This window comes from Clostridium omnivorum, assembly GCF_026012015.1.
Taxonomy (GTDB): domain Bacteria; phylum Bacillota; class Clostridia; order Clostridiales; family Clostridiaceae; genus Clostridium_AX; species Clostridium_AX omnivorum.
Genome location: NZ_BRXR01000001.1, coordinates 1,202,743 through 1,318,085 on the forward strand (window position 1 = coordinate 1,202,743; position 115,343 = coordinate 1,318,085).

General features: G+C 32.0%; 87 protein-coding genes and 1 riboswitch (2 of these 88 only partly in view). Of the genes, 12 read left to right on the plus strand and 75 right to left on the minus strand.

The features are described from left to right. The 9 genes from alr to bsdE14_RS05540 all read right to left on the minus strand — a co-directional run. Positions 1–528 carry the beginning of an alanine racemase gene (gene alr, locus bsdE14_RS05500; protein ID WP_264848960.1) on the minus strand. 633 nt of this gene lie to the left of the window's left edge, so the window shows 528 of its 1,161 coding nt (coding positions 1–528); its start codon is at positions 526–528; the stop codon falls past the left edge of the window. A 36-nt stretch (positions 529–564) separates the two neighbouring features. Continuing rightward, entirely contained in the window at positions 565–1,176 is a 612-nt protein-coding gene (locus bsdE14_RS05505) for a germination lipoprotein GerS-related protein (RefSeq protein ID WP_264848961.1), read from the minus strand. Between the two features lie 169 nt (positions 1,177–1,345). Next, positions 1,346–2,845 carry an NAD(P)H-hydrate dehydratase gene (locus bsdE14_RS05510; protein ID WP_264848962.1) on the minus strand — a complete coding sequence of 500 codons (1,500 nt, stop codon included), beginning with the start codon at positions 2,843–2,845 and terminating at the stop codon, positions 1,346–1,348. Beyond that, a complete protein-coding gene (gene acpS, locus bsdE14_RS05515; protein WP_264848963.1) occupies positions 2,808–3,224 on the minus strand; it encodes a holo-ACP synthase in 417 nt (138 codons plus the stop codon). The genes bsdE14_RS05510 and acpS overlap by 38 nt, the downstream gene beginning before the upstream one ends. Positions 3,225–3,334: 110 nt before the next feature. Then, a complete protein-coding gene (locus tag bsdE14_RS05520; protein ID WP_264848964.1) occupies positions 3,335–3,688 on the minus strand; it encodes a DUF6514 family protein in 354 nt (117 codons plus the stop codon). 283 nt (positions 3,689–3,971) lie between these two features. Beyond that, positions 3,972–4,574, minus strand: a complete 603-nt coding sequence (locus bsdE14_RS05525) for a hypothetical protein (RefSeq protein ID WP_264848965.1) — start codon at positions 4,572–4,574, stop codon at positions 3,972–3,974. Positions 4,575–4,808: 234 nt separating this feature from the next. Further along, positions 4,809–6,086, minus strand: coding sequence for a hypothetical protein (locus bsdE14_RS05530; RefSeq protein WP_264848966.1), 1,278 nt, complete (start codon positions 6,084–6,086; stop codon positions 4,809–4,811). A 35-nt stretch (positions 6,087–6,121) separates the two neighbouring features. After that, positions 6,122–7,240, minus strand: coding sequence for a DUF58 domain-containing protein (locus bsdE14_RS05535; RefSeq protein WP_264848967.1), 1,119 nt, complete (start codon positions 7,238–7,240; stop codon positions 6,122–6,124). Positions 7,241–7,250: 10 nt separating this feature from the next. Next, positions 7,251–8,201: an AAA family ATPase gene (locus tag bsdE14_RS05540; RefSeq protein ID WP_264848968.1), complete on the minus strand. Its 951-nt coding sequence runs from the start codon at positions 8,199–8,201 to the stop codon at positions 7,251–7,253. Between the two features lie 268 nt (positions 8,202–8,469). Between bsdE14_RS05540 and pgmB the strand changes: the two genes are divergently transcribed. The 3 genes from pgmB (at position 8,470) to bsdE14_RS05555 (ending at position 12,164) form a co-directional block, all read left to right on the plus strand. After that, positions 8,470–9,123, plus strand: coding sequence for a beta-phosphoglucomutase (gene pgmB, locus bsdE14_RS05545; protein WP_264848969.1), 654 nt, complete (start codon positions 8,470–8,472; stop codon positions 9,121–9,123). A gap of 256 nt (positions 9,124–9,379) precedes the next feature. After that, positions 9,380–11,683: a glycoside hydrolase family 65 protein gene (locus tag bsdE14_RS05550; RefSeq protein ID WP_264848970.1), complete on the plus strand. Its 2,304-nt coding sequence runs from the start codon at positions 9,380–9,382 to the stop codon at positions 11,681–11,683. Between the two features lie 187 nt (positions 11,684–11,870). Continuing rightward, entirely contained in the window at positions 11,871–12,164 is a 294-nt protein-coding gene (locus tag bsdE14_RS05555) for a 5-fold beta-flower protein (RefSeq protein WP_264848971.1), read from the plus strand. A 168-nt stretch (positions 12,165–12,332) separates the two neighbouring features. Here the strand turns inward: bsdE14_RS05555 and bsdE14_RS05560 are convergent, their stop codons facing one another. From bsdE14_RS05560 to bsdE14_RS05590, 7 genes are all read right to left on the minus strand, one after another. Then, a complete protein-coding gene (locus bsdE14_RS05560) occupies positions 12,333–13,424 on the minus strand; it encodes a DUF871 domain-containing protein (RefSeq protein WP_264848972.1) in 1,092 nt (363 codons plus the stop codon). A 45-nt stretch (positions 13,425–13,469) separates the two neighbouring features. Further along, the gene (gene anmK / locus bsdE14_RS05565; protein WP_350339557.1) at positions 13,470–14,633 is read right to left on the minus strand and encodes an anhydro-N-acetylmuramic acid kinase AnmK; all 1,164 of its coding nucleotides are present in this window, start codon (positions 14,631–14,633) and stop codon (positions 13,470–13,472) included. A 46-nt stretch (positions 14,634–14,679) separates the two neighbouring features. Continuing rightward, entirely contained in the window at positions 14,680–17,352 is a 2,673-nt protein-coding gene (locus tag bsdE14_RS05570; RefSeq protein ID WP_264848973.1) for a sigma-54-dependent transcriptional regulator, read from the minus strand. Between the two features lie 13 nt (positions 17,353–17,365). Beyond that, on the minus strand, positions 17,366–17,656 hold the full coding sequence (locus bsdE14_RS05575) for a hypothetical protein (protein ID WP_264848974.1): 291 nt from the start codon (positions 17,654–17,656) through the stop codon (positions 17,366–17,368). Positions 17,657–17,667: 11 nt separating this feature from the next. Next, positions 17,668–17,973, minus strand: a complete 306-nt coding sequence (locus bsdE14_RS05580) for a PTS lactose/cellobiose transporter subunit IIA (RefSeq protein ID WP_264848975.1) — start codon at positions 17,971–17,973, stop codon at positions 17,668–17,670. Between the two features lie 77 nt (positions 17,974–18,050). Further along, positions 18,051–19,355: a PTS sugar transporter subunit IIC gene (locus tag bsdE14_RS05585; RefSeq protein WP_264848976.1), complete on the minus strand. Its 1,305-nt coding sequence runs from the start codon at positions 19,353–19,355 to the stop codon at positions 18,051–18,053. A gap of 19 nt (positions 19,356–19,374) precedes the next feature. Continuing rightward, positions 19,375–19,683, minus strand: a complete 309-nt coding sequence (locus bsdE14_RS05590; protein ID WP_264848977.1) for a PTS sugar transporter subunit IIB — start codon at positions 19,681–19,683, stop codon at positions 19,375–19,377. A gap of 391 nt (positions 19,684–20,074) precedes the next feature. Here bsdE14_RS05590 and bsdE14_RS05595 point away from each other — a divergent pair, with 391 nt between their 5' ends. After that, the gene (locus bsdE14_RS05595) at positions 20,075–22,648 is read left to right on the plus strand and encodes an FAD-dependent oxidoreductase (protein WP_264848978.1); all 2,574 of its coding nucleotides are present in this window, start codon (positions 20,075–20,077) and stop codon (positions 22,646–22,648) included. A 268-nt stretch (positions 22,649–22,916) separates the two neighbouring features. Here the strand turns inward: bsdE14_RS05595 and bsdE14_RS05600 are convergent, their stop codons facing one another. The 6 genes from bsdE14_RS05600 to bsdE14_RS05625 form a co-directional block, all read right to left on the minus strand. Further along, positions 22,917–24,371 (minus strand): APC family permease, encoded by a 1,455-nt coding sequence (locus tag bsdE14_RS05600; protein WP_264848979.1) that lies wholly within the window; start codon positions 24,369–24,371, stop codon positions 22,917–22,919. 47 nt (positions 24,372–24,418) lie between these two features. Then, positions 24,419–25,105 (minus strand): sugar phosphate nucleotidyltransferase, encoded by a 687-nt coding sequence (locus bsdE14_RS05605; RefSeq protein ID WP_264848980.1) that lies wholly within the window; start codon positions 25,103–25,105, stop codon positions 24,419–24,421. Further along, the gene (locus bsdE14_RS05610; protein WP_264848981.1) at positions 25,068–26,327 is read right to left on the minus strand and encodes a phosphotransferase; all 1,260 of its coding nucleotides are present in this window, start codon (positions 26,325–26,327) and stop codon (positions 25,068–25,070) included. The genes bsdE14_RS05605 and bsdE14_RS05610 overlap by 38 nt, the downstream gene beginning before the upstream one ends. Then, positions 26,294–26,686 (minus strand): NTP transferase domain-containing protein, encoded by a 393-nt coding sequence (locus tag bsdE14_RS05615; protein WP_264848982.1) that lies wholly within the window; start codon positions 26,684–26,686, stop codon positions 26,294–26,296. Before bsdE14_RS05615 ends, bsdE14_RS05610 begins: the two co-directional genes overlap by 34 nt. A 19-nt stretch (positions 26,687–26,705) precedes the next feature. Continuing rightward, positions 26,706–27,668 (minus strand): NTP transferase domain-containing protein, encoded by a 963-nt coding sequence (locus bsdE14_RS05620; protein ID WP_264848983.1) that lies wholly within the window; start codon positions 27,666–27,668, stop codon positions 26,706–26,708. A gap of 176 nt (positions 27,669–27,844) precedes the next feature. Continuing rightward, positions 27,845–29,656 carry an aminotransferase class I/II-fold pyridoxal phosphate-dependent enzyme gene (locus tag bsdE14_RS05625; RefSeq protein WP_264848984.1) on the minus strand — a complete coding sequence of 604 codons (1,812 nt, stop codon included), beginning with the start codon at positions 29,654–29,656 and terminating at the stop codon, positions 27,845–27,847. 276 nt (positions 29,657–29,932) lie between these two features. Here bsdE14_RS05625 and bsdE14_RS05630 point away from each other — a divergent pair, with 276 nt between their 5' ends. Continuing rightward, positions 29,933–30,994, plus strand: a complete 1,062-nt coding sequence (locus bsdE14_RS05630) for an LCP family protein (RefSeq protein WP_264848985.1) — start codon at positions 29,933–29,935, stop codon at positions 30,992–30,994. A 143-nt stretch (positions 30,995–31,137) separates the two neighbouring features. After that, entirely contained in the window at positions 31,138–31,554 is a 417-nt protein-coding gene (locus tag bsdE14_RS05635; protein WP_264848986.1) for a hypothetical protein, read from the plus strand. Between the two features lie 19 nt (positions 31,555–31,573). Here the strand turns inward: bsdE14_RS05635 and bsdE14_RS05640 are convergent, their stop codons facing one another. From bsdE14_RS05640 to bsdE14_RS05665, 5 genes are all read right to left on the minus strand, one after another. After that, the gene (locus bsdE14_RS05640) at positions 31,574–34,690 is read right to left on the minus strand and encodes a DUF5050 domain-containing protein (RefSeq protein WP_264848987.1); all 3,117 of its coding nucleotides are present in this window, start codon (positions 34,688–34,690) and stop codon (positions 31,574–31,576) included. Between the two features lie 14 nt (positions 34,691–34,704). Beyond that, the gene (locus tag bsdE14_RS05650; RefSeq protein ID WP_309298114.1) at positions 34,705–37,221 is read right to left on the minus strand and encodes a S8 family serine peptidase; all 2,517 of its coding nucleotides are present in this window, start codon (positions 37,219–37,221) and stop codon (positions 34,705–34,707) included. 77 nt (positions 37,222–37,298) lie between these two features. Beyond that, the gene (locus tag bsdE14_RS05655; protein WP_264848988.1) at positions 37,299–38,315 is read right to left on the minus strand and encodes a cohesin domain-containing protein; all 1,017 of its coding nucleotides are present in this window, start codon (positions 38,313–38,315) and stop codon (positions 37,299–37,301) included. Between the two features lie 91 nt (positions 38,316–38,406). Next, positions 38,407–46,698: a S8 family serine peptidase gene (locus tag bsdE14_RS05660; protein WP_264848989.1), complete on the minus strand. Its 8,292-nt coding sequence runs from the start codon at positions 46,696–46,698 to the stop codon at positions 38,407–38,409. Between the two features lie 180 nt (positions 46,699–46,878). Continuing rightward, on the minus strand, positions 46,879–50,058 hold the full coding sequence (locus bsdE14_RS05665) for a C1 family peptidase (protein WP_264848990.1): 3,180 nt from the start codon (positions 50,056–50,058) through the stop codon (positions 46,879–46,881). A 312-nt stretch (positions 50,059–50,370) separates the two neighbouring features. Between bsdE14_RS05665 and bsdE14_RS05670 the strand changes: the two genes are divergently transcribed. Next, positions 50,371–53,049 (plus strand): NBR1-Ig-like domain-containing protein, encoded by a 2,679-nt coding sequence (locus bsdE14_RS05670; protein ID WP_264848991.1) that lies wholly within the window; start codon positions 50,371–50,373, stop codon positions 53,047–53,049. A 215-nt stretch (positions 53,050–53,264) separates the two neighbouring features. On the opposite strand, the gene bsdE14_RS05675 is transcribed toward bsdE14_RS05670, so the two are convergent. The 15 genes from bsdE14_RS05675 to bsdE14_RS05745 all read right to left on the minus strand — a co-directional run bounded on the left by bsdE14_RS05675 (position 53,265) and on the right by bsdE14_RS05745 (position 70,323). Continuing rightward, positions 53,265–54,299: a glycosyltransferase family 4 protein gene (locus bsdE14_RS05675; RefSeq protein ID WP_264848992.1), complete on the minus strand. Its 1,035-nt coding sequence runs from the start codon at positions 54,297–54,299 to the stop codon at positions 53,265–53,267. 6 nt (positions 54,300–54,305) lie between these two features. Continuing rightward, positions 54,306–55,739 (minus strand): lipopolysaccharide biosynthesis protein, encoded by a 1,434-nt coding sequence (locus tag bsdE14_RS05680; RefSeq protein WP_264848993.1) that lies wholly within the window; start codon positions 55,737–55,739, stop codon positions 54,306–54,308. A 20-nt stretch (positions 55,740–55,759) separates the two neighbouring features. Next, complete coding sequence (locus tag bsdE14_RS05685; RefSeq protein WP_264848994.1) at positions 55,760–56,959, minus strand: hypothetical protein; 1,200 nt, start codon at positions 56,957–56,959, stop codon at positions 55,760–55,762. Positions 56,960–57,256: 297 nt separating this feature from the next. After that, entirely contained in the window at positions 57,257–58,327 is a 1,071-nt protein-coding gene (locus tag bsdE14_RS05690) for an acyltransferase family protein (protein WP_264848995.1), read from the minus strand. After that, on the minus strand, positions 58,327–59,547 hold the full coding sequence (locus bsdE14_RS05695) for a glycosyltransferase family 4 protein (RefSeq protein WP_264848996.1): 1,221 nt from the start codon (positions 59,545–59,547) through the stop codon (positions 58,327–58,329). The genes bsdE14_RS05690 and bsdE14_RS05695 overlap by 1 nt, the downstream gene beginning before the upstream one ends. Positions 59,548–59,559: 12 nt before the next feature. After that, positions 59,560–60,639 carry a glycosyltransferase family 4 protein gene (locus bsdE14_RS05700; RefSeq protein ID WP_264848997.1) on the minus strand — a complete coding sequence of 360 codons (1,080 nt, stop codon included), beginning with the start codon at positions 60,637–60,639 and terminating at the stop codon, positions 59,560–59,562. Positions 60,640–60,667: 28 nt separating this feature from the next. Continuing rightward, positions 60,668–61,750 (minus strand): glycosyltransferase family 4 protein, encoded by a 1,083-nt coding sequence (locus bsdE14_RS05705; protein ID WP_264848998.1) that lies wholly within the window; start codon positions 61,748–61,750, stop codon positions 60,668–60,670. A 54-nt stretch (positions 61,751–61,804) separates the two neighbouring features. Then, a complete protein-coding gene (locus tag bsdE14_RS05710) occupies positions 61,805–62,920 on the minus strand; it encodes a glycosyltransferase family 4 protein (protein ID WP_264848999.1) in 1,116 nt (371 codons plus the stop codon). Further along, complete coding sequence (locus bsdE14_RS05715) at positions 62,904–63,671, minus strand: WecB/TagA/CpsF family glycosyltransferase (protein ID WP_264849000.1); 768 nt, start codon at positions 63,669–63,671, stop codon at positions 62,904–62,906. Before bsdE14_RS05715 ends, bsdE14_RS05710 begins: the two co-directional genes overlap by 17 nt. A gap of 31 nt (positions 63,672–63,702) precedes the next feature. Next, the gene (locus bsdE14_RS05720) at positions 63,703–64,695 is read right to left on the minus strand and encodes a GDP-mannose 4,6-dehydratase (RefSeq protein WP_264849001.1); all 993 of its coding nucleotides are present in this window, start codon (positions 64,693–64,695) and stop codon (positions 63,703–63,705) included. A 169-nt stretch (positions 64,696–64,864) separates the two neighbouring features. Then, positions 64,865–65,920 (minus strand): GDP-mannose 4,6-dehydratase, encoded by a 1,056-nt coding sequence (gene gmd / locus bsdE14_RS05725; RefSeq protein ID WP_264849002.1) that lies wholly within the window; start codon positions 65,918–65,920, stop codon positions 64,865–64,867. 35 nt (positions 65,921–65,955) lie between these two features. Next, entirely contained in the window at positions 65,956–67,002 is a 1,047-nt protein-coding gene (locus bsdE14_RS05730) for a mannose-1-phosphate guanylyltransferase (protein ID WP_264849003.1), read from the minus strand. A 15-nt stretch (positions 67,003–67,017) separates the two neighbouring features. Beyond that, a complete protein-coding gene (locus bsdE14_RS05735) occupies positions 67,018–68,373 on the minus strand; it encodes a UDP-glucose dehydrogenase family protein (protein ID WP_264849004.1) in 1,356 nt (451 codons plus the stop codon). Positions 68,374–68,408: 35 nt separating this feature from the next. Beyond that, entirely contained in the window at positions 68,409–69,077 is a 669-nt protein-coding gene (locus bsdE14_RS05740; protein ID WP_264849005.1) for a sugar transferase, read from the minus strand. 697 nt (positions 69,078–69,774) lie between these two features. After that, complete coding sequence (locus bsdE14_RS05745; RefSeq protein ID WP_264849006.1) at positions 69,775–70,323, minus strand: hypothetical protein; 549 nt, start codon at positions 70,321–70,323, stop codon at positions 69,775–69,777. A 144-nt stretch (positions 70,324–70,467) separates the two neighbouring features. Here bsdE14_RS05745 and bsdE14_RS05750 point away from each other — a divergent pair, with 144 nt between their 5' ends. Further along, positions 70,468–71,499 carry a DUF3048 domain-containing protein gene (locus tag bsdE14_RS05750; protein WP_264849007.1) on the plus strand — a complete coding sequence of 344 codons (1,032 nt, stop codon included), beginning with the start codon at positions 70,468–70,470 and terminating at the stop codon, positions 71,497–71,499. A 60-nt stretch (positions 71,500–71,559) separates the two neighbouring features. Here the strand turns inward: bsdE14_RS05750 and glmS are convergent, their stop codons facing one another. Next, positions 71,560–73,386, minus strand: coding sequence for a glutamine--fructose-6-phosphate transaminase (isomerizing) (gene glmS, locus bsdE14_RS05755; RefSeq protein ID WP_264849008.1), 1,827 nt, complete (start codon positions 73,384–73,386; stop codon positions 71,560–71,562). Between the two features lie 614 nt (positions 73,387–74,000). On the opposite strand from glmS, the gene bsdE14_RS05760 reads away from it, so the two are divergent. Next, a complete protein-coding gene (locus bsdE14_RS05760; RefSeq protein ID WP_264849009.1) occupies positions 74,001–74,987 on the plus strand; it encodes an LCP family protein in 987 nt (328 codons plus the stop codon). A gap of 124 nt (positions 74,988–75,111) precedes the next feature. On the opposite strand, the gene bsdE14_RS05765 is transcribed toward bsdE14_RS05760, so the two are convergent. From bsdE14_RS05765 to cdaA, 24 genes are all read right to left on the minus strand, one after another. Next, positions 75,112–76,635, minus strand: a complete 1,524-nt coding sequence (locus bsdE14_RS05765; RefSeq protein ID WP_264849010.1) for a lipopolysaccharide biosynthesis protein — start codon at positions 76,633–76,635, stop codon at positions 75,112–75,114. A gap of 35 nt (positions 76,636–76,670) precedes the next feature. Next, entirely contained in the window at positions 76,671–77,636 is a 966-nt protein-coding gene (locus bsdE14_RS05770; RefSeq protein ID WP_264849011.1) for a glycosyltransferase family 2 protein, read from the minus strand. Positions 77,637–77,686: 50 nt separating this feature from the next. After that, positions 77,687–78,583, minus strand: a complete 897-nt coding sequence (locus tag bsdE14_RS05775; RefSeq protein WP_264849012.1) for a LicD family protein — start codon at positions 78,581–78,583, stop codon at positions 77,687–77,689. 24 nt (positions 78,584–78,607) lie between these two features. Continuing rightward, a complete protein-coding gene (locus bsdE14_RS05780) occupies positions 78,608–79,696 on the minus strand; it encodes a glycosyltransferase family 4 protein (RefSeq protein ID WP_264849013.1) in 1,089 nt (362 codons plus the stop codon). 32 nt (positions 79,697–79,728) lie between these two features. Further along, positions 79,729–80,871 (minus strand): glycosyltransferase family 4 protein, encoded by a 1,143-nt coding sequence (locus tag bsdE14_RS05785; protein ID WP_264849014.1) that lies wholly within the window; start codon positions 80,869–80,871, stop codon positions 79,729–79,731. A 15-nt stretch (positions 80,872–80,886) separates the two neighbouring features. Then, positions 80,887–82,269 (minus strand): hypothetical protein, encoded by a 1,383-nt coding sequence (locus bsdE14_RS05790; protein ID WP_264849015.1) that lies wholly within the window; start codon positions 82,267–82,269, stop codon positions 80,887–80,889. 123 nt (positions 82,270–82,392) lie between these two features. Then, complete coding sequence (locus bsdE14_RS05795; RefSeq protein WP_435382414.1) at positions 82,393–85,431, minus strand: N-acetylmuramoyl-L-alanine amidase; 3,039 nt, start codon at positions 85,429–85,431, stop codon at positions 82,393–82,395. A 21-nt stretch (positions 85,432–85,452) separates the two neighbouring features. Beyond that, positions 85,453–86,619, minus strand: coding sequence for a beta 1-4 rhamnosyltransferase Cps2T (gene cps2T / locus bsdE14_RS05810; RefSeq protein WP_264849016.1), 1,167 nt, complete (start codon positions 86,617–86,619; stop codon positions 85,453–85,455). Positions 86,620–86,639: 20 nt separating this feature from the next. Then, positions 86,640–87,296 carry a sugar transferase gene (locus bsdE14_RS05815; protein WP_435382415.1) on the minus strand — a complete coding sequence of 219 codons (657 nt, stop codon included), beginning with the start codon at positions 87,294–87,296 and terminating at the stop codon, positions 86,640–86,642. A 355-nt stretch (positions 87,297–87,651) separates the two neighbouring features. After that, positions 87,652–89,001 carry a phosphoglucosamine mutase gene (gene glmM / locus bsdE14_RS05820; RefSeq protein WP_264849017.1) on the minus strand — a complete coding sequence of 450 codons (1,350 nt, stop codon included), beginning with the start codon at positions 88,999–89,001 and terminating at the stop codon, positions 87,652–87,654. Between the two features lie 19 nt (positions 89,002–89,020). Then, positions 89,021–89,578 carry a dTDP-4-dehydrorhamnose 3,5-epimerase gene (gene rfbC, locus bsdE14_RS05825; RefSeq protein WP_264849018.1) on the minus strand — a complete coding sequence of 186 codons (558 nt, stop codon included), beginning with the start codon at positions 89,576–89,578 and terminating at the stop codon, positions 89,021–89,023. A gap of 12 nt (positions 89,579–89,590) precedes the next feature. Further along, a complete protein-coding gene (rfbB, locus tag bsdE14_RS05830; protein WP_264852227.1) occupies positions 89,591–90,646 on the minus strand; it encodes a dTDP-glucose 4,6-dehydratase in 1,056 nt (351 codons plus the stop codon). A gap of 26 nt (positions 90,647–90,672) precedes the next feature. Beyond that, complete coding sequence (rfbA, locus tag bsdE14_RS05835; RefSeq protein WP_264849019.1) at positions 90,673–91,578, minus strand: glucose-1-phosphate thymidylyltransferase RfbA; 906 nt, start codon at positions 91,576–91,578, stop codon at positions 90,673–90,675. 134 nt (positions 91,579–91,712) lie between these two features. Further along, a complete protein-coding gene (locus bsdE14_RS05840; protein ID WP_264849020.1) occupies positions 91,713–92,243 on the minus strand; it encodes a 2-oxoacid:ferredoxin oxidoreductase subunit gamma family protein in 531 nt (176 codons plus the stop codon). Positions 92,244–92,284: 41 nt separating this feature from the next. Beyond that, positions 92,285–93,037, minus strand: a complete 753-nt coding sequence (locus bsdE14_RS05845) for a thiamine pyrophosphate-dependent enzyme (RefSeq protein WP_264849021.1) — start codon at positions 93,035–93,037, stop codon at positions 92,285–92,287. Between the two features lie 91 nt (positions 93,038–93,128). Then, a complete protein-coding gene (locus tag bsdE14_RS05850) occupies positions 93,129–94,196 on the minus strand; it encodes a 3-methyl-2-oxobutanoate dehydrogenase subunit VorB (RefSeq protein WP_264849022.1) in 1,068 nt (355 codons plus the stop codon). A 14-nt stretch (positions 94,197–94,210) separates the two neighbouring features. Next, positions 94,211–94,420, minus strand: a complete 210-nt coding sequence (locus bsdE14_RS05855; protein ID WP_264849023.1) for a 4Fe-4S binding protein — start codon at positions 94,418–94,420, stop codon at positions 94,211–94,213. A 190-nt stretch (positions 94,421–94,610) separates the two neighbouring features. Continuing rightward, positions 94,611–95,276 carry a nucleotide-binding protein gene (locus bsdE14_RS05860; RefSeq protein WP_264849024.1) on the minus strand — a complete coding sequence of 222 codons (666 nt, stop codon included), beginning with the start codon at positions 95,274–95,276 and terminating at the stop codon, positions 94,611–94,613. An 89-nt stretch (positions 95,277–95,365) separates the two neighbouring features. Further along, the gene (gene buk / locus bsdE14_RS05865) at positions 95,366–96,436 is read right to left on the minus strand and encodes a butyrate kinase (protein WP_264849025.1); all 1,071 of its coding nucleotides are present in this window, start codon (positions 96,434–96,436) and stop codon (positions 95,366–95,368) included. A 24-nt stretch (positions 96,437–96,460) separates the two neighbouring features. Further along, positions 96,461–97,366: a phosphate butyryltransferase gene (gene ptb, locus bsdE14_RS05870; protein WP_264849026.1), complete on the minus strand. Its 906-nt coding sequence runs from the start codon at positions 97,364–97,366 to the stop codon at positions 96,461–96,463. A 21-nt stretch (positions 97,367–97,387) separates the two neighbouring features. Then, positions 97,388–98,476 (minus strand): butyrate kinase, encoded by a 1,089-nt coding sequence (gene buk / locus bsdE14_RS05875; RefSeq protein WP_264849027.1) that lies wholly within the window; start codon positions 98,474–98,476, stop codon positions 97,388–97,390. A gap of 225 nt (positions 98,477–98,701) precedes the next feature. After that, entirely contained in the window at positions 98,702–100,303 is a 1,602-nt protein-coding gene (locus tag bsdE14_RS05880; protein ID WP_264849028.1) for an NAD(P)/FAD-dependent oxidoreductase, read from the minus strand. Positions 100,304–100,368: 65 nt separating this feature from the next. Then, positions 100,369–101,574, minus strand: coding sequence for a CdaR family protein (locus bsdE14_RS05885; protein ID WP_264849029.1), 1,206 nt, complete (start codon positions 101,572–101,574; stop codon positions 100,369–100,371). Beyond that, on the minus strand, positions 101,550–102,377 hold the full coding sequence (cdaA, locus tag bsdE14_RS05890) for a diadenylate cyclase CdaA (protein WP_264852228.1): 828 nt from the start codon (positions 102,375–102,377) through the stop codon (positions 101,550–101,552). The genes bsdE14_RS05885 and cdaA overlap by 25 nt, the downstream gene beginning before the upstream one ends. Positions 102,378–102,574: 197 nt before the next feature. Between cdaA and bsdE14_RS05895 the strand changes: the two genes are divergently transcribed. Together bsdE14_RS05895 and bsdE14_RS05900 are read left to right on the plus strand one after the other, a co-directional pair. Further along, entirely contained in the window at positions 102,575–103,585 is a 1,011-nt protein-coding gene (locus bsdE14_RS05895) for a hypothetical protein (protein WP_264849030.1), read from the plus strand. 135 nt (positions 103,586–103,720) lie between these two features. Beyond that, positions 103,721–103,849: riboswitch (cyclic di-AMP (ydaO/yuaA leader) on the plus strand. A 1-nt stretch (position 103,850) separates the two neighbouring features. Continuing rightward, complete coding sequence (locus bsdE14_RS05900; RefSeq protein ID WP_264849031.1) at positions 103,851–104,378, plus strand: cell wall hydrolase; 528 nt, start codon at positions 103,851–103,853, stop codon at positions 104,376–104,378. A 52-nt stretch (positions 104,379–104,430) separates the two neighbouring features. Here the strand turns inward: bsdE14_RS05900 and bsdE14_RS05905 are convergent, their stop codons facing one another. The 8 genes from bsdE14_RS05905 to ptsP form a co-directional block, all read right to left on the minus strand. Beyond that, positions 104,431–105,285: an NAD(P)/FAD-dependent oxidoreductase gene (locus bsdE14_RS05905; RefSeq protein WP_264849032.1), complete on the minus strand. Its 855-nt coding sequence runs from the start codon at positions 105,283–105,285 to the stop codon at positions 104,431–104,433. Positions 105,286–105,363: 78 nt separating this feature from the next. Then, positions 105,364–105,678 (minus strand): thioredoxin, encoded by a 315-nt coding sequence (gene trxA, locus bsdE14_RS05910; RefSeq protein ID WP_264849033.1) that lies wholly within the window; start codon positions 105,676–105,678, stop codon positions 105,364–105,366. A 208-nt stretch (positions 105,679–105,886) separates the two neighbouring features. Further along, entirely contained in the window at positions 105,887–107,545 is a 1,659-nt protein-coding gene (locus tag bsdE14_RS05915) for an outer membrane protein assembly factor BamB family protein (RefSeq protein ID WP_264849034.1), read from the minus strand. A gap of 67 nt (positions 107,546–107,612) precedes the next feature. Then, positions 107,613–108,797 carry a beta-aspartyl-peptidase gene (gene iadA / locus bsdE14_RS05920; RefSeq protein WP_264849035.1) on the minus strand — a complete coding sequence of 395 codons (1,185 nt, stop codon included), beginning with the start codon at positions 108,795–108,797 and terminating at the stop codon, positions 107,613–107,615. Positions 108,798–108,986: 189 nt separating this feature from the next. Continuing rightward, positions 108,987–110,276: a tetratricopeptide repeat protein gene (locus bsdE14_RS05925; protein WP_264849036.1), complete on the minus strand. Its 1,290-nt coding sequence runs from the start codon at positions 110,274–110,276 to the stop codon at positions 108,987–108,989. A gap of 149 nt (positions 110,277–110,425) precedes the next feature. Further along, a complete protein-coding gene (locus bsdE14_RS05930; protein WP_264849037.1) occupies positions 110,426–111,502 on the minus strand; it encodes a DUF4652 domain-containing protein in 1,077 nt (358 codons plus the stop codon). After that, positions 111,502–112,056, minus strand: a complete 555-nt coding sequence (locus tag bsdE14_RS05935) for an RNA polymerase sigma factor (protein ID WP_264849038.1) — start codon at positions 112,054–112,056, stop codon at positions 111,502–111,504. Before bsdE14_RS05935 ends, bsdE14_RS05930 begins: the two co-directional genes overlap by 1 nt. A 138-nt stretch (positions 112,057–112,194) precedes the next feature. Next, on the minus strand, positions 112,195–113,811 hold the full coding sequence (gene ptsP / locus bsdE14_RS05940; RefSeq protein ID WP_264849039.1) for a phosphoenolpyruvate--protein phosphotransferase: 1,617 nt from the start codon (positions 113,809–113,811) through the stop codon (positions 112,195–112,197). Between the two features lie 277 nt (positions 113,812–114,088). On the opposite strand from ptsP, the gene bsdE14_RS05945 reads away from it, so the two are divergent. Then, positions 114,089–115,343 carry the 5' portion of a sigma 54-interacting transcriptional regulator gene (locus bsdE14_RS05945; RefSeq protein ID WP_264849040.1) on the plus strand. It continues 419 nt past the right edge of the window, so only the first 1,255 of its 1,674 coding nucleotides appear in the window; it begins with the start codon at positions 114,089–114,091; the stop codon falls past the right edge of the window.

Sequence of the window (115,343 nt, forward strand, 5' to 3'; positions counted from 1 at the left end):
TTCTTTATTTCTCTCATCTGCTGCTGAAAAATGTGAAAATAAACCTTCAATTACTATATTGGGCAATTTACTAATTTTATATACCTCTTCTACGCTTTCTTCATTAGGTAGAAAACCAATTCTCCCCATTCCAGTATCTATAGCTATATGAATTTTTGCTATTTTATTTTTCTTTTGTGCTAAAACAGATAACTCATGTGCTAGCTCATAAGAATACACAGTTTGTTCTATATCATATCTTAAAATTAAATCAATAAGACTTGGAGGCGTAAATCCAAGAATCATTACAGGGCATTCAAGCCCTCCTCTTCTAAGTTCTACAGCTTCATTAAGTACAGCTACAGCAATTCTAGTAGCTCCATTTTCAAGTAGTACAGGAGCTATATCCAAAGCACCATGGCCATACCCATCTGCTTTTATAACAGCTATAATATCCTTTGATATTGCTGCCTTCCTTATCTCTCTCATATTGTGTGCGAGTCTATCTAAATCTACTTCTGCCCAAACGGGTCTTAGATGCCTAAACACATTATCCCCCCATCCTTTGCTTACCAAAAATCAAAATCAATTAATTTTAAATAAATTATCATCTAACTCTGCAAATGGTTCAAAATTTTTATATATTACTTTTATATTCTCCTTGCCATCATCACCATATATTATAAGTTCTGTTGGCTTACAGCTCTTTCTCTCCACATAAAGTACAGCCCTTCTTATATCTTTACTTCCACCAGGTATGATAGATTCTATAAGCAAATACTCTATCTTATCTACAGTTTTAAAGGTATATTTTATCTCCTCATTTGTAAGGAGTAATCCTATATATTCTTCAATAAAACTCAATCTGTAGAGAAAATCAAAATCCTTATCAGTAGTATATTTAAGTCCATTCTTAACATCATTTACATAAATTTTATCTTCTTTATAGGTAAACACTCTATCATCCCCAAGGTTTAGCCTATACCCTTTGCCGTTTTTATAAAATTGCTTTCCAGTGTAAGTAACTGTCTGTTTTTCATTCTTTATTTGCATTTCAAACTCAGTGCTGTAACTATCCATATCCTTTAGAAAATCCGTTACTCCATTAGGATCCTTAGGCTTTTGTCCACATCCTACAAGTATGTTACTCACTGCCAATATAATAACTATAAGTATTAATAAAAGCTTTTTCTTCATTTTCCTCCCCCAAAAAACAAATTCCTCTATTAATACTATTCTTTACACTATTCATATATTCATTTTTACTTCACTATGAATAATAAACTATCATATATATTGGTAGTATGTCTAGAACCACTTCACCCTATTTTTAACTAAATACTGGCACTTGTCCTATGTCAGCATCTCATTTTTGCAATTCTTTTATTACAAAAGGTATACTATTGATTATGTGGCTGGCATTTACACAGAACATTTTCTCCGATAACTTTTCTCCTGCGTAGCCATGAATATATGTTCCAATGCATGCTGCTTCCATTGGCATATAACCCTGACCAATAAAGGAAGCAACCATTCCAGTAAGACAATCACCCATACCTCCAGAGGCCATAGAACTATTTCCTGTGGGGTTAATTATAGTAATTTCACCATCTGTAATTATTGTATTATAACCCTTAAGCAATACAATTACTCCATAATCCTTTGCAAATTGCTTAGCTACTTGAATACGGTTTTCTTGTATATACTCAATAGGAAATCCAGTAATCCTTGACATTTCACCTACATGTGGAGTAAGTACAATATCATTGTTTTTCTTTTTAAGCACATCTAGATTGTCTTTAAGCACATTTATACCATCTGCATCTATAACCAAAGGACACTTTGCCTTTTGGATTATATTCATTACAATCTCATAGGTACTATCATTAGTCCCCATACCAGGTCCTACAGCAATGGCATTACACCTTTCTATGAGCTTATTAACCTTTTCTTTATCTTCAAAGTCCATAGTCATTGCTTCCACAAGCTTTGAGCTTAAAACCTCAATTATATCCTTATTGCAGCATAATGTTACAAGTCCAGCTCCACTACGTACGGCCCCTTGTACTGCAATATAGGCTGCACCTGTAAAGCCCCTTGATCCAGCAGCTACAAGCACTCTTCCATAATCACCTTTATGTGCATATTTATCTCTAGTAATAAGATGATCCTTTACCATTTCTCTATCCATTATAAATTCATTTTCATGAAACTTATTAACTACAAACTCAGGTATTCCAATATCTTCTACTATTACATCTCCAGCAATTTTATCTGTACCATAGTTTAAAAAGCCCCTTTTATAGAGCTGAAAAGAAATTGTTTTATCAGCCCTTATACAATTACCTAAAGTAATTCCTTTATCACTGTCAAAACCTGAAGGCACATCAATTGAAATTATGTAAGAACTATTTTCATTTATAAGAGAGATAACCATGTCATACTCTCCCTCTACATTTTTACTAAGGCCAGTTCCAAATATGGCATCTATAGTGACCTCACTTCTATTTAACGACTCTCTAAACTCATTAGCATCTTCTACATTACTTAATCTATTAATTATAACGCCCATATTTTTTAATATGTCATGATTTATTTTACAATCTGCTGATAGTCCATCCTCCGTTCCAACCAGGAATACTTCAACATTTTTTCCCATAACAATAAGATGTCTTGCTACAGCAAAGCCATCTCCACCATTGTTGCCTTTACCACAAACAACTACAAAACTATTATACTTTTCTAGCTCAATATTCTTTATTACCTTAATAGCTGCATTTTCCATCAAAACAACTCCAGGTATTTTTAGTGTTTCAATGGAATAATTATCAATATTCTTCATTATCTGTCTTGTTGCAACTCTCATCTTTTTCTTCTCCTTCGAAAATTACATAAGCTATAGCATTTTCTTGCTCATGGGATATACTTAAGTGAAATTTATATTCTACATATTTATTAGTAAGGGTTCTTGCCTTTCCTTTTAATACTACTAAAGGCTTTCCCAATGCATTTCTATCAATTACAATATCTTTAAAGTTGAATCCCCTAAAGCCAGTGCCAAGTGCCTTTGCAACTGCTTCTTTTGCTGCAAATCTCCCAGCTACATACTCCGGCCTTAGATTTCTGCTCTTTAAATACTCTATTTCTTCCTTGTTGAACAATTTATCTAAAAATAAAGAGCTATTTTCTAAAGCTTCTTTTATTCTTTTGATTTCGACTATGTCTACACCAACGCCTAAAATCATAAAATCATCCCCTTAATTGGCTATACATCTATATTCTATCACTAAAGTCTTAAGCTTACTAATTTTTTTAATTGTTAAGTAAATGTAAAAAAGAGGATTAAAAATCCCCTTTAGTTTGTAGCTATTTCTTTTAATGCCTCATCAAAATCCACTATATATTCATCAATATACTCACCTAAAACATCTATAAAATGTACAGGTGAAACTCCATTATCATACAAAAGTTTTAAAAGATTATGTACCTTATGTCTATGAGGACTTATACTCACAACACAATCTCTTTCAATGTTCACCATTTGCCCGTTAACTATATCCTGCCTCTCAATCTCAATGCCATAAGATTGAAGTACTATAGGTTCATCCTCACAAGCAAGCGATATTTCACTTCTTACCAGTCTGTAAAAGTAGTTGTACTTTGTTTCTCCAAGATTTTCATTTTTGATTAAACTTTCAACAATCACCATAAACACCCCATCCTATAAAATTCATTAAATCCAATGTACTTGTCCACAACTGTTAAAAATAAAGATTTAACAAATCTTGTAGAACAGTACGTCACCTCCACAAAACTAACTTTATATACATACTATCACTTATTATCAGAATATTATGTCGTATCTTGAAGTAGTCAACCTACAACTTATCTTTTTAAATTGACATTAATAACATCAAGATACCATTTAGCACTACAGTTTAGGCTTGTCTTTTACAGTAATTACCTTTTATTTATGGGTATTTGTCGAATATTTAACTATTTTGACTACATTTCTTTTTTAAGACAATTGAATTAATACAATTAAGCATCAGTCTATCCGCAACTCCTAGGTATCTGCAAATATCTTCCAAAATTAATATTGAAACAATGACTGCCACATTATTATCGCCATGATACTCAGTAATCATATAATCTTCTTTGTACTTATCCAAAACGTCTTTTTTGCAGGTTACCTCGCTATAGATTTCATCTATTGTATTATAAATCACCGAATAGGATACCTTAATAAAGTCACACTGTGTTTTTTCGCTTCCATTTACTACTTCTTTTACTATTTTGTTTAAGGATGCATTTTTATAGTAGTTTTCAATATGCACGTTGTAATTATAACCTATATAGCTGCCTAAAATATTAGCGTCAATCAGTGCTACTTCGCCTTTGGTATTGAACATTATGCTGGCATCAATATTTTCTTTTCCCTCTTCCTTTAATTCTTCTACCATGTTCTTTATCCTATAGTTAAAGCTGCTGGTGAATTTTGAGTCTAGCACAAAATACTCTAATTCCCTAGCTGAAGCTACTGCCACAAATTCCGAGAACTTTCTATAAATTGTCCTTAAGTATTCTTTATTCATAAACGCATCAACTCCATTACCTTAATTATGATAAATTGCTCTTTATAGTATGACTAAGAAATGAAGTTTTTATTCATACGTTGAAATGGAGAACGGGAACGTGACCTTTAGCACACCATCTGCCAAAGATCACATCCCCGTTGCACTCATCCCATGTCATCCACATCATGTGCCAACCGAAACGTCCAAGTGGCACACTGCCAAGCGAAACGTCCCCGTGGCACGCCCCAGCATTTAATCCTTTTTAATATTTCTTTTCACCTTTTCATATTTTTCTTTAATTTCTGTTGCCTTATCAGCTTCAATATCATGATCAGAAAACTTTGCTTCGTTATAGATATTTTTCATCTCATCAAGAGGGTGGCTTCCTGCTTTAACACCACCTTCTACTGCTTTTAAATCTGTAAAAGCCTTTGTAACATTAGTAAGCTGTGTAGCTGTCATATGTTCTTTAAAGATTTCCTTTTCAAAAGTAACCTTCTCAAACTTTCTAAAGATATTTAAAACTTTAGTTCTATTGTCTGCTGATCTGAACAGGTCTTTAATTATACTGGATATTTTTCTTTCCCTTGTTTTTAATCTTTCAATTTTTTCCCTTGACTGAAGCTCTGTTTCAGCTCTATCTGCATTAAGCCTCTGTTTTTGGAAAAGCTTAAAAATAATATATATAATAACGAGTAGGATAATAACTTTTATAGCCGGATTTAACCACGCTGGAAAATTCCCACCCTCATTATTAATTAAAATGGGGTCCTTGCCCGTTTGGACTAGCGCTCCATCCACGTTACCAGCCCTTTTCTTAAACATTTCTTCAATAAGCTTACGTAAATATTCAACAAATCCTTCAAGAGGTCTCACAATTAAAAAGGCTAGTACAAAAATTATTTTTTCTAATACATAATTTATAGGTACATATAATATTTTTATAAAAGCTATTAAAGCTCTAAATACCTTTTCCCAGGATAATGCCATCATAGCCAATATAATTGCTATATTGGAAGCAACTCTTTTTCTGGTGTGCAGCTTGTAGGAATAAGCTCTTGCTTCCCTTTGCACAAGCACAGTAGACATTAAAAATATTATATAGAACCTTAATATTGACTTGCTGAGCTCCATATTAAGCATAGGAATTACTATACCAAGTGCAATCATTATATAAATCATCTGCTTAATTCTTGCTCTATATACATAATAATTGATATCTTCATCTTCTATTTTATAAAAAAGCAAAGTCATCAGTACTAAAGCTATAAAATCAAGCCAAAAGCCATTTCCTTTTATAAAATAGGTGGCTACAGCTGCAGTTACTGCTGGTACGATTACCACAATATATCTACTTGAATTTTTAGCATTCAGATACTGCATTAAATACACTACCACCGCTGCAAGTAAAAATATTCTAAAATCAATAACATTGTCAAAAAGGAAATTTCCGATTATAGCCCATAATATATATAAAAACAGTACTAAGCTTAGCGTAAACAAGGTCTTAACCTGTCTGTACCAACTCATACCCATCCCCCTTTCAATATACTCCATCTAATCTCTTATAGTTTAAACGAAGCCTTCTCAATACCATCTATAGCTGGAACTGAGGAATTTTCGGAGATATCAATAAGCTTTATTGTAAAACCAGAGCGTTTCAATTTTTTAAGTACATTTACACTTTCATCATTTAAGAAGGAAGTAATAATTATATACGTGGAATTTTTATTAAAATGCTTTGCTTTATCCAGCAGCATTTGCTCAAAAGTAACCTTTGGTGAGTAATCTATTCTTGCACAGAGCTCCAATATACTTTTAAAGGAATTTACCGAAGGCGCAACCTCCCCTTTTCCTTCACCGTTGTATGCCACCACATGTGCATTGGTCCACATCCCTGTAGGTATGCCTTCCTTGGTTGTTTTAAGTGCTATGGAAGAAGCTAATTTTACCCCTGTCTCCACAGCCTTTTCATCTATACTGTACCAATATGGGTCTCCACACTGCACATTGAGTATAATCATAAATTCTAGTTCGGAGGTATAATCGTAATCCTTAACCATAAGCTTGTTCATCTTAAGGCTCGACTTCCAATGTATATCCTTCATTCTGTCCTCAACGGTATATTCTCTTATTCCTTTAATGTAGAGAGGATCCTTATGTATCCATCTCTTTATTACATTATCTCCATAAAGATTTGTAGTTTCAAATCCTACCCTTTCAACATCTACTAGTTTTGGATACACTAAAAGCTCAATATAGTCTTCATAAATTTCGTCCTTAGTAAGAAAGCCAAAATAATCTCCAATTGTTACTCTTATGTCCTTTATTAAATAAGCTCCTCTTTTCTTTGCCTTTACCTCATATGAACGCCTTAGCCTTTCATACCAAAGAACGTTTAGTCTGCTTACATGGTATATAGCATCTTCTTTTGTAAATTGAGCATCATCATCCTCTAAGAACCCTAGGTCACTGGGAATTACCTCTTTAAGAAGTAAAAAAGATATGGGCAGCCATTTGTTATTCTCCACTACTATAGTAATATTAAATTTTTCTCCCTCCATCACCTCTGACTTTAAAACTTCCCTTTTCACCGAAAGCTTTTCAAAGCCCTTCGTTCTTGTATACTCTGCAAAAAGAATGAGGAAGATAATTATAAATAAGAATATAAAATATCCTATCATTTTTGTACCCCTATAAATTTTCTAGTGGAGTTTTTAGAGTGTTGAGTATTTCTGTTATAACCTCTTCTGCTCTATTAGAAATAGTATTTATATCGCTTTTCAAAATAAGCCTATGAGATAAAACCGGAACTGCCATCTCCTTTACATCCTCTGGAATTACATAGTCTCTCCCTCTTATAGCAGCTAGTGCTTGGCTCCCTTTCATAAGACTAAGAGAAGCTCTAGGACTGCAGCCAAGCTCTACACTTCTATGTTTTCTTGTAGCATTTATTATTTCAATAATATAGTTTTTTATTTCTTCATTTACATGCACTTTAGTGTAATTTTCCTGAACATATTCAATTTCCTTAATATCAATAACTGCTTCCAGTGAATCTAGTGGATCAGCCTCCATAAATCTATCCAATATATTCTTTTCTTCAATAAACTCTGGATAACCTAGGCTAAGCTTAATGAAAAATCTGTCTAGCTGTGCTTCTGGAAGTGGAAAGGTTCCAAACTGTTCTACTGGGTTTTGAGTTGCTATTACAAAAAATGGCCTATTAAGCTTTATGGTATTTCCTTCAACAGTTATCTGTCTTTCCTCCATGCATTCTAGTAATGAAGATTGAGTTCTAGGTGTAGCTCTATTAATTTCATCTGCTAAAACAAATTGACTTAGTAATGGCCCCTGTCTAAATTCAAAATCCCCTGACTTTTGGTTATAGTAGTATATTCCAGTTAAATCAGAAGGCAAAAGGTCTGGTGTAAATTGTATTCTTTTAAAGCTGCAATTCATGGATTTTGCCATAGCCTTAGCAAGCTTTGTCTTTCCTAGACCAGGAACATCCTCTAAAAGCACATGTCCTGAACAAATAAAAGCTACAATTACCTTATCAATTTTTTTATTTTTCCCGATGATAACCTTACTAACATTGCTATTGAGCTTTTCTCTAAACTCCACAAACTTTAATACATCCATCTAAATAACCCCCATTATATCTAGTTATGATATTTTCTAAAGTAGTTAAATCAATTTACATACAATTAAATTCTCATATGTAATACCATCTAATTATATCACTATTCTGTATTTATTCATAAGAAATATTGATATATTTCATGCATACCTATGAAAAAATCCAATTGAATAATTTTTATTATAGCTTTTATAAATTTACTGTTAACCTTTTATATATTTTATGATATACTATTTTCAGGTTAATATATAAACTACAGGAGGGATGCGTGTGACTAAGGTCAAGGCTTGCCTGTTCGATTTGGATGGCGTCATAGTTGATACAGCTAAATATCATTATTTAGCATGGAAAAGACTTGCTAGTGAACTAGGCTTCGAATTTACTGAAGAGCACAATGAGAGATTAAAAGGTGTAAGCAGGATGAAATCTCTAGAGATACTTTTAGAGGTTGGTCATAAACAAAATCTTTTTACTGAAGAAGAAAAACTTAAAATGGCTGAAAAGAAAAACAACTGGTATGTAGAATATATCTCTCAAATGGATGAATCAGAAATACTTAAAGGTGTAAAAGAATTTATGGAGTGCATAAGAGCTAATGGTATAAAAACTGCACTTGGCTCCGTTAGTAAAAATGCTATGACTATATTAAACAATATTGGCATGGTTAAGTATTTTGATACAGTTATAGATGGAACTAAAATTACTAATGCAAAACCAGATCCCGAAGTTTTTCTTAAAGGTGCTGAAGAATTAGGAGTAGCTCCTAATAGCTGCGTAGTATTTGAAGATGCAAAAGCTGGAATCGAAGCTGCTAGAAATGCTGAAATGCATTGTATTGGCGTAGGTTCACCATTGATACTGGATAAAGCAGATTTTACAATAATGTCTTTTGAAGAAATGACTCTAGAAAGATTAGAATTTTAATAAGTTTAAGTATGCTTGGTTAGTTAATTTGCTAGCCATAATTTTAGGCCTATTGCGCAAACGGTTGCCCAACCTTTTGCGACATATTTTGAGGATTTATTGACTCTAATCATTGGTTTTTTAACCAAAATAACTAATGATAGAAATAATACTTTATAACTAAAAAAGCAGGTTAAAGTCCCAAATGGACTTTAACTGGTAACTTGTGAACGAAGTGAACAGATTACCCCCTGTTCCACAATAAGGAGGATTTGATATGAAGCAATATTTTAAAATAGATGAATGGCGCATCATAGAAGAAGGTTTTAACCCTGAAGAAAACAAAGTTGCAGAAAGTGTATGCAGCATTGGAAATGGCCATATGGGACAAAGAGCGAATTTTGAAGAAAGCTACAGTGGTGACACTCTTCAAGGTAGCTACATGGCTGGAGTTTATTATCCAGACAAGACCAGAGTTGGTTGGTGGAAAAACGGATATCCCGAATACTTTGCAAAAGTACTTAACTCAATAAATTGGATTGGAATAGACATAAAGGTTGATGGAGAAACCTTAGATTTAGCTAAATGCAAAATTCTTGACTTCACAAGAATACTGAATATGAAGGAAGGCTATCTTCACCGTACTTTTACTGCAGAGCTTCCAAGCGGAAAAACAGTAAAAGTAGATGCAAAAAGATTTGTAAGTATAGCACGTAAAGAAATCGGAGCTATTAGATACTCAATTACTCCAGTTAACTTTAGCGGCAAACTAGAAATAACGGCTTATCTTGATGGAGATGTTAAAAATGAAGATTCAAACTACGACGAAAAATTTTGGGATGAAGTTTCAAAGAACGTATCCTCAGGGGAAGCTTCACTGGTAGTAAGTACTAAAAAGCTTGACTTCCATGTATGTTCAACTATGAAATTTGATATTGTACAAGTTGGAAGAAAAATAAATGTTACAGCAGACACTATAGAAAAAGAAAAGTATGTTTCAAACACTGTAGTTCTTCTTTGTAGTAAAGGTGAAGAAACTGTTATTTACAAGTATACTTCCAATGTAACTTCAAGAGATCATGAGAAAAGTGAACTAATAAATGTAAGTAAAGCTGCACTTCTAAAAGCTTATGAGCTTGGATTTGAAGCTCTACTTGAAGAGCAGGCAAATGCTTGGGCAGACAAGTGGAAGGAAAGCGACATAGTAATTGAAGGAGATTCCTCTGCACAGCAAGGAATAAGATTTAATATATTCCAGTTAAATCAAACCTATACTGGTAAAGATGAAAGACTTAACATAGGTCCTAAAGGTTTTACTGGTGAAAAATATGGTGGAAGTACCTACTGGGATACTGAAGCATATTGTATTCCCTTCTATCTAGCAACTGCAGATGAAGATGTAGCCAGAAACCTTTTAATCTATAGATACAAGCATCTTGAAAAAGCAAAGGAAAACGCTAAAAAGCTTGGTTTCTCAAAAGGTGCACTATATCCAATGGTTACAATGAACGGTGAAGAGTGCCATAATGAGTGGGAAATAACCTTTGAAGAAATCCATAGAAATGGTGCTATAGCTTATGCAATCTATAATTATGTAAACTATACTGGAGATAAAGCTTACCTTGGTGAATATGGTTTTGAAGTGCTTTCTGAAATCTCAAGATTCTGGGAAGAAAGAGTTCACTTTGCAGTTCCTAAGGGAAAATACGTAATGCATGGAGTAACTGGACCAAACGAGTACGACAATAATGTAAATAATAACTGGTATACAAATAGAATTGCAGCATGGACCTTAGATTATACAATTGAAGTTATGAATTATCTAAAGGAAAAGGAACCTGCTAGATTTGAGGAACTTAATGCAAAGCTTCAAATTAAAGATGAAGAAATAGCTAAATGGAAGGATATAGTTGCAAACATGTACTACCCAGAGGATAAGGAACTTGGTATATACTTGCAGCAGGATAACTATCTTGATAAAGAGCAAATCCTTGTTAAAGATTTAGATCCAAAAAATCTTCCACTAAACCAAAACTGGTCCTGGGATAGGATACTACGTTCCTGCTTTATAAAACAAGCAGACGTTCTACAAGGTCTATACTTCCTAGAACACCTTTATGATGATGAAACTATAAGAAGAAATTTTGAATTCTATGAACCAAGAACAGTACATGAATCCTCCTTATCTCCTTGCGTTCACTCAATTTTAGCAGCAAAGCTTGGAATGCAGGAAAAGGCTTATGAAATGTATTTGAGAACCTCAAGGCTTGACCTTGATAACTATAATAATGATACAGAAGATGGCTGCCATACAACTTCCATGGCAGGAACCTGGATGTCTGTAGTTCATGGCTTTGGAGGTATGAGAGTTAGAAATGGACAGCTTCAGCTAAATCCTTTCATTCCAGGCCACTGGAACTCCTTCTCCTACAAGGTAATGTTTAGAGGTGCTCTATTAAAAATAAATGTGACCAGTGAAAATTTAATAGTAAGCAATGAGTCAGAAAATGCTATTACCCTTTCAGTACATGGCAGCACCTACACAGTATCAGGTAATGAAACTTTAAATATTGCTTGTTAATAATAGAGCAGCAGTTTTAACACAAAACTGCTGCTTTTTCTTAACTTTACTATATGTCTATTAATAATATATAACCTGAAATTAAAGCAGTACAAGTAACATATTTTCTAATCTATTCATATATTGTACTAGCCCTATACAATTAAGGCTTACTCTATTTCACCAAATATGGTAAGGGAGGGTCCCTATGGAACATCTATATTCTCCTAATGGATATTCTGCTGGACATATACAAGGTAATACCATATATAATAAAAGGCATAAAAGGTTAGGTTATATAAAAGGCTGTGAAATATATGACAAACATCATCATTACAAAGGATGTATTCGTGGAAATCAAGTCTTTGACAAAAGGGATTGCTGCGTCGGATATGTTAATGGAACTATGGTTCTAGACAGAAATTATAATGTAGTAGGTTATGTCCACAGCAGCCTTTTCAGCTTATTTGCAGCAGCAGCATTGTTCTTGCTATTCTTTTAATAGCTTATATTTTAATATTAACTTTTTCTAACCTGATATTAGAATTTTAATAGTCTATAATTAAAATGCAGTGAGCTTTAAAAAACTCACTGCTTATTTATTGTGCTGAATCAATCAATATTCAAAGTATTTGTTCTGTAGATAGCTTTGCTAAGTCCCTTAGCTACATTACTTTGCACCTTCCACAAGTCCAAACTTCTGCCATGCTTCAATATAATCTAAAAGAAATAATTCTTCTTCTACTATTCTACCAACTACATTAGTCTTTCCTGAATTCTCCATGTCCTTAAGAGCTATTTGCAGTTCCCCTGCATAATGACCATAAAGGGATGTATCAATTAAAATATCTCCTCTCTTAATTTCTGGAGTATTAAATGGAACAAACTCATGCCCCTTATACTTAACTCTGCTTTGAGTAGACCTAATTAAATATTCAGAAACGTCCCCTCTATTAAAGTGAAGTTCCTCTAATACAATTTTCTTTTCTATTTCAGGTATATTATCTACAAGCTCTACATCAAAGGTCTGCTTCTCTTTATTTATCTTGCTTAAAGCTTTTAATTCCTTCTCAGAAGCAAAGGCATTGGCTATAATAACATCATCCACTAGCCCAGTTGCAAATAAATGTTTCACTTGTGCAGTAACGGGCATCTCTCTGTGCATTTCCAAGGTACATAACCCTTCTTTTACAGGCCAAGGTCCAAAAGTAGCATCATTGGAAGACACAAATGCCGCTGTTCTAACACCATATTGTTTAAAATCCTTTGAACACTTTATAAAGTGATCATAGCTTAAACCAGAATATCTATGAGGATAAAAATTATGACATCCTAATAGTTTTTCAGTATTTGGCTTATAGCTCATAATGTTTTCTAAATACTTAGTACCATTGCTCATATTTATTTCAATATATAAATCATAAGGATTAAAAGTCATTAGTGACTCTTCGCTGCCGGTGTATCCTATATCTAGTCTTATTCCATAGGCACCAAGTTCATGAAAAAAGCTTAAATCATTATAACTTATACCAAGTTCTCCAAAAACTCTTGGACTTACATCAGCTATTACCTGCATTCCCAAGCTGTTAGCTTCGCTAATTACCTGTTTAAACTCTTTAATAATTTTTTCTTTATCTCCTTCAACAGATAAAAGACAAGTGAATACTCTCTTAAAACCGTATTTATGTGCAAGCCTTAAATATGCTATATTGTCTTCCATGCTAGCATGACCTGGATAAACTGAAATTCCTAATTGTCTCATATTAATTTCTCTCCTCCATTTCACTTTTTATCTTCAAGCAATCTTTTACTTTTGTCCAATCCAGCTTCTTCTTCCTGGGGTTATGTTACCAAGTACTACTCTTTCCTTTGCACCAGTAGCTCCTATTACATTGCTGCAGCTGCCATTTAAGGTTTCATTAGCAAGTACTGCAAAGGCTATAGCTTCTTTAGCATCAGAAGAATATCCTATTTCCTCTTGAATCATTACCTTACACTCAGGCAGGTATTCTTTTATCATCTTTACAAGTGTATTATTATAGCTTCCTCCACCGCCTAAAATCACTTCATCTATAGGGCATTTTTCAAAAACAAACCATCTATAATTATCAGCAATAGATTTTGCTGTAAAGGCAGTTACTGTAGCTATCAAGTCTTCAGCTTTAAGATATCCCCACTTGTGAAGAAGCTTATCCACAAATTGACTCCCAAAAAGCTCACGACCTGTGGTTTTTGGTGGAGCTGCTTTAATATATTCAATTTTCATAAGCTCCTCTAATAGCTCTTCGTTAACCTTACCTGCAGCAGCTATTTCTCCACCCTTATCATAGCTTACACCTTTAAGTCTTTTAGTAACTTCATCCATAATCATATTACCAGGGCCTGTATCAAAGGCATGCATATCATCTAAGCTGCAGTTTTTAGGCAGTATTGTCACATTTCCTATGCCGCCTATATTTTGAAGTGCTCTATTCTTATCGGATTTATATAAAAGGTACTCTGTATAAGGAACTAGTGGAGCTCCTTCTCCTCCTGCTGCCATATCCATAGTTCTGAAGTTTGAAACCACAGTTGTTCCTGTCTCATAGGCTATTACCGCTGGTTCCCCTATTTGAAGTGTAGATTTTATAAAGCTTCCATAAGCTCTTGGTATATGAAAGGAAGTTTGTCCATGAGAACCTATGAAATCTAGTCTTTCTAGTGGAATTTCTGCCTTCTCGCATACCTTTTTAACTGCATCTGCGAAAAGATAGCCTAACTTAAAATTCAAACTGCATATTAGCTCCACTGAGGATTTATCAAGGGTAAAGGAATTTCTTATCTCTTCTTTAATATCTTCAGGTATTTTTTCATTAATGAATTCAATAAGCTTTACCTCAGTATTTTCAGCAAAACCTTCAATTTCAACTAGTGCCGCATCTATACCGTCTAGTGATGTACCGGACATAAGTCCAACAGCATACTTTCCCATAATTTTCACCCTCCTATTTATTTCTATGGTTTAAATAAACCAATTCTTATAAATTAATCAATATCTCTACTATATTTCCTAAGTCATTGCTGTCAAATTCTATTTCTAAGGTTGACTCTAAATCCCTAAGTCCATCCTTTAGATAGATGTATATATCTTGATGTCTTGCTAAAATTAAATCTAAATTTCTGCATTTATCTCTTTCTTCCCTATTTATAAGTCTTTGAACTAGGCAGCCAAAGTGCATTAGCAGTCCATTTAATTTTTCGCTATCTAAGTGTATTTCAAACACATATTTTATAGTTGAAATTATCTCCATAAAGCTATTTACAATATAATCAGCATGCTCTAGCTCCAGATAATCCATATAAATGCTTTTTATATTTCTTATAAGCTTCTCATCGTTAATATGCTCTTCAAAATCCTCACCCATGAATTCCTTAAAAAACTTATCCATAGGTATATAATCAATTCCATCTATTTTCAAGTCAAAGGCACTTATAATTGATACAATATTTGTATCCTTTCTTATGTTCTCAATTGCCTTTTTAAATTCTTCTTTGTCCTTTATGCTCAAATTAATAACTTCATATTTATCCTTACTAAATTTACTATATATAATTTCCTTTAGTTTTTGTGCAGTCCCTTCACCTGTTGAGCAAGCAGTAATAATTACTTCCTTCTTTTGTTTTACAGGCTCTCCCATAAAGCTTCCTAAGTATCTGCTTTCAAAATCTACTGATTTAACTATTTCCTCTAAGCTTTGATTCATAAGAGCCTTTCTTGTAGCTTCAATAACAATTGCAGTAGTAACCATATCCACAGCATTGACTTCAATTCCTGTGCTGCTTTTAATTATTTTGTCAAAGAATTTAAGTGAGCCCATATCCACTAAAAGTATGGCCCCTACCCCCTCTTGCTTTTCCTTTATAAGCTCTTCTATTTTATGAAGTGCAGTCTCTGGCTTCATGGAAAGCGGCATATCAAAACCTGTAGCATGATTTGTATTTAAAAGCTGATTTGTAACCTCAGCCATGGAAGAAGCTGTACTGTTTCCATGCATAGCAACTATTACAGCTACTCTGCCCTCTGTTTCCTTTATATCCGCTGCAAAAAACATAGTAATAAAGCCTATTTCATCCATTGGTACTGTTACCTCATACTTTTGCTCTAGTTTTTCACACAGCTTCATGGCCATCTTAAATTCTTCCGGATACTTTCTTCTTATTTCATCAATTTTAGGATTTTCAATAATTCTACCTTCCCTTATTCTTCCAAGAAAAGTATCTATGTGAACCAAAAGCCCTAAAAAAGTATTTTTCGAAATTTTTCTCTTTAATTTATATTCAGCGAGGTACATGAAATTGTTCAAAAAGTCATAAAGATCATTATTTACTATTCTCTTTATATCATCTTCTCTGGAATGATTTTTCATCCTAGATAGATAATTGTTTATGAAGTTTTCAACCTCATTTGAAATTTTATTCTTGATTTCTTCTTCTTGAAGACCTTTTTTCTTTAACTTTTCTGTTCTGGTTTCTATAAACTCATAAAGGTTTCCAGAAAGACTATATTTGTCTTCTACACCCTCATTGTTTAGTTCTATACTGCTGCTTATTTTAAGCTTAAGATCCTTAGTACTAACTTTTTTTGACACTAAAAGCCCAGCCCTTACTTCATCTGAAAAGTCCTCTAGCTTAATCTTTACCCTATGCTCAGTAAACATAGTTCTTAGAAAAGCTTTTGCACAGGCAATTTGAATATGGCTTTTCAGCTCACCAATATTATTGGGACATTCATAGTTTAAAAGCGCTATAAAAGCATCCTCTTCCACTTCAACTTTCTTTCCTATTCTTTTTGATTCCTCTTCAAAAAAGTTTTCAATAAGGCTCACTCTCTCATCTACTGTTCTCTCTCGAAGGCTTGGCAGAGAGATTGTTACTGGTATTCTTCTCTTAAAGGTCTTTAATAATGATGACTCAATATTTTCAGTAGTGGCACATATAATCATAGTACTGATGCTTATTTCCTTAGTACTTCCAAGCGGTATATATTTACCTTCATCTATGAGGGTAAAAAGCATTTCCTGCCCCTCAGCTGGAAGCCTATGAACTTCATCTAAGAACAATATGCCATCTCTAGCTTTTTCTATAATTCCCTCTCTATCCTCTGAAGCTCCTGTATAAGCTCCCTTTTTAACTCCAAAAAGGTGTGCTACTAGAAGCTGTGGATTGTTTGCATAATCAGCACAATTAAACACAGCAAAGCTAAAACTGTCCTTAATTTTGTTTATTTCTAAGGCGTATTTAAACATACATTTAGCAAAGTAAGATTTACCAACCCCTGTTTCTCCCACAATAAGAGTATGAAGTCCCCTTGGAGGGTATACAATTGCAGCTTTTGCTAGGGCTATAGGGTGTTTAAGACTTGAATCCTTACCTATAATAATTTCAAATATAGAGCTTTTTTCTTGCAGCTCTTTACCTTCAATTTTATCACTATTATTCAAATCATTTACATAATAAAGTACAGGCCTGCCTTCGCTCTTAGAAACAACTCCTTCTCTAACAAGCTTTCCAAGTTCTCTGGCCACATTAGTCCTTTTCATATTAAGGAGCCCTCCTAAATATTCAGTACTAATACCTAAAACACTTCCCTGTTCTCTTAGCTGCTTGCTGCACTGTTCTCTTAGTGTGTTATAAACAATCTCTATCTTCAATATTTATCCCGCCTTATTTGTTTTTCTTATAATCTATTATACCCCTAACTTCATTATTTTCTAATTTTATCCTTGTTATTTCAAAAAACATTATACACATTACACAGAATATTAAAAGGAGTATATTCCATACAATAGGATTAATATTATCAAATACTAGTGAAGGTATAATTAAAATAAGTGGAGCTGTGCCTCCCACTATCCATCGATTAACATTAAACTTTTTAAGTACTGCCTTTGTAAAATACACTGAACCTAAAAACATGGCTATTATAAATATTATATATAGTACTTTTGATATCATAAATATCCCCTCTATTTATTGTGGATTATTTTTAACATTTCTACCATTTGCTCAATAAGATTTTTCTCTGCAATAGCAGTCATAAGCTGATCTTGAGCATGTACCATTAACAGCGACATTTTTAAGTCTTCACCGTTAAGTTCTGCTTGAATAAGTTTTGTTTGAGTATTGTGTGCCAAATCTAACTCATCTTGAGCCCTTTTTAATAGCTCCACTGCTTTTTGAATTTCTTTTTCTCTTGCTGCCTTTAGTGCATCATATGCAAACCCTCTTGCATCTCCACCATGTGATATTATTTCAAAGATTTCCTGTTCCATCAGATTACCTCCATAATGTTGTTAATTCTAGCCTTTTTATGGCACCAAGGCATTTAGCCTCGGTGCCTTAATATTATTTAAGCTGCCTCTGACTGCTGTTCTTCTGCAATCATCTTCTTTTCATATGCCTTAAAGAATGGATAGTAAATTACTAGTGCTACAGCAATGTTGATTACTACAAGTACTGCTGCTCTCCAGTCTCCTCTAGTTGCCATATATGCTCCTATAGGTGCTGGCAGTGTCCAAGGAGCTATAATTGAAACCCTAGCCACAAGTCCTGCTGCAGTAGCTGCATAAGAAATTACAGCATTAACTACTGGTGCTAAAATAAATGGTATAGCTAGAATTGGGTTCATAACTAATGGAGTACCAAATATTAATGGCTCATTAATATTGAATAAACCAGGTATTATAGAAAATCTTCCTACTCTTTTTAGATATTCTGATTTTGAGAAGCACATTAGCATTGCAAGACTTAATGTTGCTCCTGCTCCACCTATCCATATAAACCATTGGAAGAATGGCTCTGGTGCTATATTTGGAAGAGCATGTCCAGCTGCTACAGCTGCTGTATTCTGATCAAGAAGTACAAGCCATACTGGTCTAACTAATGAACCTATAACTGACATACCGTGAACACCGGCTGCCCATAAAACTGTGATAAATAGAACTGGTACTATAACTCCACCTAAGCTGTTTCCTGTAGCATTTACTACAGGTCTAAATAAATTCATTATAGCCGTTTGTATATCGAAGTTTAACCAAACTCTTATAAACCAAATTACAGTTATAATTACTGCTGCTGGTATTAACGCTTCAAAGGATCTTGAAACAGATTCTGGAACCTGTTCAGGCATTTTAAGTGTAATATGGTATTTCTTTAATAGTCTTAAAGTTTCAACTGCAAAAATCATACATATAATTGCCACAAACATACCGGAACCACCAAGGTTACCCATTGGAAGTACCCATCCCATAGGAGCTCCGCCAGCAACTCCTGCCTTAGTAGCATTAGCAATAAATGCATCTGCATTCATTGGAATAACTGTAAGAAGAAAAGCTGCCAGTGATAGAACACCACCGCTTACTCCATCCAGCTTATAGGATTTAGCCAGGCTATATCCCATTCCATAAGCTGCATAGAGCGACATGAGCCCCATAGTTATTCTAAAAGGCACCATTATTTTACCCACATTTGGCTTTACTGCCTCTGCCCAAGCTGGTACTGGAGGCTGCGCAATAATTAAGAAAAATGAACCTACAATAATTAATGATAGCGTAGAGATAACTCCGTCTCTTATAGCTCTTAAGTGTCTTTGTTCAGATAATCTTGCCATTGGCGGCATAAACTTTTCTTCAATCCATTTTAAAAACCTTTCCATCCCTTTTTCCTCCTATGCTTTATCTTACGTATTTTTTTATTTGTTCTAGAACCTTTGGTGCTCCTATTGGTGTGTATCCCATTGGTACAATAAGCTCTACTGGTACATTAACTGCACCTGCAGCTTCCTGAAATACTGCAAGTCTATGCTTTACTTGAGGTGCTACAATAGCTAAGTCATATCCACCTGATTTAAGCTCATCCTCAAATTCCCCAGTACCAACAGCCTTTATTTCTAGCGGAAAGCCTTTTTTATCTGCTTCTTGCTTAATAGCCTTAACTACTATAGAACTAGACATACCCCCAGAACAAACCATCAAAACTTTCATTTGTTATTCCTCCTTAGATTATAATTATTTATCATGTTATATGTATATTTATATAGCAATTGTCATGCCAACTTTAAAAATTGGTGAAATTGCAAGGTTTTAAAAATAGTGTATCATCTTTTAAGATAAACGATACACTATTTTTTTAGTGTTTTGATACAGTTTTAATGAATTTTGTTACACTTTTTTATTAATAATAATACTGAATACATATACTGTATAGATTAGAACTTATTTTTACTTTCTCCTTTTCGGATTATTTCAATAAGTTCCCTAAAATGTATTGATTTATTTCCATTTTTATATTATAATTATCTACAAATAATGATTGTTATTTAACAAACAATATCGGATTTTTTATATAAATTTTAATAGTAAAGGGTGATTTTTTATGTTAAAAGCTTTAGAGGTAAAAAAAGATATACATTGGGTAGGATCACTGGATCCAGAGCTTAGAGTATTTGACATTGTAATGTACACTCCTTATGGAACAACTTATAACTCTTATGTAGTTAAAGGAAGTGAAAAAACTGCTATCTTCGAGACTGTTAAAGAAAAAACATTTGAACAATACCTTGAAAGACTTAAATCACTAAATATTAACTTTGATGAGATAGCTTATATTGTAGTGGACCACACAGAACCAGACCATGCAGGTTCTGTTGGCAAGCTTTTAGACTATGCTAAAAATGCCAAAGTTGTAGGTTCAGCACCTGCAATAAGATTTTTAAAACAAATAGTAAACAGACCTTTTGAAGAGATAGTTGTTAAGCATGGTGATACACTCAGTCTTGGAAATAAAACCTTAAAATTTATTGATGCTCCATTTTTGCATTGGCCAGATTCTATATATACTTATATAGAGGAAGATAATTTACTTTTAACCTGCGACTCCTTTGGAAGCCACTATTGCTTCGAAGGTATGTACAATGACTTAATTCCAGAAGATAAAAGATCAGAATATATGGAGGCATTAAAATACTACTACGACTGTATCATGGGACCCTTTAAAACTTACGTATTAAAAGCTCTTGATAAGATAAGCAAACTTAAAATAGATACTATATGCACTGGTCATGGACCAATATTAAGAAAAAACATTGAAGAATACTTTGAACTCTACAGAAAATGGAGTACAGAAGTTGCACCAGCAGATGGAAAGACAAGAGTAGTGCTCCCCTATGTAACTGCTTATGGCTACACTGAACAGCTTGCTCAAAAGATTGCTGAGGGTATAAAATCTCAAATTAATGATGCTATTATTGATATGTACGATGTAATCTACCACAAACAAGAGGATATACTTGAAAAAATATACTTTGCAGATGCGGTACTCTTTGGTTCTCCAACTATTAACGGAGATGCCTTAAAGCCAATCCTAGATATTCTAACAATTATGAACCCACTTGTTCACGGCGGCAAGATTGCAGGTGCCTTTGGTTCTTTTGGATGGAGCGGTGAAGCAGTACCAAATATAGAAGCAAGGCTTAGAGCCCTAAGAATGAAGCTGGTAACCCCTGGTCTTAAGATAAATTTCAAGCCTAACGAAGCTGAACTTGAACAGGCCTTTAAGTATGGTGAAAGTGTAGCACTTAAAATCAAGGAAGTTCAAAGTAAAGGTGTTAAACCTTTAGATCGTTCAAACGTTAAGCTTTGGAAATGTATAGTTTGTAATGAAGTATTCGAAGGAGATATGCCTCCTGAAGTTTGCCCAGCATGTGGTGCAGATAAATCACAATTTATAGAAGTAAAAAAGGAAAAACTAGAATTTAAAGTATCTAAAAAAGAAAAGTACGTTATTATAGGCAATGGCGCTGCAGGCTACTACTCTGCAGATGCTATTAGAAAGAGAAACCCAGAAGCAGAAATACAAATTATATCCGGTGAAAAAGCTCTTACCTATTATAGGCCTCAGCTATCGGATTTACTAGTTGAGGAAATAAATGAAAAGAGATTTTACTTATCCCCAGAAAAGTGGTATGAAGATAAAAATATAAAACTACTTCTTAATACATGGGTGGAAACAATTAATAGTGAAAAAAATACTGTAACACTACAAAGTGGAGAAGAAATAAGCTTCGATAAGCTAATAATTGCAACAGGAAGCTCAAACTTTATACCTCCTATTACTGGTGTAAAAAAGCAAGGCGTATTTACTCTTAGAGATATAGATGATTTAAATAATATTAAAGCTGAAATGAAGAGTGCTTCAAATGCAGTAGTAATTGGCGGAGGCATACTTGGAATCGAAAGTGCTGCAATGCTTAAACAATCTGGCCTTAATGTAACTGTAGTAGAACTAGTTCCTAGACTTCTTCCAATTCAACTTGATAAGGAAGGCTCAGAGCTCTTTGAAAGTGAAATTCAAGGTTTTGGTATAACTACACTAAAGGGAGAAGCTGCAGCAGAAATCCTTGGAAATGAACATGTAAGTGGTGTTAAGCTAAAGAGTGGAAAAATTATTGATGCTGATTTAGTAATCTTCTCTGTTGGAATAAGACCAAACAAAGCTCTAGCTGAAAAAGCTGGAATAAAGGTAGACAGAGGCATAATTGTAAATGAGCATATGGAAACCAGCAGTCCTAACATCTATGCCTGCGGTGATGCAGCTCAAGTTAATAATAAGGTATATGGCAACTGGCCTGCTGCTATAGAAATGGCTAAAGCAGCTGGTGCTAATGCTGTAGGTGATACAGTTTCCTTTAAAGATTTTGTCAACTCCACAATATTCAGTGAATTGGGCTTAGAGCTGTACAGCATAGGTGAAATTCCTGAAGCAAGTGCAGAGATAATTGAACTTGGCAGTAAAGATGAGTCAGCTAAGATATATAAAAAATTATTCTTTAGAGATCATAAGCTCATTGGAGGTATTCTCTTAGGTGACAAGTCCAAAGCAGTTAAATTGAGTAATGCTATTAAAACTGGCGACACCCTAGCAGAAGTTTTAAAGAAAGGTATACTGTAAACTATCATAAATCTTCAAAGTAACAAAAATAACAGTCTAGTACTCCAATTAATACCAGACTGTTATTTTTATTATTCTATATTAATAAACAAGTAATATTAACGCCCTGACTTTCTTAGTTCAATTAACTATAATTGCCGTTCTCTAATTTAGCATTAATATAAAAATATCTATCTAATCACTATAATACTTATATGATATATTATTCTATGATTATAGTGACCTATTATTAATACATAATTGCTATAGAATTGGAGATATAATTAACTTAAATAACATTTGATTCCTCAATAAAAAGTTCGGAGTTCTCATTTCTATCATTTGTCTTTATTTTATTTTTAAAATGTGCAAAATATATAATACCACCAAGTATCGCCAAACAGATGTTTACAACTGTAGCACTTCTAAACTCAATAGGTATTGATAGTACTCCTAACGCAATCAGCTGCCATACAATAGTTATTATCAAGAGCGGAGTAGCTAACCATCCAAGGTTAAAGTTATTTTTCTTAAACTTTATATTTTTTCTAACGCTCGCGTAGCTTATTAGTGTTATGAGATAATATACGCATGGAAGCGCTGCTGAAGCTATTGCCAAAACTGTTGGAGTTGAAAAAATTGTGAACATTACTCCACAAGCCCAAAGTAGAACACAAGCAGGGATTGGTATCCCACTTTTCTGGTCTACCTTTTTAAAAATGCTGCTTGCAAAGAAGGCGTTATCTCTTGCCATAGCGTAAACTGTTCTAGAAGCAGAGGTCATAAAAGCTAATCCACATGCAAAAATAGAAACAGTTACAACAATTAAAAAGAGCTTTCCAATTACAGAACCTAAATTTGACTCTATGATTAAAGGTAATGGTGAACTTGATGAATACACTGCAGGTAAACTTTTAATACTAAGCACTGCTGCTATAAGGAATAATGTACCAAAAATTGTACTCAAAACAATAGATGCAACCATAGCTTTTGGAATATTTTTTGACGCATTATGAGTTTCTTCACTCATACTAGCAGCTGTTTCAAATGCGACAAGTGTATAAAAGCCCATGAGTGATGACATTAAAAAAGGTATGAGTAAGGAATGTCCAGAAACTGTTGGATTTACAGCTACAAGATTGCTAACTGGCGCACCATTTCTAAATGCTGCAATAGCTAATACAACTGTTAAAAGTAAAATCCCAACAGATTCCGTAACTACAGAAGCACTTGTTATTACTGAAGATAATTTAACACTAAATACATTTAATATTAATTGCAATGTGAGTACTGAAACTCCAACAATGGTAATAAAATGTGGCGTAGCCTCTACACCAAATAAAGATGCTAAAACTGGACCAAGCGAACTACTTACAGAAGGTATAATAACTATTAAATAACAGAAAGTAATCCAACCAACAAACCAACCAAGGCCTTTTCCATAGAATTTAGATACCCATAAGTAACATTGACCTGTAACTGGCATAAGACTAGACATTTCACAAAATATTAAAGCAATTAATGTTGAACCAAGACCTACTAAAGGAAAAGTCCATATTCCTAATGGACCAATTGTTCCTAATACAAGCCCAAAATTCTGAAAAGTTCCAGTAGTAATTGATATAGCAGAAAATGCTACAGCAAAGGCTCCAAAAAACTTAATTGTTCTTTTTAATTCTTGTTTATAGTTAAAACTCTTTAAAGCATCAGCATCAGTATTAAAATTGTCATTCCCATTTTTCATAAATTTATTTCCCCCATTAATTTATAATTTTAAATCTTTATTCTTTACTAATTTTCATTGATATACTGTTCAGCCTTCTCTAGGTCCTCTATGCAATCAATCTCAAACCAATCATTTGATCCTATCTTCTTAATATGTACATCTAACTCCGGAATTATCTTTCCTACCACATCATCCCAATATACCTTCTCAAAATTGCCTGTCTCAATTACTTCTTCTAACTTTTGTTTTATGAATAATCCATCCTTCTTGGACCAATATGATATCCCAGACATTATATAATCTGTGCCTGGACCAACTTCAATTTCATATACCTTTCCTGTATTATCAAAATGTAACTTCCATTCACTGCTGAAATTTTCTTTTATACCTGAAAAATATGTGGAATTTGATAAATTACTCTCAAAATAGTTTCTTGCCATATAAACATCTGCCTCTGTAACATAACTATCCTGTAGATATTCTCTTACAATATACATCGTATACACATTATTAAAGGTATCATATTTATCATTGTATATTAATTTCACTCCATACTTGTCTTTCAGATACTCAAATTTTTCTTTCAAATATCCTGTGACTAAAATAATATCATCTATACCCTTTTCTTTTAAAAACCTAATTTGTCTTTCAGCCATTGGTTCTCCAGCAACCTTCACCAATGATTTAGGCGTTTCATTAGTTAACGGTCTGAGTCTAGTGCCCATTCCAGCTGCTAAAATTATTGCTCTCATCCTTATCCCTCATTTCTAAATACTTATTGATATTTCTTCCCCCCCTATTATATCTTTCCTGTGCATAGTCAAACAAATAGTCATCACCCTTAGCTGCTGCCCACATACTCCAGAACATATCCTGCATAATCTTATGAATATGTAATTTTAATCTTTCGTCCGATGTAGGTTCTTTTCCAAAATACTTTCTTAAGAATAAATCTTCTTCGTCCTCTGAGAAACTGCATTCAAGACTAACTGCAGCTAAATCATAAAGCGAATCGTAATTTCCACTATATTCCCAATCAATGAGATATATCTTGTCTTCCCCGCTTTTAATAAAGTTTTCAGGGAGCGTTTCCAAATGACTTGGTGCATAATCCATACCCAATTTCTCTAATACATACTTTAAAGGCATGAATGTTTCTTTCATTTTATAATATCCTTCAAAAACTTTTCCATTTGCACTAATAAGAGCATCCTCATAGAATATAGTTCCTTTAAATGGATCAAAGGTATCTTTGAAGGTTCTTCCTGAGTCATGCAGTTTTCTAAGAATCCCAGCCATCAGTTCCATGTTATCTTCCCTTTTCCCTGTAGTAGGATTCAATGTTTCAGCATTTTCAATAAACTTAGTTATTTTAAAGCCGGTATTTTCATCAAAATATATTGTTTCACTGTCTATTCCAAGCTCATAGGCTATAGTAGAATTCATCTTCTCATTAAGTCTATCTATGAACTTTCCAGTCCCGTTACCAGGTACTCTAGCAACATATTCTTTTCCATCCATAACTACTTTGTAGTTTTTATTTGTTAATCCTCCCAGCTTTTCAATTTTTCCTATTCTAGATGGATCTATATCTAGAATTTCAGTCAGCAGATTCTTGACATATTGTTTTCTTATCTCCATTTCTTTTCTTTGGAGCTTTGGATAAATAGTATATCTTAGATTTTTATAATGCTCCGAATTATCTAATTCACTCCAAACCAAATCATCAATTTTAACATATCCTATATTGAATTCATTAGTTATATTTAATAAAACATACTCATAATTCAAATAAGGGTTCTTATTAGATGTAAAATCCTCCAACATTCTTTCATATGCTTCAATTGATATTGCAGATAACCCAATAAACTCTCCATCAACTTTGTTTAACTGATGTATATCTTTAGATATTCTAAAAATATGGTTGTTTCTTATTTCTACTAAAGCTTCATCCCCTGAGTCACTACCATACAATTTCTATTCTCATTTTCAAGAATAGTGCTTACAGCTCTTTCTTCAAAAACCATATCGCTTTCAATCAATAAAAAGTCCCCATCTACAAATTTCTTCGCAAGAGCTAAGGAATGCATTGTTCCAGTCCATTTATATTTTTCATTGTATACAAGGTTTAAATTCTTTTTCTTAGCAAGTTCTTCATAATACTCTTTTTTAAAGCCTGTTATAACTGTTATTTTTTCTATGCCATTAGCATTTAAAATAGTTATAAGCCTTTCAATCATTGCAGAATCTTCTAGTTCTAAAAACCCAACTGGCCTATCAAAACACTTTCTTTCACCAGCTCCTAGAATAACGGCTTGTCTAATCTCAAGCATTTTGATTCCCCCTTAATTTCTACTTATCATATATCTTTGGATATATATAATTAATTAAATTATTGTAATGCCACTTAGTATCAATTTCACTCCATACGAGATCCTCAATTTTCACATATCCAATGTTGTATGTTCTTGCCATATCTAATAAAAGATATTCGTAGTTAAGATATGGATTTTCGTTATGTTTAAATTCTTCAAGCATCTTATTATAAATATCTATAGATAGTTTAGTTATACCTATCATTTCACCATCAACCCTATTAAACTGATGAATATCCTTTGATAATTTATATAAAAATCCATTTTTTAACTCAACAAAAACTTCATCTCCAGAACCACTTGATGTAGTTATTAAGGCACAGTCTCTATTTTTATTATTTAAAACTTCACGTATAGCTCTGTTCTCAAATACCATATCCCCTTCAATAAGCAAAAAATCATCTTTGATAAACTCCTTTGCTTTGGAAAGAGAAGCCATAGTGCCTGTCCATCTATATGCCTCATTATGAACAAGTTGAACATCATTGTTCTTCGCTAATTTTTCATAGTAGTGGCTTTCATAACCAGTGACTATTATTATATTTTCTATAGCACATTCCTTAAGCTGATACAGAAGCCTCTCTATTACATTGATTTCTCCTAAAGGAAGGAAGCCAATTGGTTTTTCAAATTCCGAACGTTCTCCAGCTGCTAAAATAACAGCATAATTAATTTTCTTCTCAACTTGCTGAGATACAAGCATCTTCATATTAGCAGCGCCCTTTATATATTCCTCAAGAGCTTCAAGTGCCTTTTCGTTAAGTAAATAGCTTGATTTTCTAGCATTTTTCTCAACTCTAATATAATCTTTTTCTAAGAGATATTTTATTATGGAGTTAGACTTTCCTATTGAAATTTCAGCTTCTACTGCAATTTCCCTTTGGCTTATTTTACTGCGCTTATTTATTATCTCTAAAACTTTTAGTTCTTTCTCCAACATTCTTAAACAAATCTCCCTATATAAGATTATTTTTGCATTCATTATTTGAACATATTCATTTTATCACTAATTTTCTTACAAAAGCAATAAATTTGCATAACAAATTCAAATTATACACAAAAAAAATCACTCCAAATTCTTATTAGAGTGATTTACGCTATATTATGTTAATTTTTTTAATTATTTTCTATTTCCTTCAGTTTGCTTATTATAAAGTTATTATCTTCAAAATCTCTAACTGCAATTCTAACATATTGCTTATTTTCAAAAGCAATTTTACCTGTGCAATCCTTAATGAATATACTGTACTTATTCAATAAAAGTCTAGTTAACTCTCCAGAAGTAAATCTATCAGTAACTTCACATAGAAAATAGTTCGCTTTAGTAGGAATAACTCTTAAAAAGCAAATTTTTGAAAGCTCTTCATAAAATCTATCCCTCTCCTCCGAAATTTTAACACATGCTTTTGCATACCTATCTTGATACTTCCCAATTATCTGCAAGAAATATTCGCCAAAAGAATTAATGTTCCATATGGACAGTTCACTTCTAATCTTTGCTATTAAATCTATATCTCCATTTGCAAGAACTCCAAGTCTTGCTCCTGGCACGCCATAACTTTTGCTTATGCTCTTAATAACAATTAAATTTTTGTTACTTTCAAGCAGTTCTGAATTTATTAAAGTAAACATGGCATCTTCTCCAGCAAAATCTACAAAAGATTCATCATATATAAGATACTTATTTTCTGCCTTTAGGTATACTAATAAATCCAATACTTCTTCCTTAGTCATAAAGTGGCCGCTAGGGTTGTCAGGGTTTATTAAGAGAAGTGCATCTACATCTTTTGAAAATTCCTTTAGTTCATCTACCGTATATGAAAAATCATCATTTTTTGGTATAAACTTTTTCACTCTATCATAACCTGCACTTTCAGGGTACTCATTAAAGGTGGGAAATGTAACTCCTACAGTTCCCTTAAATGCCTTGAACACTCCTCTAATAAGCTCTGCAGCACCATTACCTACTAGTATTTGCTGAACTCTGCAGCCAAACATCTTTGATGCTAAAAGATTTTGAGTATTTAACCCAGAAGGATACTCAGAAAGCAGCACATCAAAGTTTGATTTAAATTCGTCAAGCATCTTTTCATTTGGAAAATATGGGTTTACTAAGTAGCAGAAATCCTTTAGTTTAGGAAAACGCCAATATCCCCCAAATCTCTTTTGATACATCTTTAATTCGTTCTCAAAGTCAGCAAATAATACTTCAGCAATATCTAAATCCTGTACATCATCAATTTCATACCATTTTTCATTTGTAAGTTTGAAAGCTTTCAAGTTCAAATTATCTATGTAAGTCATAACTCTAAGTACTTGTTCATAATATTCATTATTTCCTAATGCTTGTATATATGCTTTTAAAAATGGTATATAACAATTTTTTGAAAATTCCTTAGAAAATTTATATATGTTAACTGTTTTATAATAATCCTTGCAATTATTCCATTTAAACCCTTTCTTGGGTACAAAACTTACTATATCATTTTCTTCATTTAGAACAGTTACAGTCCCATCCATCCAGCTTTCAAAAGGCGCTACAACTGCAATATTGGGATTAGGATCTTGAATAACCTTATGAAGTATGCCTTCTTCAAAGATTAAGTCACTTTCAAGAAGTATTGTATCATCTTCTGCCAAGTATTCACTAGCTAATCCAAGAGAGTATATATTGTTTGTCTTATTATACACATCATTAAATACATACTTAACTTTTATCCCTTTATAGTTATCACCGATAAATTCTCTTAGCTTCTCCCCCTCATATCCTACAACTAAAATAATTTTGGATATGTCAATATTAACTAGAGCATCAAGTGCTCTTTCTATTAATGTTACCCCATTAACTCTAACCATGCATTTAGTTTGATTTTTAGTATATTCTCCGAGTCTTTTCCCCATTCCGGCAGCTAATATTAATGCATGCATCTCTTATCCCCCTAACAAAAAGTATAATTATATGTTCATATTTTGAACAATATAATTATACTCTTTGTTTTATCCTAAATCAAGGCTAAACATCAATCCAAAAAATAAAACTAATATTCCTCCCCACTAAGCACTAATTCATAATAAATTTACTTAAATAGTCTAGTGCTTCTACTTCAAAAGCTAAAGACTTTATAGTATAATAATTAAGTCGACATGAAAATATGGAAAATACATGCTTTTGTGCAAAACACAAACTTAGAAAGAGGGTATACAATGGATAATAGACCAAGCCGTATGGACAATAGGCATGACCGTAAGGATAAAAATAAAAAAGGTAAGAAAAAAGGTAAAGGTAAAGTAATAGCACTTGTTGTTGGACTTATATTTTTGTTTATAATAGCTGCAGGGGGCACTTATGGGTATCTTCAGTTAAATAAAATGAAAAGTGCCAAGTTGTCAAAATCAGATTCTGATTTAGGTATATCTGATGCAACTCAAGAAAGATTAAAAAAGGAAAATGCTGATGAAGTAGTAAATATAGCACTATTCGGATTGGATGCGAGAGAGGCAAATGAAGCAAGCCGTTCAGACTCCATGATAATAGTATCTGTTGATAAAAAGCATAACAAAATAAAAATGACTTCCTTGATGAGAGACTCCTATGTAAATGTACCAGGTCATGGAATGACAAAGCTTACACACGCATATGCTTATGGTGGACCACAACTTGCTATAAAAACCATAAACAGCAACTTTGCTCTTAATATAAAAGATTATGTTACTGTTGATTTTTTTGAATTTGGAAAAATTATAGATGCTTTTGGTGGTGTAACTCTAGACATTAAAAAAGAAGAGATTGAATATATGAATTTCTATATAAGAGAAATGAACGGCTTACAAAAATCAAACGTACCTGAAATTAAAAAAACAGGTCCTCAAAATTTATCTGGTCTTCAGGCTGTTGCATATACTAGAATAAGGTACACATCCGGTGGTGATTTTGAAAGAACAGAAAGGCAAAGAAAAGTACTTACTGCACTTTTTAATAAAGTACAGGAGGCTGGAGTAACAAAATATCCAGGTTTCGTTTCTGCTTTACTGCCATATGTTGAAACAAGCATATCAAAGGTAGATATACTAAAGCTTGGTACAACAGTATTTACTAATGGTATAAAAACACTTGAGCAAGAAAGATTCCCAATTGATGGATACTGCAATGGTAAAACCATAGATGGAGTATGGTATCTATGGACAGATATCCCTGCAACTACAGATCAAATTCATAAATATATTTTTGATGATGTAAAACCTACTCCTAAAGCTCCATTGTTCTAATGATTTTAAAAAGTTCTGTGTACTTATATGCACAGACTTTTTTATTTTAAATTTTTTTATACTAGACATTCATGCAACTTTATTCCTTCAATCTTAAAAATATTTATGTAACTTATGCTATAATGAAAATGGGGTGATTACAAATGGTTTACTTATTAAAACTGATATCTTCTATAACAAATAACATACATGATTTTCTTATAGGACTTTTTAAGTTATTAGGATATAATATGACAGATAAGCAACTTCATTTTCTAATAATTGGAATCATAGGAATGGTAATTTTTCTAGTTGTTAATTTACTGTTTAAATATATAGCAAAGTACAGCATTTCAGCTATTTCTTTTATTTATACCTTCACAGTTATGGTGGTTTTCGTATTTGCCATAGAAATCGAACAAAAAATCACTAAGAGAGGTAATATGGAATTTAAAGATATCACAGCAGGATTGTGGGGCTTTTTAGAATTCTTCGGAGTATATTTATTAATAAAGCTATCAATTTATTTAATCAAAAAAGGATATACAAAAATACAAAAGAAAAAGCACATAAGGGCTTAAACCTTATGTGCTTTTTCTTTTATAGGCTCATAGTCAGCAATTGATTGTATACTCTTGTACGTCTTGGTACCCAATAGCTCTGAGTACATACTATCAATGACTGCTGATATATATTGTATAAACTCTTATCTGTACATGCATTTACTGCTTGAGCAGCATAACCTGGTCCTTGATTGTACATATCTGCAAAGAATACTAATGCCTTATTATCAGTTATGCCCAGTGTCTTTCCGGTGTTAATATAGGAATTTGTATCCCTTGTAGCTAAACTATCTTCTACTTCTTTAGCTACATTTGTATCTAACAATGCCTTTAATGCCAGCACTTCTATGTCATTCAAAGCTTTATTATCCCAGTAATCATCTGAATATGTTACTTCTGTTGGTATATTGGTTGCTGTTAACTTAGTATTAAATGTTTCAGGGTCTTTGTCTCTAATTTTAACTAAAACTTCTTTAGCCCTGCTGCCATGCCACTGAAATAATCCAATACTTAGACTGTTAACGTCTTTTGCAACTACACAGGTATAACTAGTTCCGCTCTCATTTTGAGCAATAATATTTATAGCTGTTTTAATAACGGCATCACTAGGAACGCTTCCTATAACAACATATTGCGCATATACATATGCAAATCCTTGTCCAAACAGAATCTTATACCAATCTCCACTTTTTTCAACAATATCCACTGTATCATAATTCTTAAAGGTTCCAAGAATAGTATAATTTGTGCCTGGACCCTGCCTTATATTTACATATGCAGTAGTCGCTACATATCCCTTTTGAAGCTTGTCAAAATCATATATAATGCTTCCGTCTGGTGATACAATTTTAACTGTAGAATTTACTTTTGCTAAAGCTATAGCACCTTCAAGTGTATCAAACTTTGATAATAAATTCTCGCCTGAAAAAACATAATATTGAGGAGCTGTATTACTCCACATTAAGTCTCCATCAGTAAAATCTTTGTTTACTTTTACTACTTTTGGATTTGATAAACTCTTAGCATAGTCAATAGCACTAAAAAGATTATTAATTTCGAATTCTTTCTGCAAAATGCTTCCATCATAAACCCTATATAGGGAATAATTGTTCCAAATAACATTGTCGCTAGGGCCTAAAATGCAGCTATGATCAAGTACTTTAGAGTTTACATAATTTAGTGCTTCATCCTTATTATTAAATTCTGCAACTAAATTATTTAATTGATAAACCCTATAATTATCTACTAATTTATTAGAAGTTCCATCAATACCAATTTTATATAGCTTATTATCCATAGTGTTTATGTAATATATCATATCACCTGTTACACAAAATGCATTAGTTGTATTATCACTTATTTTTGTATTTGATGTTCCATCTAATTTATATTTATACATCTTGTTATCAGAAGCATTGTTATAATAAAGCCAGCCTTCTGATAAATTTATACTATCTACTGAAGCATCTAGAATCTTTTTTAGATTGCCACCATCTAAATCTATCGAATATAAATTTTTATTTGAAGCCAAATTTGAATAATATATATTACCTCTATATACATCAAACTTACCAACCACATCACTGCTTATTTTTATACTTGCTAGTGTTGTTAAATCTACCTTATACAATGCATTATTAACATCTTTATTAATGTAATATAGTTGTCCACTATTTACTGTAAAAGTATCAGAAGAAGCATCCACAACTTTACTTCTATTCTGTCCACTTGTACTTATTCTATATATCCTTGAGCTATCATATGAACTATAGTAGTATATCCATCCACCTTCTACTATAAAATTACTAAAATTATCGGAGACAATTCTAGATCTTTCAGTTCCATCATTCTTTATTCTATATATGCTGGAGGAATCTAGCAAGTTTCTATAATAAATCCAATTTCCGATAACATTTATACTTTCAACTGAATCATCATTTAACTTTACTTTTTCGGTTCCATCAACTTTTGCTCTATATAACTTTCCCCCATCTTCTCCATTTCTATAATATCTATAACTGCTATCTAGTGCTGCATAACCACCATTTAGTATATTTCCTGAAGTGTTTCCAATAGAAATACTTCCGTTATTAGAAAATCTATTATTCATTGACTTTGATATCTTTACCAAGTCATAAATATCCACTATGGAATCACCATTTAAATCATACAACTTATTGTTAGTATTATAATTTCTTGAAACTAGAGCCAAATCAATTATATCCACAGCACCATCATTATTAACATCTTCAGTTAATGCATTTTCTTTAGCGTCCCATTCACATATAATGCCGACACCACTAGTTGCGTTTATAGTGTCGTTCCAGCTTCCTGTATTTTTATATAAAACTGCATAATTTTCATTGCCACCTGAATTATTAGGCTCACCGCTATTCCAATTTGAATATGCAAAATTTTCATTAGTTATCCATTTCCAAGTACCTTCTTGCTCTCTATCAGTAGCACCTATCCAATAGCTATCTAAGCCTCCATTACTTTTTAGAATACCTGAAATAAATTGCTGTTCATCCAAAGAAGTTATTGTAGCTAAATGGCCTCCAATACTTTCACAATATGCTTCTGCGCTATCAAAGCTCGTAGTTTTATCAATCACTGAGTATAAGTGCTTATTAGCTGTATTTTCTATCTTAATTGGATCTATTTTACTTTCATATTCACATATAAAGCCATAAAGACTTACTAAACTATCATTAGAAACATCCATCCATTGGCCATCTTTGTTTGACATCAAAAAATTCTCACTATGGTAACCATAATAATTATTAGGTTCTCCTGTATTCCATGAAGAAATTGCAAACTGCTCTCCAGTAACCCAACTCCATGTACCTTCCTGCTGCTCATCTGATGCACCAAGCCAATACCTATCTTTTGTCCCACCTTTTATCATATTATTTACAAAATCTAATTCTTCCTTACTTGTTATAGTAACAAGATGTCCACCATTTTTTTCACAATAAGCTTCTGAATCCTTCCAGGACATAGATAAATCTATAAGCTCATAGTAATGCTTATTTTGAGAATTATAAACTTTTGTAGTCTGTTCACCTAAAGCTTTTACATCTTGTTTGCTTATAGCTATTGTAGTAAAGCAAATAAAAGATGCTAAAATAATTGAAATAATCTTTTTAAACATTTAGAACCTCCTATTTAAAACAACCTTCTACCGCATAAAAAATCTGTTCTAGTATCTATACTTGATATCTTAATCACATCCCCAGTTTGTGGCGAATGAATAAATGAATTATTTCCAGTATAAATACCTACATGCACTGGATTGCCGCTTGTTCCAAAGAAAACTAAATCTCCTGGCTGCAAATCAGTTTTTAAAACTTCTGTGCCATAGTTAACTTGGTCATAAACTGTCCTAGGTAGATTAATATTAAAATTCGCATAAACATATTGTACAAATCCTGAATCATCAAATCCTGAAGGTGTTGTTCCTCCCCATAAATAAGGTGTTCCTAAATAATTTGAAGCATAGGCTACCACTTTATCTCCTGTTATAACTTGCTGTGATGCTATACTTTTTGATATATTAACTAAATCAAAAATATCTATAACATTATCTCCATTTAAATCATAAATTTGTTTCCAATCCTTATTGCCGCTCTTCATATTATAATTTTGAGCTACAGCTGCCAGATCCATTATATCAATCTTATTGTCATTATTTACATCCTTCAATAGATTAATAGAATTCGCTGCATTAACCATCCCACCTGTTACAACTTTACTATTTAAACTATTTAGAGCTTTAGCACCTGACATAATCTTCTGTTTAATATTTAGTGGGTCATCAACACCTTTGCTTAAGAGCAAGGCTGCAATGCCTGATACGTGCGGAGTAGCCATGGATGTTCCATTTAAATATTGATATGAATTATCATAGTTATCTTCTCCCAAATAATCTACTACTACTTTTCCATAGCTGTCACATGCTTCTATCATATCTGAATGAGAACTATATATGCTAAAATTTTGCCCCTGCATAAACTCTCCTTGTACCCCAGTAAGTGTAGTTCTATTATTTTCATTATAAAGATAATTAACATGTAAATAGTATTTTGCAAAATCCGTTTCAAAAAGTTCGTTTGAAAGATTATTTCCAGATAGATATAGGTTGCCTCCATTATTTAAATATGTCTCCAAATTCTGTTGATCTGTTTGAGTAATGGTTGAAGCATATGCACTTCCTGTAATCCAAAATACATATTTATAGGAACTTAAGGTTGCTAAATCTGGTCCTGAATTATTTAATGCAACATTCTTATAGGTAATATTTGTATAGCCTAGGTCACTCATCATATCTTTATATACATATGCATAACTGTTAGTATCACTTTCTGAACTTTCATCGTCTTCCACTATGAGTACAGAATCAGTAGCTTGTATATTAAAATAATTCATCACGTTTTTCAAATATGTCTCAGCTGATAAATAATCATAAAAATTACCTATTTCAACACCTTGTACAAAAGTTTTATACTTAGCATTTTCACTCCTAACTGCGGCTCCTATTTCAATTGGTCTTGGTATTGTACTCAAAATATTTACACCAGGCGCTCCAACATCTACAGAAGTTAAACCATAGTTTGAAAAACTAGGCATGTTTCCTAAATTGTCTACAGCAGCTACTGATAAAATATTACTACTATCAAAAGCTGCAGGGTAACTAGGATTTGCATCATTATTTTGCTGTTCATTTCCAGCCGCTACAATAAAGATTGTTCCTGAATTTTCAATGGTACTCTTTAGAAGAGAGTCATATCCTCCTCCACCCCAGCTATTATTTAATATCTTTACTCCCATGCTCTTGGCATATTCTATTGCCTTTATGGCGCCTTCAGTGGTTCCACCAAATGGGCCTATAAATTTAAGCGGCATAATCTTTACTTTAGGAGCTACTCCTACAACTCCCAATTGATTTAGAGCTGCAGCAATTGTACCTGCTACATGAGTGCCATGCTTGTCCCCTTGTTTTTCATCATAAACAGTATTATCATTATTATAAAAATCCCATCCATTAACATCATCTACATAACCATTGCCATCATCATCTATTCCATTACCCGGAATCTCCTTAGTATTTGTCCATATTTTATCCTTTAAGTCTGGATGATTTATATCTATTCCTGAGTCTATAACTCCTACAACTACGCTATCTGTACCCTGAGTTACCTTCCATGCGTCTTTTATGTCTATATCAACACCTGCTTGTCCAGCTTTCCCACCTATTATTTGTCCATCGTTTTCCAATCCCCATAATTCATTACTTCTAGTATCAGATGTCAAATCGCTTTCATTATAAATAAAATTCGGTTGTACTAGCTCTATATCTTTATTAGCTTTGAGTTTGCTAACAGTTTCATCAACTGTTGATCCACTGGATATGGAAACCACTTCGGCATTTATTTTTGATAAATTACTTTTATGCTTTAAAGAATATTGTGCTTTAACTTGATTTTTTTTATCTAATGTATTCACAGTATCCTTATACTTGATTATAACTTCTCCTTGTACATACTTATGCCTATTTGAGTTTTGTATCTTGACTTCTTCTTTATTGACAAGACGGTTATTAATTGCAAAGGTTTTGCTTTGAATCCCCATAGATAAAATTATTGTCAGCATAATAGATATAGATTTTATAACCTTCTTTTTCATTTTATATCCCCCTATAATCAAAATATAGCTCTTTGAATAGCTGCATACTTAAATACATAGATATTTTATATATTCGATTATACCTTTTTTTTACTTTTTCTTATTCTATATAGCGCATATAAAACTAGACCTGCCCCCATCAATATAACTAGTAATAAAACCATAGCTGGTTTATTTGAAGTGCTATAAACTTTATTACTTGAAACTGTATTATTTGCTCCATTACTCTTGCTTTTATCCTGTGAATTTTTATTTGTATCTTCACTTTTATCTTGAGTTTCTGTGTTCCCACTTGCTTCCACAGTTTTATTTTCAGTTTCTGACTTCTTTGAATCATCTTTTTTATCACCGTTAAATACATTTGTTACTGCAGTAATAATTTTTTGTACAATTGTTTTATCGTTTTTATCTTCTGCAGTAGTAGTTTTTGACGCATTGTTTTGCGATGAACTTGCACTTGCAGCAGTGCTGGTATTATTTGATGCTGATGAATTTTCTGTACTTCCTCCAGCATTACTTGTACTAGTGTTAGTGCTTGTACCAGTATTAGTACTGCTATTGCTTCCATTGGTTCCGTTTAGACTAAACTCGTAGGGTTTAAAGCTATATTCTAACTCTTTTATATTACTATCACAGATTTGAAGCTTAAGATTGAAGTCATCATTAGGTGATGCTAGAAACGCCTTACTTCTTACATGAAAGCTATCCTTTTTTAACACTTCTGCATTAATCTTTACAAAGGTTCCAGTACCTGAAAAACCATTAACTTTTCCGAGACAACTAAATCCGTAAGCAGCAATGCCATTTTTATCATCAATTTTGTTCATTGCATCAAATTTATTTATATCAGCCTTACTAATTAAATCACCAAGTTCTATACTTTTTACTTTAAGAACATTTTTATCATACTTAAATTCCATAGCACCTGCAAAAAAACTTTTTATGTCCTTTATATTTATTAAAATTTGTATTGTTTGCCCATTTTCAATGTTACCTGTTACAGTAGCTTCTACCTCAGGTCCAGTAGCCGCAAAAGCCTTTGGACTAAATAATAATATAAAACATAAAACTAAAATTGATATCTTTCTTTTCATTGACAAGCTCTCCCTTTTTGAATAATTGCCATAAACTTTCATATACTTAATTATACAATAAAAGGGGACCTAAAACGAGTCCCCTTTTCAACTAATACTTCTTATTATAATTTTGTGCTGCCTTAGCTAAATCCTTAATGTCAATTAGATTTGCATTATCACTATTGTCTAAATTACATCTGCCATCCCAATCAGAATTAACACCCTTCTTTTTGCCGTAATCTTTTGATAATAGCACTAAATCAAAGATATCCACTGTATCATCTAAATTTATATCTCCCAAAGCTGTAAAGGTTGGGTTAGCTATGATTACGGACTTAGTATCTGACACAATACTACCTAATATTTCATTAGTAAGCTTTACTCTAATATTAGTCTCTCCTGATAGCTTAGTGCTTATAATATTTGGTAATGACTTAATTACTTTATCACCATGCATAATATCTATAGAATCAATAGTAAAGTTTAAAGGTGCAAATCCCTTTAATTCTACATCTCCATCATAAATATTAACTGAAGTTATCCCTACTGCATCTGATGTATTATATATTATTTTATTCAAGTTAACCATAGGCTTAAGACTTTTGCCAATTATCAAGTTCGAATTATCTCCATTACAATCTAGTTTATAAGTTGCTGTAATCGGGTCTTTGCTGCTGCTTAGCCTTAATTCTACATCGGCATCATAGTTTCCCTTATCTACATAAACAATATTACCTGGCACTTCAGAATATTTCACTTCAAATTGTGAACAAGTACTTAAATTATTAAGCTTATAAGTCGTTTCATATGGATTTCTTTTCAGCATACTGCCAATGCTTATACCACATACATTGGATATATCTAAAGCTATTTTTGTAGTATCTGAAGCTATACTTATAGTTCTATTTATTACATAGTACTTATCATTACTTTTGTTATAGCCGCTAAGGTTAATTTTATGACTTCCAGTTTGAAGCTTCACTGTAAGTTCACCATTACTGCTTATTACACCTTTATCTATAATATTGCCATCTATAAAAAGCTTAGTTCCCTCAGTTGGTAAGTTTGTAATAACTGTCTGTACTGAATCTTGGGGATCGCTAACCTGATAAATACTATTTTGGTCTATTGTAATATCAGCCTTATAACTGTGGAATACATTATTGAAATCACAATAACTTACTAAGGCTGAATACTTTTTCCCAGCCTGAAGTAGGTTCTTGCTAATACATAATGTGCTATCGCCGTCATTGATATTGTTATTACTTAAACTAGCTGTAATTATATTCTTATCCCCATCAAATAAGCTTATGCTTCCATTTGATTTAACAGAATTATTTAAATAAAAAGCATAATAATTTCCTGAATATATACTTACCTTTTGCTTTTGGCTCTTACATGTTCCAACACCATCAATAGTCCTAGTTACCTCAGCTTCATAAATACCATCCTCTAGTGTTGGAATAATTATACTATTTGTATCTGTACTTGCTATTGAGCCTGCTAAAGTACCATCTAGCTTGTATAAATTCAAAGTACATTTATTTGAATTTTGACTAGAACTATTTAATTCAAACCCATTAAAATCTTTTATACTAGGCATAGAATAATAATATTGTGCGCCAGCCTTTAGACTTCCTGGAAATTTAAAAGGCATGTCTATACTTGCTCCTTGAGCTGTATTTATTCTTCCAACAACTAGTTCAGTAACATTGTCCTTAATTAAAAAGTCCTTCTTATAAGCATTAATATTGCTTCCAGCTTCATTTCTGTAGTATACATTAACTGAAGAATATGCTCTTTTTGAGAAATATGTCTTATTGTAAAGCTGTACTGGATCAGAAAAGCCCATAGTACCATCCTGTAAATAGACAGCATTCAAACTAGCCTTGTCTGGAAGTGATACCTTTAATTCTGAAACATTATTACAATCCATAACTATATTGCTAGCCTTCGATACATCTATAAGGTCACTAAATAAATTGTAGCTGCTTATATTAGTACTGCCATCATTACAGTTTAATATCATTTTAAATTTGTAAGCGCCATTATCAATCCATACATTAAAGTTTTCAAAATTTGATATATCAGAAGTCACATACTTGCTATAATCAATGCTGCAAATTCTTCTTTCGCCCTTTAATATATAAAATTTACCGCTTTCTATTGCAGAATATGGCTTATTAGTTGATATATTTACCTTAGAAATATTATTACCTGCAGCTATGCTTGTTTCTTTAGATGTTACATCTGGTATTGAAAAATCTCTAATATATACAAAAAGCCCATTAGTTTGCAAGGTCTTACCAGAAACACAAATTTTATAGCTTGTCCCAATTTTTATATTGTCTTTTTTGACATATGCAATGCCGCTACTGCTGATGCTTGCTGATGCAATTTGCCCTCCAAAACTATCATTATAAGTTACCGCCACATTTCCACCATTTGCTGGCATTCCTTGCGGGTCAGTAATATTGATTTTATAATATCCGTCCATACTTATATTTAAATCACAAGAGCTAGACTTAAATGTACCGATATTATTTACTGTTACTTCAAAGGATACCTTAAGCTGTCCAACTGCTTCGCTAGGTAAATTGAAGGCTGCTTTTCCCCAATTGTAGCTGCAGTCTACAGTAGCTATAGTATTTACAGCATCACTAATAACAGCTTTTACATTGTTAATATTATTAACTGAAGCTACATTATTATACTCATCCTTAAAAGCAAAATTAGCCTCCACTGTACTGCCTGGAGTAGTCTGAGTATTTATAAGTGAAGGAGTTACAGTAAAATTCTTACCTGCCTTTATATAATTTACAATATTAGGTTGAATATTTAAACTTCCTGTATAATTAATTGAGTTGTTATTGTCATACAGACTATAATTAAATTGCTTTCCATAAGTCATATATAGTTCGCCTTTGTTAATCCACATATTCTCATAGCCTGTAAAATTAAGTGTGTAATTAGTTGTACCATCTACTTGTACCCTTGAAACCTTATTTCCATCCAAAATTACTGAATTTATAACAGCTTGATCTACACTAATATCTGCAAATGATAAATATTGCTTTTGATTATATATAGACATATTATTGTATATTGCATAATCTCCTTTTTCCAGCCATATATTAACTTTATCCCAATTAGTTGAATTAAACTGTAAAATACTTGTATATACAGTTTCTCCAAAGCTTCCTTTTTTAAGGATATTAATGGTGCCACTATCAAATGTTATGTTATCAGGTTTTATTATACTAATGTTAACTCTTTGAGAATTACCTTCTGAAGCTATACTTTGTATTGTTGTATTATAATCTCTAGTATAAACAAATGGTTCTCCGGAATCTTGAGTATACCCATACACCTTTATTCTATAATTTTGCCCCTGTACTACTGTATCTTTCCTAATGTACACATTGCCATTGGAGCCAATAGTAATCTGATGAACATTTTCAAAAGGTCCTTCTATATACCCTCCTTTGGAAGGCTTACCCATTGGGTCTAGTATAGCTACACAGTAATAATTATCAAGGTTACACACTAAATCAACAGTATTTGTTGTATATTTACCCATAGAAATTGAACTCAAATCTATTTCATATCTAACTTGAACAGTACCATTTATCCCATCTGGAAGATTAAATGAATTACCTCTTGGACCATTATTGCAATCTAAAGTATATTTATCTACACCATTTTGTGAAATTATAGCCTTTATTTTTTGTGAACCATTAATGTAAACATTATTATTAAACTCATCTTTAAAATATAAATTGGCGCTTACTAACCCATTGGGTTCAACTTGAGAATTTAATAAGGATGCATTTGCAGTAAATGTTTTTCCAAATTTTATTGTATACTGAGCAGCTTTATCACAATTTATAGTTCCACTGTAACATAGCATTACCCTACTACCCGAAGTATAAATACTATCATAATAGTTGTAATTTATTTGAGTACCTAAGCTTACTAAAAATCCATTAGTTATAGCCACATTTTGATAATCTATATTAGCTGCTATATTATTTTCCGTTAATATTGTTGCTAAGTTTACATTATCTATAATCACTTGGCTCTGTACTGAAGCATCCAAATTGGTTTTTAAATAATATCCTATTGGATTATCAGAATTACTTGAAGCAATAATTGTATATTTATCTGCATCAACATAAGTTATTACCTCACCACTTTTACCAAGTTTAAATATGGAACTATTATTATAAGAATTCCGTAATTCTATATTTCCTTCCCTTAAGTCTACCTTGCCTAAAGTGCTGCTTTCTTTTATATTAACTTTCTTTAGTGAGCTTATTGGCTTTGCTATAGTAACTTCATTATCATTTGAAATATTATCAGGTGAAAATACCGCTACCTCACTACCGTTATTTGCAGTAATTGTAATTGACTTATTATATAAACCCTTTTGTAAATATACATCACCATTATTATTTGTATAATATTTAGTTCCAGATACATTCACTTCACCATTTATTAGTGGTTTAGTAATATCGAAGGGATTCATTATCCTCATCTTCTGCATATTAGATGCATCTATATTTACAGTCATGTTATTGTTATTCAGCATTTTAGCATTTGGAGGCATCATTATTTTTAAATTATATGCTCCTTGTGGAATACTAACATCATTAATAACATCATGGCCTACGTAATCCTGTTCATTTTTATCTCTTATATTAGAGCTTACAACATTTCCTTGGGAATCATATAAATTCATATACATTACCGGTATACTATCTCCAAATTCATTCATAAATTTATAATGACTGCTTCTTGAAATGTTTCTTAATATAAATTCTCCAGATTTTATAGTATAATTTACAGTTATCGGCTGAGGTAGTAATACTCTATTATTGTAACTGTCCGCTTCTAAATTAAAATCCTTCAATTCCACATTTTTTTGTACTGGCATGTTTAGATCATAATTATATTCATAATTATAGTTATATGCTTCCCCACGTATCTCATTATAGGTATATGTATTAACTCCAATTATCCTTAAATTTAATTCCAAAGAAACATTTATAACATCGCTGTCCGTAACATTCAATGTAAATCTTGGCTCATAAAACTGATAACCGCCTGTTAATACTTTTTCACCAATACAAACATCAGAACATTTATAATCATTTACATTTGATACTTTTAAATTAAATTTGGATAATGATGTAGTATTAAAAACAATATTTGTATTGGCAGAGGATATATTATAATTACCACCCAAAATGAATTTTTTTTCATAATTAAAAAGTTCAATTTTATAAGTATTATCATCTATCCAAGTCTTAGAAAGGCCTTTAGCGTCTATCTCACCTTTATTAATTAAAATAGTATTTGCTTGTGATGGACGAATTTCAAAAGCTGCTCCATACAATATATCTGTTTTATTAACATCGTCTATACCAAAGGTTATTCTTCTAGCTAAATTTTCACTATTATCAAAGCATACATCTGTACCATTGCTGCTTACTATAGGTCTATCATAAAGAAATTTGGTACCATCAGAAGCTCTTCCAATTATCATTATTTTATTAGAGGAATTAGCAAATTCTTTGTTTATTTTAAAGCTTATTTCTTCTTCTGGCCTTTTGTCTTCAATAAAGCCACCCGTTATCTTTTGGTTGGTATCCTTATTGTATATTACATATTCCACATTAACATTAGATGTAACAGCTACAGGGGGCTTTACAACTGCTTTTAACTCCCCTACAGTAATACCACTTCCATCTAAATTAAAAGAAAGCCTATTTGAAGTCACAGTACCTAGAGGACCTAAATTAGTAGAAACCTCTACAAAATAATTTCCTGCTGCAAAGTTAGTATTTGCTCTAACACCAATACTTATTATGCCCTGATAATATCTATTATCAAGAACTCTTGCAGAATAACTACTATTACTTATTAATGTTCCACTTGAATTATAAACTTTAGTTCCTGTTAGGTAACTGTCAAATACTTTTTGTGAATCTTCTCCAAAACTAACTATATTACCATAATTATCAGTTAATTTTGTATTTACCTGAACTAAATCATTCTTATCAGCATTCAGTATACTTTCAGCTGATAATTGCAGCTTTCCATAATTAAAACTTGTGTTTTCAATAATATTAACAGCTTTATCTTGATACTTATATGTCCATGGATTCCCATTTATATCCTTAGCTTCAACAGTATAAGCATAATTATAAGTTCCCTTAGGCATATACACAGTTTTATCTTGTTTATTATTAAGTTCAAAGGCTACTTTAGAAAAAAACTGAAATGTTCCTTTATCTGTAACAGAAAATAATTCCTTTGAAAGACTAGAACTATATTCATTATTCACCTTAACTGCAGCCATATCATCATTTACAGTAAAGTTTATAGCATTGATACCAGTAAAATCCTCCACTTTCTTTTCATAAATATACCCTTCTGTTTCATTAACTATTTTAAAGGCAGCATTTGTACTATCATTGACATAAATTGCAGCATTTCCAGAAGCATCAAATACATTGTCTAATTCAAAACTGCTGTTAATAAAATATACATTAAGCTTTGAATTCAATAGTGCACTATTATCAACCTTTTTAGTATTAATTGTTACCGGTCTTAACCCTATGTCCTTGGCACTTAAATTCATAGTGCCTGAACCTTTGATTATTTTATGATAAAATACCGGTTTTTTTAAGGTGTCAGTACCAGCATTATAATAATAATATAGATTGTATTCTTGATTTGCATCAATATTAAAGAAAGTTACTGCACCATTATTATCAGTTAAAGCTGAAATAGTTTGGTATGGTTTATCTCCACTGGATAGATATACCCTTGTACCATTTTGAATTTTAGTAGTTCCGTCCATTCCAGTAAGATTGACCATCAATTTGTTACTGGAATTGTTAGTTATCCTAACGTATCTGTAATCAATAAAGGTGTTGTTGGAGGCCTTAGAATATGCCTTTACAGTGATCTTATTTTCTCCCTCTTTAAACTTTAAGGCTGAAATACTAGCAGTGTATGTATTAGCGCCACTTCCATTTACTGTATTTATTATTGTAGGATCATCATTTAAAGTAATTTCAAGCTTTAACATGTCAGAAGGATTTAATGCTTTAACCTTTACTTCCACATCTCCACTTAGGGGCTCTCCTGATTTTGGTGATGCTATTTCAATATAGTCATTAGCAGTATTGCACATTTTCAATGCGTTTACTGTTCCATATCCAGCATAATGATTATAGCTTGCATAATCATTGCTTACAAAATTACCAACTAGATTGGCAGACTTTTTTAATAAATTTAAAAGCTGATCCTTTGAATATTGGGTATTTTTCGCCTTAGCAAGGGCTGCTGTTCCTGAAACTACAGCAGCTGCAAAGGAAGAGCCTTGAACATTACAATAACTTCCATTACTATTTGTTGTATATCCATATCCTACAGCTGACATTGTAATAGCTTTTCCGTAGTTGCTTTGATTATATCCATATCCAGCGCATGATACCACCAAGGTACCCTCGATATTTGCCGGCCAATAATTATCAGCATTATCCCTTTTATCGCCAGAAGCTGCAACAACTAGACAATTTTTACTTAATGCATAATTTACAGCATCTTCAACAACCTTACTGTATCCCTCACCAGATATACTTAAATTTATAATAGGAATATTTTTATCTGCAGCATACCTTATACCTGCAGCTACATTAGCGCTTGTACAATTTCCTTTTGCATCGATAACCTTAATTGGTACTATTTTTGTATTTATGTTTCCTGCAACGCCAGCTATTCCTATTCCGTTATTTGCATTAGCTGCAATAATTCCTGCTACCTGCGTTCCATGGCCAATATCATCAGCAGTATCAGCATTACCTGCAACATAATTATAACCAGAAAGCACTTTGTTAGCTAAATCCTCATGATTAGCTTTAACACCGCTGTCCACTACAGCTACTTGTATTTCTGTGGTTGTGTTCTGTATTAGATCCCAAGCTTCTCTAACATTACCCGCTGATAAATAGTCCTGCTTGTCCATCATTGGATCATTAATAACTGTACCTTGTTTTTCGCCAACAGCGTTTACTTCTGCAAAGGCAATATTTTTGTCATCTTCTAAAGCGCTTATTAGTGCTTTAGTATTATTACTATCCACCTTTACAACGAAATACGGTCCATTATTACTTATTATCTGACCCTTATATTCCTCAACAGCTTTACTATATCCTTTATATTTTAAATCTCTTACCTTAAACACCACTTGGCCTTCAATAGCCCGAAGCCCTTTACTAACCTTGTTTTCCCCCTCTGCCTTAGCACTTACAGGTACTGCTTGCAGTATGATAGAAACTACAAATATATATGTAAGTACTATACTGAGAAACTTCTCAAACTTTCCCATGTTTCTCCCCCTATTCTATTTATTTACATAATAATTATATTTTAACTTTCCCTTAGTATCAACTAATTTTAATAAACATCGACAAATTAGCTAAAAAGAATACATAAATATCATGAAAAAAAAGAGACTCATATGGAGTCCCTTTTTCATCAATTCGTATATTTTAATTATATTCTATTTTTACATTCCTGAAGCCACCGCAGTTAAATCATAAATATCTATAATACCATCATGATTTAAGTCTTCATCAAAATTCCACTGAATTTCTCCCTTTGCTGCTAGATTGTAATGCTTTGCCAATTGTGCAATATCTGTTATATCAATGGAACCATTTTTATTAATATCCTCATTGTAATAATCGTTCCGAGTAAAATAAATATTTTTAGCTTTATTTATTACCTGCTCATTTCCATCTTCGTCTATAAAATCAAAGTTAAAAGCTAAATAGTAATCGGTGCTCTTACTTCTAATTTGCTCATCATGTATTATAAGCTTATTTCCCCTGATCTCATAATTTAAAGCTGCATTGTTATATTCATATCCTAAGTGAACATCTCCAGATTTCACTGATTTTATAGCTTTATTAAAAGTGAATGTAATTGGTCTTTTACTATTCAACTCATCATTTGAAAGCTCATAATTATTGAATTCATAAAAAGTATTTTTCTTTTTATAACAATACACATCCCAGCTCTTTGTGTTTCTTAGGTAAGTAACAATGATGTCATTAGGATCAACATAATTATTATCAATGCTCAAATAACAGGTTCCACTTTTACTATCGCTCAATGTTTTTATAGGAGTAATGTCACTTATTTCATTATTATTAAAGATAAGTGTATTAATATTATTTAAATTCACTATAGGTTTAACATCAATAATCCTATTATCATTAGCGTATAAGTATGTTAAATTACTTAATCCACTAAGTGAATCAATATTAGTAATACTATTATTACTTATGCTTAAATCCTGTATGAATGTGCAATTCATAATAGGAGTTATATCTGAAAGCTTATTATTGCTAAAGTCAACATATTGAAGATTTTTTAGAGAACTGATACTGCTTATATCTTTAATATTGTTATTCTGCAAATATAAACTGGTTAATGAAGAAAGCTTTTCGGCACCTTCTAAGCTGTATAGTCCACTGTTTTTTATTTCAATAGAAGCTATATCTTTATTGTTTTTTAGATAGTTTAGATTTATCATTTTTATATTGTCAAGTGTTAGGTAATTTAAGCTGTTCATGTACTTTAGATCTTCTACATTTATGCTAGAAATATTTGCAGTTAAATACAAAGATTTAAGAGAGGTCAACATCCAAATATCCTTTAAATCTATATTGTCATCAGTAATATCTAAGTATGTTATTTGCTTTAGATCTCCTGCTGTTATAGCATTTTCGGCTTTTCCCAAATTATCTGCAACTTTTTTTCTTATTGTGGAAGAACCAATGTTAATTAAATCTGTATCGCTATAGTTGTTGATAACTACATCCCTATCGAAATCTGCATTTAGTGTCTTGCCAATGCCATTACTTAATGCTTTACTTGGTATATGTATTTTTCCCACGCCCAAATATTTACTACTAGGCTTTAATATTAATTTTTTATAGTCAATACTCATTGTTATAGGTAATATATTTCCACTCTTATCATATAAAGAGATCTTTGAATAATCCAGCGAAGCATTAATAATATCATTAAATGCTATAACTGCCGACCCTTGGCCTTCAATTTTATTTGAAGCTGAAACCACAGCTAATGGACTGTTAACATTTACTGCTGCTGTGCTCTTAACCATTCCATTTCTAGTAGCTGCAGTAATAGTAGCCTGTCCATCACCTTTCGCAGTAACAACTCCATCTTCATCTACTACTGCAATCTTAGGATTTGATGTAGACCATAAAACCTTTTTATTTGAAGCTGTTGTTCCTGTTACTGCAGCCTTTAAAGTTGTTTTATCTCCAATGCCCATAGTTAATGAGGATCTATCTAAAGTTACTGCTGTAATATCGTCAGCACTTTTATTATATGTATAGGTAACTAAGGCATTTGCACCATATGTATTTTTATATATTGTGGTACCATTAATATTAAATGAGTTAGCTTCACCTTCACTATTATTTAATTCTAAAGAAGGAGAAAAGATGTCTTTATATTTGATCGCTACCAAAAAGCTTTTCCCACTATCCACTTTTATTGGCCTATCCAATTTAATTGTATTAAACCCTCCATAGGAGAGTGTGCCGCTTTTTACTTTTTTATTATTTATTAAATATGATGCATCATTACTAGGATAATTTGCCTCATTAAAATCCTCATCTATATATACATCGTAAGGTACATTAGTAGAAAATGCATATATTGCTACAGCTCCTATTTCTTCTGTATTGACAGCGTTATGCTTGTTGGCAATAAAACATTCCCTGGGAGTACCATAAGTAGAATAATTAATATTAAAATTACCATAGCTATATCTATTATCATAGTTATCCTTCTGCTCTAATGGCTTAAAAACTCCAATAGCATCAGAACCAAGACTAGTATCATAATAGGAAATATAAAAATAACCTTCTTCACCAAACCAGGTTCCCCAAGAATTCTTTACAATAAAAGCACCATTACCTGAGGGTGTATTATTAAACTTTTCTTTTGGGTAATCATCATCCCAGCCAACTATTACAACTCCATGGTTACTTGTTACTGGACCGTTATAATAATAAGACTTTCCATCACTTCCAAGGTAGCTACTATCATGCTGATAGATAATTGCAACTGCTCCGTTTTCTATTATAGCTTCTTTTAAGTATTGATTATCATTATAATCTTTCCTGCTTGGAAGCAGAAGACTATTTTGAATATGATATGCTGCAGGTACATTAACAGGAGTAACAGTTTGCCCACTAGAAGGATATGGATTATCCTTTTCTAGTACCGGCCCCTTCCAATTTGCAAAATAGCTGGCAGACATCTCATAGTTTCCGCCTTGATTTAAACCGCTTACTCCTACCCTATCTACTGCTAAGTTAATTTCAGATAAATCAACTTCTTTTCCTGTTGTATATTTTGTGTTGCTCTCAATAGAGGCCATAGTAGCAAAAGTCCAGCAGGTTCCATAGGGATTTTGATCTTTTATTGATGAAACCCCAGCTTCTTCCCTTAAATCAAACCTTCTTGGCAGATTAATACTCTTTACAAGTTTAGTTTCTTGCCTTCCTATCTTAACTCCAGAAGGTTTAATACCGTAGTTTGTAACTTGTTCATTTAAAGGCTTTGCTTCCACCTTTATAGGGCTTGGACACAAAGAAGCTATCACCAAAACTGAGAGTATAAAACAATTAAATTTCTTAAACATGAATTCCCCCCCTATAAATTGTATACCTTAATTATATTTTACATTTTAAGTATATACAAGAAAAACAGTATTTTGATTAGATTGTCTACTAACTACTAAAATTCCTAAAATATTGACTAAGTATAATATTATTTTTCTTAACAATTAACCCGATTTATAGTAAAATTGTATTATAGGTTGTACATATATAATGTAATAATGTAAATTATAGGTATAGCAATAATTTTTATCATAAGGGGGTACTTTTAAAGAAAATTTATTTTTTATTGAATATATAAAAAACAAAATTAGATAAAACAAGGGGGATGGACAATGAGATTAAAAAAACTGACTGCTTTTATAGCCTGTTTTTTCTTACTTACAAGTATTATACTGACGCCCGATTTAAAAGTACAAGCAGCCACTACAAGCAATATCTACTATACAGTAGATAGCAACGTTACTGTTGGACAAGAGTTCAACATATACGTTAATGCAGAAAATATAAGCGATTTATATGGAGCATCCATTGACTTAAAGTATGATACAACCATGATAAAAGTAACAAGTGTAAAAGTAGGCACTGCTTATGATGGATTAGTTTCTACATCATCAAATACTTCTGGAACTGGTGCTGACTACTTTACATTAAGCAGCATAGATCAAACAAATGGGACTGTGAGTATTGCAGCTACACTGTTAGGAGATACACACACCGCTGGATTAAATATAACAGCTAGTAAGAGTCTGTTTGTTATAAGGGCCACTGCTTTAAAGGCAGGAAATTTAAACCTAGCGTTTGTTAATTCCGATCCAACAAATAGTACTGGATATGTAAATTCAATGCCTAAAATCTCTAATAGTTCTAGTGAAAGCACAAGTTTTCTTTCAGAAAACACTTCTGTTTCAATTTATTTAGCTAATAATGCAGAAATAGTAAGCAATACTATTCCTGATACTATGGAACCTGGAAAACAATATTCCGTTAACATTGTTGTGAAAAATACTGGTTCTAATACTTGGACTGCTTCTAAGTACTATAAATTAGGTGCTGTTGGTGAAAGTGATCCTTTCTATAATTCTAACAGAATATATTTGCCTGGTACTGATAGTATTGCTCCTAGTGCTTCTAAGACTTTTACATTTACTATGACTGCTCCTGCTTCTGAAGGTACTTATACTTCCGACTGGCAGATGGTTCAAGACGGTGTTGCTTGGTTCGGTCCTAAATTAGCTAAAACTGTTACTGTTAAAAAAGCACCAGTTCTACCTAATAATGCAGAAATAGTCAGTAATACTATTCCTGATACCATGGAGCCCGGAAAACAATATTCCGTTAACATTGTTGTGAAAAATACTGGTTCTAATACTTGGACTGCTTTAAATAAATATAGACTTGGTGCTGTGGGCGAAAGTGATCCTTTCTACAGTTCTACTAGAATATATTTGGATAGTACTGATAGTATTGCTCCTGGTGCTTCTAAGACTTTTGCATTAACTATGACTGCTCCTGCTTCTGAAGGTACTTATACTTCCGACTGGCAGATGGTTCAAGACGGTGTTGCTTGGTTTGGTCCTAAGTTAGCTAAAACTGTTACTGTTAAAAAAGCACCTGTTTTACCTAATAATGCAGAAATAGTAAGCAATACTATTCCTGATACCATGGAGCCTGGAAAACAATATTCCGTTAACATTGTTGTGAAAAATACTGGTTCTAATACTTGGACTGCTTTAAATAAATATAGACTTGGTGCTGCGGGGGAAAGTGATCCTTTCTACAGTTCTACTAGAATATATTTGGATAGTACTGATAGTATTGCTCCTGGTGCTTCTAAGACTTTTGCATTTACTATGACTGCTCCTGCTTCTGAAGGTACTTATACTTCCGACTGGCAGATGGTCCAAGACGGTGTTGCTTGGTTTGGTTCTAAGTTAGCTAAAACTGTTACTGTTAAAAAAGCACCTGTTTTACCTAATAATGCAGAAATAGTAAGCAATACTATTCCTGATACCATGGAGCCTGGAAAACAATATTCTGTTACCATTGTAGTAAAAAATACTGGTTCTAATACTTGGTCTGCTTTAAATAAACATAGACTTGGTGCTGTGGGCGAAAGTGATCCTTTCTACAGTTCTACTAGAATATATTTGGATAGTACTGATAGTATTGCTCCTGGTGCTTCTAAGACTTTTGCATTAACTATGACTGCTCCTGCTTCTGAAGGTACTTATGCTTCCGACTGGCAGATGGTCCAAGACGGTGTTGCTTGGTTTGGTTCTAAGTTAGCTAAAACTGTTACTGTTAAAAAAGCACCTGTTTTACCTAATAATGCAGAAATAGTCAGCAATACTATTCCTGATACCATGGAGCCTGGAAAACAATATTCTGTTACCGTTGTAGTAAAAAATACTGGTTCTAATACTTGGTCTGCTTTAAATAAATATAGACTTGGCGCTATTGGCGACACTGATCCTTTCTATAGTTTCAATAGAATATCTATGGATAGTACTGATAGTATTGTCCCTGGCGCTTCTAAGACCTTTACATTAACTATGACTGCTCCTGCTTCTGAAGGCACTTATACTTCCGACTGGCAGATGGTTCAAGACGGTGTTGCTTGGTTTGGTTCTAAGTTAGCTAAAACTGTTACTGTTAAAAAAGCACCTGTTTTACCTAATAATGCAGAAATAGTCAGCAATACTATTCCTGATATTATGGAGCCTGGAAAACAATATTCTGTTACCATTGTAGTAAAAAATACAGGTTCTAATACTTGGTCTGCTTTAAATAAATATAGACTTGGCGCTATTGGCGACACTGATCCTTTCTATAGTTCCAATAGAATATCTATGGATAGCACTGATAGTATTGTTCCTGGCGCTTCTAAAACTTTTACATTTACTATGACTGCTCCTGCTGTTACAGGTACTTATACTTCTGACTGGCAGATGGTTCAAGACGGTGTTGCTTGGTTTGGTTCTAAATTAGTTAAAACTATTACAGTTAATTAGACAAGTAGAAAATTTATAACAATTTATATATAAATTGTTATAAATTAAGATATGCAAGTAAGTGTTAAAAATTTTTCGTGTGGATTTTTGAAAACTTTCTTGATAAACTAAAGCTAGTAGAGAACATGACTTGTTTGCTACTAGCTTCAATATTTAGTATTTAAAATATATCATGTTGAAACATTTTAAGAAAATGAAAGCTTCACTAATTAACCTTACAAAAATGTCTTATAGATTTCTGATAATTTATCTAAGCTATTATTTTCCCTAACAATTTTATACGCATATTCTCCCTTTTCTTTCAGTATGTTGTCATTCAATTGATAATCCTTTATAACTTGCCTCAATACATTTATGAGTTTTTTTTTGTGTTCTAAAGGATTTCTATATTCATATGAATAAAAAAACTCTTTATTGGAGTATTCATTCAACGTTGCAATCAGAGGACTCACAACCGTTTTCTTACAACTAAATGCAAGCATTATAGTACTTGAGTTTAAACTACTCTCATTATCAAACGGTAAGACAATTATATCTGATTCCCCAATTAATCCTGCCATCTCATCATTAGATATAAATCTAAAATCTAAATTTATATTAGAGTTGCTCTTACTAAGCTCTATAAGCTTTTTCCTCAAAACATCATCTTTACAATTACCAGTGATTTGAAGATTTATGTTTTCTTCTCTCAGCTCATTAAATACTTCAATAAGTAATTCCACATTTTTATATCTACGAATTAATCCTATAAATAAGAAATTAATGCCGTTATGATGAATATCTTTCTCCTTTGATAATTCTTTGTAAATTGAGATATAATTCGGCAAAGGTACTTTAACAACTTTACTTTCGTACTTTCTAACTTTATTATTTAAGCCATATAATACTTTTCTTGTATCATCTGAAAGGATCATAATATTATCTGATATTCTTAACATAAATTTCATAAAATAAATAGGCAATCTAGAGCTTTCACCATGAGGTTTACTATTATGGACAACCCAAACTATCTTCTTACTTTTAAATTTTAAATACAAAATCTTAAAGAATTTCTTAACAAATATCCTAAATATTTTTTCATGTCCTAGTACTTCATACCAATTGAATATGAATGTATTAATATCCTTAAATTCATTTTTCAAATTTTTCTCACTAATAATTTCATACCCAGCATTTCGAATAGAATTCTGAACCAATTCGATATACTGATTTTCTTTAGACTCAGGCGGATACATATAAACTTTATTCATTTTCTCTTAAACGTCCTTTTTAATCAATTTAATAAATACTCTATATTCCCCAGTAATAAGTAATCCTACTACATATATAGCACTTCCTATTGTTCCATTAACAATTAATGAAATAAAGCTATTATTGAATGAAATATAACGTTTTGATATGTATAAAACTATACAAAGCATAGTTCCAATTATCAAATCATTCTTGAACAATTTAAAAAAATCATATAATGGTAATTGAAAGCACTTTTTGATTAATAAATAAAACGTGATTACAAAATTAATGCTAAATGCTAACAAAATCATAAATGCTACATCTGATACAGTACCTTTATGAAGACCAAATAATATACTACTAACCGTCACAATTGCTGTGATAAAACCACTTTTAAATAACAGTTTTGTTTTTCCAAGAGATTGATAAATAGCCCCTGTGCTTGACATTAACATTTGAGACCAAACGGATAAACTTAACCATTTAAAACAAGGAATTGCTGCATACCATTGGCTGCCATACATAATTAATATTATTTCTTTACTCATAAAAAAGCAACATAATGAAATATAAACTCCAATTAGGGAAAGTATTCTAACAATTTTTACGTATTTCTTAAATATATATTCTGGATTATTCTGATAATCAGACAATATTGGTTGCAAAACAGGAGTAATTACATTAGTTAAATTATTAATCGGATATTGCATTAGTTTATACCCTTTATCATAATAAGCTATGGCTGTACTTCCCATAAAAGTTCCAATAAATAAATTATCTAAATTTCTAGCTAAATAATTAACAAGGGTAAAAGCAAATTGAAACAGACTAAAATCCTTTACCTTTTTTAAGCTTTCATTATCTACACGAACAGAAAATTTAATGTTAACAGTTTTATAATTCCATAGGAAAGTAATAAATGAATTAAGAACTGATTGAATTACTAATGAATAATACTTAAAGCCGAGTAGCGCAAGTATTACGGCTATAACACTTGTACATATTGTTGTAATAATTGTACGAAGTGCAACCACTTTAAATAATTTATCCTTTAATAACAGCGCATTAGGAACCATATTCAATGTATTAAAAGCTATTGATAATGATAGAATCCAACATAATGGTAAATAAACCTTACTTGAGTAAATTATTGAAATTGGAAATGCAAGTAATGAAAATATTATTGCCAAAGTCACTGCTAAATAAATTGAAAAAGCAAAAATACTAGATATATCTTTTTCTCTTAAATTTTTATTTTGTATAACCGCTGGGCCTAGCCCCATATCAGCTAATATATTAAAAAAAGTTGTAAATACCGTAATTATAGCTACTATGCCATAATCGTTAGGAGATAAAATTCTTGCCAAAATTATATTAAAAATTATATTAAAAATTATTTGACTATATTTTGCCATAGCATTTATCATAGTAGCCTTTTTTATTGATATATTATCCATATCTTCTCCTTTTAATGCATCTAGTCATCTATGTTATCATTTATATAAAAATTATTTTTATACAATATTCCACCTAAACATATTAGAAATATGTTAGATTCAGCTGATAACATTTGATTCTCCATTATTCCACAAATTACAATGATTATAAGAGCAAATGTTGCAGCTATATTACCTTTTTTTATTACAAATCTAAAGTCAAAGAGAAGAAATAATAAAAAAATCACCAATATTATACCACCAAAAGTTACTCCTAAATACACATACATGTTATCTATACCATTGTTTGTTACATTATTAATTTGTGCCTCAACCGTTGTAATGTAAGATATATTTTGTCCCAACAAATGAATTCCCCAACTAACAATAGCATTTTGAGCTAACCCAATTCTAGCATTGAATATAGTATTCAATTTCGCCCATTTATCACTAAAGTAATCATAACTTATAGCTGTATAAAATGAAAATCCAATGCATATTGCGAATATAGTATAAGCATTCTTCGTTATAATCATTTCAATAGAATTTATAATTTTTACTTTTTTAGCAAAAATAAAATTGAAAACAATAAATATCAAAAGAATCACTTGACAATATATGCTAGAACGCCCATCTGTTACCATTACGTTAAATATCAATAAAAAACTTATTACCACAATATCTTTAAAACTATATTTTTTGTATTTGATATACATTATATCTAAACTAATTATTAAAATTTCTAAAGCTAGCCTATTGGGATGAGAAAATCCTAGGGACTCTCTCATCATATCAATAGCACCATTTTCTCTAAATATAATTCTATTAGATACAATGCCAATTTTTGAAAAAATTATTATTAAAATTGTACCAATACTTCTAAATCGTAAATCGAATTTCACTAAATTATCAAAATTAACACCTCTTGATGCGATAATAAGTAAAAAAGTTGATAATAATATTGTTTCTCCACTTTGTATAGATGTAATAATGATTAAAATTCCTATCATGTTAACAAAAAATAATTTTTTTATCGAAACACTATGAAGTAAAAATTTCACACATCCAATAATATATCCTATCAATTGCAACCCATATATAAAGTACCTAAAGCGAGTGTAGTCTACAACAAAGTTTGATACATTTAACAAGAACGCACTCAAAAAACAAATATATACAATACTATAACTGTCAATTTTAATTGTGTTGTGTGAAGAGCTAAATCGATTTCTATTATACATTGCTTGTCTCCCTATTACCAAGTTTTCAATAGCCTTATAATTTTATAAATCTACTTTTTTATCATAACTTATTTTTGGCATATTAAACATTATCACTAATATCCACTTATTTAAAAATCTTTGTATCAAGATATCTTAGAATATTACTAATCATTTAAATTTATATTGAAAACTATCAATATATATTAGGCTAATGGTTACATTACATTAGGTTTAATATGATTCAAAATACTTTCTCAATCATAAATATAAGAAACACTTGTTAAAATTTCCCAATTGCTTAATAATTATGCGCTCTCATAAAAAAAACGATTTAATTTTTTGGATTACATAGCCAAACACTATTGGAATAAACATTTGAATTAAAAACCTAATAATTATTAAAATCAGTGAAAAGTTTTCGTTTCCAAATATAGATATTCCAAATAATTTATAAATGGTCATAAGAACAGCATAATTTAACGGTGTAGCAAAAATATAAATTTCAAATGAATAGCGATTAATAACATTTGCGATAGCATTTTTAGGATTTATATTATTTAATAACAAAATTGAAAAATTATAGAAAAATAATATACCAAATAAACTGACAGCTATACCTGCAATTGAGTTTTGAATTAAATAATAATTACATGCAAAAGATACTATCCACAATAGTCCAAATATAGTTGTAAAAAATAATCTTCTCTTTATTATGTAATTACTATATTGTTTTCTATAATCTTCAAATAAAACTCCAATAAAAAAATAAAAAAAGAAAGCTTGGGTTTTATATATATACAAAAATTCAATATTTTTAAAATGGGTTGATAAGAGCATAAGTAGAGCAAATAATAATTTTATATATTTACTTTTTAAAAAATAATCTAAGCACCAAGTTAATAAAAATATTTGAAACAATGACACAAGATACCACAAATGATTTTTCCCATATCCTAACAAATACCCCTGTAAAATCTTTTTCACTAAATCTTCATTACCAAAATACCCAGAAAACCATAAAACTGGAATACCATATAAAATACTTGCAACAATGTATGGGACAATTAACCTTATAAATTTATTAGATAGAAATGGTTTAAATTCTTTATATTTACCATTTTTTACACATGCCATGTATACAATTCCACTTAAAAAGAAAAAAAGATGCATGTGACATGAATAAATCAAATTTGTAACCATTAAATATCCTTTATGAATAATAGTATCTTTAATACCAGATTCATTCATTAGCGTGACATAATCAATACCTCCGTCGCCACTAAGAATCGTATAAAAAGCGCTGTGTCCTGCTACAACTAATATAGTAGCAATAATTCGAATATAATATAATTCATCAATACGAGATTCTTTAACCACATTTTTCATTATGATTTATCCCCTGTGATAATATTTTTATACAAATCAGTGAAAGCTTTAACCTGATAATCTATACTATATTTCTCTAATTGTTTAATAATTGAATCATAACAAAAAAGAGAACTATTATCAGATGAATATATCCTAATAGCTTTTTCAAGTTCTTCAACATCACCATGCTTTACAACACTTCCAGTAACACCTTCTACTACCAAACTCGGCAAAGCTCCCATATCCGATACAATAACAGGCATCAAAGCACAGTATGCATCCAATATTACCCTTCCAAATGGTTCCTCCCACATAGATGGACATATTAGCACATCTGAATTATACAATAATGTATTTAACTCTTCCGCTCCTAGAAATCCTAAAAACTCAACATTTTCATGTTTTTTACAAAATTCAACAACATACTTTTCTAAAGGACCTTTCCCTGCAATTTTTAATTTAAATCTTTTATCTGTAATTTTATTAAAAGTATCAAGAAGCCAGAGTATTCCTTTATTTTCAGATAGAGTTCCTAAGAAAACAAATGTAATCTCATCTGTTCTACTTTTGTTAAGTCTTTGTTTTTTTAATGCAACTAATTTTTCCATGTCAAATTCAGTTGCATTCTCAATGACAGCATGCTCAATATTTCGAAAAAAACCTGCTTTTAAAAAGCAATTTATCGTTACTTTTGATGGCGCCGTTACAGCATTCACTTTACCACATAAAAACTTATTTATCAATCTATAAATTTTACACCCCCACGATGGAGCTTTACATTCGCTATTATCCTGGATATGTCGCATATTCACATGCCTGCAAAGTAAATAATAATCCCTTAATGTATGTACAATAGGGATACGAAGTTTCCTTGCAACAATCCAAACTATAGGAGTAATCTCATATAAACCGTTTGTGTGAATTAGATCCGGCTTCTCAGAAACTAATACATTTTTAAACATTTTATAATTAAAAATATTACAAAAATCAAGTAATCTATGCATTTTCATAATTACTTTATTGTGTTTCTTATTTTTATTCACCGAAATTAAGTTATGAACCTTCATTCTATAAATTTTTACCCCATTAATAAATTCAATAGAATTTTTGTTATCTGCGCATATAACTATAACTTCATGGTGATTTTTAACCAAAACTTCTGCTAATTTTTTAACACTATACTCTGCGCCACCAAGTATTATAGGATAGTAATATGAATTAACTAATACAATTTTCATTTTATTTACCTCTTATAACTCATCCAATAACTTAATCCAATTCAAAGCGTTATTATGCCATGTATATTTTTCTAAAATTTTACTTGGGCTATCAACTTCTTGCCTATATAATTCATTGAGATTAACATCATAATCGTAAGGATTAAAATATGACACAGTATCTTCAAAGACTTCTGGTAAGCAACTTGAACTTGCAACTGCCACCTTTTTTCCTAGAGCTAATGCCTCTAAAGGGGGTAACCCAAATCCTTCAAATAATGATGGAAATAGCAACATTTTACAACCTTTAAGTAATGCTTTCATCTCATCATCAGAGATTCGGCCAGTATATATTATATTTGATTCTTTAACTTGCTGATTATCATCCCATACATCTAATTCTTTTCCACCAGCAATTACGAATACGCATTTTGGATTTCTTCTAGCAACTTCCAAAATCCATCTATAGTTTTTATGTGGTGCCAAACTTCCTAACGAGAAGTAGTACTGTCCAGGGACTACATTTGTTAATTTATCAAATATAGAGATATCCTCAATAGTGCCTTCAATATGTTCCCAACCGCATGCATTTACGCTAATGTTTTTGGACTTTATTTTTAAATAGTCAACAATAGTCTTTTTAGAATACTCTGTCAATGTAACTATTTTTGAACCAAGTAATTTAGCGAAAATACTATTTATTATAAATTTAATTTTAAAAAACCTTGGCTTACGGCCAACCTTCTCTCTATCAAAACAAATGGGTCTAATATCATGAAGACAAGTGTAACCTTTCAATAGCAACGGAACTGAACCTGTAAAATTCATAAAATATGCTTTATGCCTTCTTGCATAGGGTTCTGCACATTTTCTTGTCCATCCCCTTAAGCTTGCCTCATCGCACTTAAGAATACTAGTATTAATCCCAACCACTTCAATATTTTTAAACTTAACTTCCACCTTCAAATTTTCAGGAACAACAATTTGGAAAATATATTTTCCCCTACTTTCAAGAGAATCTATAGCTAAAACGACCTCTCTTGAATACCTATTAATTCCGTTTAATGGTCCAAATAGATATGCGCCATCAATTACAACTAATTGTTTATTCAAAGTACCAATCCTTTCTTACTCTTTCAGCTTAGGTGCCATAATATTCTACCAACAGGTTATAAAACTTTTCTGCGGCATTACTCCATGTATATTTATTAAGAATTTCTTTACCATCAGATACTGATTCTTCAATTAGTATATCTAAATTTATATCATAATCATAAGGATCGATATAATGTGCTGCATTGCCATAAATCTCTGGCATACAACTTGCATTTGAAACTATGATTTGTTTTCCTAAACTTAATGCCTCTAATGGAGGCAATCCAAAACCTTCATAAAAAGATGGTTGTATAAGTGCCCTGCACCCTAACATTAATGATTTTATCTGAGCATCACTAATATATCCGGTAAATATTACATTCTCTAATTTTTCCTGTTCCAATTCTTTCGAATAATCAGACAAATTTTTTGCACCTGTAATTACAAAATAGTATTGAGGATGAGTCTTAGCTGCATTAACTACCCAGACAAAATTTTTGTGCTTATACTTAGAGCCTAATGAAAAAAAATAATTTCCGGGTTTTAGACATTTATACTTTTCCAAAATTGTATCATCTAAATCAACTTTGAGCATATGTTCCCATCCACAAGGAATTATATTTATTCTATCTTCACTAATATTATAATATTTTATAATTTCTTTCTTAGATTCTTCACTGAGTGTCATAATTTTTCTTTTTCCGCGAGTAATGCACCAAGCTTTAAATAGATATAGTTTTCTAAAAAACTTTCCACGTTTTGAAGGATAATTTTCTGGGAACGCTTCAATAATACAATCGTGTAATGATACAATTTGACATTTAATTATTGGTAAAGCCAAAGTCATATCAACACCAATCGCCCTATTTATAATTGTATAAAAAGGAAAAATAATTTGTTGCCAAACGTACTTACTAAAAGAATTATTTTTCTCTACTCCAAACTTAACAATTTTTATATTTTTAAAATTGATATTACATGGTTTATTCTTAGGTACTACTACCTGAACAGCTATGTTTGAGTTTTTGATTAAATCATCAAGTCTATTCAAGATTTGATATTCATATCTGTGTATTCCTAGTAAGTTTTCAGAAAGCAAACCATCACCATTAAATATAACTGTTTTCATTATTTTACTCCTTAAACTAGTAACGCAAAATAAGAAATGCTATTCGTTTCTTATTTACAACTTAAGTTTTTCTATTAATTTCTTAGCTTCTTTTTCCCAAGAAAATAACTTTACTCTGTTAATCCCATCCTTTTTCAATTCCAAATATTCATTTTGTGTAATCAAACTTGTTATATAGTAAATCTTACGTTCAAGATCATTTTTATTATTATTTTCAAAATAAATTGCTGCATTACCAAGCACTTCAGGTAATGATGTGCTATCAGATGAAATCACTGCTGTTCCTACTGACATGGCCTCTAAAGGTGGAATACCAAACCCCTCATATTTCGATGGAAAGATAAAAGATTGTGCATTCTTATAAATGTATGGCAAATCAATATCATCAATAAAACCAGTAACATGAATTTTAGATGCTACTTTTTTGTCTAAACTAGCTAACAAGTCATCAATCTTCCACCCTTTTCTTCCAGCAAGAACCAAATCCTGATTAACATTACATTCTAAGACCAAACGACTATAAGCTTCTACCAATAATCTCATATTCTTCCGAGGTTCAAGTGTTGATAAACATAGCAAGTAGTTTGACGGGAGTTTATATTTACTTATTACCTTTTCATTTTCTTCCGAAGAAAATGAAAAATCTAAAAAAACATCTGATATCCCACATTTTATTTTCCAAATTTTATTTTCCGGATATTTAAGTCTTTCCACTATACGTTGTTTTGAAAACTCTGATATAGTGATAATAGACTTGCACTTTCGTATAGCAACTTTATGTGAAATTCTAAAATACCACTTGCTAACAGATTTCATTGTCTCAGGACAATCCCAACAACAAATATCGTGAATCGTTGAAATCATATTCGTTTTGAAAAGCAAGATTGGAACCGGAAAAGCAAGAAACAAATAGGCATCTGCTTTTATACCATATATTTTCAGTGGAAGTATTACCTGATTAAATAATAATTTATTTCTTCCTTTGAGGACATACGCTTTTACACGAACATTATCCACGAGTTCCTCAAATTCATTATGAATTTCATTTTTAAAAATTAGAACATACTCATTATCCTTGCAATTAATAATTTCCTTTGATATACACATTGCAAACCGTTCAATTCCTGAAAAATTATCAGCAAGGGATGTTAAATCAATTAATATCTTCATTTAAATATTTTCTCTTTCTATATTTCCACACTATTCGAAAAATCTTCATATCATCTATAATATACCGTCTGAATAATCGTCTTGGCTCTTTACACAAACGATACAACCATTCAAATCCATAACTTGATACCCATTTCGGTGCTCTTTTTATATTACCTGCTACAAAATCAATACTTGCCCCTACTGCTAAAACCAATGGGACATTAAACTGTGTCCGATATTTATAGTAAAACTTTTCTTGTTTAGGAGTTCCTAAAGCCAATACTAAAATATCTGGTTGCGCATCTATTACTTTTTTGATTATTCTTTCCGCTTCCAGTGCATCTTTTTCAAATCCAAAACTAGGAGAATATGTTTCAACAACTTTCAAACCTGGATATATTTTTTTTAGTTTAGCTGCTGCAATATCTGCAACTCCCTCTGCCGCACCTAAAAAATACATTGTATATCCCTTTAATGCAGCAAGCTCACAAACCTTAGGGAATAAATCAGAACCTGATACTTTTTCAACTATTGGGGTTTTTAGCAGTTTTGAAATCCATATCAATGGCTGCCCATCTGTTAGTACCAATGATGCATTATCATAGATTTCTCTAAATTCTGTATCTGATTCAATCCGAACAATATGATCAACATTCGGTGTTACAATATACGAGTTTTCCCTTATTAATATCAAATTATCAATTGCAGAGATTGCTTGATCCATTGTTATATTGTCTACAGCTGTATTTAAAAAATTCATTTTAGACATTCTCTTACACTCCACCAAATACATTTTTTCCCTAATTCACCAAATAGTATTCGTACAATTCTTTTACGGTATCATAAATACTATATTGTGGTTCCCATCCAAGTTCTGTTTTAATAAAATTATAGTTACAGCATATGACTCGATTATCAGTCGGTCTAAATCTATTTGGGTCTACTACCACTGTCACATGCTGGCTACTTAATGAAATAATATAATTCAGTATATCACTTAATGATACCGCACACCCTGTACCAATATTGTAAGTACTTTCACATTTATCACTTTCAATAACCATACGGTAAGCACGAGCAAAATCCTTTACATTTCCAAGGTCACGCTCTACTAATAAATTCCCCACGTACATCGTACCTGGCCTTCCGCTCTTTTCAATCTCAGCTATTTGTTTGCAAAAACTCGGAATAACAAATGTATCTGTCTGACCTATTCCAGTGTGATTAAAAGAACGGACATGATAAATTTTCATGCCATAACGACTTCTATATAGCTGAGAGAACTTTTCTTGCATCATCTTTGAAATGCCATAAGGGTTATTTGCATCCAATTCACTGTTTTCATCCATTGGTTTATCACTTATAGCATATTCCTCGCTAGAACCAATCAATAATATTTTAGGTATTACATCACACTGCCGAGAAGCTTCTAAAATATTTAATGTCCCATTAACATTAACATCAATTGTCTTCTGTGGAATATTCCAAGAAAGTCCTACATTACTAATAGCAGCTAAATTAACCACATGTGTAGGTTGAATATCCAAAATTATATTCTTGATGCCCTCTGCATCAAGCAAGTCACATTCCCTAAAATCCACAAATTCTGGAACAGAATCTGTCCTTCGGATATCACTTCCATATACTTTATAATCGTTGTCGTGAAATTCGTGGGAAAGATACTTTCCTACAAAACCACTAACGCCAAATACTAATACTTTTTTATCCATTGTATATTTAGCTCCTTTAATGAAAAATGAAGTCTGTTCCAGATTAATGTCTATTCTAAACAATCATTAAAACCAGGAACAGCTTCATAATAAATCTATTTCTTTATACCAGCTTAGTACATATTGCCTTTTATAACTAATTGCATCAATCCCGATGTCACTTCATCCAAGTTCATGTCTGCCACATTAATATGATTCAAAATAATGAGTTTACTTAATAGCACATTAAACATTATTTCGTAGCTGCTGCTTCGTTAAAATATTCTCTTCCATTTATTTCACTTCTAACTTTCTCTAAATCTGACTCCACCATTCTCTTTACTAATTCAGAGAATGTTATTTCTAGCTCCCAATTTAAATTCTTTTTAGCTTTTGTTGGATCCCCTAATAAAAGTTCTACCTCTGCTGGTCTATAGAATTTTGAATTAATTTTCACTATTACCTTGCCAGTTGCTTTGTCTTTTCCCACTTCACCTACGCCTTCACCACTCCATACTACATCTATACCTACATGTTGGAAAGCTAGTTCAATGAATTCCCTTACTTTATGCGTTTCACCTGAAGCAATAACATAATCATCTGGAATATCCTGCTGAAGCATTAACCACATAGCTCTAACATAATCTTTTGAATGGCCCCAATCACGTTTTGCATCGATATTACCAAGTTCCAAATGATCTTGAACTCCCAATTTTATTCTAGCAACTGCATCTGTAATTTTTCTAGTTACAAACTCAAGTCCTCTTCTTTCAGATTCATGATTAAATAGAATTCCTGAACATGTATACATATTATAGCTTTCCCTGTAGTTTTTAGTAATCCAATGACCATATAGCTTGGCTACTCCATAAGGACTTCTAGGATAAAAAGGAGTAGTTTCCTTTTGAGGTACTTCTTGAACTAATCCAAACATTTCGCTTGTTGATGCTTGATAAAACCTAGCATCTGGCTTAACATTTTTTATTGCTTCTAAAATATTTAAAACACCATTTGCATCTATATCAGCTGTAGCTACTGGCTGCTCCCATGATGCCCCTACGAATGATTGAGCTGCTAAATTATAAACCTCATCAGGTTGAGATATATTAATTGCATTTATTAAAGATACTATATCTGTCATATCTGCGTATATTAACTTAACCTTATCCTTCAAATGCTCAATATTTCCATAATCCACTTTACTTTTTCTTCTCATTATTCCATAAACTTCATAACCTTTTTCTAAAAGTAGTTCAGCCAAATATGATCCATCTTGTCCTGTAATTCCTGTAATTAATGCCTTCTTCATTTTTCAATTCTCCTTTATTATGATTATATTATTAGCTAAGAAATTAAATTTTTAGCATCCTTTATTTCCTGCTCTCTATCTTTTGGGGATATTAAAATATAATCCTCTGTTTCAACTATAATTAGATTATCTATATTATTTAAAAGTAGCTTTTTATTTGTTATCGCAATGTTTCCTGATGAATTATAAAAGTAATTATTCGAACCTTCTACATTGCCATACTTGTCCCTCTTGCTATATCTTTCTATACTACTCCAATTTCCTACATCATCCCAACCAAAATCACTTGGTATCACATATATATCATCAGCATTTTCCATTATGCCATAATCAACTGAAACTCCTTGAATTTCAGCATACTTATCTTCTAGTACTTGTTGGAAAGCTTCTTCTTTAGTTGCTGCAACCTCACTTAGTATATTGTAAGTTTCATTCAAATACTCTTTTGTTAAGTTTAGAATGTTATCTGCTTTCCAAATAAACATTCCTCCATTCCACAAATATTGTTTGCTTTCTAGGTATTTCTTAGCTTTTTCTATGTTAGGCTTTTCTACAAATGCCTCAACAGAAATTATTTGTGAATCGTCTATTTCCTTTTTCTCTTTAGAACATTTTATATATCCATAACCAGTTTCTGGTCTATCAGGTTTCATGCCTATAGTTACAATTGCTTCCGGTTTACTTTCAACAAATTTATAAGCATCATCTAATATTTGAATAAATCTATCTTCATTCCTAATTAAATGGTCAGAGGGTAATACCGCTATAGTTGCATCTTCATAATATTTCTTTATAACGAATGCAGATAAAGCTATACATGGTGCAGTATTTTTGCCAACTGGTTCAATAATTATATTCCTCTCTGGTAAATTAGGTAATTGTTCTTTTAAAAGCTGCACATATTGATTAGCCGTAACAATAAATATTCTTTCAATAGGTAATAATCTTTCAACCCTTTTTACTGTCATTTGAATCATTGTGTCTTTGCCTAACAAATTTAAAAACTGTTTTGGTTTTTCCTCTGTAGAAAGCGGCCAAAATCTAGTACCTTTTCCCCCCGCCATAATTAAAGCACATAACATACTATTGCCTCCTCATTATTGTTCCTTCGCAGCAGCAGCTTCACTTAGTCCATAAATTGGATTAGGATCAGTTATATTCTTTCTTCCTATTGAATAATACTCTACTTTTGCTGTCTCTGCTTCGTCCAAACTATAACAATTACGTCCATCAAATATCACAGCTGTTTTCATTAGTTCCCTATATCTTTCAAGTTTTATCTCTCTAATTTGCTTCCACTCTGTAAATATAAATACTAAATCAGCATCTTTAAGCGCTTTTTCTGGACTGTCTACATAATTTATTCTTTCAGGGTATATCTTTTTAAAATTTTCAGCTCCAACTGGATCAAACGCACTAACTACTGCCCCTTCATCTAATAATATTCTCATATTAGGTATAGACGGAGCTTCTCTTAAATCATCAGTTCCTGGCTTAAAAGTTAATCCTAATACTGCAACTTTTAATCCTTCAAGTGACTTAAATCTTTTTTTTGCTTTTTTTATAAGTCTAAATTTTTGATTTTCATTAATTTCAATTGTTGCTTTTACAGTTTTTAATTCATATCCATTATTTTCTGCTAGCCAATGAAGTGCCTTTGTATCCTTAGGAAAGCAAGACCCCCCATATCCTATACCTGCTTGTAAAAACTTATCTCCTATACGTATATCATAAGACATTCCCTTTGTAACGTCTTCTATGTTGGCTCCTACAACTTCACATAAGTTAGCTATCTCATTTACAAATGATATTTTCAATGCTAAAAAATCATTTGAGGCATATTTAATCATTTCTGCACTTCTTCTATTCGTAACTACTATTGGCTCATTAAATCTTTCATATACCTCTCTAAGTATTTTCTCAGCATTCTTAGATTCTACACCAATTACAATTCTGCTAGCATTTAATGTATCTTTAACAGCTGTCCCTTGGGATAAAAATTCTGGATTTGAAGCTAATTCCACTTCCACATTATTCTTGAGACTCTCTCTTATATACTTTTCCACTTCGTCATTTGTTCCAATTGGAACTGTCGACTTAAGTACTACAAGACAGTCCTTTTCTATACTTTGAGCTATCTGTTTTGCTACTGAAAATACATAGCTAAGATTAGCAGATCCATCCGCTTTTTCAGGGGTTCCAACGCCAATAAATATTACATCTGCATCCCTATATGCATCTTTATAATTCGTAGTAAAATTCAATCTACCAGCTTCATAATTTTCTATCAATAATTCTTCTAATCCTGGTTCATATATTGGTGATATACCTTTTTTCATTAACTCTATTTTATTCTCATCTATATCAACACAAGTCACATAATGCCCAGCATGTGATAAACAAGCTCCTGTCACTAAACCCACATATCCTGTTCCAGCGACTACTATTTTCATTTTGCTCACTCCCATTATAGTAATTTTTGTAACTATTACATTGCATTATCATCCCCAAATAACACTAAAAATGTCTTTAATATGAGTTTTATATCAACCCAGGTACTTCTTTCCTTTATATATCTTATATCCAACTCCATCCACTGTTCAAATCCAATACTGCTTCTTCCCATAACCTGCCAGAAACATGTAAGTCCAGGTTTGGCCACAAGTTTTAACCTTTGATGTTCTGTAAATTTTATTACTTCTCTAGGCAAATTTGGCCTTGGTCCAACGAGTGACATTTCACCTTTCAAAACATTTATAAGCTGTGGAAGCTCATCAATGCTTGTCTTTCTTATAAACCTACCTACAGAAGTAATTCTTGGATCATCCTTCATCTTAAACATAGGTCCAGACATTTCATTTTTATCCTTAAGCCTTGAAAGCAATTCCTCTGCATCTTGGACCATAGATCTAAACTTATACATTTTAAAAACTTCTCCAAATTGTCCAACTCTCTCTTGAGCAAAAAAAACTGGACCTTTTGAAGTTAATTTTATTGCTATAGCTGTAATTATCATTACAGGACTAAGTAATATAATACCGCATAATGATCCAATAATATCTATTAATCTTTTAAATATAAAGTACGCCTTACTTTTTTCAAATTCACTTATAGCTTCTATCTGAACTGTTTTAAGATTATATTGAACCTCCTCCAAAAGTCTCCCCCCTAAAAATATATTATTATTTATTGCATCATCTACAAATTTGTAAATCAAAGTTAGTTGTATTATTTAAAACTCTACTATTACTATATACATTATACATTATTCTACAGAAGAAATTCAATATTTCAATGCTAATTACCTTATTTGACTTAATAATACATAGTTCCAAAATTTTAATTCTATTATAATACATATTAAACCCTTTTGATTGTTTTTTCGGAAATTTCCGAAAATTACATTGTGCTTTTTCTTTATTTCATATATTAACTTAATACGGTGAATATAAAGTATTTTCACTTATAAATGCCAAAACAAAACGCAGGATTTCTTTCATTAATATTAAACTTAATATTATGGATTAGCTTAGACAAATGAAAATGCACAACATTCGACATGTTCTTGCATAAAAATTTTGACGAAGACTTTATTTTCTATTCTTCCTACTTTTAAAAGTTATGTGTCTAAATGTTATCATATAATAAATCAAAAATCAAAATAGAATATATGCCACTTAAAAATATTCTATCATATTTTGTAAATATATAGAATTATCTTACTAAATGGTACATTCACTCAATAGTATTCTACCTATACCCCCTGACAGCAATACTTTTTTGGGTAATATATAAATTTCTAATAGTATAAAAAAGTGAGCTCAGATGAATTATCATCTAGACTCACTTTTATTTTAAATTTCTACTTCAAAATCTATATTACTATTTTTTTCAGATTTTATATGTATATCTGAAATATTTTTAGGTACTATGTATACTAGTTTAGCCTTGCTTTCAGTCTCAGGCTGTACATTATATATAGTATATTCCGAAATATTTCTTATTACCTTCTTTTCATTTTTTATGGCAGCTTCCAGTACCATATCAAATGCATCGAAAATTTCAACTTTGTTACTACCATTTTGAATCTTTATTGTTACTATAATATATTTTAAATCTTTTCCTAATAGTGGGTTATTTTCGTCCTCCTGCTGCTCCACATTATCAATGCTATATTTAATATTTCCAGATGTTATAACTTTATTAGTTATAGGACTATTATTAGTTAATAAAGAACTGTCAACTTCTACAGATTTGTTATCCTTATACTTTGCATTTAAAATATTATTGTTACCTATAATTGAAATGCATAATATAATCACTACTCCAAATATTTTCAACATCAATTTATTACTTGAATTACTTAAATCGTTCTTATTATATTTATGAACACTATCCTTCATTCAACTCTCTCCTAATTTTATAAGTTTCATTTTAAATATTATTACCTAACTTTGTCACTTTTATCTCAAATTTATTAATAAATTGTAAAGATTTATAAAATAGCTTAGAATATAAATATAATTTACTGAAAGGAATGGTTAATATTGAAAAATATAAAAGTGCTTAGTTTTATATTATTATTATCACTTTCAATAACAGGCTGCGGCAGCAAAAAAACTGCTACAGCCAAAGTTGATACTACTAGAAGCACTACAGCAGAAAGCACAAATAATTCTACTGATAAAGCAGAGAAATATTACGCTCCTTATACTGGGGAGGAAGTTAGCAAAGAAACTGCAAATAATGCTGCTTTTATGTCTATTATAGAAAATTCCTCTGCAGCTAGGCCGCAATCTGGATTTAATTCCGCAGATATTGTTTTTGAGGCTATGACAGAAGGGGGAACCACTAGATGCCTTGCTATATTTCAAAAGGACAAAGCTGAAAAAATTGGGCCTGTTAGAAGTATGAGAACTTATTTTATAGATTTAGCCTACGAATATAATCTTCCCTTTGCTCACTGTGGTGGAAGCCACGATGCTCTAGATAGAATAAAAAAAGAAAATCCTATGACCTTAAACGAAATGTATAACGGCTCTTATTATTGGCGGGATAAAAGTATTAAAATCCAAGAACATAGCCTGTATACTTCCTCTGATAAGCTTATAAGTTTAATTACACAAAAATCATACATAAAACCTTCTCCTATAAAATTAGCCTTCAACAAGGGATACTGGGATACTTTAAGCTCCGAGGCAATAAACAACATTATTATAAGATTTAACGGCGAGTACGCCACTGCATACACATTTAAGGATGGGCTTTACTATAAATCCATGAATAATGTACCTACTGAAAATAAGGAAGATAAGAAACCAGTAGCAGTAAAAAATCTTGTAATACAAAAAGTAAACTACAGGACTAGGCCTAATGAGGAGTATCTAGATGCAGACCTAGTAGGTAGTGGAGACGCTATAATATACAGCAACGGTAAAATGGTAAAAGCAACCTGGTCTAAGGCTGATCTACACTCTCAAACAATATTCAAAGATGAAAAAGGCAATATAGTACCACTTAATCCCGGAAAGACCTGGTGGCATCTTTTAGATCAAAACGCCTCTCTTAAAACGAATTAAATAAGGTAGAAAAAATTATGAATATTAAATAATAAAAAGGTGCCAAATGGCACCTTTCAATTATTCAACAGTTACTGATTTTGCTAGATTTCTAGGCTTATCAACGTCACAGCCCTTTTGAATTGACATATAGTAGGAAAGAAGCTGTAGCGGTACTACAGAAAGTACTGGAGCTAGAATTTCATTTGTTCTTGGAAGGTATAGTGCTGAATCAACTGTCTTTTCAATTGTATCATTACCTTCAAAAGCAAAGGCCAAAACATTTGCTCCTCTTGTTTTAACTTCTTTAATATTACTAACCATCTTTTCAAATAATTCTTCTTGAGTAGCTAAAGCTATTACAATAGTTCCTTTTTCTATTAAAGCTATTGGCCCGTGCTTTAATTCTCCAGCTGCATAAGCTTCTGAGTGAATATAGGAGATTTCCTTAAGCTTTAAGGAGCCTTCCATTGCAACAGCATAATCAAGGCCTCTTCCTAGGAAGAACATATCTTTATGCATATAAGTCTTTGAGGCAAATCTTTGAAGCACTTCTTTATTAGTTAGAACCTCTTCTACCTTTTCTGGAAGTGAAAGCATAGCCTCTTTTATTTCTTCTATAGCCTCGTCACTTACTGTTTTCTTATTCTGGGCAAAGAATAAGGCTATAATATACATAGCAATAAGCTGAGTTACATAAGCCTTTGTAGATGCAACTGCTATTTCTGGTCCTGCCCAGGTATAAAGAACATCATCTGCTTCTCTTGATACTGAGCTTCCTACTACATTTGTTATAGCTATTACCCTTGCACTACTTTTCTTTGCTTCTCTTAGTGCAGCTAGCGTATCTGCAGTTTCACCAGACTGACTTATTACTATCATTAGTGTTCTTTTGTCTATTATTGGATTTCTATATCTAAACTCTGAAGCTATATCTATCTCTACAGGGATTCTCGTAAGCTTTTCAATTACATACTTGCCTACTACACCTGCATGATATGCTGTTCCGCAAGCTACAATATATATTTTATCTATATTAGCTATTTGCTCTTTAGTAATTGTTATTTTGTCTAAGGTTATATCCTTACCTAAAGCTATTCTTGAAGTCATTGTATCTCTGATAGCCTTTGGCTGTTCATGAATTTCCTTTAGCATAAAATGCTCATATCCGCCCTTTTCAGCAGCATCAGCATCCCAAGTTACATGGAATATATCCTTCTTTATTTCGTCGCCTTCATCTGACATAAGCTTAACACCTTCAGATGTCATTACAACGAACTCTTTATCATTTAAAAAATAAACATCTCTTGTATAGTTTAATATAGCTGGTATGTCAGATGCTATAAAGTACTCACCTTTTCCAACACCTACTACAAGAGGGCTATCTTTTCTAACAGCTACAAGCTTTCCTGGCTCATAGGTTGTAACTACTCCTATAGCATAGCTTCCTTCCATCTTGGACACCGCTTTCATAACAGCAGCCTCAAGATTTCCATCATAATAATAGTCTACTAGATGAGGAATAACTTCTGTATCAGTTTCTGATTCAAACTTATATCCCTTTGAAGTTAGCCACTCTCTTAGGTGAATGTAGTTTTCAATGATGCCATTGTGCACTACACTAATAGTTTCCTTTGTATTTGAGTGTGGGTGAGAATTCAAATCTGATGGTTCTCCATGAGTAGCCCATCTGGTATGGCCAATACCTACTACCCCTTTGATTGGAGCCTTTTCTAGCTTTGCTTCAAGATTTGCAAGTCTTCCCTTGCACTTACTAACCTTTAATATATCCTCTTCAATAATGGCTACTCCTGCTGAGTCATAGCCTCTATACTCCAATTTTGAAAGTCCATTAATAAGCACAGGCGCTGCCTGCTTATTTCCAACATAACCTACTATTCCGCACATATTTTTCCTCCTTGCGTAAAGCTTACAATCTTTACGTCTATTGAAATTAAAATAATTTAGTTTGCAATGTGCAGTATTTGGCCGCAGCACCTAATTGATATTGTTTCAGAAATCACTTTCTGGTTTTATCAATCTCTATCGGTAGTGCTGTACCGTGGGGCATCCGCCGAAGTTTCGATACTCCCCATCCTCGTCAACTTAAGTGAGGCTCTAAATCTACGATTTAGCTAGTCGAACTTACTCAATCGTCAGATTGAGTTTCATTTAGCTCTTTCAAATCTTTGATTTGGGTAGTGGAACTTACTCATTCGTTAGATTGAGTTTCTTTTTTCCATTCTCACTTAAGTCCTGGCGCTTTAATATTTTTCTTATTCAATTTTTCCTTACTTTTTATTACTCAGCTACCACCTCCTGTAAAATCAGCTACATTACAAACTATACTTTATTATATTTGCATAGATAAAATTTGGCAATAGTAAAATATGGTTTTGTTTTTATGAAAATGTACAAAAAAATACATATTGTACCTAAATTAAAATAATTTCTACAATTGATATTTATTTTAATAGGTATATAATTTTATTGTGCAATTTATTTATTTGGAGGGTTTAATAATGACAAGAAATAGGAAAAATAAACATAAAAAACATAAAGGTATTAAAGCTTTTGCTATTATTTTAACAATAATGGTTGTTATCACATCAGGAGCTCTTTTTTATTTAAATGGTAAGTTATCAAAAATCAAAATAAATAAAATTGACGATGAAAATCTTTCCATTGATGAAAATAGTTTTAAATCCAATGATAAAAGCGAAGATAACTTTGTCAATATTCTGCTTATGGGTATAGATATTGACAAAGAAGTAAATGATTCTAACAGTGCTGATTCAATAATGATTGCTACTATAGATAAAACCCATAAAAAATTAAAGCTAACCTCCATAATGAGAGATAGCTATGTGGATGTTGAGGGACATGGAAATACAAAGCTTAAATATTCTTATTCCTATGGTGGTCCTGAATTGCTCATTAAAACAGTAAATAAAAACTTTAATATGAATGTCAAAGATTATGTAAAAGTTGATATAAACAATTTAGGTAAAATAATTGACTATCTAGGCGGAGTTTCAATTAATGTACAACCTGATGAAGTAAACCTTATTAACAGCTATATGGAAGGTGCTTCAAAGGTTTATAAATTTAAATATGCTGCCATAAAAAAGTCTGGTCTGCAAGTATTAAATGGTGCTCAGGCAGTTGCCTATTGTAGAATACGTTATGTTGGAAATGTTGATTTTCAAAGAACAGAGAGACAAAGAACTGTACTGACTGAGATTTCTAAAAAGTTATCACAAAAAGGTTTGCTAGGGCTTCCTAAGGCATCAGATAATATTTTACCTTATGTTGAAACAAGTTTAAGCAAGACAGAACTACTCTCACTGGGTTCTTATGTTTTAATAAATAAAATAACTACACCAGAACAATTTAGAGTACCTACTGATGACAACTATCATGATTCTACAATAAATGGACTCTATTATATGAAGTGGGATAAAGAACCTACAATTGATAAACTTCATAATTTTATATTTGGAAGTTAAAATTGTTTCTTTAGTAATCTGTCCAACATCTATTTGCAATAAAAATAGCTAAATAGAATACTATAAATGATAATTAAAAAGATATGCTGCAGCATATCTTTTTAGTTTGTACAGATACATATTATTAATTCAATGTTTTTATTTTAAACTTTGACATAACTAAATTCTTTAAGTATGAATATTCCTCAGTCTTTCTAAATACTAATATTAGTATTAAATTAATAATTACAACATTTAGCATGCAATTTAACATAAAACCATAAAAATTATATGGCAGAACCAAGACTTTTAAAATACCAGAAGATATAATCAAAATTCCTATTGCAAGTAACAATGTTTTACCATATAACAATAAATAATTCTTAAAACTTACTCTAAAGACTTTCTTATACACTAGTAAAGGCTTCACCCAAAATATTACTGCTACATCACTTACCACTGTGCCTAAAACAACACCAGCAATTCCCATATATTTTGCAAACAAAATTGAAAACCCTAAATTAATTATTGACTCCGCAATTGGAGCATACTTATCTTCATTATAAATGCCAGCTGCTTCCTTAAATCTTTCCACACATGGCCGCAAGGCAGTTATATAAAAATTCACAAGGGCTATAATCAATATAAACCTGCTAACAAAATATTGTTTTCCTAACCAAATAGCAATAAAATAATCCATAGTATTATATAATGATATAGTTATAAATACTACAATCCAATAGTTAAATAAAAATAATTTTTTAAATACATCATAATTTTTTTGACTATTATCCTCAATAATCAAATTACCAATACTAGCAGTGATTCCATTGAACATTTTTACTATAGCATTTAAGAAGAAATTAATAACCATAATATAGTTGCTATACATACCAACAGCTGATAAAGTTGAAAATGCTGACATTACAAGATAGTCTGTACTGTACACTACAAACGAACCAATTTTATGGTAAGAAAGCGCTTTGATATTTTTGAAAATACTTTTCTTAGTATCAGAATCTAATACTGCGTTGCATTCTTTTAACCATGGATATTGCTTATTAATAATCCGATTCATATATGCATAATAAATTAAGCTAAATAATGCTTCAAGCGCTAAATATAATAAAAATGATTTATATACTATAAGAATAAGAATCTGTGCAACACTCTTTAATATTTTCATAATACCATCAATACTTGATATTATATAAGACTTTTGGTCTACATTTAATAGAGAAAGTTTGCTTGAAAATAGGTACGTAACAACAGTATTTAAAATGTAAATCACAAAATAAACTTTAACTAAATGTGAATTAACTTGACCTTTTGCAAAGAAAGGTAAGAATATTGTTGATATTAAGCCAAGTAAAAGAATAACAATTCCTGCAATTCTATATAACCTTTGGTAAAAGACTATTATTCCTTTAATATTCTCCTTTTCATCCTGAGCTAAGGGTTTATAAAGAGCAAATATAACAGCAGACTCAATACCAAGTTCAGCTAGATTTAGGAAACCAAGTACACTAGAAAAAAGAGAATTTAGCCCCGCAATTTGTACCCCAAGTTCATTTATAAATATTTTTCTAGTAACAAATCCTAATAAAGATGCTATTATATAAAATATTAAATTGTATGTTAGATTCTTCACTGCTTTTTTCGTTCTCATTCGTATTTCCTCAATTTTTCCATAAAAAATTAAAATCAAACCTTAAATTTTAGTAATTTGCTTTTAATAAATGTTTTAATATCCACTCTTGTAAATTTTGGTTTGAAATTATTTATACAATCAATAGTTTCTTGTTGTTTATATATGTTTGCATATTTTTCTTTTAGTTCTTTTTCTTTTATTCCATGCCATAATGTATTTATTAAAAGAAATGGAATTCTATAATTCCTTATATAACTAATTATTTTGGCCTTTTGTACTTCATTTAGATTATTATTATCTAAAGTATTAAACCATTGTTCTAGCCTCTCCCACATCTTTTTAGCTTCATTTAAATAATAAACTTGCTTCTTAGAAAAATCTGATGATAATGAATTATTCTCTCTTATTCTATATACAGAAAGGCACTCATCTACAAAGCAAACCTTAGACAAACTAACTACCTTTGTAAAAAATTCAACATCTTCACCCCAATTACATTTTGGAGTAAATTTAATATCATTATCAATTATAGTATCTCTCCTAACAATCCAAGTGCTTGTTTGTGGCCACATTTCACTTTTTATGTATTCATAAGCAATATTTTCATTTTCAAATTTAACAATGTTTGAAATCTTCTTTTCACTATCCATATACCAGCTTATATGTCCACAAAAGCATGCATCATATTTGCCACTTACTAGTTTATCTACCTGTTTTTGCAGCTTTGTATCATACCAAAGGTCATCACCATCAATAAATGCAACATATTCACCTTTAGACTCATTAATTGCTTTATTTCTAGTCATTGATACGCCTGAATTGCTTTGATAAAAATATTTTATACTAGGATTCATTTCAGACATAGCTTTAATAAGTTCACTAGTCTTGTCCTTACTTCCATCATCAACAACTATTATTTCAATATTTTTATACGTTTGGGATAAAACAGAATTTATTGTATCCTCTATAAACTCCTCACAATTATATGCTGGAATTATAACCGATATAAGTGGTTCCAAATAATTCACCTCTTTATAAAAATACCTTTATTTTCATCAAAAATGAAACATTAAACTTTAAGTCTATCATAATTATACCGCTTATTATAATACGTTTCTTCTTCTTCAGATAAATCTATCAATAATAATTGATTATGTACTGGACGTTTTTCCTCTGGAGGTAACTCTAAATAGCTTTCACCATACATATTTACTAAATAATTATGATAATTATTAGGTGCTTTAAATTTAAATCCTTCAAACTCCATATCAATTACAGGAAAAACATCATTAATATCAAAAAAATTACTCCAATTATCTACTTCTAATCCATAACCATAAATATTACTGGATTCTTTCTTCTGTAGAATTTTTATCATTTTAAAAAAATGCTTTCTCCTTTTTATAATATAATTATCATTTATAAATAAAAAGGCCTTTGAAAATATAATCATACAGGCTTTTCTGACTTTATCTATTACACTACCGTTCTCTTTATTTACATTCTTGATTTTAAGGTTTTTATTCTTATATATTCTTACTAAAATCTTAAAATATAGCTTGAAAAAATTTCTCCATTTTACATTGCTAGGATATTGATCTACAGGAAATATATCTACAAAAATTCCCTGGTGAAATTCTGCATCATACCTTTCTAAAAGTAGAGTATTTTTTAATCTAACCTTTAACCAAAGTGATTCTAGCTTTTCATCCTCAAATGTTTGAAGTAACATATCTTTTGATAGCTGCTCTTTAGCAACTTCAATAAATTTGTTATAATCCTCCCTAGTCATACATATGTCTATGTCATCATCCCAAGGTATAAATCCCTTATGCCTTACTGCCCCAAGCAATGTGCCTGAATCAAGCCAATAGTGTATATTATTTTTTTCGGAAATAGAATGAATTTCACTTAATATTTTTGTCATCAAAAGTTGTGATGTTCTTAAGTCTGCCTTTTTAACCATGTTTATCATTGACCCCCATCTCACTTATAACCTTATACTATTAAAAATCTCTATATATTTATCAGCTGTTCGCTGCCATGAACAATTTCTTATATCCAAATAGGCTTTTTCAGATATTTTTGTGTATAATTCATTATTATCGAGTAGAAATCTTATTATTTTTGCAATTTGACTGTTTAATTCACTATTATAATTAACTATAAAACTGTTATTATAATCACTAATTAGCTCTGAAGCTCCGCACATATTAGTTGCTATAGTTGGAGTTCCAACTGACATTGCTTCAATAACGGCTACATTAAATGTATCAAACTTTGATAAACACATATTTAAATCTGCTTCTCTATATTTATTCAATAATTCATTTTTGTCTTTAATAATTCCCTTATAATTTACATATCCTTGTAAATTGTACTTCTCTATAAGTTCATTTAATTTATTTAAATTATTAATATCATGGTATCCCCCATAAACATCTAAAGAAACATTAATATTTAATTTATTCCTTATATGATCTACTACTTCAATCAACTCAAAAATTCCTTTAATTGGTTTAATTCCACCAGTCATTATTAACTTCAATTGATCGTTATTAATTTTCTTCTCAATATATTTTTCATCAACTTTATAAGTACCATTATGAATTACATAAACATTTTCTTTCCTATTATATATCTCATTTATGGCTTTCTGAAGAAAATTTGATACACATATCAAATTATCGAAATATCTATAAAGTATTTTTTCAAGTATTAGATTTTTCTTATTAGGATTCTTGAAATACTCAATTTCCATTTTATGAACACCATGAACCGTCAAATAATACTTATTTAATCTATTAATTTTACTTAACAACATTACTATGAATGGAATAATATAGCCATCAGTATGAACATTAAACACTACATTTCTAGAAAATAGTATTTTTTTTGCTAACGTGAATATATACTTTTTTTTACTTTGAACTCCTGATTCATAGTTTAGAAACTCAAACACTACATTTTGTTTTGAAAATTCTTTTGCTAATGATGATACCACTGCTGAAGGGCCATTAATAGATCCTTCCAATGGATAAGTAGTACCAACCAAATAAATTTTATTTAATTTATCCATGCATATATCCCTTCTATTTTGTTAGTGTAGTTCTATCTATATACTTCATAGAATTTTTCATAAAACTTTGTTAAGTTAAAATTTTCTTCAATAATAATCCTAGAATTCTTTCCAAAAGTTTTTCTTAACTCTTTATTTTTAATTAAAGTCTCTATTTTTTTTACCATTTCATCTTCACTGATATCATAAATTAAGAATCCATTAATATTATCCTCAACCATCTCTTTTACTCCTCCTGTTACGTTAGCAACAATAGGAAGTCCAGATGCCATAGCTTCTAAAACAACAGTTGGAAATGAATCTGGTAAAACTGATGGAAGAACAAAAATATCTAAGTTGTTATATATTTCGGGAGTATCATTTCTAAATTCACTTATAAATATTTTGTTTTTTAATGTAGGCTCATTTATCTTATTTTTTAAATTATCCATTAAATGTTCTTGACCACTAAATACACTCCCTACAATAAAAAAACTTACATTTTTATGCTTCTCTATTATCTTTTCTGCTACATCTACTAAAAATTCTTGTCCCTTTATCTTATTAACCCTTCCAATCGTTCCAATTAATATTTCATCTTTAGGCAGGGATAATTCTTCTCTTATACTTTCTGAAAACGAAGGTATAAATTTATAATGATCTATACCATTATGAATAACTACAAACTTTTCACTGTACTTTGAATTATTATCAACTAAATTTTCCTTTACTGACTCAGAAACACAAACTATCTTTGTGGCCATTCTCGGTGTCACTACTCTGAAAAACTTAGCAAGAAAATTTGGGTGCTTAATAATTTCATGCACATGCCAAATATGTTTTTTCCCAGTAATTTTATTTAATATCCCCCCCTCAAGTACAGCCAGTGTATTTGAGTGAATAATATCAATATTGTTATCTATAACAAATTTTTTCAATATAAATATACTTTTAATCAGTTTACAAATATATTTTATTATACCTATCGGAGTAAAAAATTGTCTTCTTAAAATGGGGTAGTCTTGCACTATAACATCTATATTTAATGCTCTTATTTCCTCTACTAACGAACCATCATTAGGTAATATAACATATGGTTTATACTCCTTAGTATCTATACCTTTCAATACTTGCAGCAGTATAATATCTGCCCCATAAAGTTCAGCCCCTGCATGCAAAAATAATATTCTTTCCAAATTCATTCAACCTCTCTAATTAATTTTAGCATTACTATTAGTTTCATCTTTTTTATAATCATTAAATAGAAACATCCAAAAAAACATTACAACCTTCGCAAATTCTATCCAATTTTCAAAAAAACATATCAAAACAAAGAAAATAATTATTGCTTTTCCTTCATTTTTTACATGTTTAAAAATATAAAACATAAAAGCAATAAAAATTAATAGTCCTATCATTCCAAACTCACCCATAATACTTATAATAGATGAATATGGAGCAGATAATATACTGCCATCAAAGTTTTTGTCAATTAATTTATCGTAAATATATATTTTAGTATAGTCACTCATACTTATTGGAAACACATTTAAATAAGTCTTAACATAATTTCCAGTTGTCGTAAGAGCAGCCCTTGATGAATAAAATCCCGCACCATTTCCTAATAAAGCAAATTTAATATTATTAGCTGGAATTGTTACAAAAGTAGTTTCATAAGTATTAAGCTTTTTTACTCTTTCGTATGCATACTGTTTGTTTGTTAAATTATATAGGTCTTTTTTCACCCATGCTGGCATAACTATAATAAAGGTGATAATAATAACTAGAATAAATGTTATATACTTTATACTTCCTTTAAAATCTTTGAATATAAATGTTAATATATACAAGAAAATTGTTGCAATGAGAACTATATTATTTGATATTGATGCAGTACTCATACAAATAATACCACATAAAATTACTATAAATAACTTGTGCTTTTGTTTTTTTTCTCTATAGTCTCCTAAATATCTTAATGCTACAAAGCTAAGCATTAACATTAAAATACTGCCCTGTGATGTTCCTAGGGTTCCTGTAGACCAATCTCCACCAAGATCACTTAGGACCTCTTTAAATCTGAATAATATAATTAAAACAGTAGTTAAAACTTCAATAACTACAATATTATTAATACATCTTTCGAGTGCTGTATTATATATTTCTAATTTTGATCTATCCTTGAAAACAAAAAAGTATAGAATAAATGTAAAGTTAAATATAACAAAAAATACTATATTTATTAATTTATTGCTACTAAAAATACAGTTCACTATAAATAATACAATAAATAATGCTATAGTCTTTTTATTTTTAAAGCCTTCGTTTTTATATTGCTTGTATAAGTAATATAAAAGAATAAAAAAGCTAATAAAAATTATTATATAGTTATCTGGCAATATACAGCTATAAGCTGCTAATATTACTAATGTAGTAATTAAGTTTAACTTTCTGTACTTAAGATAACTATAACTCATATTAAACATAATAATTACAAAAGGCACATACATAAATAAGCTTTTTCTATATAAAATAAAAGCAGCCGAAAAAATTGCATATATAGTAATTATCCAATAATCGAAATATTTTTCCATATTATACCTCTCGAATTTAAATGTACTTACCACTATAAAAGTATATCATAAAAACATAACAATAAAAACGCTTTTTTAACAAAAATGAGATGTTATAATTTCAAATTATAACATCTCTAAAAATCATCTCTTTATACCATTTACAATAGCTTTAGCTAAATCATCTGGATTATATCTTGCCATATCTTCCTCTGAATCTAAAAACGCATTTTCAATTAATATAGCTGGTGCCTTAGTATTAACTAATACATAATAGTCATTAGATTTTACACCTCTATTATAATATCCTAAGCCTACTATATTATTTAGAACATCTTGAGCAATTTTTTTACCTTCGTCTGAATCATAGTATACTTCAGTACCATGCCCTCCACCAACATTAAAATGAATACATACATACATATCTGCGTTTGCTGCATTTGCTTTATCAGTTCTTTGCTTTAATGAGTCTCGCACTGATGTCGCTGTTTTAGGAAGAACATTTACAACCTCATATCCCATTGATTCTAAAATTGATATTACCCTAGTTCCAACTTCCATATTATATTTATCTTCAATTCTTACTGTTCCATTTGAGGTTTTATAGGTTGCTCCACCGTCATATATAACGTTATGTCCTATATCTATAGCATATACAATATTCTTTGTTACAAATACACTCTTTGTAACCTTATCTCCATCCTCATTGGTTATTTCAACCGTTAAGGCATGAACACCTGGTCTTTCAGATGTAATATCAACTGTATAGTCATATCCCTTTGCCATTGGATATCCTGGAATTGCATTATTTACATCTGGCCTGTCACCTGAAATGTTCCCATATCCTTTAAGCGATCCATCAATATATACATTTATACTCTTAATTGGACTTGGACTTAATGCCCAACCAGCAACCGTAAATTTACTTTTTACTAGTGCATTAGCATATGGATATTCAATCCACTCTCTCATTTCTTTAAGTATGGTTAGATCAACATTTCTCACATCTTTGGAACCATCATTTCCAAGTATCTCAACTTTTAATATATGATTTCCAATAGGATATTTGCTTACATCTAAATCATAGGTAAAACTTACCGCACTTGGGTAGGCTGGATATGCATTATTTACATCTGGCCTATCCTGCCTTATAACTGCTTGGCCTATAATATTATTATCTAATATTATATTAGCTTTACTTACTCCTGTTGGGTTAATAGCCCATCCATATATTCTTGTTGTCTGGCTTGTTTTAACTGAAGAACCCAAAGATTCAATCCATGTTTTTGGCACTAGTTTTGTTACATCTATACCTATAGTTCGAGAATCTACACTTCCGTCATTTCCAAATACTTCTATAGTTACATTCCTATATCCTGCATCAACAGTATCTATATTAAGTTCATAACTGAAGCTTACTGCACTTTGATAACCCGGAAATGCATTATTTACATCTGGTCTGTCTTTAGAAATAGTTGGATTACCAACAACAGCTCCATCTATTTTAACATTGGCATCTCTAATTCCCGAAGCATTTAATGCCCATCCATATATTGTTACATTCCGCGATGTTTTCATTCCTGAGTTTGGTGTTTCCACCCACATTCTTGGTGCAGGTTTTTCAATATTTACACTCAATTGACGCGAATCTTCAGAACCATCGTTTCCAATGATATTAACTGTAACATTACATGCACCCATTGGAACTTGATTTATATCAAATTCATATGTAAAACTTACTGCACTAGGATACCCTGGAAATGCATTATTTACATCTGGCCTATCCTGTCTTAATTGTGCTTTACCTATAACTTTGTTATTAACTAATATATTAGCTTCTTTTACTCCAGAAGGATTCAAAGACCATCCATATAATACAAAATTCTTATTTGCTTTTAAGCCTGAATTTGGTGTTTCTATCCACATCTTAGGCTCAAGCTTATTTATATTTATGGTTATATTTCTTGTATCTTTGGATAAGTCATTACCAACTACTTCTACAGTTACATTATGACTCCCAGATGAATATTTCTTAACATCTAAGTCAAATGTATAGCTAACAGCTGGTTGATATCCTGAAAAAGCTTTATTTACATCAGGTCTATCTTGTCTTAAAATAGCTTTTCCAATAGTTTGATTGTCTAACATTACATTTGCTTCTTTTACTCCTGAAGCATTTAATGCCCAACCATATATAGTAACGTTATTGCTTGCTGTTATTCCAGATCCAGGGCTTTCTATATACATTTTTGGCGGTAAACCTACCTTAGTGTTTTCTATTTCCCTAAGTAAGTTTACAACTTCCTCACCATAGCTAGAGCTCGGTGCCCATGATCCACCTAATGCCTCAATTGATGGGGCGCTACCCGCTAAAAATGAAAAATGTCTTGGATCAGGTGTGTCACTCCTTGGATAACCTGGAGCACCTGCATATAGAGCTAAATGATCTAAGTGGGCTGTTACACCCTGTTCCCAGTCTTTAAATCTTTGATGCGCATTTGGATCAGTATTACTTCCACCACTTGAGGTTTTTAATCCACAAGGATTGTAATAACTTTCATCAATCACTCCACCAAAATGACCAAACCCAGTTTCTTTTGCTGCTTGCGCATATGCAGCAGCAGGATTTACTCCGCCTCTCCCACTAGCTAGTCGCCAATATTTTTCTGCTAAAGAAACAAATGTTTCCGTTGCATTTTTTGATCTAGCCCAAACTTCCGCTTGATATTGAGTAGCCGAGGCTTGTCCAATAATTGGAGTCTTTTTAAAAATTATAGTTCTACTTGATTTTTGTGTAGTGCCATCTTTACCTACTGGTTCTACATTTATGACATGAGTTCCAGCTGTAAGTTTATTTATACTAATTGTATAAGCAAACCCACTTTTACTTCCATCTGGATATCCTGGAAAACTACTGTCAACATCAGGTCTGTCAATCCCAGTAGTTGCTTGTCCTAATAATATACCATCTAAATAAATGTTTACCTTACTAATCCCAGATGGATTTAATGCCCATCCACTTACTTGAACATCGTTTTTGAACAACTCCGAATTCATAATTGGATACTCAATCCACATTTGCGGAGTTAACGATGCTGCATGTATACTAGTAAAATTAAATAGCACAATAGTAAAACAAATAATTAAGGCTACTAGCCTTTGCATTTTTAATTTTTTTAACATGTATACCCCCATCCTTAATTTTTAATATATATTGAATAAGTTTTCATATTCACAGATGATTTTGTCCCATGAATAAAACTCCTCAATAACCTTTTTGCCTTTAATGCCCATCAGATCTATATCTTCCTGCTCATAATTATCAACTTCATCTATTATTGAACTTAAACTTCCTTTTTTCTTATCAAAATATACTGCAGCTTCTCTTCCAACTTCTTTATTAAATGCTACATCTAATAATAAATTCATATTTGTTGTTGCTAATGCTTCTAATAGAGATGGATTTGTTCCACCTACTTCATGCCCATGCAAATAACCAAAGGCTTTTGTTCTAATAGCATATATCAATTTTTTATCATAAACAGTTCCAACAAATTTTATTCTACTATCATTATTGAAGTATGTATTTGCTAATAATTCATCATAAAATTTATTTTTTTCAACATTCGTTATTATTACCAAGTCCTTAGTAGTCTTTGAGTTCATAAACTCTCTGATCATAAGTTCATAATTATTTTCAGGTACAAATCGACCAACTATTAAAAAATATTGATTTTCTGTTATATTGTGCTTTTCATACCATTCCAATAATTTTTCTGTATCTATTTCAATATTATTATTTTCAATCTCTGCTCCATATGAAATATATTTAGTTTTAGGATTATACTTCTCATACTCTGTCTTAATATATCTTTCGATTTCAATAGAATCACAGATAAGTAAGTCAGCTTCTTTTACCATTAGCTTTTCTGAGAACTTCCAATATGTCTTTATTGCTTTATTCCACTTGCTTCTTTTCCATTCATGACCATCTGGATTTACAAAAACTTTTATTCCTTGTTTTTCCAATCTTTTTTTATAATAATATAAAAACGGACCTATTCTACATGCTAGTATATATATACAGCAATTTTTCAAGGAATTTTTATTAATATATTTTTCACATTCCAATATGCTTTTAATATCATAGGTTATGGCTTTCGCACTACCTATATCCTTAATTCTTATATTAAAGCATGTAGCTCCATTATATTCAAATTCACGTTCAACATTATCAGATTCAGTTAAACAGGTTACATAATACTTTATATCATTACTTTTCTTTCTTGAAACTAAATTATCAACAAATGTCTCAAATCCACCATATTTAGCTGGAATTCCCTTTGACCCTATAATAAAAACATTTTTCATTCTTGCACTCTCCTAAAGCTTTATCTAGCGTTTTCATCTCCAAATAGTACAAAAAAAGTCTTAAATATGAGCTTTATGTCTAGCAATGTACTTCTATCATTCAAATACTTTATATCAAGTTTCATCCATTCTTCAAAGCCTATACTATTTCTTCCCATAACTTGCCAGTAACAAGTGAGTCCAGGCTTTGCAATCAACTTTTTCTTATGATAATCTGAAAACTTTTCTACTTCCTTTGGTAAATTGGGCCTAGGTCCAACTAGTGACATATCACCCTTTAAAACATTCAATAGCTGTGGTAATTCATCAATACTTGTTTTCCTTATAAATTTCCCCACTTTTGTTATCCGTGGGTCTTCTTTTATTTTAAACATTGGGCCAGACATTTCATTTTTATCTTCTAATTTGCTTAATAATTCTTCAGCATTTACTACCATAGATCTAAATTTATACATTTTGAAAGTCTTGCCATGTTGTCCAACTCTTTCTTGAGCAAAAATAATAGGACCTTTAGACTCAAATTTTATTGCAATAGCCACTATTAACATTATTGGACTTAATAAAACTATTCCACATAAAGCTCCAATTATATCAATTAATCTTTTTATTACGAAATAACTGATACTCACATTACCAAAATCGTCATATCTTTCTTGCTCTGGGAGATCTTTTTTCAAAGTTTCCACTCCTTACCCCTCCATACACTGTGCCTTTTCATCATCATTATCACATATTAATATACACTATTTCAATGTCAAAATCAAACATTATAGGATATAAAAAACTTATACAGTTCTTTCCATTAATTATGCATTATTTTTATTGTTTTTAATCAAATATTGAATTAAATTTAAAAATATTAGCAGACATTAAGAAAAACAAAGTAAGAAACAATTAATTTCTCTTTGTTTTTCCAAATTAACTAATTAACTTTTCCACAATTAAACTTTGCACAATAATTCTTTCATACTTAACTAGTCTATTTCTTCCAATTATAAATTCATTTATGTCGAATACACCAGTGTAATTCTTTTATATATTAGCCTTTTTCTCTATAAGCTTTGCTAGTGCGTGAGCCATTTCATCAAGCTCATTTTGATTTTCTCCTTCAAGCATTACTCTGACTAGAGGCTCCGTTCCAGAAGGTCTGATTAAAACTCTTCCGCAGCCATGAAGTCTCTCTTCTATTTTCTTAATTTCTAAAGCTATTTCTTCATCTTTTTCATGGATGTCTTTCTTATTGTTTGGAACAGTTGCATTAACTAGAATCTGTGGAAGTTCAGTCATCATTGCTGCAAGCTCTGATAAGCTCTTGCAACTCTTCTTAACTATAGTTGCTATTTGAAGACCTGTTACTAGACCATCTCCAGTTGTATTATAATCTAGGAATATAACGTGTCCAGATTGTTCTCCACCTAGTTTATATTCTTCTTTAAGCATTTCTTCAAGAACATATCTATCTCCAACCTTAGTTTTAACAGTTTTGATATTTTCCTTTTTAAGACCAATATCCAGCCCTAAATTACTCATTACTGTAACAACAACTACATCCTTGTTTAGCTTTCCTTGCTCTTTAAGATATTTACCGCAGATAGCCATTATAAAGTCACCATTGATTAGGTTACCCTTTTCATCGACTGCTAGACATCTGTCTGCATCACCATCAAAAGCAAGTCCTAAGTCACAGCCCTTTTTAACCACATATTCCATAAGCTCTTCTGGATGTGTAGAACCGCAATTCTTGTTTATATTAACTCCATCTGGGTCATTATTTATCACAACAACTTCTGCTCCTAATTGTCTAAAGGTGTCTACTGCCGCTTTATATGAGGCCCCATTTGCACAATCAAGAGCCACTTTTAATCCCTTAAGATCGATATCTATTGTGGATTTTGCGAAATCAATATAGTCTTCAAGAGCTGATTCCTCTATTACTTTTCTACCGAGTTCTTCACCAGTTGGAGCAGGTACCCCCTCAAAATTACTTTCGATTATGCTTTGTATTCTGTCTTCTAAGTCATCAGATAGCTTATATCCTTGATTATTAAAGAATTTTATTCCATTGTACTCTACTGGATTGTGAGAAGCTGAAATTACAACCCCTGCATCTGCACCATATTTTCTTGTAAGATAAGCAACTGCTGGTGTAGGTACTACTCCAAGACAAACAGCCTCTGCACCTACTGAAAGTATTCCAGCAACTAATGCTGATTCTAACATATCTCCAGAAATTCTTGTATCCATACCTACTAATATCTTTGGCTTGTGTGCTCCTTCTGTAAGTACGAAAGCTCCTGCTCTTCCTAAATCATATGCGAGTCCTGCAGTTAATTCTAAATTTGCAATACCTCTAACTCCATCTGTTCCAAACATTCTACTCATATATTCAACCTCACATATTTTAAAATTCTATTTTCATATCCTTTAAGGATTTAGCATTTTTATCTTTTTCTGAAAGCAATATTTCATCTATTCCTTCTACTGGCCACTCTATTCCAATTTGAGGATCATTCCAAAGTATAGAGCCTTCACATTCTGGGTGATAAAAGTCTGTACATTTATATACAAACTCAGCTTCCTCTGAAAGCACTAAAAATCCATGTGCAAAACCTTGTGGCACATAAAACTGTTTTTTATTTTCTGCACTCAGAATTTCACCAGTCCACTTACCATAGGTTTTTGAATTTTTCCTTAAATCCACAGCTACATCAAAAACCTTTCCGCTAATCACTCTTACAAGTTTTCCTTGAGAATGTGGATTTTGAAAATGCAATCCTCTAAGAACACCTTTCTTGGATTTAGATTGATTATCTTGTACAAACACCATGTCCAGACCAGCTTTTTTGAAGTCTTCGTAATTATAGGTTTCCATGAAGTATCCTCTGTGATCTCCGAATACTGCTGGCTCTATAATAAAAACTCCATCTATTTCAGTTTCGGTAAATTTAAATTGTCCCATAGAAACACTCCCCTATTTACTTCCATACATACTAGTGTAATAATTTTGATATTGACCAGAAGTCACATTCTTCATCCAATCTTGATTATCTAAGTACCATTTAATAGTCTTCTTTATTCCTTCTTCATAAGGAGTCTCTGGTTCCCAGCCTAATTCTTCTTTTATCTTAGTTGGATCAATACCATATCTCCTATCATGTCCTTTTCTATCTTCTACATATTTAATTAAGTTTTCTGTAACTTCGCTATCTACATTTTCATTAATATAAGCTATTACAGTCTTAACTATATGAATATTAGTTCTTTCATTATGTCCGCCAACATTATATACCTCACCAAGTCTTCCATTGTTGATTACCATGTCTATTGCTTTGCAGTGGTCCTCAACATAAAGCCAATCTCTTATATTCATACCATCGCCATAAACTGGTAGTGCTTTTTTATTTAAGCAATTGTTTATTAAAAGAGGTATTAACTTTTCTGGGAATTGGAATGGTCCATAGTTATTTGAACATCTTGTAATGTTTACTGGCATCTTATATGTATCAGCATATGCTTTTACCATTAAATCTGACCCTGCTTTACTTGATGAGTATGGGCTGTGAGGGTCAATAGGAGTAGTTTCCATAAAGTATCCTGTTTCACCTAGTGAACCATATACTTCATCAGTGGAAACATGAAGGAACTTCTTGCCTTCCTTAAATCCTTCTCTCTCTTGCCAAAAGTTTTTAGCAACATTTAAAAGGTTTACTGTTCCTAGTACATTGGTCATTGCAAATACTTCTGGTTCTTTTATACTTCTATCAACATGGGATTCAGCAGCAAAATTTACTACATAATCTACATTATTATTAGTAAATATTTGTTCAACTATTTGCTTATCACATATATCTCCTTGAACAAAGCTATATCTTGAATCCTTCTCAACATCCTTTAGATTTTCAAGGTTTCCTGCATAAGTCAATTTATCTAGGTTTATAATTTTAATATCATTATATTTTTTTAACATATAGTGTATGAAATTGGAACCTATAAATCCAGCTCCTCCTGTTACTAAATAAGTCTTCATCATTATTCCCTCCAAAAGCTTTACTGTTATTTATTGTGCTTAGCTGCTTTTAAATTAGCACTTTGTAGTTCTTCTGCAATAGCCATTAAATATTGTCCATATCCCGTTTTTAATAGTGGCTGTGCTAATTCTTCAAGCTGAGCTCTATTAATCCAGCCTTTTCTATAGGATATTTCCTCTAAACATGCTATGTACGTACCTTGAGTATTTTGAACAGCTTCAACAAAGTTAGAAGCCTGCAGCATTGAGCCATGAGTTCCTGTATCTAACCATGCCATACCTCTTCCAAACAATGTAACCTTCAAGTTGCCTTCTTCAAGGTATACTCTATTAAGGTCAGTTATTTCAAGCTCTCCTCTTGCCGATGGCTTTAGTGCCTTGGCTCTCTCAACTACACTATTGTCATAGAAATATAACCCTGGTACTGCATAGTGTGATTTTGGTTTTTCTGGTTTTTCTTCTATTGATATAACATTTCCATTCTCATCAAACTCTACTACTCCAAAAGCTTTTGGATTTTGGACATAATATCCAAATATCATTGCCCCTTTTTCAAGTTCAGATGCTTTTATAAGGTGCTGGCTGAAGTTTTGGCCCCAGAAAATATTGTCTCCAAGTATCATAGCAACGTTATCATTGCCTATAAACTTTTCTCCTATTATAAACGCTTCTGCAAGGCCATTTGGTGCCTTTTGAACTGCATATTCTATATTAAGTCCTAATTCACTTCCATCTCCAAATAATTCTTCGAAGTGAGGTAAATCTCTTTCTGTTGAAATTATTAAGATTTCTCTAATTCCAGCTAACATAAGCACAGACATTGGATAATATATCATTGGCTTATCATAAATTGGAACCATTTGCTTTGAAATTACTTTTGTAACAGGATATAATCTTGTTCCAGACCCACCTGCTAAAATTATTCCCTTCATTTTTTACTTCCTTTCACTAATAGATAATAATTTTCGATTATACTATTTTCCTCATACATTATAACCTAAATTTACTTATATGTCTATTTTCAACAAAAAAAGCGGAGTATATTCACCCCGCTTTTTACTATCCCCTAAGCTACAAACTCAGCACCCTTTTCAAGAGCCTTTTTGTTTGCTTCAAAGAATTTTTCTTTTCCGTGATCTTTTAGAGCTTTAAGTATGTCATCCATGCTTACTATGCCAGTTTTTGCAACTAGTGCGCCTAGTAGTATCATGTTTGCTATAGTCTTGCTTCCTATTTCTTCAGCTAATGATTGAGCAGGAATACTTATAACTTGTATATCCTTTCTATCTGGGATTCTAGTTACAAGATCACTGTCTACAATTAACACACCATTTGGTTTTATTGTGTGTTCAAACTTGTCTAAAGATGGTCTATTCATTACAACTACTGTATCTGCGTCAGCAACTATAGGTGATCCTACTTGATCTCCTGTTAGGATTACGGAACAGTTAGCTGTTCCTCCTCTCATTTCTGGACCATAGGATGGTAACCAGGAAACATTAAGTCCTGCGTCCATTCCAGCATAAGCTAAGAATTTTCCCATGGAAAGTATACCTTGGCCTCCGAAGCCTGCAAAGATAATTTCTTGTTGAGCCATTTCATTACCTCCTCATATTCTTTTAAGCTCTGAGAAAAATTCTATTTCTCAGCTTCCGCACCCTTATCTTTCTTTACTCCTAATGGATAGTAAGGAATCATATTTTCTCTTAGCCACTTGAAGGACTCTTGTGGATTTAATCCCCAGTTTGTTGGGCAGATTGAAAGAACTTCTACAAGTGTGAAGCCTTTTCCTTCTAATTGATATTCAAAAGCCTTCTTTATTGCCTTTTTAGCCTTTATAACATTTGGAACACTATCAACTGAAACTCTTTCTATATAGTAAGCACCTTCTAAAGTTGATAGCATTTCTGATACTCTTATTGGATATCCAGCTAAATTAACATCTCTTCCATAAGGTGAAGTTTCAGTTACTTGACCTGGAAGTGTTGTTGGAGCCATTTGTCCTCCAGTCATACCATAAATACAGTTATTTACAAATATTGAGGTTATTTTTTCGCCTCTTGTAGCAGCATGAACTATTTCTGCTGTTCCTATAGCTGCTAGGTCTCCATCTCCTTGATAAGTAAATACTACTGAATCTGGATGAGTTCTTTTTATTCCTGTTGCAACTGCAGGTGCTCTACCATGAGCTGCTTCAAACATGTCGCAAGCAAAATAATCATATGCAAGAACGGAGCATCCTACTGGAGCTACCCCTATTGTTTTATCCATTATATTTAATTCATCCATTACCTCTGCAACTAATCTGTGTATAACACCATGTGTACAGCCTGGACAGTAATGGGTAGGTACATCTAATAATGATACTGGTGGTTGAAATACTATAGCCATAGCCTTTTTACCTCCTTAATTCAATCGGCTTATATCAGCCCTAATTATTTTTACAGCAGCAATTTTTGCTACAATCAATTAATTTATGAGCCTATTTTAGCCCAACTATTTCTTTAACCTTCTCAAAAATATCTTCTGGTTGTGGAACCATACCACCGGTTCTTCCATAGAAGTGAACAGGCTTTCTTCCATTAGAAGCTAGTCTAACATCTTCCACCATCTGTCCACAGCTCATTTCTACTGATAAATATCCGTGTTTTGTGCTATTTATAGTCTTTTCAAAAGCTTCTACTGGGAATGGCCATAGAGTAATAGGTCTTATTAAGCCTACTTTTATTCCTTGCTCTTTTGCCATCTTTATTGCATTTTTGCAGATTCTTGAGGTTGTTCCATAAGCTACTATGATTAAGTCTGTGTCCTCTTCTACATTGTATATTTCATATCTAACTTCATTCTTTTTTATTTCTTCATATTTAGCTTGAAGCTTTAAGTTATGCTTTTCCAATCCTTCTGGATCAAGATATAATGAGTTTATTACATTATGCTTTTTTCTTCCTTTTAGACCATTTGCTGCCCAAGTTTTTTCTGGAATATTCTTTGCTGGTCTTTCTTTAAACTCAACTGGTTCCATCATTTGTCCAAGCATTCCATCTCCCATAACCATGCATGGAGTTCTGTACATATCAGCTACATCAAAAGCATCTTGTACTAAATCAACCATTTCTTGAATTGAAGCTGGAGCAAATACTGGCATGCTAAAGTCTCCATGAGCACCGCCTTTAGTTGCTTGGAAATAATCTGATTGAGCAGGTTGAATTCCTCCAAGGCCTGGACCTCCTCTTACTATGTTAATAATAACGCATGGAAGCTCAGCACCAGCAATATAGGATATTCCTTCTGCCTTTAAGCTTATTCCAGGGCTTGAAGAGGATGTTAATGCTCTAACTCCACTTCCTGCAGCACCATAAATCATATTTATAGCAGCTACTTCACTTTCTGCTTGAAGAAACACTCTGCCTATTTTAGGCATTTTCTTCGACATATAAGCAGCTACTTCTGTTTGAGGCGTAATTGGATAACCAAAGAAGCATTGGCAGCCTGCTTGAATGGCAGCTTCTCCTATAGCTTCATTTCCTTTCATTAATACTCTTTCTCCCATCGAAGTCCCCTCCTCTATTTTTCTACAACTATTACACAATCAGGACACATTCTAGCACATGAAGCGCAGGCTATACACTTTTCCATATCTTCTGGTGTAATTTCTACTGGATGATAGCCTTTAACGTTTAATCCTTCTGAAAAGTTTATGATTTTCTTTGGACAAACTGCTATACAGTTCCCGCAGCCCTTGCATCTGTCTTGTCTAAAGGTCACTTTTGGCATAATGTGTTACCTCCTAATATTTAAATTTGGGTTTAACTGTGTTTGCAATATGCTCTGCATACTACGTTGTTTGCAGCTTTTACCTGAGTTTTGTAAAAATAACTTAAGCTTCTGCTCTGAGCCAATTTTGGTACAGCAGCAAAGGATTTAAAACAGGCCTGCTGCAAACCTTTACAGATAGAAAAAATTTCTATCTCCAAGGTGGTTTCATATATATATCAATAGGGAATATTTCACCCTTCACCTTGCCCTTAATTTCATCAACTAAGTCTCTTCTACATACAGTATATACGTACGGTATACCTAGTTTTTCAGAAACTTCTGCTACCTCTCTATCACCTTTCAATATATCCTCCACTGATGTTTCATAGGATAAATTTGTATTTGATATAAGATAACTTACTTTTAGTCTTGAAGAATATTGTATTGCATTTATATATTCCTCAGTTCCCTGTGAATCCTTTGTAAAAGGTCTATTGTTATTTACAACAAAGAACATTTCATAGGATTCCTCTCTAAAGTATCTATTATATTGACCAAGCACTACAGCACCCATGTCATCTCCTCCTATGTCCATAACTACATCATAGGATTTGTCATTGAATACTGCAATTACTTCTGCAGGAACTACTGCCAGTTCTGCATTTGAATAATGTGGATTGGAGGCAATAACCTTAATATTGTACTCACATTCAAGGTGATCCTTAATGTCTCTTACACAAAAGTAAGGGTTAACTATATCTATATCTACAATTGCTACTTTTTTACCTTGCTTTGCTAAATTTATTGCATAATTTATTGCTATTTCAGTTTTACCACTGCCAAAGTGACCAGTAAAAACTCTTATTCTGCTCATTACCTACTTACCTCCTTCCGCCTAAGCTTTTTATTTTATATTAGGACAGCTTAGAATATTATAACACTAAGCTGTCCAAAGCTTGCTTGTTATTTGTATAATCTAGCTTCTTCTTCGCCATTTAGCACTCTTAATCCGCCTTGTGCTAATGCTAACAGCTCATCTTCTCCTGGATATATTACTACTGGAGCTATAAATTCAACTCTTTCTTTTATATAAGCAGTAATTTCCTTTCCATATGCTATTCCACCTGTAAGTAGTATAGCATCAACTTTTCCTGAAAGTACTGTTGCACATTTTCCTATTTCTTTAGCTACTTGATATCCCATTGCTTCAAATAATACTTTTGCCTTTTTATCTCCAGCCTTAGCTGCAGCTAAAACTTCTCTTACATCATTTGTATTAAGATGAGCAACCAAGCCGCCCTTTCCTGTAATCATCTTTTTAATTTCTTCATAGGTATACTTGCCGCTGAAGCAAAGCTTAACTAAATCTCCAACTGGAAGTCCTCCAGACCTTTCAGGTGAGAATGGTCCTTCTCCATCAAGAGCGTTGTTAACATCTACTACTCTTCCATTTTTGTGCGCTCCTACTGATATTCCTCCACCCATGTGTGCAACTATCACATTCAAATCTTCGTATTTTTTTCCTTGTTCTTTAGCATATCTCTTAGCAACTGCCTTTTGATTAAGTGCATGGAATATACTTATTCTCTTAATGTCTGGTATTCCAGAAATTCTTGCTACATCCTCTAATTCGTCTACAACTACTGGGTCTACTATAAAAGAAGGTATGTTTAAAGATTTTGCTATTTCATTTGCAATTATACCACCAAGATTTGAAGCATGCTGTCCTAAAACACCTACTCTTAAATCTTTAAGCATTTCCTCATTTACAGAGTAGGTTCCTCCTTCGATAGGCTTTAAAAGTCCACCTCTTCCAACTACTGCATTAAGGGTTTTTATATCAAAATCTTTTTCCTTTAAAACATTCAATATTACTTCTTTTCTAAATTCAAATTGGTCAACTATTGTAGCATATCTTCCGATTTCTTCTGAAGAATGTCTTAAAGTTTCTACTAAAATTGGATTTTCATCCTCGTAAACTCCTATTTTTGTAGAAGTTGAGCCTGGGTTTATAATTAATAATCTGTACGCCATTGCTATCCCCTCCTGTATTACTTCTTATCTATTAAGGTTTGCAACTAGTGCTGCTAATGCTATAGAATGCATCTTAGTCTCTGGACTGTCAGCTCTTGAAGTTAATACTACAGGCGCTGAAGTTCCAACAAGTATTCCACCATTTTTTGAATTTGTAGTATAAGATAATGTCTTATACATTACATTTCCTGCTTCTATATTAGGAAGAAGCAATATATCTGCTTTTCCAGCTACTGGACCAGATATTTTCTTGTGCTTTGCAGCTTCTTCTGAAAGTGCATTATCTGTTGCTAGAGGTCCATCCACTATACATCCTTTAATCTGTCCTCTGTTGTTCATTTGAGTTAATATTGCTGCATCTACTGTAGCAGGCATATCTGGGTTTACTACCTCTACTGCACATATTGGAGCAACCTTTGGAGTTTCAATTCCAACTGCCTTTGCAACACTTACCGCATTGTTTAATATATCAATTTTAGCCTTTAGATCTGGATACATATTGAAGGCTGCATCTGTAACAAATAATAGTCTATCATAGCCTGGCACCTCAAATACTGCAACATGTGACATAAGCTTTCCTGTTCTAAGTCCTACTTCTTTGTTTAAAACCGCCCTTAGTATAGTTGAGGTTTCAAGCAGTCCCTTCATTAGCATATCAGCTTTACCTGAAGAAACTAGTTCTACTGCTTTTAACGCTGCTTTAGTTCCATCTGGTTCATTAACTATTTCGATGCCTGTTAAATCAAAATGGATTTTATCAGCTATAGCTTCAATTTTCTCCTTATCTCCCACAAGTATTGCATCAGCAAGACCACATGCCTTAGCATCTCTTATAGCTTCTAGCACTGGTTCATCTTGAGCTGCTGCTACTGCAATTTTTTTCATTTCATTGTTTTTTACTTTTTCTAAAACCTCTTGAAAACTCTTCATAACGTAATTCCTCCCATGTCATTATATTAATATTTCTTTCTCATATATCTTAGCTTTTTCATCACCGTTAAGTACTCTTATTGCACCTTCATATAGTGCCAGCATTTCATCTTCTCCTGGTACAACCTCTACCGGTGCTATAAAGCTTACTCTTTCTGTTACCCAATCTACAATCTTTTTATTGTAGGCAAGTCCACCAGTTAAGATTATCGCATCAGCCTTACCTCTAAGTGCAATTGACATAGCTCCAATTTCTTTTGCTATTTGATAAGCCATTGCTTTTAAAATCAGCTCTGCGTTTTTATCTCCCTCATCTATCATCCTATTAACTACTCTTCCATCATTAGTGCCTAAATAAGCTGTGAGTCCGCCTTCTCTTAGAAGCTTTTTTCTTAGCTCCGCACAAGTATACTCTCCACTAAAGGCCATTTTTGCTACTTCGCCAACTGGAAGGCCACCCACTCTTTCTGGAGAAAAAGGTCCATCCTCATTAGCATTATTTACATCTATGATTTTTCCCTTATACACTGGAGCAATGGACATGCCACCTCCAAGATGGGCTACTACATAGGAACTATTTTCAAAACTCAAGTCTAGTTTATTGCATACTCTTCTTGTAACAGCCCTTATATTTAAGGCATGTACAAGTGATTTTCTTGGAAGCTGCGGCAGACCTGAAATCCTAGCCACCTCTTCAAATTCATCTACGGCTACAGGATCAACAATAAAAGAAGGTATATTAGCCTGCATCGCAATACTGTGAGCTATAATGCCCCCTAAATTAGAAGCGTGCTCTCCCTGCTCTGCTAACCTTAAATCCTCTAGCATTTTTTCAGTTACTAAATATGTACCACTTGGCATAGGCTTTAAAAGTCCACCTCTGCCTACTACTGCTGAAAGTTCACTTATTTGTATTCCTTGTTCCTTTAGCCAGTTAAGTATAACTTCTGTTCTCATTTCCTTTTGATCATAAACTCTCTCGTACCTTTTAACTTCTTCAGTACTATGAGATAAATTTGTAACCTTTGATTCCCCTGCCCCATCAAACAGTGCAATTTTAGTAGAAGTTGAGCCTGGGTTTATAACTAATACATAACCTTTTATACTCATTTCCCCATCCTACTTTCTTAATTATTATGATGCACTTCATTAATGATAAATCTACACAACAATAATTTTAGCCCCAATTATTAAATTCACTACAGAAAATTTCAACAAAATCGATTGCAACAACTATTTCGTATTTTGGCAGATTTCCTTCATAATGAAAAATAAAAAACATTGTACAATTACATTTTAACAAATTTTCTATATACTTTGCAACATTTCAAAAAATTAATCTATTGAAGCCCATTCTTTCATTATGCTTTCTGCAATTTTTAGCCCATCAACCGCTGCCGACATGATTCCTCCTGCATACCCGGCCCCTTCGCCTGCAGGATATAAACCGTAAATATTTGAACTTTGCAAGTTTTCATTCCTTTCTATTCGTACTGGAGCAGAGGTTCTAGTCTCTATTCCAGTGAGTACAGCATCATCTGCCCCAAAGCCTTTGATTTTTCTATCAAAATTAACAATACCTTCTTTTAAGGCGTCAATTACGTAAGGGGGCAGACAGCCTGAAAGCTGTTTGAATTCATAACCAGGAGTATAAGTAGGATTTACTCTACCTATTTTTGTGCTTAGTCTATCCCTTAAAAAATCTCCAACCAATTGAACTGGAGCGCAGTAGTTTCCCCCACCAAGTTTATAAGCTAGTGCTTCATAATGTCTCTGAAATTCCATTCCACTTAGTGGACTGCACCCATCAAAGTCATTAGGTCCTACAGTGACAACTAAGGCTGAGTTTGCATTTTCTTTATCTCTCTTATAATAACTCATGCCATTAGTTACAAGTCTTTTGTCTTCAGAAGCTGCAGCTACAACTTCTCCTCCTGGACACATACAGAAGCTGTATACAGACCTATTTAGTTTTTCACTAGTATAGGTAAGTCTATAATCAGCTGCCTTAAGTCTTGGATGTCCCGCAAATTTTCCATATTGATTTTCGTCAATAAGACTTTGTAAATGCTCTATTCTCACACCTATTGCAAAAGGTTTTGCAGTTAATGTAACTCCCCTTTTATTAAGCATACTATAAGTATCCCTTGAGCTGTGACCAATAGCTAGCACAAGAGCCTCACAAGGAATTTCATTTTCATTTACTATTATACTGTGCAGTTTGCCACTTTTTATTTTTATATCTTCTAGTTTACTGCTAAAGCGTACTTCTCCACCCAGTTTAATAATCTCTTCTCTTATATTTTTTACTACAGTTTTTAGAATGTCAGTTCCTACATGGGGCTTTCCTGAATATAATATTTCCTTGGGAGCTCCTGCTTTTACAAAAGCATCTAATACATAATCGCATCTAGTATCCTTTATCCTTGTTGTAAGTTTTCCATCTGAGAAGGTGCCTGCTCCCCCCTCACCAAATTGTACATTTGATTCTAAATTTAAAGTTCCTGTTTTCCAAAATAAGTCCACGGAGGCAGTTCTCTCATCCACCTGCTGACCTCTTTCAATTATAATTGGCTTATAGCCTTTTCTTGCAAGCAGAAGTGCTGCAAACATACCTGCAGGACCCATGCCTACTACCACCGGCCTATGATTGAATAATTTATGCCCATATGAAAATTCATCATTATACTCCACAGTTTCTAGCTTTACATCTTTATCATCAGCTCTTTGAACTAATCTTTCTTCATTATCGCAGCTAACTTCTACAGAATAATTAAACTTAATATTGTCCTTTTTTCTTGCATCTACAGATTCCCTTAAAATCTTAAATTCCTTTATAGCATTATTTGATATTCTAAGCTTCTTTGCAGCTTTTTCTCTTACTAGTTCCATATCTTCTTCTATATTAAGTATTATATTGTTAATTCTAATAGACATTAAATTTCTCCCTTCGTACAAAACCCCACTTTATACAAAGCGGGGTTTAAAAGCTATTTTATACATTATTGAGTCTTCTTTTTCAAGGTTACCTTTACACTCTGAGGAGCAGAGGATACCTTTGTTATCCCATCAGGAACCGTAACATTTACATTTAGGTTATGCTCTCCTTCAGGCAGGTTATTAACATCTACACTGCAAGTTATATCTTCCGGCTTAAGAGCGTTGACTTGAGCCTCTATGCCTGATATTGTAAGTGATAATTTCGGATTATCAATTGTAGCTGTCAAAGTATCACTTAAATTTTTAACTGCAATATCATAGGTTAAGCTTTTAGAAATAATCTTATCTATAGTTGCTTTTATTTTAACAGTTTGGTCACTATTTAATAGAGTTACCCCCTGCGGTAATATTATCTTAGCTGTTACTACCTTATTAGGTGTCAGAGCAGCAAGGTCAATTGGTTCAGTATCAAGCGAGCTTATACCATCTATATTTGCACCTGCTATATCTACCTTATCTGGAGTAGCAATAAGAGTTTTAAGCACCATATCTTTACTTATATTTCCCTTTGTCTTTATGTTTATTCCTACAGTCTTAGTTTTCTTTACTGACACAGAAATTTCAGCAAGCTTTGGAGATATATCTACATCAGAAACAACTTTTCCTGATGCATCAAGTGCTTGAAAAGGAACGCTTAAGTTTATATCTGCATCAACGTTCTTTGCAGTGCCTTTTGCCACTACCTTTGCAACTTGATTTACATATTTAGCAGCCCCGTTTACTATTACATCTGTAGGCTTACTTGTGTAATTTGAAGATACATAGTATCCATCTTTTGCTTTAACATCCAAATCTACAACTACAGGAAAAGTCTTTTGAATTAAATCATCCAACTCTACCTTTAATACTAAAGTATCACTATTTAATACAAGTACATTTTCAGGATGATCTGTAATTCTTACAGGTATTTTATTTTCTCCCTTTCGAACTACATATTCTCCCATGTCAGCTATTACTTTAAAGTCCTGTGGCTTTATCTTATATATATCTGCAGGTTTCCCTTTCACATAAACAGATATAGTAAATTGCTGTCCTGGCAGTATTTTCATCTTTGATTGAGCTAAAGCATCAGTATTAATAAGTTCTACAGGAATTGACTTTACCTCATACTTTATCTGGTTGTCATTGATGTTTGAAATGTAAAGCCATAGTCCAAAAGCAGCAATTACACAGGTTATTTTAATTAGCCACTTATTTTTTTGATCCATAGCTTCACCTTCTCTCTATATGTAAGCTTTGATTTTTGTCTGCTTTTTATTATTCTAATAAGTATATCCTTAAGTCTGTCTTTATCATATCTCCTTGTAAGCTTTCCATTAACTGCAAGAGATACTGTACCAGTTTCTTCTGATACAATAATAATAAGTCCATCAGAGTTCTCGGATATACCAAGTGCTGCTCTATGTCTTGTACCTAAAGATTTACTTATGTCATTATTATTAGTTAACGGTAGGAAACAACCTGCTGCAACTATTCTATCATTTCTTATTATAGTAGCACCATCATGCAGTGGTGTATTTACCACAAAAATATTTTCAAGCAGTGCTGAAGTTACAACTGCATCAAGCTTGGTTCCTGTACCAATAACTTCACCAAGACCTGTTGTCTGTTCTATTACTATCAAGGCCCCTGTCCTTGTAGCTGATAAATTCTCAACTGCATTTACTATTTCAGTTATTACCTTATCCATAATTTCATCATCTTCCATGATGTGCCTATCGCTAAATGCGCTTCTGCCTAAATGCTCTAAAGCTCTTCTTATTTCAGGCTGGAATATGATTATGATTGCTATTACTCCTATGGTTATAGTATTGCTTAAAATCCAGTAGAGCATATTGAGCTGTAAAAGACTACTTATTGGAATAAGTGCTGCAATTAACAGTATCCCTTTCAAAAGTTGCTCTGCTCTTGTTTCTTTTATAAGCATATAACCTTTATAAAATATGTATGAGACCACGGCTATATCCAAAATTGCTGAAGGACTTAAGCCTTTAATAGTGCTAATTAGCATATTAAAAAATTGTGCCAAGCTTTTCACCCCTTAACCAGAATACCATATTAACAATTATACACCATTATTATTTTTATAGTATAGTATTAAATAGAAATTATTAATTAATTTAATTTGTTTTTACAGATATTTGAAGGAATTTTTTATGATATAATAGAATAATTATAATATTATTTTTCAAAAGGGGTGTCAATTAGTTGAAAGCAAAAACAAAAAAAATATTGACTACATTAGGGATTATAATACTAATACTAGCAATAATAGCCGGAGTTTTCTATGGAACTTATTACTTTATTGTTAACAAGTCATTAAGCGCCTATGAAAAGTCTATTAAAACAGAAATAGATAATATAAACAAGATAAATTCATCTATTACTGCTTTTAATAAGGAAAACAGCATTGACCCTGATAAAGTAAAAAAAGAACTACCTTCTAAAGTAGATTCATTACTAAAGGAAAAGGATAAAATTAACGGAATTAATCCTACTGAAAAATATTCTAAAGCACATGCAAGCCTTTTAGAAGGGCTAAATAACAATATCCTCATGTATAAACAAGTACAAGCCATCTTTGCTAATTCTCAAAGCAAGGACGTTGCAAATGCACTAGAGGATTTAAAAAAGTACAAGAACAATTGTGTTCAGGCATATTCCTTAATAAGTATTAAAAATACATCTGCTTCTTTTCCTACAGATGCCTCAACTACAATGGAAACAATAATATCCTATTTTACTGATATGGTAAAAGTAAATAGGGATAATGATATTAAGCAAAGTGTAAATTTAGAATTTATGAATAACATGGATGCAATATTGTCCAAGCTAACTGCTGTAAAGGTGGATTTAAGTGCAAACGTAGCTAAAGTTAGAGCAGGCAGTGGGAGTTATGATGAAGTACTATCACAAGTAGATGATAATTATAATAAGCTTCAAGAGATACAAAAGGCTTTCTCAAGCATTACAATTCCACAAAAGGCTTCATCTACCTATAAAATCTTTAAGAATGTGCTTGATAACTATGATGAATATCTAAAGAACTTTAAATATGCTTTGACAATAGAAAAAGAAGAAGCCTCAAAAGGTAAACCAAGTCAAGACTTTTTAAACTCAATTTATGCTACCTCTAGCAGTAATCTTCAGCAGGGAGATAAGTCCTATAATGATTTTATGAAGCTTTATGCTGATTTTAAAACTAATAATGTTAAATAGTAGTTAATAACTAAGGAGTAAGAAGTAATACGTAATAATTGAAATGTTCTGAGTCTATAATTTTAGTCTCAGGACATTTTTTCATTTTTTGTAAAGTTTATTAATTATTTCGTATTATTTTTTATAAATTGGTTAAAATACCTATGACCGAAGTTTATTAAACACGGGGAAACCACTTTTTTGGGGTGAATCGCAATTTATCATGCGTAGGTTATGCCTTTACCGAACCCGTCAGCTAACCCCGTAGGTAAAAGGAGGAAATTTAATGAAAAAAAGTTCAATTATATGCTTTTGTTTGAGCATAGTTTTAGCTATGCCTTGTTATAATGCAAAAGCACTAGTAAGTTATGAAGACGAGGCAGATTTATATAAAGAAGAAGTTCAAGCGGTTCAAGTATTCAGTGTGAATGATAGGAAAATTCCAATTACAGACCAGGATGTTTATCTAATGGCTCAGGTGGTATGTGCAGAAAGCAGAGCTGAACCTTATGAAGGTAAGGTTGCTGTTGCTTCAGTAATACTTAATAGGTTACAAAGCAATCAATTTCCAAAGTCTGTAGAGGACGTAATAATGCAAAAAAATGCATTTTCCTGTATCAGAAATGGTGAAATAACCATTGTTCCTGATCCAGCAAGTTACAATGCTGTACTTGACGCACTAAAAGGCAAAGATCCAACAGGAAAGGCACTGTTTTTCTACAACCCGAAAATTGCCACTTCCAGCTGGATGAAAAATATTAACAAGAAAAATGTTAAGTCTATAGGAAATCATGTATTTTTTGCTGTAAAATAATATTCCTTAAATAACAAAATCCTCGGTTTTATTAAACCGAGGATTTTGTTATTTAAGAATCCAAATATGATACTGCTGACAAAGCTGCAATTTGACCTTCTCCTGCTGCCTTTATATATTGATAAGGCTTTCCTATACAATCCCCTGCAGCAAAACATCCAGGTATATTTGTTTTCATTAATCTATCTACCTTTATATGACCTTCTTCTATTTCCAAACCTGGTACCAATTGAGCTGGTGGTACACTATCCTTTAGAACAAATACTCCATCAGTATCTACTTCATTTTCCTTAAGTATTAACTTGGAAACAAAATTATCGCCTTGTATTTCCACAGGTTTATCCTGCAAAATCTGTATCTCACTTCTAAGGTTATATTCTCCCTTATACATTGGAACGTAATATACCTTTGCAGCCAGCTCAGATACGTAATTTGCATCCTCTTCTGCTTCTTTGTTATACCCAACTATAGTTACTATCTTTCCCTTGTAAAGAGGTGCATCACAGGTTGCACAATACCCCACTCCCCTTCCAAGGAACTTTTCTTCTCCACTTAGGGGTTTTGTGTATTCTACACCTGTAGCTAAAATCACAGTTGTTGCCTCATACATTTTTTCATTTACCATAAGTGTAAAATAGTCTCCCATTGCATAAACATTATTTATTCTCTCATTTACAATCTCTATGCCCATGGAATCCATATGCCTTTGGAACTGATTTTTAAGTTCTTCTCCTGTAACATTATAAAAACCAAGATAATTATTTATCTTCGGTGCCTTAATGAGCTTTGCACTTAAATCTTTGCTTCCAAATAGGATTATTTTTTTGTTTCTTATTTTAGCATTTATAGCAGCAGAAATTCCTGCAGGCCCACTTCCAATAATAGCTATATCATACCTGTTATCCAATATTCACACCTCATTTACTATAATAAGTAAGAAGTAAGCTTTTCACTTTTACCTCTTACTTCTTACCTCTTACCTAGCTTATATATGTCTTTCTATAACTTCTTTTAAGGCTTGCTTTGGTCTAAAACCTATTAAGCTATCTACTGGAACTCCATTTTTAAACACCATTATAGTTGGTATACTTGCAATTCTGTACTTTTGAGCTACCTGAGGGCTCTCGTCTACATTAACTTTAACAAATTTAACCTTGCTGCCTATTTCTGAATCTAATTCCTCCATAATTGGTGAAATCATCTTGCAAGGCCCACACCAAGGTGCCCAAAAATCAACTACCACTGGTGCTCCAGTACCATTAATTTCTTCTAAAAATGTGCTATCTGTTACTTCTTTCATTTGCTTTTCCTCCTTATTATCCGTGAAAGTCCATTTAAGACTTTTACATCCTTATCACTAAAACCAAGGATAAATATCATATACCCCTGGTAGGTATTTATCTATATATAGATTTTATTCTATTTTTTCTATTAAGTCAACAGCTAAGAACTATGAAATAATAATTATTATCTTATTATTTATTCATAAAGTCAATATATACTACTATCTATTTTACCTTAAAACCTATAATTTTACAGCCCCTAGTTCCAACCACAAGCGTATCCTCAAAGGCTGCTGGTGTTCCTTCAACATTAGCACCTAATTCTATAGTGTCCATAACTTTTCCACTGATGCCTTCTATTAGCATAGCTTTTCCAGTAGAATCACATTGAACTATATAGCTCTTATCTTCCTTTGAGTATAAGGCAACTGGTGAACTCCAGCAATAGTTATTTAATTTTAAGCTCCATACTTCTTTTCCTGTATTTTTATCTATGGCTACAAGAACCCCTCCATTTGAGGATGTATGTCTTGCTATATTAAAAATAACTAAATTTTTTATATCTCCTTTTCCAAGTACCGGAGTGGCTAAAGCTCCTCCGTTAGTTTCTTCGTTGTAGGAGCACATGTATTTATTTTCCCATAAAAGCTTTCCTGATGCTGCATCAAACTTTCTAACATAGCTAAAGCCATTTTGTCCTTGGTGATCTACTTCACAAGCAGTATAAAGATTTAGTTCAGAGTCCTGTTTTTCAAGTACAATAGTGCTGTCAGTATCATCTTTTACATTTGATGCCCATAAAGGTTTTAAGTTTTTTAAATCAATACACTGGAGCATTCCGTCATTATCTGCAAAAAAGCCGTAGTTTTTATATATAGCTATGCTATTTTCTATCCCCCTTTTATCTTTTCCTGGAAAGCTGTATCTATACTTATCTAATTCAGGTTTAATTTCTACCTGTCCATTTTCATATTTAGTATTTAACTTACCAGAATAGACCACACCGTTTTCTCCACAAATAAATAAGTAATCATTAATTCTATCCACAAGCGCTGTGGAATCAAAAGCTCCCCAATCTCTTCGTGCAAAATTGTCCCTGCCCTTAATTTCATATAGCTTTTTAAAATTAGTAAGACTGAAAATTCTGTAGGCAAAATCTACATAACTACTTCCACTTCTATCTATACCTTGTCCAACATAGAGAAGAGGTATTCCCCTTGGGTCTACTGTAAGGCTTCCTTTAATGGGGGCACCAATATTAAGCTTAGTTCTAGTTTCGCTCCCATCTTCTAAATCCAAAAAATACACATTTCCATCTAGGGTAGCATATATTACTTCTTTTAAATTTTCCTTTTTCTTTTTGTTTTCTTTAATATTCATATTTGCAATAGCAGTCTTATCCCACTTAACAATAGCTGGTTGTCCATTCCAACCTACTCCTGACCAAGTATCTATGGTTCCTATATCCTTTTTCCAGAGAATACTTAACTTGCCTTCTTTTACATCTACCTTTCCATAACTTCCACCATCCCTGTTGTTATCTCCTCTAAAACAAGTTACTCCTGGAAGCTCTGCATAACCTTCACTGGTAAAGCTAAAATCTGGCCTGTTCTTATTTATCTTATCTAAATCATAGGACATTCCATATGTTGATATATTTGCAGAGGTGTCAGCAGAAAAATTTATTACACTGTTATTCATCAGCATATTTTTTCTTTTTGATTCCAGTGCAAATGCAGCTTGTATTCTTTCATAGGGATCTACAAAGCATGTCTCATTTCCCTTTGTCACTACATTTTTTGCCCTTTTGTTTTCAGGGCTTATGCCAGCAAATACCGGTATAATTAAAATACAAACTATTGCTTTTTTAATATTACTTTTCAAACATATACCCCCCCCTCATTGGTTCTAGAAGATGTATATGTTTGAAAATTAAATTTAATTACTAGTTTTATTTTCCAAGTGAACCTTCAAAAATTCCTTTAACTACTACTTCTCCCTTTTGTACCATAGTTCTTCCCTTGGCTATTACGTCAACTATATCTAAATTTTTATTAAGTACCACAATATCTCCATCTCTTCCACCTTCCAGCTTTCCTTTGTAACGCAGCACTAAATGATCTGCTACATTTGAAGTTACTGCTCTAAGAGCATCTTCAAGCTTTACTCCATCCTTAAGCACTGCATCTTTAAACTCTCTATATAAGGATTTTGTAGAGCCTATACCTAAGCCAACAAATTTTCTATCTTTATCGAATATTGGCAAGCTTCCTTGACCATCTGAAGAAAATTGAAGCTGTTCTACAGGAATTCCTCTATCCAGCATAATCTTAAGTCCTGTACTTGCCTTCACCTCATCTTCTTCAAGAAAGTCAGGATCTGAGCTGGTAGTTAAATCAATAATGCCGCCCATTCTTGCATATTCATATCCTGCTTCAAATACTCTCCTGCTCCTATTAATATGAGTAGGCATCAGCTGTTCAATTGGTATTTCAGTTTCTCTAACCAATCTTACTAGATAATCTAGCTTTTGAGGTCCATCTCCTAAATGAACATGGACAATGCCACACTTTCCTGCAATAAGCCCGCCAACTCTTGCTTCTGCAGCTACCTTTATAAATTCTTCATAGGTAGGTTGTGAAGAACGATGATCCGAAAGAGCTACTTCACCAACTCCAATTACCTTGTCTATTAGAATAATATCCGATCTTGGGCTGCCTGTAATGGTCTTTACAGGTATTTCATAAGAACCTGTATATATATATGTACTTATTCCTTCTATCTCTAATGCTCTTGCCTTAGCTAATAATCCTTCCATGTTTCTGCATACACTATCCGTTCCTAAACAGCCTACAACAGTAGTAATACCGCCAGCTACTATATCCGATAGCTGAATTTCAGGAGTTCTAGTATGAAAACCGCCTTCACCGCCACCGCCATTAAGATGTACATGACAATCGATAAAACCTGGAACAACGTATTTACCTTCAGCATCTATAACATTTACCTCTCCAAAGTTTTGTGGTATATCAACATTATCGTATATGCCTTCAATTCTAGTTCCAGCTAAAATAACATCCTTTTTGCCTAAATAACCCGGTGCATAAACTTCTCCATTTTTTATAATTGTAATCATATGCTTTTTTCTCCTTTCAGTGGAAAATACAGGGTAGACTACCTTATCGAATCCCATACGCAGTCTACCAGTGAAAGTCTATTACAATTAAATTTTTCCCTTTTTAGTGTTTTTTCATTCTATAAACTTATTGTTATTAAGTTTTTATATATGCTTGCGCATAAAAAAGAACCATGCATATACATGGTTCTACTTTGAAATTATATCTTTAATTATTGTGTTATTATACATTGAATTTGGATATGTATTAACTAGTGTTTCTGCATAGGCTTTAGCCTTGTTCATATCTACATTTTTGTTTAACAAAGCCAGCTTGTAAAGCACCGTTTCTGCATAATCTCCCTTAGAAAATTTGCTATTATACTCGCTATAATATTTGAGAGCATTTTCAATATCCTCAAGGTTTTCATATGAAGCAGCCAGCATATAAATGATATGAGGATTTAGATAGCTTCCTCCCCCTACACTATAAGCTTTTAGTAAGTAATCTTTGCTTTTGCTATAATCCTTTGAGCTTAAAGCTTTTGAACCTGTGCCATAAAAATACTCAGTTCCATCACTAACAAGTATTTCTCTTGCCTTAGCAATCATAGTCTTATCATTTATTGATAAATTTTTATCCTGCCACTTTGAAACTAAATCATATAATGCATCATAGTTTTTTGCTTCAATTTGTTTTTTAACATCCTCGCTTGGAAATTTTTCAGCTGCCTGCTTTTGAATTTCTCCATTCTTAGTTTCTTGCTTTTGTGGCTGCTGCACCTCAGTGTTTTGCTGCTGTATTTCATTTTTAGCTGCTGCATTATTATTTGTGGAGCCCTGCTTATTATTTTGAGCTATTTTGGGTTTACTAATGTAGCTTAAGAATCCGTAATTTTTATATGCCTTTGTCTTAATGGTAATAATAGAAAATATTGCAATACATAATACAGCTACTAAAACACTGATAGCTTTAAAGTTACGCTGCTTTTTAACTATCCCGTAATCTATAAGCATTTTTCTGTATTCTTTTGCTTCAACATTATTTACATCCAGCTTAAGAACCTTGCTTATACATGCTGAAGCTGCACTATATTCACCAAGCTTTATATAGCATAATGCCATATAGTTATTCACATTTATACAGTTAAAATCACTTTCGTCACACACTTTCAACAGATTAAGTGCTTCTCTCATTTTTAATTCTTTTATTAGTACCAATGCATCATAGTATAGCTTTCTTCTTTTTTCATCCTTTAAACTATCTTCATAGTACTTTTTTGAAACTAAATCATTGTTAATTTGACCGTTCATTTTCCACAAAGATTGAGCATTATCAAGCTCTCCCTTTAAGTAAAAAAGAAGCCCCTTTAGATTAATTGCGGAAGTATTTTTAATATTTTCTGAAATACTTAGTTCGCATAATTTTAATGCTTTATCTAGTTTTCCATCATTATAATAATCTAGTGCCTTTTTATATTGCTTTGTAGATTTATTCATTTAATCACCTTTGTACAATAAGATAACATTTGCGCTATGTAATCCTATATTAATGGTTTTATTATATACTATAAAGCTACATAATAAAACCAATTTAGCTAAAAAACCTCAAGAGCTTAACTCCTGAGGCTTTAATTATTAGATTAATTTTACTGTGCAGCTTCAACATACTGTTTTAAATCTGCATAAGGAAATGGAATTGTTCTATTTTCCCTATGGGACTTAGTTAAATTTGCATCCTCATATACATTTACTTCTACATCTAATTCGTTGTTTCTTATAGCTGTGACCTTTGTTATTTCAACCTTATTACCCTGACTTAAATCTATTTTTCTTTCCACATCTGCATTTACAAGCTTGCCTGTATTGGCATTCATTAAGTAGAGAGCTCCACCTCTTGTTACTGTTCCATAACCAAATCCCACAATAGTAAGGAAGTTATTGTCATCTACCCACTTTACATACTTAGGAGTATTTTGCTGTCCCTTTTGTACATCTTGAACTATTTCAAAGGTCCATCTTCCTCCTGTGGTCAAATCCTTTATAAACAGCTTTGCTATACCTTCTTCCTGAGCAGCGTTACCTTTTCCTTCTACAGTTGCTTCAAAGTTTTTACTTGGTGAAACCTCCATAGGTGTATTAAATGTAGGTTCTACAGTCTTTTGAAGCACTGTCTTTTTAAAGCTTGGAGCATTTTTATCCTCTGGTATCACTATATTTGACTTTTTACTTTCAGAATTTTTAGGTGCAGCGCTGTCCTCTGAAATCATTAAACTTTGTTCATCCTTTTGCTTAGCTGTATCTTCTTTAGCTGTACCTGTTGCATTTGATGCTGTGCTCATCTTCATCTGAGTTGAAGCAAGGTCTTTTTTAGCACTTCCCCCTAAAAGATATGGGACAATAAAGCTTGTAGCTATGATTAGCACAGCAGCAGCGGCATATAGGCCTGAATATCTCTTTATATGATAGTTAAGCTTTTTCAGAGGATTCTTACCATATCTGTTTTTGTCAATGTTTTTCATAATATCCCCCCTCGAACTACTAAAATATATTCCTTCAGTTGATAAACTACTTTTAAAGGTATTTTCTACTTCCATTTCCTTTTCGTATATTTTTCTGCAGTGCTCACATTTGGCAATGTGCTCTAGCATAGCATTCTTTAAATCATAAGATATATTATCTTCAATTAAATCCATTAATCTCTTTTCAAATACCTGGCAGTTCATTATCTGCACCCCTTTTCCCTTATAAGACTAAATTCTTTAAATTTATCCCTGGTTTTATAATACCTTCGCTTTACTGCAGCTTCGCTCATATTTAATATTTCAGCTATATCTGTAAAAGTGACACAGCTCCCTGAATACCTTAATATTATTATTTGCTTATCTATATCGTTTAAATCTTTAATAAAGCTTTCAACTAACTTTTTTGTTTCCTTATATTCAGCTGACTGCTCTGGAGATATGTCCCTTGATGCAACATCCCTCACATCCTCCATGTTTGCCTCATACACTCTTTTATATTTTCTTATATAATCGATGCATTTATTCCTAGCTATTTGATATAACCAGTTCGAAAACTTATATTGATCCTTATAAGTATAAAGTTTGTTATATACAGTTATAAATACTTCTTGAGTTATATCCTCAGCAGCCTCTTTATCTTTAAGCATGTTATATATAAATCTAAGGATAACTAGTTCATATTTATTTACTAATATATTAAAACTATCTATATTACCATTTAAAACCTCATTTACTAATTTTAAATCCTCATCCACAATTATCCGCCCCTCATGCTTTTTATATAATTATATACGAAAATGGTTTTATAAAGTTACCTCATTTTATCAAAAATGTCACGGGACGTTATAAAAAAAATAAAAGTGCCAAAATTCTTGGCACTTTTACATAATTTATTAGCTATTCATTATTATTTGCTTAGCTTTTAATATGGAGGAGGCACTCATAGAAAATTCATCCAAACCATACTCTAATAAGGTTTCTATAGCAGCTTCATCTCCAGCCATTTCTCCACACATTCCACACCATTTACCTTCTTTGTGAGCAGCTTCTATTGTCATCTTTATAAGTCTTAAAACTGCAGGGTGCATTGGATTATATAAATAAGATACCTTCTCATTCATTCTGTCTGCAGCTAATGTATATTGTATTAAGTCATTAGTTCCTATACTAAAGAAGTCTACATGCTTTGCAAATTCATCAGCCATAACAGCAGCAGCTGGTATTTCAACCATTATACCTACTTCAAGCTTTTCATTAAAGTTCTTTCCTTCTGCTCTTAGTTCATCCATACATTCCTTAAGTACTTCCTTAGCAGCAAAGAATTCTTCTAAGGAAGATATCATTGGAAACATTATTTTTAAATTTCCAAAAGCTGAAGCTCTTAGCAGTGCTCTAAGCTGAACCTTGAAAATATCCTTTCTATCAAGACAAAGTCTTATGGCTCTATATCCTAAGAATGGATTCATTTCCTCCGGCATTGGAAGGTATTCTAGTTTTTTATCTCCACCAATATCTAGAGTTCTTATAACAACAGCTCTGCCTTCCATTTTCTCTGCAGCATATTTGTAAGCCTCAAATTGTTCTTCTTCTGTAGGCATCTGTTCCCTGTCCATATATAAGAATTCTGTTCTAAATAATCCTACTGCTTCTCCACCATTTTCAAGTACTTTATGTACTTCTTCTGGAGTTCCTATATTTCCAGCTACTTCAACTTTCTTACCAGCTTTAGTAACTGTCTTAACACTAACAAGCTTCTTAAGCTCTTCTTTTTCCTTTTTATATTGTAACTGCTTGTATTCATACTTCTGAATAGTTTCTTCATCAGGGTTTATTATAACTACTCCCTCAACTCCATCAACTATTACAGTATCTCCATTCTTAACTGAGGATGTGATATCTCCCATACCAACAACTGCTGGTATTTCAAGGCTTCTAGCCATTATTGCACTATGAGAAGTTCTTCCTCCTATATTTGTTAAAAAAGCTATTACCTTTTCTTTATCAAGTTCAGCAGTGTCAGAAGGGGTAAGATCATGTGCAACTACTATTGTATTATTCTCAAACACTTGAGCTCCACTTGTGGATTTTCCTAAAAGGTTTGCAATTATTCTATTAGCAACATCTTTTACGTCTGCAGCTCTTTCTCTCATATATTCATCATCCATGGATTCGAAAATCCCAAGATACATTTCTGAAACTTCACTTACTGCCTTTTCTGAATTAACCATATTCATTTCTATATTGCTTTCAATAGCACCAACAAACTCTGGATCATCCAAAAGCATCATGTGGCTTTCAAAAACTTCGGCCTTGTCAGCTCCCATTTCTCTTTCTGTTTTTTCCTTTATCTTAAGAATTTGCTCTTTTGAAAGCTCAAGTGACTTGCTAAATCTTGCCTTTTCCTCGTCTAGATTGGTTATGTTCTTTTCCTCTATTATAACTTCCTCATGCAATTTAAGTACAACCTTACCTATAGCATATCCTTTTGAAGCAGCAATCCCTTTTTTCATAATATTTCCTCCGATGAATCAATCTTTATTTATTTTGTTTATAATTTTTATTTATATACATTAATATATCTAGCAAAATCCGTGCCAAATTTATTTTGACTATTTAACCTATTTTTTAATATATGGCTGATAAATTTTATCAATCACATTTTTATATTTTTTTGATATATCAAATATATTGTAGACTTTCTAATAGGTTTGTACTAAAATTAATTTGATAGTTTTTATCAAGCACAAACAGCAAATTGATAGTTTTTATCAAGTAAAGGAGAGTATTATGTTTAAAAGTGATGTTTTAGTAAATATTCTATACGGAATTCATACACGAATTGCTGCCATGATCGTTAATAAAGCTGCAGAGCTTAAAGCTAAATATAATATAAGCCTATATATAAGAAAGCAAAACTCTAAGGATCCCCTTGCAATAAGCATGTTAGCACTGGTCTCCCTTAAGATTAAGCAAGGTGAGGTAGTGGAAATATCCTGCAAGGAGGATACCCCTGAAGGAAAAAAAGCTGTTGTTGAACTATGTGATTTTATCATGAATATTATTCCAAAATCTGAAGCTGCTATGTCTGGAGTAGATGCAGTGCTCGAAGAAAACACAATCGCTAACGAGCAAATTCTTCAGAAGCTTCCTATGGGGGTAATAATAATTGACGCTAATTCACATATAACTACCATTAATAACTATGCCTTAAACCTGATAGAAAAAGATTTAAAAGACGTAGTTGGAAGGCTTGTTACAGATGTAATACCATCCTCGGATCTGCCTACAATAGTTGCAACTAGGCAAAATCATCTAGGAGAGCTGCAGCAAATTAATAATCATATAGCAATGGTAAATCGCTCACCAATATTTTCAGGAAACAATGTAATTGGAGCTATTGGAGTATTTCAAGATATTTCTGAAATTGCAAAAAAATTAGAGCAGTCTCAAGAAGAGCTCGATTACTACAAAGAAGAACTTCAAAGGCATAATCTCTCTCTAGGCTCCTTTGGAAATATAATTGGAAGCAGCGGTAATCTAAAAGAAGCACTAATAATTGCGGAAAAAGCTTCAAATTCTCCCTCTACTGTTCTGGTAAGAGGTGAAAGCGGCACTGGAAAAGAGCTAATTGCTAAAGCCATACATTCTCAAAGTCCTCGAAAGAACAAGGCTTTTGTTAGAGTGAACTGTGCAGCCATTCCTGAAAATCTTCTGGAGAGTGAATTATTTGGATATGAGAAGGGGGCTTTTACTGGTGCTATAAAAAGCAAGCCTGGTAAGTTCAACCTAGCAGACGGAGGCACTATATTTTTAGATGAAATTGGTGATATGCCAAAATCTATGCAAGTAAAGCTGCTAAGAGTACTTCAGGAGATGGAATTTGAAAGTGTAGGTGGACTTCAAACTCAAAAGGTAGATGTAAGAGTAATAGCTGCAACCAATAGAAATTTAGAAGAAATGATTAAAACCGGAGACTTCAGAGAAGACCTTTATTATAGGCTGAATGTTATAAGTATTTTTCTTCCTCCATTAAGAGAGAGAA

Bases quoted from the DNA above. Each gene is read 5' to 3' on its own strand.
- bsdE14_RS05625 (WP_264848984.1), bottom strand. From the start codon at position 29,656: ATGCATGCATTAATATTAGCTGCCGGAATGGGGAAAAGACTCGGAGAA.
- bsdE14_RS05620 (WP_264848983.1), bottom strand. From the start codon at position 27,668: ATGTTGGAGAAAGAACTAAAAGTTTTAGAGATAATAAATAAGCGCAGT.
- buk (WP_264849027.1), bottom strand. From the start codon at position 98,476: ATGAGTATAAAAGGTTATGTATTAGTTATAAACCCAGGCTCAACTTCT.
- bsdE14_RS05765 (WP_264849010.1), bottom strand. From the start codon at position 76,635: ATGAGAACGAAAAAAGCAGTGAAGAATCTAACATACAATTTAATATTT.
- bsdE14_RS05855 (WP_264849023.1), bottom strand. From the start codon at position 94,420: ATGCCAAAAGTGACCTTTAGACAAGACAGATGCAAGGGCTGCGGGAAC.
- acpS (WP_264848963.1), bottom strand. From the start codon at position 3,224: ATGATTTTAGGCGTTGGTGTAGACATAGTCGAAATCAAAAGAATAAAA.
- bsdE14_RS05930 (WP_264849037.1), bottom strand. From the start codon at position 111,502: ATGAACTGCCAGGTATTTGAAAAGAGATTAATGGATTTAATTGAAGAT.
- bsdE14_RS05510 (WP_264848962.1), bottom strand. From the start codon at position 2,845: ATGAGAGTTGCAACAAGACAGATAATGAAGAATATTGATAATTATTCC.
- rfbA (WP_264849019.1), bottom strand. From the start codon at position 91,578: ATGAAGGGAATAATTTTAGCAGGTGGGTCTGGAACAAGATTATATCCT.
- bsdE14_RS05695 (WP_264848996.1), bottom strand. From the start codon at position 59,547: ATGAAAATTGTATTAGTTAATTCATATTACTATCCTATAATACTTGGT.
- bsdE14_RS05730 (WP_264849003.1), bottom strand. From the start codon at position 67,002: ATGTTATGTGCTTTAATTATGGCGGGGGGAAAAGGTACTAGATTTTGG.
- cdaA (WP_264852228.1), bottom strand. From the start codon at position 102,377: ATGCTAATTAGCACTATTAAAGGCTTAAGTCCTTCAGCAATTTTGGAT.
- bsdE14_RS05615 (WP_264848982.1), bottom strand. From the start codon at position 26,686: ATGCTTGAGATTAGACAAGCCGTTATTCTAGGAGCTGGTGAAAGAAAG.
- bsdE14_RS05705 (WP_264848998.1), bottom strand. From the start codon at position 61,750: ATGAAAACAGTTATATTTAATGGTGATGGTTTGCTTTCTGAAAACTTA.
- bsdE14_RS05560 (WP_264848972.1), bottom strand. From the start codon at position 13,424: ATGAGACAATTAGGAATTTCAGTTTATCCAGGTCATGCTAGCATGGAA.
- bsdE14_RS05585 (WP_264848976.1), bottom strand. From the start codon at position 19,355: ATGGAAAGGTTTTTAAAATGGATTGAAGAAAAGTTTATGCCGCCAATG.
- bsdE14_RS05670 (WP_264848991.1), top strand. From the start codon at position 50,371: ATGAGATTAAAAAAACTGACTGCTTTTATAGCCTGTTTTTTCTTACTT.
- bsdE14_RS05640 (WP_264848987.1), bottom strand. From the start codon at position 34,690: ATGTTTAAAAAGATTATTTCAATTATTTTAGCATCTTTTATTTGCTTT.
- bsdE14_RS05780 (WP_264849013.1), bottom strand. From the start codon at position 79,696: ATGGATAAATTAAATAAAATTTATTTGGTTGGTACTACTTATCCATTG.
- ptb (WP_264849026.1), bottom strand. From the start codon at position 97,366: ATGAAGAGTTTTCAAGAGGTTTTAGAAAAAGTAAAAAACAATGAAATG.
- bsdE14_RS05575 (WP_264848974.1), bottom strand. From the start codon at position 17,656: ATGATATCAAAAGTACTATATATAATATTTATAATAGCCATGTTTTTA.
- bsdE14_RS05525 (WP_264848965.1), bottom strand. From the start codon at position 4,574: ATGAATAAAGAATACTTAAGGACAATTTATAGAAAGTTCTCGGAATTT.
- iadA (WP_264849035.1), bottom strand. From the start codon at position 108,797: ATGATTACAATTATAAAAAATGGAGAAGTTTATGCACCGGGTTATTTA.
- bsdE14_RS05535 (WP_264848967.1), bottom strand. From the start codon at position 7,240: ATGATAGGATATTTTATATTCTTATTTATAATTATCTTCCTCATTCTT.
- bsdE14_RS05715 (WP_264849000.1), bottom strand. From the start codon at position 63,671: ATGTCTAAAATGAATTTTTTAAATACAGCTGTAGACAATATAACAATG.
- bsdE14_RS05540 (WP_264848968.1), bottom strand. From the start codon at position 8,201: ATGGATGTATTAAAGTTTGTGGAGTTTAGAGAAAAGCTCAATAGCAAT.
- bsdE14_RS05925 (WP_264849036.1), bottom strand. From the start codon at position 110,276: ATGAATAAATCTACAAAGCAATATAAAAAGGCACTAGATTATTATAAT.
- bsdE14_RS05530 (WP_264848966.1), bottom strand. From the start codon at position 6,086: ATGAGTTGGTACAGACAGGTTAAGACCTTGTTTACGCTAAGCTTAGTA.
- bsdE14_RS05775 (WP_264849012.1), bottom strand. From the start codon at position 78,583: ATGGTTAAAAAGGCAGACTTAAGAACATCACAACTTTTGATGACAAAA.
- rfbB (WP_264852227.1), bottom strand. From the start codon at position 90,646: ATGAAGACTTATTTAGTAACAGGAGGAGCTGGATTTATAGGTTCCAAT.
- bsdE14_RS05850 (WP_264849022.1), bottom strand. From the start codon at position 94,196: ATGGGAGAAAGAGTATTAATGAAAGGAAATGAAGCTATAGGAGAAGCT.
- bsdE14_RS05650 (WP_309298114.1), bottom strand. From the start codon at position 37,221: ATGAAAAAGAAGGTTATAAAATCTATATCTATTATGCTGACAATAATT.
- bsdE14_RS05790 (WP_264849015.1), bottom strand. From the start codon at position 82,269: ATGGAAAAATATTTCGATTATTGGATAATTACTATATATGCAATTTTT.
- cps2T (WP_264849016.1), bottom strand. From the start codon at position 86,619: ATGAAAAATGTTTTTATTATAGGGTCAAAGGGAATTCCAGCTAAATAT.
- bsdE14_RS05900 (WP_264849031.1), top strand. From the start codon at position 103,851: ATGAAAAAAAGTTCAATTATATGCTTTTGTTTGAGCATAGTTTTAGCT.
- bsdE14_RS05555 (WP_264848971.1), top strand. From the start codon at position 11,871: ATGGAACATCTATATTCTCCTAATGGATATTCTGCTGGACATATACAA.
- bsdE14_RS05885 (WP_264849029.1), bottom strand. From the start codon at position 101,574: ATGGATCAAAAAAATAAGTGGCTAATTAAAATAACCTGTGTAATTGCT.
- bsdE14_RS05550 (WP_264848970.1), top strand. From the start codon at position 9,380: ATGAAGCAATATTTTAAAATAGATGAATGGCGCATCATAGAAGAAGGT.
- trxA (WP_264849033.1), bottom strand. From the start codon at position 105,678: ATGAAAGAAGTAACAGATAGCACATTTTTAGAAGAAATTAATGGTACT.
- rfbC (WP_264849018.1), bottom strand. From the start codon at position 89,578: ATGGGACAATTTAAATTTACCGAAACTGAAATAGATGGAGTTTTTATT.
- gmd (WP_264849002.1), bottom strand. From the start codon at position 65,920: ATGAAGAAGGCATTAATTACAGGAATTACAGGACAAGATGGATCATAT.
- bsdE14_RS05655 (WP_264848988.1), bottom strand. From the start codon at position 38,315: ATGAAAAGAAAGATATCAATTTTAGTTTTATGTTTTATATTATTATTT.
- ptsP (WP_264849039.1), bottom strand. From the start codon at position 113,811: ATGAAAAAAGGGATTGCTGCTTCAAAAGGATATGCTATAGGTAAGGTT.
- bsdE14_RS05520 (WP_264848964.1), bottom strand. From the start codon at position 3,688: ATGGTGATTGTTGAAAGTTTAATCAAAAATGAAAATCTTGGAGAAACA.
- bsdE14_RS05680 (WP_264848993.1), bottom strand. From the start codon at position 55,739: ATGGATAATATATCAATAAAAAAGGCTACTATGATAAATGCTATGGCA.
- bsdE14_RS05600 (WP_264848979.1), bottom strand. From the start codon at position 24,371: ATGAAAAATGGGAATGACAATTTTAATACTGATGCTGATGCTTTAAAG.
- bsdE14_RS05505 (WP_264848961.1), bottom strand. From the start codon at position 1,176: ATGAAGAAAAAGCTTTTATTAATACTTATAGTTATTATATTGGCAGTG.
- bsdE14_RS05605 (WP_264848980.1), bottom strand. From the start codon at position 25,105: ATGAGAGCAATAATTTTAGCAGCTGGAATGGGCACTAGACTCAGACCG.
- bsdE14_RS05690 (WP_264848995.1), bottom strand. From the start codon at position 58,327: ATGAAAAATGTGGTTAAAGAATCTCGTATTGATGAATTATATTATATT.
- bsdE14_RS05580 (WP_264848975.1), bottom strand. From the start codon at position 17,973: ATGGAACAGGAAATCTTTGAAATAATATCACATGGTGGAGATGCAAGA.
- bsdE14_RS05860 (WP_264849024.1), bottom strand. From the start codon at position 95,276: ATGAGCAGAATAAGAGTTTTTACTGGTCACTTTGGCAGTGGTAAAACT.
- bsdE14_RS05660 (WP_264848989.1), bottom strand. From the start codon at position 46,698: ATGGGAAAGTTTGAGAAGTTTCTCAGTATAGTACTTACATATATATTT.
- glmS (WP_264849008.1), bottom strand. From the start codon at position 73,386: ATGTGCGGAATAGTAGGTTATGTTGGAAATAAGCAGGCAGCGCCTGTG.
- bsdE14_RS05735 (WP_264849004.1), bottom strand. From the start codon at position 68,373: ATGAAAATAGTAGTCGCTGGAACAGGATATGTGGGTTTAGTGACAGGA.
- bsdE14_RS05745 (WP_264849006.1), bottom strand. From the start codon at position 70,323: ATGAAGGATAGTGTTCATAAATATAATAAGAACGATTTAAGTAATTCA.
- bsdE14_RS05795 (WP_435382414.1), bottom strand. From the start codon at position 85,431: ATGTTAAAAAAATTAAAAATGCAAAGGCTAGTAGCCTTAATTATTTGT.
- anmK (WP_350339557.1), bottom strand. From the start codon at position 14,633: ATGGGAAAGTATGCTGTTGGACTTATGTCCGGTACATCACTAGACGGT.
- bsdE14_RS05595 (WP_264848978.1), top strand. From the start codon at position 20,075: ATGTTAAAAGCTTTAGAGGTAAAAAAAGATATACATTGGGTAGGATCA.
- bsdE14_RS05710 (WP_264848999.1), bottom strand. From the start codon at position 62,920: ATGAAGATATTAATTGATTTAACATCCCTTGCTGATAATTTTTCAGGA.
- bsdE14_RS05685 (WP_264848994.1), bottom strand. From the start codon at position 56,959: ATGTATAATAGAAATCGATTTAGCTCTTCACACAACACAATTAAAATT.
- bsdE14_RS05630 (WP_264848985.1), top strand. From the start codon at position 29,933: ATGGATAATAGACCAAGCCGTATGGACAATAGGCATGACCGTAAGGAT.
- bsdE14_RS05590 (WP_264848977.1), bottom strand. From the start codon at position 19,683: ATGAAAGTTTTGATGGTTTGTTCTGGGGGTATGTCTAGTTCTATAGTA.
- bsdE14_RS05760 (WP_264849009.1), top strand. From the start codon at position 74,001: ATGACAAGAAATAGGAAAAATAAACATAAAAAACATAAAGGTATTAAA.
- bsdE14_RS05665 (WP_264848990.1), bottom strand. From the start codon at position 50,058: ATGTTTAAGAAATTTAATTGTTTTATACTCTCAGTTTTGGTGATAGCT.
- bsdE14_RS05675 (WP_264848992.1), bottom strand. From the start codon at position 54,299: ATGAATAAAGTTTATATGTATCCGCCTGAGTCTAAAGAAAATCAGTAT.
- buk (WP_264849025.1), bottom strand. From the start codon at position 96,436: ATGGCGTACAGATTATTAATTATAAACCCAGGCTCAACTTCTACAAAA.
- glmM (WP_264849017.1), bottom strand. From the start codon at position 89,001: ATGAGTAGAATGTTTGGAACAGATGGAGTTAGAGGTATTGCAAATTTA.
- bsdE14_RS05635 (WP_264848986.1), top strand. From the start codon at position 31,138: ATGGTTTACTTATTAAAACTGATATCTTCTATAACAAATAACATACAT.
- bsdE14_RS05845 (WP_264849021.1), bottom strand. From the start codon at position 93,037: ATGGCTATAGTATTTCAACCACCAGTATCATTATTAGATGTACCTACC.
- bsdE14_RS05880 (WP_264849028.1), bottom strand. From the start codon at position 100,303: ATGTCTATTAGAATTAACAATATAATACTTAATATAGAAGAAGATATG.
- bsdE14_RS05840 (WP_264849020.1), bottom strand. From the start codon at position 92,243: ATGGCTCAACAAGAAATTATCTTTGCAGGCTTCGGAGGCCAAGGTATA.